We start from the raw sequence: 105984 nt of genomic DNA, 5'->3' as shown, positions 1-105984 counted from the left end.
CGGCTCGCGCTTGTGCGCGGCCGCCGCGTACGCGACGAAGGAGCGAGCGGCGATCGCCCGAACCTGAGCCGCAACAGCGCCGCCAACATCCAGTGCAGGCTCGGCTGAAACCCAGCTTTCGAACCGCGCGCCCTACGTCTGTGCATTTGCCGTTCGCGGCCCGGCTCGCGTGTGCGGCCGCCGCGTCCGCGACGAGGCCACAAGCGGCGGCCGAGCGAACGGGAGCGGCGCAAGGACTGCGCACCCAGTGCAGGCCCGCCCGGCCGAACGAACCCGACTTCTGAACCGCGCCCTGTGTCCCAGCGTTCGACACCAACGTGCCCAGCGCACCCCGACCACGTCTTTCGAGCGAAGCGAGACCAAGCCTGTTCCGTTCGCGGCCCGGCTCGCGTGTGCGCGGCCGCCGCGTAGGCGACGAAGGAGCAAGCGGCGGTCGGGCACACGCGAGCCACAAGGGGGCCGCGAACACGCGGCGCCGCAGGCGCCGCAATTAGACACAGCTCACTACGACAGCCTGTAGTGCATCCGGCAGAATGGGCGCATGGGCAATGTCTTCGACCTGAGCACGGTGGCCAAGCGGTTTCGTTTCATCGCGGTGCTCGAGGCGATCTCCTGGCTGCTGCTGATCATCGGCATGGTGTTCAAGCGGATTCCGGAGCCGGTGTTGTGGCCGGTCAAGGTGTTCGGCATGACGCACGGCATCGTGTTCGTGCTGTTCGTGATCACCGCGATCGTTGCGGCGCGCGAGCTCGGCTGGAACGCCAAGACCACCGTTCTGGCGCTGGTGTCGAGCATCCCGCCGTTCTGCACGGTGCTGTTCGAGGTCTGGGCGGTGCGCACGGGGCGGTTGGGTGAGCTGAGCAACGCCGGTTCGGTCGAGTCCGGGGCACCCGCTTCCGCCACGTCGTGACAAACTGGAGGTCGTGAATCGACCAGCCGCACGCCGTCCTTCGCCCGCTGTCGCCGCCGCCATGTCCGGCGCTGTCGATCTGTCCAGCCTGAAGCAGCCCGCCGGGGCCGCGAGTGGTCCGGCCGGTGGCGACCACGCGGTTTCCGAGGCCGATTTCGAGACCAAGGTCCTGCGCCGTTCGATGCAGGTGCCCGTGGTGGTCGTGCTGTACTCGCAGCGCAGTCCGGGCAGCATCGAACTGGTGCGGACGCTGGAACGTCTGGTGGCCGCCGACGGCGGCACCTGGGACCTGGCCACCGTCGAGGCCGAGGCCAATATGCGCATCGCGCAGGCGCTGCGGGTGCAGGGCATCCCGACGGTCATCGCGATCGCGGCCGGGCAGCCGCTGGCCGATTTCGAGGGCGCCCAGCCCGAGCCGCAGGTGCGGCAGTGGTTGAACGCCGTGGTCGACGCGGTGGCGGGCAAGCTGGAGGGCGGGCCGCAGCCGCAGGCGGAAGCGGAGGACCCGCGTTTCGCGGCGGCCGAGGCGGCGCTCGAGCACGGTGACCTGGCCGGCGCCGAGGCCGCCTACCAAGCGATTCTCGACGCCGAACCGGCGAACGAGGAGGCCAAGGGCGCACTGCGTCAGCTCCGCTTCCTCGCCAGGGCTCAGGAACTGCCGGAGTCGGCCATCGCCGATGCCGACGCCGACCCCTCGAACGTCGATGCCGCGATCAAAGCCGCTGATCTCGAACTGTTCCAACAGCGTCCCGAAGCGGCCTTCGACCGGCTGATCGCCGTCGTCAAGCGGACCTCCGGCGACGAGCGCACCAAGGCGCGTACCCGCCTGCTGGAGCTGTTCGAGCTGTTCGACCAGGCCGAGCCGTTCGTCGTGGCCGCGCGCCGCAAGCTGGCGGCGGCGCTGTACTGAGTCGCGGCGCGCGCGCTCGACTCGGCCCGCGTGGGTGCGGACTCAGTGCAGGGTTGCCGCGAGAGGCTCGCCGATGAACGGCCTGGTCGGGCCTTCGGGCGATCCACCGCGCCGCCGACGAACCGTGGCGGGTCAGCTCCAGGCTCGCCGATCGTCAGTGCAGCGCGAAGTGCTCACCCCGGCAGGGAATCGGGCGCACATTCGGGGTCGTGCCGGGTGCGGCGCGCGGTTCGCTAGGCGGGACGCAGCCAGACCGCGCCGTGTGGTGCGAGCGTCACCGTGGCGGAGGCGGGGCGGTCGTGCCACGGCTCGTCGGTCGCCGTCACCTCGCCCAGGTTGCCGAGACCGGAGCCGCCGTAGTCCACGGCGTCGGTGTTGAGGATCTCGAGCCAGGGACCGGAGTGCGGAAGGCCGACCCGGTAGGCGTCGTGCGCCGATCCGGAGAAGTTGTAGACGCAGGCCACCACCGAGCCGTCTGAGCCGTAGCGCAGGAACGCCAGCACGTTGTTCGCTCGGTCGTTCGCCTCGATCCAGGCGTAGCCGCCGGGGGTGGTGTCCTGGCTCCACAGTGCCGGGTGGGCGCGGTAGACGGCGTTCAGGTCGCGCACCAGCGTGGTGATGCCCTGGTGCAGCGGGTTGTCCCGTTCGTGCCAGTCCAGGCCGCGATCGTGCGACCACTCCCGGAACTGGCCGAAATCCTGCCCCATGAACAGCAGCTGTTTACCCGGGTGCGCCCACATGTAGGCCAGCAGCGCCCGCACGCCGCCGGCTTTGGCGAAATCGTCGCCGGGCATCCTGGTCCACAGCGTGCCTTTGCCGTGCACGACCTCGTCATGGCTGATCGGCAGCACGTAGTTCTCGCTCCAGGCGTAGACCAGTGAGAAGGTGATCTCGTTGTGGTGCCAGGAGCGGTGCACCGGGTCGCGGCCGAGGAACCCGAGGGTGTCGTGCATCCAGCCCATGTTCCATTTCATGGTGAAGCCGAGCCCGCCGACATCGATGCCGCGGGTGACGCCGGGCCAGGTGGTCGACTCCTCGGCGATGGTCACCACGCCGGGGTGATGCCGGTGCAGCGTCTCGTTGAGGTCTTGGAGGAAGTCGACGGCCTCCAGGTTCTCCCGGCCGCCGTGCACGTTGGGCTCCCACTGGCCGTCGGCGCGGGAGTAGTCCAGATAGAGCATGGACGCGACGGCGTCGACGCGCAGGCCGTCGATGTGGAATTCCTCGATCCAGTAGCGGGCGTTGGCGATGAGGAAGTTGCGCACTTCGTGCCTGCCGAAGTCGAACACGTAGGTGCCCCAGTCGAGTTGCTCGCCCCGGCGCGGGTCGGCGTGCTCGTAGAGCGGGGTGCCGTCGAATCGGGCCAGCGCCCACTCGTCGCGCGGGAAGTGGGCGGGCACCCAGTCCAGCAGAACGCCGATGCCCGCCGCGTGCATGCGGTCGACGAACACGCGGAAGTCGTCGGGGGAGCCGAATCGCGCCGTCGGCGCGTAGTAGGAGGTGACCTGGTAGCCCCACGAACCACCGAACGGATGCTCGGCGATGGGGAGCAATTCGATGTGGGTGTATCCGGTCCCCCGCACGTATTCGGCGAGCTGATCGGCCAGTTCGCGATAGCCGAGGCCGGGCCGCCACGAACCGAGATGCACTTCGTAGACGCTCATCGGGGCGCGGGTGGGGTCGGTGGCCGTGCGCTGTTCGAGCCAGGCGCTGTCCTGCCACACGTGATGGCTCTCGGTGACCACCGATGCCGTGGCCGGGGGGTGTTCGGTGGCGAAGGCCAGCGGGTCGGCGTGATCGACGGTCCGGCCGTCGGCGCCGTGCACGCGGAATTTGTACTTGGCGCCCGGTCCGACACCGGGGACGAAGACTTCCCAGATCCCGGACGACCCCAGCGCGCGCATCGGCGCGGTGTTGCCGCTCCAGCCGTCGAAGTCCCCGATCACGGTGACGCCGCGCGCGTTCGGCGCCCACACCGCGAACGAGGTGCCCGTCACATCACCGTCGAGGGTCGTGTAGCGGCGCGGGTGCGCACCGAGCACTTCCCAGAGGCGTTCGTGGCGGCCTTCGCCGATCAGGTGCAGGTCGAGTTCGCCGAGCGTGGGCAGGAAGCGGTAGCCGTCGGCGCCGATGACGGTCCGGCCGCCCGGGTAGGTCGTCACGACGCGATAGTCCATGATCTCCGGGTACGGCAGCACCGCGGCGAAGACGCCGTGACCAAGGGACTTCAGCTCGTGGTCGTCGCCGCCGACGCGCACCGACACGGTTTCCGCGTGCGGCCGCAGCACCCGGACGGCCGTGCCGTCGGGATGGGGATGCGCGCCGAGCACGGTGTGCGGGTCGGTATGGGTGCCCGCCGCGAGGAGCATGAGGTCGCGACGTTTCATCGCAGCGTCCTGCGGTAGGCCAGTTCGGTGCGAGCCTGCTGGGACACCGGGGGCAGCGCGATGACGTGCGCGACGGCGCGTGCTGGGTCCAAGCGCACGTAATTGGTCTGCGCCCAGTGGTATTCCTCGCCGCTGACCTCGTCGTACACCACCGGGTGGTCGTGCCACTCGCGGCCGATGGCGGGCAGGTCGAGCGAGAGCATGCCCCATTCGGCGCCGAAGGGGTTCAGATTCACCACGACCAGCACCGCGTCGCCGCTGGCCGGATCGATCTTGGAGTAGGCGATCAGCGCGTCGTTGTCCACGTGGTGGAAATGCAGGCAGCGCAACTGTTGCAGGGCGGGATGCGCTCGGCGGATCTCGTTGAGCCGGGTGAGCCAGGGCTCGAGCGATTCTCCGCGCGCGAGCGCCTCGGCGAACGGACGCGGGCGCAGCTCGTATTTCTCCGAATCGAGGTACTCCTCGCTGTCCGGACGCACCGCCTGGTGCTCGAACAGCTCGAAGCCGGAGTAGACGCCCCAGGTGGGCGCGAGGGTCGCGGCCAGGACGGCGCGGATGGCGAACATCCCCGGGCCGCCGTGCTGCAGGCTCTCGTGCAGGATGTCGGGGGTGTTCACGAAGAGGTTCGGGCGGGCTTCGTCGGCCTTCGCGGCCAATTCGTTGCCGAACTCGGTCAGCTCCCATTTGGCCACGCGCCAGGTGAAATACGTGTAGGACTGGCTGAATCCGCGGCGGGCGAGCCCGTAGAGCCGGGCCGGGCGGGTGAACGCCTCGGACAGGAAGATGACGTCCGGGTCGGTGCGCCACACCTTCGCGATCAGCCACTCCCAGAAGTCGGCGGGCTTGGTGTGCGGATTGTCGACCCGGAAGATCTTGACGCCCAGTCCGATCCAGTGTTTGACCACGCGCAGCACTTCGGCGTAGAGCCCGTCGGGATCGTTGTCGAAGTTGACCGGGTAGATGTCCTGGTACTTCTTCGGCGGGTTCTCGGCGTAGGCGATGGTGCCGTCGGGCAGGGTGGTGAACCATTCCGGGTGTGCCCGCACCCACGGATGGTCGGGCGCGCACTGCAACGCGAGGTCGAGCGCCACTTCGAGGCCGAGTTCCCGCGCCGCGGTGACGAACTCGGCGAAATCGGCTTCGGTGCCCAGTTCCGGATGGACGGCGTCGTGACCGCCGTGCCGCGATCCGATGGCCCACGGCGAGCCGACGTCGCCCGGCTCCGCGGTGAGCGCGTTGTTGCGGCCCTTGCGGTTGATCTCGCCGATCGGGTGGATGGGCGGCAGATACACCACGTCGAAGCCCATGGCGGCGATGCGAGGAAGTTCCTTGGCCGCGGTGACGAACGTGCCGTGGACGGGCTTGCCGGTGGCGTCGCGGCCGCCGGTCGACCGCGGGAAGAACTCGTACCAGGAGCCGTAGAGCGCGCGGTGCCGCTCGACCAGAACGGTGTGCTGCGGTCCGCGGGTGACCAGGTCGCGCAGCGGCGTGGCGCGCAGGATCTCGGCGACCTCCTCGGTGAAGGCGGGGGCCACCCGTGCGGGGAGTTGATCGGCACCGCGCAGCGACGCCGCGACCGCGCGCAAGCGTTCGAACTGCTTTTTCGGCACGGCCTGCGCCGCGCGCTCGAACAGGCGTGCCCCCAGCTCCAGATCGTTGGCCAGGTCGGCGGCGCTCTGCCCGACGGCCAGCTTCGCCTCGATCGCCGACCGCCAGGTCGCGATCGGATCGCTCCAGCCTTCGATCCGGTAGGTCCATGCTCCCGGCGTGTTCGGGATGAACGTGGCGTTGAAGACGTCGGGCTCGTAGTCCGGCGTCATGCGGACACGGGTGGCTCGCGACGCGCCGGGGGCGCGCACGACCAGGGTGGCGGCGACGGCGTCGTGCCCCTCTCGCCAGACCACGGTGCGCACCGGGAATACCTCGCCGACCACCGCCTTGGCGGGCCGGCCGCCTGGGATGGACGGGGCAGTGTCATCGATAGCGATGCGGCCGGTCACGGACCCCAACCTACCGGCAACCGGCTGCCGGGACCGGATCAGCCGATTTTTCGAGTCCGGTTCCGGCCGGTCCCGGCAGTGACCGAGGTGGGCGTTCGGTCAGCGTGCGTCGGCGGCGAGGCCGAGGCCGAGCGCGACGAGGAGCACGCCGAGCGCTCGTTCCACTCGCTGCCGGATGCCGGTGCGGCGCAGCCAGGCGCCGGCGCGGTCGGCGGCGAGGACCACGCCGACGCACCACGCGGTGTCGATCACCAACTGGATGAGCGCCAGGATCACCACCGTCGGCAGCACCGGCCCTTCGGAGGGAAGGAACTGCGGCAGGATCGTCAATCCGAAGACCGCTGCCTTGGGATTGGCCGCGATCGAGATCAGCGAGGCGCGGAAGGCGGCGGCGGGCGTGCGGCCCGCGGGCAGCATCCGCGTCATCGCGCCGCCGAACTCGCCGCCGCCGCGTGCGCCACGCCACGCCTGCACGCCGAGCCAGATCAGCACCAGCCCGCCGACGACGTGCACCGCCGTATTCGCGGCCCGGTTCGCGACCAGCAGGACCGACAGCCCGGCCCCGCCCGCCAGCGTCCAGCCGAGCACGCCGATCTCGTTCCCGGCCACCGCCGCCAGACCCGCGGTGCGGCCGTCGCGCACCGCGCGCTGCAGGAACAACGCGGTCGCGGGCCCCGGCAGCGCGGCGATGGCCAGGCAGGCCAGCAGGAATTGCGGAAGGACGTCCACCCAGTGCGGCATCAGCCGATGCTGTCACTTCGGCGTTGCCGGGGCCACCGAATTCCCTGTCCGCCGCGGGCGACGCGGATGAGGCGCCGGGTGGCCACGGACAGCGATCGCTCGTCCGCCGCGCGACCACCCGGGCGCTCACTGCGACGTGCTGGAAACGCCGGTCACGGCATGACCAGGCACGCGAAGCCGAGGTTCATCCCGTTGCCCACCGTCATCACCGGCGAGATCCAAGCGGGAGTGGCGCCTTGCGTGGCGGAAATGGTGTGTTGCCCCTTGGTGTCGGGGATCCAGACCGCGGTGGCCTGGTTGCCGACCACCGGTGCGGGATTGGGGGAGAAGGTGCCCCCGGCGCTGTCGGCGAACTGCACCGATTCGGTCGAGGGACTGTTGTCCACGGTGGCCGTCACGCGGTACTGGCAGTTGGTTCCGTAGTTACCGAAGCCGAAACTGGTGCCTTGGGCCGGGCTCGCGGTCGCCGTCGTGACCGCCGCGCCGGCGGCGGGTGCGACGAGAACGCATGCCGCCGCGAACGCTCCGAACCCCGTGATCGCCGCTCCCGCGCGCGACCAGCGCCGATCGCGGGCGCGATTTGGGTGTGCTGTCATCCACATCTCGATCACTCCCGTACTGATTCGGTTGGTGCGGCCGGTTGGTCCGCACAGCTTGTGGGTTTGCCCGGCGTTCCGGAGTTCACAAGTGAGCGCGGGTCTCGATCGGGTAGCGGGAACGCGGGCAGCGGGGTGCGTCGTGTGGCCGTTCCGTGACGATGGACCGCGTTACGCACTGTCGGACCGCTCGCTCGCCGCAGCCGTGCGCTGACGGGAAAAACGCTGGTCGGAACGTTGTTCGGCGTCTGGTCATGCGGGGCGCGCCGGGCGGTCGCCGTGTAGGTTCTACCCAATGAAGGCATTGCGTCGTTTCACCGTCCGTGCCCATCTGCCCGAGCGCCTGGCCGCCCTGGGGGAGCTCGCCACGAATCTGCGCTGGTCGTGGCATCCGCCTACGCAGGACCTGTTCGCCGCGCTCGATCCGCGGCGGTGGCAGGAGATGGGGCACGACCCGGTCCGGATGCTGGGTGAGGTGCCCGCGGCGCGGCTGGACGAGCTGGCCGCCGATCCCGCCTACGTCGCGCGGGTGGACGCCGCGGCGGCCGAGCTGCGGGAGTACCTGGCGGCGCCGGGCTGGTTCCAGCGCCGGGCGGGCGAGGAAGGCGTGCGGGGCATCGCCTACTTCTCGATGGAGTTCGGCGTCACCGAGGTGCTGCCGAATTACTCCGGTGGCTTGGGCATTCTGGCCGGAGACCACCTGAAGGCCGCTTCCGATCTCGGCCTGCCGCTGATCGGCGTCGGCTTGCTGTACCGCTCCGGCTACTTCCGGCAGTCGCTGACCACGGACGGCTGGCAAGCCGAGCACTACCCGGCGCTGGATCCGCAGGGCCTGCCGCTGCGCGCGCTCACCTCCGCCGGTTCGCCGGTGCTCATCCACGTCGCCATGCCCGATCGCAGGGTGCTGCGCGCGCGGGTGTGGATCGCGCAGGTCGGCCGGGTTCCGTTGCTGCTGCTGGACTCGGATATCGCGGAGAACGACCCGGAGTTGCGCGCGGTCACCGACCGGTTGTACGGCGGTGACCAGGAGCATCGCATCCGCCAGGAGATCCTCGCCGGCATCGGCGGTGTGCGTGCGGTGCGGGCCTACACCGCGTCGGCCGGACTGCCCGATCCCGACGTGTTCCATATGAACGAAGGCCACGCGGGGTTCCTCGGCGTGGAGCGGATCCGTGAATTCGTCGCGGCCGGGCAGGATTTCGATACCGCGCTCGCCGCCGTGCGTGCGGGCACGGTGTTCACCACGCATACGCCCGTCCCCGCGGGCATCGACCGGTTCCCGATGCCGATGGTGCGGCGGTATTTCGGCGGTGCGCACGGGGAATCCGAATCCGCTCTGCTGCCGGGCCTTTCGGTGGACCGGATCGTGGCACTCGGCCGGGAGGCGGACCCGTCGGTGTTCAACATGGCGCACATGGGTCTGCGGCTGGCGCAGCGCGCCAACGGCGTGTCGAAACTGCACGGCGCGGTGAGCCGGTCGATGTTCGCTTCGCTGTGGCCGGGCTTCGACCCGGCCGAGGTGCCGATCGGTTCGGTCACCAATGGTGTGCACGCCACCACCTGGGCCGCGCGGGAGTGGGTGGAGAAGGCGCGTGAGCACATCGGCCCCGAGCTGGTCGAGGAGGGGCGCGGCTGGGAAAGGTTGCGCGATGTCGATCTCACCGAATTGTGGTCGACCCGCAACGCGCTGCGCGGCATCCTCGTCGAGGAGGTCCGGCGCAGGGTACGGGCGTCCTGGCTGGAGCGCGGCGCCGCCGAGGCCGAACTCGGCTGGGTGAACGGCGTTTTCGACCCGGACGTGCTGACCGTCGGGTTCGCCCGCCGGGTGCCGACCTACAAGCGGCTCACCCTGATGCTGCGCGATCCGCAGCGGCTGCGCGCCCTGCTGCTGGATCCGCGGCGGCCGGTGCAGCTGGTCGTCGCGGGTAAGAGCCACCCGGCCGACGACGGCGGCAAGGCGCTGATCCAGCAGGTGGTGCGCTTCGCGGACGATCCCGAGGTGCGGCATCGGATCGTCTTCCTGCCCGATTACGACATGTCGATGGCTCGTTATCTCTACTGGGGCTGCGACGTCTGGCTGAACAATCCGCTGCGCCCGCTGGAGGCCTGCGGCACCTCCGGCATGAAGTCCGCGCTGAACGGCGGGCTCAATCTCTCCATCCGGGACGGCTGGTGGGACGAGATGTTCGACGGCGAGAACGGGTGGGCCATCCCGACCGCGGAGGGCGTCCGGGACGAACACCGCCGCGACGATCTGGAGGCCGCCGCCCTCTACGACCTGTTCGAACGGGCCGTGGCGCCGCGTTTCTACGAGCGCGACGCCTCCGGGATGCCGGTGCGCTGGGTCGAGATGGTCCGTCACACCTTGCAGACCCTGGGGCCGAAGGTCCTGGCTTCCCGGATGGTCCGCGACTACGCGGTGGAGTACTACGCTCCCGCCGCCGCGGCTTCGCAGCGGGCGACGGCCGACGACTTCGCGGTGGCGCGCGCCATCGCCGAATACCGCCACCGGATCGAGTCGGCGTGGCCGTCGGTCAAGGTGATCCAGGTGGACAGCGCGGGATTGCCGGACACGCCGGTGATCGGAGCGCGGCTCTCGCTCACCGCGCGGGTCGAACTCGGTGGGCTGAGCGTGCCGGACGTGGTGGTGCAGGCGGTGCTCGGGCGGGTGTCGGCGACCGACGACCTCTCCGACACCACGACGGTCCCGATGACGCACGCCGGGTCCGACGGGGGCGCCGAGCTGTTCACCGTGGACACGCCGCTGCCGCTGTCCGGCGCGGTGGGGTATACCGTGCGCGTCCTGCCGCACAGCGATCTGCTGGCCTCCGACGCCGAGTTCGGGCTGGTCTCCGCTCCGAGCGCGTAGCCCGGGTGGCGCCGGTCACGGTGGCGCCGCCGCGGGTGTCCCCGGCAGTGAACCGTCGGCTACCGTGCCCTTTGGCCCGCCCCGAATCGTTCCGCACTGGAGTCACCCATGGTCACCGACGTTCTGCACCGGACTCGAGGACGCCTCGACGGATACTTCGGGGTTCGCTCGACCGGTTCGACCGTCAAACGCGAACTCATGGCGGGGACGATCACGTTCCTGGCCATGTCGTACGTCCTCGCGGTCAACCCCGCGGTGCTCGGCGACCAGGGCGCGCTGGGCGACAAGGGCATCCCGATGCAGGCGGTGTTCACCGCCACCGCCGTCGCCGCGGTGTTCGGCACGCTGGTCATGGGGCTGTGGGCGCGGTATCCGATCGCACTCGCGCCGGGCATGGGACTCAACGCGTTCTTCGCGTACACGGTGGTGCTCGGCATGGGGATTCCGTGGCAGGTCGCGCTGTCGGGCACGTTCCTGTCCGGCGCCATCTTCTTCGTCCTCGCGGTGACGAAGGTTCGCGAGCGCATACTCAACGCGATCCCGATGCAATTGAAGCTCGCCGTCGGCGCGGGCATCGGATTGTTCGTGGCCTTCCTCGGACTGAAGAACGCCGGGATCGTGGTGAACAGCGACGCGACGCTGGTGACGCTGGGCGACTTCACGAAGGGCACCACCTTGCTCGCGCTGTTCGGGCTGCTGGTGACGGTGGTGTTCCTGGTGCGCGGCTGGCACGGCGCCGTGCTCTACGGCATCGTGCTGACCACGATCGTCGGCATCGTCAGCGGCTTGGTCCCGCTGCCCAAGGGCGTGTTCGCCGCGCCGGAGGGGCTGGAGCAGACCTTCGGCCAGGCGATCGTCCATCTGCCCGACGCGTTCACCGGTCAGATGGTCGTGGTGGTGCTGACCATGCTGTTCGTCGACTTCTTCGACGCCTCCGGCACGCTGATCGGCGTCGCGAACCAGGCCGGGCTGCTGGACAAGAATGGCAAGTTGCCGCGCGCGGCGAGCGCGCTGGCGGCGGACTCGGTGGGCACCATGGCGGGCGCGGTCATCGGCACCTCCACCACCACCGCCTACGTGGAATCGACCGCGGGCGTCTCGGCGGGCGGACGGACCGGGCTGACCGCCGTCACCACGGCGGGCTGGTTCCTCGTCGCCATGTTCTGCTATCCGATCTTCGCCGTGGTGGCGGGTTCGGGCGAGGTGACCGCGCCCGCGCTCATCGTGGTCGGCATCCTGATGGCCCGCTCGCTCGGTGCGATCGACTGGAACCGGCTGGAGTACTCCGTGCCCGCGTTCATCACCATCGTGATGATGCCGCTGACGTACTCCATCGCCAACGGCCTGGCCATGGGCATGCTGCTGTACCCCGTGGTCATGGTGGCCAAAGGCCGCGTCAGGGAAGTGCACCCGGCGATGTGGGCACTGATGCTGGTGTTCCTCGGTTACTTCTTCTTCCTCGCGGAGTGATAGGCCGCTCGCTGAACCATCCCGTCCGCCCGCCCGTGGAATAGACCAAGAGGCAGGGCGGTTGGCTCGGAGGGAATCGGACCGCAGTCCGTTTTATTTGCCGAAGTAACGATTCATGTCCGGAACGACAGCGCAGGGATGAGGACCACCATGACCATCAAATCCGTACTCGAAAGAACCGGCACCGACAGCGATCTGGACGGCATAGCGCCCGATCTCGGCCTGCTCATCGTGCGCGTCGTCTTCGGCGGGCTGCTCGCTGCCCACGGCGCGCAGAAACTCTTCGGCTGGTGGGGCGGGCCGGGCCTGCAGGCCAACGCCGACGGCTTCGAGCAGATGGGCTACAACCCGGGCAAGGTGTTCGGCACGCTGGCCGGCCTGACCGAACTCGGCGGCGGCCTCCTGTTGCTGCTCGGCTTGCTGACGCCGCTGGCCGGGGCGATCGTGCTCGGCACGATGATCAACGCGATCAACGCCACCTGGTCCGGTGGACTGCTGGGCGGGTACGAGATGGGCGTGCTGTTCGCGGCGGTCGGCGCCGCGCTGCCCTTCATCGGGCCGGGCAAGTTCTCGCTGGACGCCGGGCGTCCCTGGGAGCGGCACGGATTCGTGTGGGGTGTGGGCGCGGTGGTTCTCGCGGTCGCGACGGGCGTGCTCACGCTGATCCTGAAGTGGGCGCTCTGAGCCTGCGAGGCAGCGGAATTCGCGGCGCGGTGACCTCGGTCGCCGCGCCGCGCTGGTCCGTGGGTTCCCCATGTCACATCGCGGGCTGCCGAATCGTCTGTGTTGTGGCACTTACCGGCCGAGCGAGGAGGAAACATGGCCGTGGAAATCAGCAACCCCGGTGAACTGCACGACCCGACCGGGTTCGGTTACAGCCACGTGGCGGTGACGCGCGGTGAACTGGTGTTCATCGCCGGGCAGTACGACTCGGACGCCGAAGGGCACACGACCAGTACGGAGTTCGCGGTTCAGGTCGACCGTGCGTTCGCCAATCTCGGCATCGCCTTACGGTCGGCCGGCGTGGACTTCGCCGACGTGGCGCAGTTACGGACGCACATCGTCGACCACGATCTCGAGAAGCTGGCTGTGCTCGGGAAGAAGATCGCGAAGATCTGGGGTGACCGGCCGCCCGCGCAGACGCTGACCGGTGTGGCGACGCTCGCGTTGCCCGGCATGCTGTTCGAGGTCGACGCGGTGGCCGTGCGCGGCTGAGATCCGCTGCGCGACGGCCGATCCGAGGTGATGTCCCCGCGCCGCGTGCAGGGCTTGGCGCGGGGACGGCCGATACCTCGGTGTGGGAATTGGGGGGTCACCGACGTACCGACCACCCAATCTACTTCCGAGTGGAAATAGATTCCGGCCGGTGTGTTTGGTATCACACCTTCGCCGCGGCGGCCAGTCTGCCCAGTGCCTTGACGACGATCTCCGGGTCGGCCGTCTCCCAGTACGGCGGCAGCGACGCGCGCAGGTATCCGCCGTAGCGTGCGGTGGCGAGGCGGGAATCCAGGATGGCCACCACACCGCGATCATCGACGCTGCGCAGCAGGCGGCCGGTGCCCTGCGCGAGCAGCAGAGCGGCGTGGTTGGCGGCCACGGTCATGAAACCGTTGCCGCCGCGCATCTCCACGGCGCGCTGCCTGGCCGCAAGCAGCGGATCGTCGGGGCGGGGGAAGGGGATGCGGTCGAGGATCACCAGGCTGAGTGACGGTCCCGGCACGTCGACGCCCTGCCACAGCGACAGCGTGCCGAACAGGGAAGTCTCCGGGTCGTCGGCGAACTTGCGGACCAACGCGCCCGTGGCGTCCTCGCCCTGGCACAACACCGGGGTGTCCAGCCGTTCGCGCAGCGCGTCGGTGGCCGCGCGGGCGGCGCGCATCGAGGAGAACAAACCGAGGGTGCGTCCGCCCGCGGCCGTGATCAGCCGCTCGATCTCGTCCAGGTAGGCCGGTGCGAGCCCGTCGCGGCCCGGCGCGGGCAGGTGTTTGGCGACGTAGAGGATGCCGGACTTGGCGTGGTCGAACGGTGAGCCGACATCGAGCGAACTCCAGCGCACGGCCTCGGCGTCCGACGGCGCCTGCGCGCCGTTCGCGGTGGCCGGATCGGCGCGATTGCCCGACTGCGCGGGCAGGCCCCAGGTGACCGCGAGGCCGTCGAACGAGCCGCCGATCTGCAATGTGGCCGAGGTGAGCACGACGGTCGCGGTGCCGAAGAGCCTGCTGCGTAGCAGCCCGCCCACCGACAGCGGCGCCATGCGCAGCGACCGGCGCACGACACCCCGCACCTCGTCGGCCGCCAGCCAGATGACATCGCGGCGCGCGGCGGGATCCGGCTCGTCGAAGGCCGTCAGCGCGCGGACCGCGGTGTCGTGCACCTCGTCGAGGGCGGCCAGGGCCATGGTGCGGGCGGCGGAGCTCTCCGGATCGCCCTGCGCGGTGGTGCTGCCCGGCGGCGCGAGCGCCGTGCGCGCGTTCCACGCGGCGTCGCGGATCAGGGCCAGCACGGGGGCGACGCCGTCGGGCATGGTGTCCCACCGGGCGGCGGGCAGCTCCTCCAGCGCGGTGTGCCAGGCCTCCGCGGCGCCCTCCAGGCGATCGACCTCCTGCTCGTCGATGAGTTTGGCGCAGCGCCGGGCCGCCGCGCTGATCGCCGACGAGGTCAGTTCGGCGGTGGCGACGCCGGTGACCCGGTCGACCAGCTCGTGCGCCTCGTCGATGACCACCACATCGTGTTCGGGCAGCACCTGGATGCCGCTGATCGCGTCGATGGCGAGCAGCGCGTGGTTGGTCACCACCACGTCGGCCTGCGCCGACTCGGTCCTGGCGCGCTCGGCGAAGCAATCCTGGCCGAAGGAGCAGCGTGACTTGCCCAGGCACTCCCGCGACGACACGCTGACCTGACGCCAGGCCCGATCGCTCACACCGGGGGCGAGTTCGTCGCGGTCGCCGGTCTCGGTGTCGGAGGCCCACTCGTTGAGTCGTTGCACTTCGCGACCGAGGCGCGAGATCGCGAACGCGTCGAACAGCTCCGCTTCGGCGGGCTCGTCGGGAACGGCGCTGTTGATCTTGTTCAAGCACAGGTAGTTGTTGCGGCCCTTGAGGATCGCGAACTTCGGCGTCCGTCCCAGCGGTCCGGCCAGCGCCTCGGCCAAGCGCGGGAGGTCGCGATCGACCAGCTGACGTTGCAGCGCGATCGTAGCCGTGGAGACCACCACCGTTCGACCGGTGCGCACGGCGTGACGCAGGCTCGGCACCAGATAGGCCAGCGACTTGCCGGTGCCCGTCCCGGCCTGCACGGCGAGATGCTCCTTGGTGTCGATCGCGTGGTCCACCGCCGCGGCCATGGTCACCTGCCCGGTGCGCTCCTTGCCCCCGAGCGCCTGCACGGCGGTGGCCAAAAGATCGGAAACGGGCGGGAGTTCGGGCACGCGAGCAGCCTACTCGCCGCCTCCGACAGGGCAGGGCGGTCGCCGAGACCGGACGGTCTACCGGGTGAGGCCGCCTTCGAGGTCGACGCCGGCTCCGCGCATGTGGTCCAGTGCGGCGCCGACCGTCTCGGGTGCGACGCCTGCGGTGAGATCGAGCAGGACGCGCGTGTCGAAACCCTCGATGCGCGCGTCCAGCGCGGTCGCGCGCACACAGTGGTCGGTCGCGATGCCGACCACGTCGACGGCGTCGACGCCGCGGTCGTGCAACCAGTCGGCCAGGCCGGTGCCGTCCTCGGTCGTGCCCTCGAACCCGGAGTAGGCGGCCGAGTACGCGCCCTTGGAGAAGACCGCCTGGATGGGACCGGTGGTCAGCGCCGGGTGGAAATCCGCGCCCGGCGTGCCGGCTCGGCAGTGCGGCGGCCAGCTGTCGATGAAGTCGGGATCGTCGGAGAAGTGCGCGCCGGGATCGATGTGGTGATCGCGGGTGGCCACGATGGCCCCGTAGTTCGTCGCCGCGAGGTGCTCGCTGATCCGGGCCGCCACGGCGGCGCCGCCCGCGACCGCGAGCGAACCGCCCTCGCAGAAATCGTTCTGGACGTCGACGATGATCAGTGCCCGGGTCATGGCGACCTCCCGCGGTGTGGCTGAACGACTGTTTCAGATTCTGCCGCGCGGCCGGACGCTCGTCGATGTAAACGCGGGGACCGCGCACGGTGATTACCGGGTGCCCCTTTCGTGCGGCCGGACGCGCCGCCTTCGAGCACGGAGACCTTCTCATGAGCCCTGCCAAGCTGTTCCGCAGCGTATTCGTCGCCACCACCGTGTTCCTGGCGGTCTTGTTCCTGCTCGGCTCCCGGCCCGCGGAGCCGTCGGCGTGGGTGTGGTTCGGGATCACCGGAGTCGTGTTCGCGCTGCTCTTCGCCGCCGGGCTGCTGCTGGTGGCCCGCGTGGAGCAGCGCAGGCGCTGACCTCAGACGAAGGTGGTCACCACGGCGGGTTCGCCCGCCGACAGCTTGAGGCCCTCCCACGGCAGGCTGATCAGCCCGCGCGCGACCAGGTCGCGGCTTTCGGCGAGGGTGGGGAGGTCGTCGACCTGCTTGCCCTCCCGGATCAGCGGCACCAGCAGCTCACGAGCTCGGAAGCCGTTGGATGGCGGCGTCGGCCCGGCCGCCGGGTAGACGATCTCCTCGACGATCGTGCCGGTATCGCGGGCCAGACGGATCGCCTTCTTCGTGCCGCCACGCGACTGCTTGTGACTGCTGCGTTTGGCGACCGGCACCCCGTCGACCTCGACCAGCTTGTAGACCATCCCGGCGGTCGGCGCGCCGGAGCCGGTGACGAGCGCCGTCCCCACCCCGTAGACGTCGACCGGCTCGGCGCGCAGCGCGGCGATGGCGTACTCGTCGAGATCGCCGGAGACCACGATGCGGGTCTTGCCTGCCCCGAGCGCGTCGAGCTGGTCGCGCACCTGCCTGGCCAGGACGCCCAGATCGCCGGAGTCGATCCGCACGCCGCCCAGCTCCGTGCCCGCGACCTCGACGGCGGTCGCGACGCCCCTGGTGATGTCGAAGGTGTCCACCAGCAGCGTCGTCCCGACCCCGAGCGTCTGCACCTGGCTGCGGAACGCTTCGGCTTCGTGTGCCCCGTCGGGGCCGCTGTGCAGCAGCACGAACGCGTGCGCGCTGGTGCCGGCCCCCGGAATCCCGTACCGGCGCACCGCCTCCAGGTTCGAGGTGGCGTCGAAACCGGCCAGATACGCGGCGCGTGCGCAGTCCGCGGCGGCGAACTCGTGGGTGCGCCGCGAGCCCATCTCGATCATCCTGCGCCCACCGGCCGCGCTGACCATCCGCGCCGCGGCGGCCGCGATCGCGCTGTCGTGATTGAGAATCGAGAGGATCAGCGTCTCCAGCACGACGCATTCGGCGAAGCTGCCGCGCACCGAGAGGATCGGGGAGCCGGGAAAGTACAGCTCGCCTTCGGGATAACCGTCGATGTCGCCGGTGAACCGGTAGTCACGCAGCCAGTCCAGCGTCCGCCGATCCGAGAAGGAGGCGGCGACGGCCAGTTCCTCCTCGCCGAACCGGAACTGCCGCAGCGCGTCGAGCACCCGGCCGGTACCCCCGACGACGCCGTAGCGGCGGCCGTTTGGCAAACGTCTAGCGAACACCTCGAAGGTGCACTGCCGATGCGCGGAACCGTCGGCGAGCGCCGCGGCGAGCATGGTCAGTTCGTACTGGTCGGTCAGCAGCGCGGTGCTGGTCACGCCGTCACGCAGGTCCACGTTGTCACTGTAGACAGAACGGTCGGCTCACGGCGTCCGGCATCGGCCCGGTGAACCGGCGGAAACGCGAATCGGGGCTGCGTGGGTGTTGTTTATCCGGGGTCGAGTCGTACCCTTGACCCTATGGCCTTGTGCAACACAGTCCGGGGTGACGTCGTTGTGGACGCCGCGAACGCGACATTGTCGGCGGCACAGGCGACACCCGAAGCGGTGGAGTACACCGAGATCCTGGAGGCGGAGGACCGCCCGTGGGTGACCGTGGTCTGGGACGATCCGGTCAACCTCATGCACTACGTCACCTACATCTTCCAGAAGCTCTTCGGCTACAGCAAAGCGAAGGCGACCGAGCTCATGCTGAAAGTCCACAACGAGGGGAAGGCGGTGGTCTCGTCCGGTTCGCGCGACAAGATGGAACACGACGTCCAGCGACTGCACGCCGCCGGACTCTGGGCCACCATGCAGCGGGACGACTGACCAGCACGACTACCCTGACGCCGTGCGCAAGTGGAGCAGGAAGAACTCGCTGAGCGGTCTCAAACTGCGATCCGAAATGGACGCACGTGAGGCCAACGTGCTTCGGTCCCTGGTCGGTGCGGTCTCCGGGCTGCTCACCGAGCGCGCCGAGTCCGCCCCCGACGACGACTTGGCCGCCCTCACCGGATTGCGATCCGGCAACACCGCCCCGCCGGAGGATCCGCGGCTGCGCAGGCTGCTGCCGGACTTCCACCGCAGCGAGCCCGGCTCGCCGGACGCCGAACGCGCCGACCTCAACAGCGCGCTGCGCGGCCTGCACGAGCCCGACATCATCGACGCCAAGCTGGCGGCGGGCTCGGTCGTGCTCGACACCGTGCCGAGCGCGGGCGGGAAGATCGTCCTCACCCCCGAGCAGGCCGACGCGTGGCTGACCGCGCTCACCGACGTGCGGCTGGCGCTGGGCACGGTGCTGAACATCGACGCCGACACGCCCGACCAGCTCGACCCCGACGATCCGCGCGCTCCGCACCTGGACGTGTACCACTGGCTGACCTGGATGCAGGACTCGCTGCTCCAGGCGCTGGCGCCCTGACCGGCCGCGCTGCGAAGATCGGCGGGAATCGACCGCAGTCCGCCGTGAGGAGTACAGATTGAACGCCGAACCGGGCGAACGCGATTCGCTCACCGACGTGCCGGGAGTGCTGGTCGGTCATCATCACGTCCTCGATCCGGACGCCACGCTCGGCTCCGGCGCGGCGACCGGATGCACGGTGGTGCGCGTGCCCGGCGGCGCGGTGGCCGCTGTAGACGTGCGCGGCGGTGGGCCCGGCACCCGCGAGACCGATCTGCTGGATCCGATGAACACCGTTCGTCGGATCGACGCGATCCTGCTCACCGGCGGCAGCGCTTTCGGGCTCGCCGCCGCCGACGGTGTCATGCGGTGGCTGGAGGAGAACGGCGCGGGCATCGTGATGGACCCTGCGGACCCGAGCCGGGTGGTGCCCATCGTCCCCGGCGCGGTGATCTTCGATCTCCCGGTCGGCGCGTGGGACATCCGCCCGACCGCCGAGTTCGGCTATCAAGCCGCCGCGGCGGCGGACGTCGACTTCGCTCGCGGTTCGGTCGGCGCGGGCGTCGGCGCACGCGCCGGTTCGATCAAAGGCGGGGTGGGCACGGCGAGCATTGTGCTGGGTGACGGGGCGGCCGCGGGAATCACGGTCGCGGCACTGGTCGTGGCGAATCCCGTCGGCTCGGTGTTCGATCCCCGCACCGGGTTGCCGTGGGGGTGCGGCACCGACGGGCCGGATTTCTTCGGTCTGCGGCCCGCGACGGTGGAGCAGTTGGCGGCGGCGAACGCGCTACCGGTGAAGGGCACCGTGCTCAACACCACGATCGGCGTCGTGGCCACGGACGCTGCGCTCGATCCGGCGGGATGCGAGCGGGTAGCGGTCGCCGCGCACGACGGGCTGGCCCGTGCGATCCGTCCCGCGCACTCACCGCTGGACGGGGACACGCTCTTCGTGCTCGCCACCGGGACGGCGGAGGAGGACACCGACCTGCCGCTGCCGCCCGCCTTCCCCGCCGATCTGCTCGTCCTGGATCAGATCTGCACGGCCGCCGCCGTCTGCGTCGAGCGGGCCATCGTCGACGCGATCCGCTCGGCGCACACGGTGGCGGGCATCCCCGCCTACGAAGATCTGTTCGGTATTTGATCTGCCGCGAACAGTGTTTGTCTTTCCAGCGCCTGCGGCGCTGGGTGTTCGCGGCCCTTTGTGGCTCGCATCCGAGCGACCGCCGCTTGCTCCTTCGTCGCCTACGCGACGGCCACTCGGACGCGAGCCGGGCCGCGAACGGCGGATGCCAGGTCTCGCTTCGCTCGAAAGTCGTGGTTGGGGTGAGCCGGGCGCGTTGATGTGCGAGCTCGCGGCAGGTTGCGCCAGGGGAGACACGGCGCAGGGACAGGTCGACCTCGCGAGTAGCGACTGCCGGTGCGCCGCTGGCGGGATGCCAGTGCGCCGAGGCGCGGAACATGCTCGTTCGCGTAAGCGGTGGCGTCAGGTTGTGCCGCTCGCGGGCGCGATGTGGGGGCGCGCCGTTGTCGTGTCGCGCTGCGGTCGCCGGGTCTCGGACGGGCCGGAACCGGGGACCGGGCGACGTCGCCGGGGGAATAGCCGAATATCCTGGCTCGTTGTCGACTGCGATGGGTCGGCGTTGTGGAAAGGTGTGCGACTCGTGCTGGTGATCAGGGCCGACCTCGTGGAGGCGATGGTGGCGCACGCGCGCGCCGATCACCCCGACGAGGCCTGCGGTGTCATCGCGGGGCCGGAGGGCTCGGATCGTCCGGAGCGCTTCATCGCCATGGTCAACGCCGAGCGTTCGCCCACGTTCTACCGCTTCGACTCCGGCGAGCAGCTGAAGGTGTGGCGCGCGATGGACGACGCCGACGAGGCGCCGGTCGTCATCTACCACTCGCACACCGCCACCGAGGCCTATCCGAGCCGGACCGACGTGTCCTACGCCTCCGAGCCGTTCGCGCACTACGTGCTGATCTCCACCCGCGATCCCGAGCAGCACGAGCTGCGCAGCTACCGGATCGTGGACGGTGAGGTCACCGAGGAGCCGGTGCGGATCGTCGACGCGTACGAGAACTAGACCGATGCCTGTTCGCGAAACCGAGGAGTACCCATGCCGGTAACCGTCTCCATTCCGACCATCATGCGCGGCCTCACCGGAGGTGAGAAGCGCGTGCAGGCGGAGGGCGCCACGCTGTCGGCGCTGATCGCCGACCTCGAGGCCAACCATCCAGGGCTCGCCGAGCGCCTGCTCAAGGACGGCAAGCTCAACCGCTACGTCAATATCTACGTCGACGACGAGGACGTGCGCTTCGCGGGCGGGCTGGAGGCCGAAGTGCCGCAGGACGCCAGCGTGACGATCCTGCCCGCCGTGGCCGGAGGCTGACCCGTTCCGTGGCGCGTTACGAATCGCTGATCGCGACCCTCGGCAACACCCCGCTGGTCGGGCTGCGCACCCTGTCGCCGCGCTGGGACGGTGACGACCACGTGCGACTGTGGGCCAAGCTGGAGGATCGCAACCCCACCGGCTCGATCAAGGACCGGCCGGCCCTGCGGATGATCGAGCAGGCCGAGGCCGACGGATTGCTGCGGCCCGGTTGCACGATCCTGGAGCCCACCAGCGGCAACACGGGCATCTCGCTGGCCATGGCGGCGAAGCTCAAGGGCTACCAATTGGTCTGTGTGATGCCGGAGAACACCTCGGTGGAGCGGCGGCAGTTGCTCACCATGTTCGGGGCGCGGATCATCGACTCCCCCGCGGCGGGTGGCTCCAATCAGGCCGTCGCGCTGGCCAAGCAGATCGCGGCGGAGAATCCCGACTGGGTGATGCTCTACCAGTACGGCAACCCGGCGAACGCGTCGGCGCACTACGAGACCACCGGCCCGGAGATCCTGGCCGACCTGCCCGAGATCACTCATTTCGTCGCGGGTCTCGGCACCACGGGCACGCTGATGGGGACCGGCCGCTTCCTGCGGGAGAAGGTGCCCGGCATCGAGATCGTGGCCGCCGAGCCGCGTTACGGCGAACTGGTCTACGGTCTGCGCAACATCGATGAGGGATTCATTCCCGAGCTGTACGACGAGAGCGTGCTGACCACCCGTTTCTCGGTCGGTCCCTACGACGCGGTGAAACGCACCCGCGAACTGGTGCTCGAAGAGGGCATCTTCGCGGGGATCTCCACCGGCGCCATCCTGCACGCCGCGCTCGGCGTCGCCCGCAAGGCGGTCAAGGCGGGCGCGCGCGCCGACATCGCGTTCGTGGTGGCCGACGGCGGATGGAAGTATCTTTCGACCGGCGCCTACGACGGCACGCTCGAAGAGGCGGAAGAGCGGCTCGACGGCCAGCTCTGGGCCTGATTCCCCGGCCGCGCCGGTACCCTCGGTGAGGCGGGGACGGCGAGGAGGTGGCGATGACCGGCGCGGGACTTGGTCCGTCGTTCGACCCTGATCGGTTGGCGGCGCTTCGTGCGCACACGGGCAAGCCCGCAGGTGCGCCCATGCCCTCCGCCGGAGGCTTCGCCGCGATCAAGCAACTGTGGCTGCGGGCCGGTGTGCTGATCGCCGGATTCGTGGGAGTGCTGTACGGCGTGGAAGGGGTGGACACCGCCGTCGGAGGACGGCTCGACCACGCCGGCATCGAACCGCGCAGCGCCGACGGGCTGACCGGCATCCTGTTCGCCCCGTTGCTGCACGGCGGCTGGCCGCACCTGATCGGCAACACGCTCCCGGTGCTCGTGCTCGGTTTCCTGGTCTTGGTGACGGGCATCGGACGCGGGCTGGCCGCGACCGCGATCATCTGGCTTGGGGCCGGGCTCGGCGTCTGGCTCACCGGGGCGACGGGCAGCACGCATATCGGCGCGTCGTCGCTGGTGTTCGGCTGGTTGACCTTCCTCATCTCGCGGGGGTGGTTCGCCCGCAACGTCGGGCAGATCGTGCTCGGCCTGGTCGTCTTGGCCCTCTACGGGTCGCTGCTGTGGGGTGTGCTGCCCGGACCGCCCGGAATCTCTTGGCAGGGGCATCTATTCGGCGCTGTGAGTGGATTGCTGGCCGGCTGGGTACTCTCTTCGGATGCACGACGAAACCGCCGCGGGAATCGAGCCGGAACCGGTGCGTCGCCGCGGTGAGTGGGCGGCCCGCCGGAAATGTGGGGGATCCTTTCTTGAGTGAGAATTCCGCGTGGCAGCATGGGGGGATGCGCCTTACCGTCCTCGGGTGCTCGGGCAGTGTGTCCGGCCCGGACTCTCCCGCGTCGGGTTACCTGCTGACCGGCTCGGACATGCGGCCGACGGTCATCGATTTCGGTCCGGGAGTGCTGGGCGCGTTGCAGCGCCACGCCGATCCCGGTGAGGTCGACATCTTCCTGACCCATCTGCACGCCGACCACTGCCTCGACCTGCCCGGTTTGCTGGTGTGGCGCCGCTACCACCCGACGCCCCCGGAGGGAAAGGCGATCGTGCGCGGCCCGTCGGACACCTCGTTGCGCATCGGCAACGCCTCCGCCGAGGTCGGCGGCGAATGCGACGACTGGTCCGATGTGATCGACATGCGCGCCTGGGTCGAAGGCGAGCCCGTCTCCTTCGGGCCGGGTCACACCGTCACCGCGCGCCGGATGTACCACCCGCCGGAGTCCTACGGTCTGCGCATCGTCACCGCCGCGGGCCGCACTTTCGTCTACACCGGCGACACCGCGATGTGCCCCCAGGTCCACGAACTCGCGCAGGGCGCCGACATCCTGATGGCGGAGGCATCCTGGACCCACGACCCGGCGAATCGCCCACCCGGCATTCACCTTTCGGGCACCGAGGCAGGCCAGATCGCCGCCCAGGCAGGCGTGAAGGAACTCCTGCTCACCCACATCCCCCCATGGACCTCCCGCGAAGACGTGATCGCCGAGGCGAAGGAACAGTTCACCGGCCCCGTGCACGCGGTGGCCCCGGGCGAAACCTTCGATCTCTGACCACAGTCCGGTAACGACGAGACCGGTCCGCACTCATCGAACGGGTTCGCCACGTCGGACATGTGAGGCGCGCTGCCGCAACGCGCCGGGTCGTCCGCGCGACGCGCCGATCCACGAATCCGTGAGGACATCCGTCTGCCGAAGCTCAGGGACGATCCGGCTGCCACAAATCGGTGCCAGCTCCAATCGGCCCGCGCTTCGCGCTGTGACCGCCCATGGCTCACACAGCGAGTTCGACGAAGAAACGGCCGAACTCTCTCTTGGTACGCCTCTGACCACAGCCGTGATCCCCCCGCCCAGCGCACCGCAACTACGTCTTTCGAGCGAAGCGCGAGAGCGGGCCCCGGCTCGTGCCCGGCTCCGGCTCGTGTGCACGCGACTGCCGTGCATGTGGCGAAGTTGCGTGCGACGGCGTACGACGCCCCGCGTATAGGGGCCGCGCCTTGAATCATGCGCTTGTCATCACAACGTGCCCAGTGCGCCGCAACTACGTCTTTCGAGCGAAGCGCGAGAGCGGGCCCCGGCTCGTGCCCGGCCCCGGCTCGTGTGCACGCGACTGCCGTGCATGTGGCGAAGGTGCGTGCGACGGCGAACGACGCCCCGCGCCAGGGGCGCGCCCTGAATCACGCGCTTGTCACGCAACGTCCCCAGCGCACCACCACTACAGGTTTCGAGCGAAGCGAGACCGAGCATGTGCCGTTCGCGGCCCGGCTCGTGTTCGAGCGGCCGCCGCGTCCGCGACGAAGGAGCAAGCGGCGGTCGCTCGAACACGAGCCACAAAGGGGCCGCGAACACGCCGCGCGAAGGCGCGGCAAATCCAACCCAGTATTCTGTGGCCGTGTCGAGACGAGCCGATGGCAGGGCGGACGATGAGCTCCGCGAGGTCCGGATCACCCGTGGGTTCACCACGCATCCAGCTGGTTCGGTGCTGGTGGAGTTCGGGCAGACGCGGGTGATGTGCACCGCGAGCGTCACCGACGGGGTGCCGCCGTGGCGGCGTGACTCCGGATTGGGCTGGCTCACCGCCGAATACGCGATGTTGCCCGCCGCGACGCACACCCGCAGCGGGCGTGAGTCGGTGAAGGGCCGGATCGGCGGGCGGACCCAGGAGATCAGCCGCTTGGTGGGCCGCTCGCTGCGGGCCTGCATCGACCTGGCGGCGATCGGCGAGAACACGATCGCGATCGACTGCGATGTGCTGCAGGCCGACGGCGGCACCAGGACGGCCGCCATCACCGGCGCCTACGTGGCGCTGGCGGATGCCGTGACCTATCTCGGCGCGGCGGGCGCGCTGGCCGACCCGCAGCCGATCTCCTGCGCGATCGCCGCGGTGAGCGTCGGCGTGGTCGACGGCCGGGTGCGCGTGGATCTGCCTTACGAGGAGGATTCGCGCGCCGAGGTCGACATGAACGTGGTCGCCACCGACACCGGAACGCTGGTGGAGATCCAGGGCACCGGCGAGGGCGCCACCTTCCCGCGCTCCACGCTGGACAAGTTGCTCGACGCGGCGCTGGCGAGTTGTGAGCAGTTGTTCGTCGTGCAGAAGGAGGCGTTGGCGCTGCCGTATCCCGGTGTGCTTCCGGAACCCGTCGAGCCGAAGAAGAAGTGATGACCCGCCGTCTGCTGGTGGCCAGCCGAAACGCCAAGAAACTGAACGAGTTGCGCCGCATACTCGACGAGGCGGGCATCGGCGGGATCGAGCTCGTCGGATTGAACGATGTGCCCCCGTACGACGAGGCGCCGGAGACCGGCGCGACGTTCGAGGAGAACGCGCTGGCCAAGGCCCGCGACGGCGCGGCGGCCACGGGGTTGGCGTGTGTCGCCGACGATTCCGGCATCGAGGTGGACGCGCTGAACGGCATGCCGGGGGTGCTGTCGGCGCGCTGGTCGGGCAGGCACGGCGACGACGCGGCCAACAACGCGCTGCTGCTGGCCCAGCTGTCCGATGTGCCGGACGAGCGGCGCGGCGGGCGGTTCGTGTCCACCTGCGCGCTGGTGGTGCCGGGCGGCGCGGAGACCGTGGTGCGCGGTGAATGGCCCGGTTCGATCGGGCGCAAGCCGGTGGGCGACGGCGGTTTCGGTTACGATCCGCTGTTCATCCCGGAGGGCGGCGACGTCACCGCGGCCCAGCTGACGCCCGCCCAGAAGGACGCGGTGTCGCATCGGGGGCGGGCGCTGGCCCAGTTGACGCCCGCGCTGGCGGCGCTCGCCGAAGGCTGACGCGGCCTCAGACGCCGTAGGTCTGCTTGACCTGTTTGGCGTTGACGTGCTCGACGAAGAACGACAGCAGCGGGATGGTGCCCGCGAGCAAGGTGCCGACGGTGCGCAGCACCGGCCAGCGGACCTTGACCGCGAGGTCGGCGGTGACCAGCAGGTAGACGAAGTACACCCAGCCGTGCACCACGGCGATCCAGCTGGGGGTGGCCACGTCGAAGCCGTATTTGGCGATCATCTCACCGGTGAGCAGCAGCAGCCAGAGGCCGGTGATCCAGGCCAGCGCCCGGTAGCGCAGCAGTGCCGGGCCGATCTTGGCCGCGTTCCCGGCGGGGGCCGGTGCGGTGGTCTCGGTGGAATTCTCGCTGGTGGTCAACCGGCGCTCCTCTCGCGGGTGTGCAGGCCCGCGGCGCGGACCTGCTCATCGATGTCGTTGGCGTGCAGTGCGGCGAGGTACCGGTTGTACTCGGCGAGCACGGGATCCTCGTCCCGGACGGCTTTCGGCCGCTCGGGCAGCAGGCCCGGCGGCAGTTCGGTCGGCGCGGTCGGCTTCGCGGTGCGCCCGGCGGGGGAAGCGTGCCGCTGCGCCGCGGCGGAATCGTTCTTCTCCGGGGGTTCGCCCGCCTCGCGTTCGAGTCGCACGAACCGGAAGTAGGCGAAGACGGCGAATCCCGCGAACAGGGGCCACTGCAACGCGTAGCCGAGATTCTGTGCGGTGCCGGTCGCGGACTCGTACCGCTCCCATTGCCACCAGGCCAGCCCCAGGCAGCCCAGCGCGGCGATGATCACCAGCGCGATGAGGGCCGGGCGGTTGTGTGCCGAGCGGCGGGGTGAGGCGGACACGGCTTCTACGGTACCCGTTCTACTACGCGAGCCGTAGAACGAGGTACGCCGTCCATCGCCCGCTGTGACCACGGCATCGCGGCGGCGAGGGGCCGTCGACGTGGTTCGATCGGAAACGCACGAGCGGCCTGCGCGACAGAAATCGGCTCCGGGCGCGGCGCCGCCGCCCGCGTGACGGGCGCCGGCGCGGGTGGTCCGGATCGGAGTGGATGCTCGAGCCCACTGTGCGGGGCGCCGCCCGGCTGCGGGCGCACCAACTCCGCCGGTGGTGGGCTGTCGACGCGCCGGTCCGACCCGAGCCGACGCGCGGGCGTCGTGGCTCGGGACGTCCGGACCGGGTCGGCGGTGGAGCGGTTGCCGGTCGACTGCTTCGTTGTCGCCCGGTTCAGACCGAGTAGATGACGCCGGTCTTGCGCTCGGATTCGGCCCACAACCGCTGCCACAGGTCCCGGTTCTGGGACAGGCGGGTGGACGACGAGGGCTTCACCGGGCCCTGGCTGCCGAAGAGACGGGTCGGGCCCCAGTAGGTCTCGGGGTCGGCGTCGGGCATGGTGGCGGCGAACAACGTCGAGTGCGCCGCCTTGGCGGGGGAATGGCCGATCAGGCGGATGAACGGCTTGGAGATGTGATCGAGCGGGGTCTCGGTGTGCGCGAAGAGGTCGGTGGCCGAGACACCGGGGTGCACCGCGTAGGAGCGCTTGGGCGAGCCGGATTCGCGCAACCTGCGTTGCAGTTCGCGCGCGAACATCAGATTGCACAGCTTGGACTGCGCATAGGCGAGATTGCGCTGATACCGGCGCTTCTCATAGTCGAGGTCATCGACCCAGAGCTTCGGCGTCTGCTTGTGCGCGATGCTGGACAGGGTGACCACCCGGTCGGTGATGCGATCCAGCAGCAGGCCGGTGAGCGCGAAGTGTCCGAGGTGATTGACTCCCCATTGGGTCTCGAAGCCGTCCTTGGTCCGCGAGAACGGGATGTTCATCAGGCCCGCGTTGTTGACAAGGACGTCGAACCGGTCGCAGTCGGCGGCGAACTTGCGCACCGAGGACAGATCGGCCAGGTCCAGTTCCGCCACGCGGACATCGCCGTCGATGCCCGCGGCCACCTCTTTCGCCTTGCCCGCGTTGCGACAGGCCATGATCACCGTCGCGCCCTTGGCGGCCAGGACTTTCGTGGTGACGGCGCCGAGGCCGCCGTTCGCGCCGGTGATGACAAAGGTGCGTCCCGTCTGGTCCGGGATCTCAGCTGGTTTCCACGCCATGCGTCAACCTTACTCTGGAGTAAGTTTACGGGGAAGGTTATCGGTAACGATCGTCTCAGACGCGGAAGCTAGTGTCGTGGAACGCGACCGCGACACGAGCTGTCGACCGGTTGTTCAGCGGCCGCTGCCGATGGGTTGCCCGAAGGCGGCCGCGAGGATATCGCCCACCGTATCGCCCCAGACCTGCCAGGTAGCGGGGTCCAGCGTCATCGAGCCGACATCGGTGACGGTGACGCCGCCGGCCACCGGCACGCCCGCGAACCGGTCCCGCAGCCACAGCAGCGCGCGCGGCGCGGCGATCGGGTCGAGGGTGAGGTGCTCGCTGAAGTGGTCGCGGATGTACTCGACCCGTGCGCCGGGGTCCTCGGCATACGTTCCGACCAACTCGTTGACCGGCCCGACCGGAATCAGCCAGTCGGCGTTGGCCTGGTACATCAGCATCGGCATGTCCGGCACCGCCTGGCCCAGCTTGGTCTTGTTCAGGACAGCCACGACGTCGGGGTCGGTGAAGGGGTTCTTCGCCAGCATCCCGAGGTTGTCCGCGAACGGGAACAGCGCGGCCTGGTAGCTCGCGCAGAGTTGCTCTTTGCCCGCGATCATGAGTTTGCCCAGGCCGTTGGCGTTCTCGTCGAGAAATCTGCGCAGCTCCGGATATTCGCGGGAGACCCCGAGCGCGCCCGCGAAGATCAGTCCGGCGGAGAGGTTGCCGTTGGCCATCCGCAAGGCGGCCGACAGGTCGGCGGGGATGCCGCCCTCCGCGGCGCCGACCACGTTCAGTTCGGGGGCGTAGTCGCGCTTCAGTTCGGCGGCCCAGCCGGTCGCGATCGCGCCGCCCGAGTAGCCCATCATCCCGACCCTGGTCCCGGTCCCGGTCAGTTGCATCGGCGCGAAGTTCTCCGCGGCGCGAATGCCGTCGAGCGTGATGCGGCCCGCCAACGGCCCCGCCGCGTAAGCGGAATCGGGTCCTTGGTGATCGGGGATCACCGCGGCCCAGCCCTGGGCCAGCGCGGCCTGCACCTCGAGGAACTGCGCGGCCACCAGGGTCGAGCCGGTCAAGGTCGCCGGGATGGAACCCATCTGGAGCTGATACGACGGCATGCAGTAGTTGCCGGTGGAGTCCTCGGCGATCTGGTAGGAGAACAGCGGCCGGTCGGCGGCGTAACCGCGCGGCTTGATCACCGTGGCCACGGCGGGAATGGCCTCGCCGCGGGAGTTGGTGGAGCGGTAGGACAGCTGCCAGGCATCCACGTTCACCGGGAGCAGGGACAGGTTGGCCAGATTTACCTGGCGCGCGGCGATGACCTGGCCGGGAGCCAGGTCGGCGTAGGCCTGCGCGGGCGGGCGGTAGAACGCCGGGTCGAAACCGGGTGGCAGGGGCGGAATCGGGAACGGCAGCGCGGGCTGGACCGCCGGGGCGTCCGGCTGGGGCTCGGCGGCCGCGGAGCCGGGTAGCGACGGCAGCCCCACCGCGACCGCGGCGAGCGCCGCGAGCAGCTTCGGTGCGTGTTTGCGGGAAATGACCACGCGAGAACCTCTTCGTTCGGTGAGCCACATTTGTGAGCCCCATCGGTTTCAGACTGGCCCGAGTATGCGGCGTCATGACGCCGATCACAAGTACGAATCGGCGGCCGTCCAGGCGGGCGGGACCGGTTCGCGGTCGCCGTGATTTCGCTACGGTGAGAGATGTGACGGCGACAGTGGGCAGGCAATACGGCGGGCGTGCCGTCGTGGAGCGGAAAGCCGAGCGGCGTCAGCGATTCCTCGAGGCGGCCACCCGGATCTTCGCCGAGCGCGGCTATGCCGACTGTTCGCTGGCCGACGTGTGCTCCGCCGCGGGCTTGTCCAAGCGACAGTTCTACGAGGAGTTCCAGGCCAGGGAAGACGTTCTGGTCGCCGCGTACGACCGGATCCAGGACGAGGCCGCCGCCGCCGTGGTCGCGCGGATGGACGCGCTCGACCCGCGGTTCGACCTGCGCGCGGCGATGACCGCCGTGGTGACCGCCTACCTCGAATCGATCGGCTCCGATCCCTATCGCGCGAAGGTCGCCTTCATCGAAGTGGTCGGGGTGAGCGAGCGGATGGAGCGGCACCGGCGCGAGCGCAGGCACGCGTGGGCGGCCGTGCTGGAGTCCCGCGTGGTGCCGGTGGTCGCTCCCGGTTCGCGGATACGCGGCGCCCCCGGCTGGGGGGCGAGCGCCTTGATCGGCGCGATCAACGGCCTCGCGCACGAGTGGGTGCTCGCCGATCCGCGTCCGACGGTGGCCGAGCTCGTCGATCTGCTCGTCCCCATCGCGATGTCGCTCATCGAGCGCGGGGACGACGCGCCGGAGAGTGCGCCCCGCTGATTCGCTGCCGTGTCGCTGGATATCCATTCGAAAGGCAAAAGCCCATACTGAGCTGATGGCCGGTTCGGTTGCTGTCGCCGCGGACCCTGTCGCTCCGATGGGCAGGGCCAAGACCAACATCGTGTTCGGCACCATCGTGCTCGGCATGCTGATGGCGGCGCTGGACCAGACCATCGTGTCCACCGCGCTGCCCACCATCGTCGCCGACCTCGGCGGGGCGGGACACATGGCATGGGTGGTCACCTCGTACCTGCTCGCCGAGGCGGTCGCGACGGCGCTGGCCGGAAAGCTCGGCGACCTGTTCGGCCGCAAGCTGGTGTTCCAGGTCAGTGCCGTGATCTTCATCGTCGGCTCGATGGTCGCGGGTCTGGCCAACGGCATGCTGTTGCTCGTCCTCGCCCGCGGCATCCAGGGCTTCGGCGCGGGCGGGCTGATGGTCACGTCGATGGCGCTGATCGCCGACATCATCCCGCTGCGGCAGCGGGGCAAGTACCAGGGGGCGCTGGGCGCGGTATTCGGCGTGACCACCGTCATCGGCCCGACGCTGGGCGGCCTGTTCACCGACCATGCCAGCTGGCGCTGGTGCTTCTACGTCAACGTGCCGGTCGCGGTGGTGATGATCGCGCTGGCGGCCCGCACCATTCCGCGGGTGCGCGCCGCGGCCAAGCCGGTCATCGATTATCTCGGCATCGGCCTGGTGGCGGCGGGCGTCTCCTGCTTGATCCTCGGCCTGGAATGGGGCGGGCAGCAATACGCGTGGAATTCGCCGACGATCATCGGGCTGTTCGCCGCGGCGGTGTTCCTGCTCGCCACGTTCGTCGCGGTGGAGTTGCGGGCCGCCGAGCCGATGTTGCCGATGGGGTTGTTCCGCAGCCAGGTGTTCACGGTGTGCTCGATCCTCAGCTTCATCGTCGGCTTCGCGATGCTCGGCTCGATGACCTACCTGCCCGCGTATCTGCAATACGTCGACGGCGTTTCGGCCACCATGTCGGGCGTGCGCACGCTGCCGCTGGTTGCGGGCCTGTTCGCCACGTCGATTCTGTCCGGGCAGGTGGTCGGCAAGACCGGGCGCTATCGGTATTTCCCGATCGTGGGCACGTTGGTGATGTCGCTGGGCCTGTATCTGATGTCGACGATGGGCCGCGACACCGGCACCTGGCTGGAGTCGCTGTACATGCTGATCCTCGGCCTCGGCATCGGACTGGCGATGCAGGTGCTGACCATCGTCGTGCAGAACACCGTGCCCTACGCCCAGCTGGGTACCGCGACCTCCGGCGTCACGTTCTTCCGCACGCTCGGCAGCGCCTTCGGAACGGCCATCTTCGGCACCCTCTACAGCAACCGGATCGGCCCCGAACTCGCCGCTGCCCTGGCCAGGGTCGGGGTGGTGCCGCCCGCGGTCGCGGCGGACCCGCAGGCGTTGCGCGCGCTGCCCGCCGAACAGTCGGCGCCGATCATCGATGCGTACGCGAACGCCATCGACCACGTGTTCTTCTGGGTCGTGCCGATCGCGCTGACCGGATTCGTGGTCGCGTGGTTCCTGCCCGAGGTGCCGCTGCGCGACAGCGCGCGGGCGGGCGCGGGCGACGTGGGCGAAGGGTTCTCGGTGCCCGACTCGCCCGATCGGCTGGTGCAACTGGAACGGGCGATCGCGGGCACCATGCGCAGGGCTGGGGCGCAGGATCCGATCGGTCCGCGCATCCTCGCCGACGCGGACAGTGACCTCACGCGTGGCGAGGCATGGGCACTCGGGCAGGTCTATCTGCGCGATCGCGTGCGCGGCGACGCCACGCTGACCGGGATCGCGCGGGCGCACCACGTGCCCGAAGAGGTGATCGAGCCGATCTACGATCAGGTCGGCGCGGAGGGTTATCTGACGCGGGAGGGGCAGCGATTGCGGCTCACCGCTGCCGGTGCGGCCGAGATGGATCGGATCAAGGCGGCCTGGCGGCGCTGGCTCGACACCAGGCTCGACGACTGGAACGAGGCCGATCCCGCCGATCGCGCGCTGCTGGACCAAGCGCTGGCGAACATCGCCACGAAGTTGCTGGAAGACCAGGCGCGCGCACAGGAAACGGTGCCGGCCTGACCCGCTTGCGGCCGATTACTCGTAGACGTATATTCGTAGACGAGTAAGGGAGGTGCCGCGATGAAGAAACGCAAGGTCGACAACCTGCTGGCGCTCGCGGTGCTGTCGGTGATCATCGAGCGCCCGATGCACCGCTACGAAATCGCCCAGACCCTGCGCGAGCGGGGCAAGGACCACGACATGGCGATCAAGTGGGGTTCGCTCTACACGGTCGTGCAGAACATGGCCAAGGTCGGGTTCCTGGAGGTCGTCGGCAGTGAACGGGCGGGCGCCAGGCCCGAGCGGGTGATCTACCGGATCACCGACGCGGGCCGCGCCGAGATGGCCGATTGGACCAGGGAACTGCTGTCCACTCCGGAGCCGGAACATCACCGGTTCGTCGCGGGCCTGTCGATTCTCGCGGTGCTTCCGCCCGCCGAGGTGGTGGAACTGCTCGGCACCCGCCTCGAAGCGCTGGAGCGAACCATCGCCACCGTGCGCCGCGAACTCGGCGAACTCGCGGGCACGCTGCCGCGGCTGTTCATCATCGAATCCGAGTTCGGGCTGGCGATGCTGGAGGCCGAGGCGGCGTGGACGCGCTCGCTGCGCGCGGAGCTGACCGAGGGCACCTTCCCCGGACTGGCGCAATGGCGCGAGTGGCACGAGCGCGGCATGCTGCCGTCCGACGTCGACGAAATGGTGGAGAGGGGGATGGCCGAGAACTAGCCGAGAACCGGACCCGGCGAAGGTGCGGCAACACCGCCGCCGGGCCCGATCGAACAGTCTCGAACCGCGCCCGCGAACGCGCACCCGGCTACAAGGCTGGCAACCACAGGATAACCGGGTGGGTGGCGCGCGAGTCGGTTCGGGCAACCGAACCCGTATCGCACGAATCCTGGAGACACCCATGTCCACAACACGTACCGCCCTGGTGATCGGTGGCGGCATCGCCGGTCCCGTCGTCGCGACGGCCCTGCGCAAAGCGGGCATCGACGCCCGCGTCTACGAGGCCTACCCCGGCCCTTCCTACGGCATCGGCAGCGGGCTCGCGCTGGCGCCGAACGGCGTCGCCGCGCTCGACATCATCGGGGCGGGCGACCCGGTCCGCGCGATCGCGCTGTCGGTCCGCAATATGAACATGTCCGTCGGCGCCAAGGTGCTGGAGATGCCCGGCATCCCCGATCTGCCGCCGCTGCAATTGGTCGATCGCAGTGAGCTGCACCGAACGCTGCACCAGCACGCGGTCGCGGCGGGCGTTCCGTTCGAGTACAACAAGCGCCTGGTGGACGCGCACGAGGACGAGTTGGGCGTCACGGCCATGTTCGCCGACGGCAGCACGGCCACCGCCGACGTACTGATCGGCGCGGACGGCATCCGTTCACGGGTGCGCACGCTGATCGACCCGAACGCGCCGGGCCCCGACTACACCGGCATGCTCGGCTTCGGCGCGACCACCGAGTGCGACGCCGACATCCCGCCGGACACCATGACTTTCGCGTTCGGCAAGCGGGCGTACTACCTGTACTGGCCGCTCGGGGACGGGCGGGTGGCGTGGGGAGCCAACCTGCCGCACAAGGAGTATCTGTCGCTCACCGCGGCGCGGGCGGTGCCGAGCGCCCATTGGTTGAAGATCTTGCGCGAGACCTACCGCGACGACACGCCGGGCGGCGAACTCGCCCGGCGCACCACCGAGGAGCAGTTGGAGGTGGTCGGCGCGCTGCACATCATGCCGCCGGTGCCGCACTGGCATCGCGGGCGGATGGTGCTGGTGGGCGACGCGGTGCACGCTCCGTCCAACAGCTCCGGTCAGGGCGCGTCGCTGGCGATCGAGAGCGCCGTGCAGCTGGCCCGCTGCCTGCGTGACCTGCCGGCTGCGGAGGCGTTCGCGGTCTACGAGCGCTTGCGGCGCGAGCGGGTGGAGGGCGTCGCGGCCCGCGCCGCGAAGATCAACCACAGCAAGACGCCGGGGCCGGTGGGGCGCAAGGTCATGCAGCTGCTCATGCCGGTGCTGGCCAAGACCGTGATGAAACCGGAGAAGACCATGGGGCCGGAGCAGCGCTACCGGATCGATTGGGACGCTCCGGCCGAGCGCGAGCTCGCGTCGGTCTGAGTCGGTCGATAGGTCCCCGCAGGTCCTGGCGATCTGCGGGGCCTATCTACAACAGCTCTCGTCCGGCTCGCCGCCGCCCCTCGGACGTTCGGGCCGGAAGCGTTGTATTCCTGCCGTCCACCCACGTCGAGCGGCTCGTCCACCGCTGACCGCTGCGGCGCGGCACTGGTGAGCGCGAGCGGTCAGTATCGCGTCGCGCGGTCGCGCAGGATGCGCGCGGTCTGCTCGTCGCCGGGCAGGAACGCCTCCAATTGCAGCTCGGCGAGCGTCACGTCCACCGCGGTGGCGAACGAGGTGAGCGTGGTGATCAGACGCAACTCGCCTTCGGCGCTGCGCAGGCGCAGCGGTACCGCGAAGCCGAGATGATCCGGACCCGGCTCGGCTTGCGGCAGATAGGTCTCCAGTTCGGCGATCAGCTCGTCCAAGGCGGGATCAGGACTGCGGTCCATCCGGTTGCGCAGCGCCTCGGTGACGTGCCGTCCCCATTCCGGCAGGTTGAGCACGCGGGCGGCAAGGCCGTCCGGGTGCAGCGCCAGCCGCAGCACGTTGACCGGCGGTTCCAGCAGCCATGGGGCGGCGCCCTCGGTGAGCACGCCGAAGGCCGCGTTGGCGGCGAGCAGCACACCGTGCGGGCGGACCACCAGCGCCGGGTAGGGCAGGTGGCCGTCGAGGATCGCCCGCAACGCCTCCAGCACCGGCGCCAACGTCTCGGTGTCGAGCGCCGATTCGGGGAAGACCGCAGCGTAACCCGCCGCGAGCAGCAGTCCGTTGCGCTCACGCAGCGACAGCTCCAGTGATTCGGCCAGGCGCACCACCATGGTGCGTCCGGGGCGCGAGCGGCCCTGTTCCAGGAAGCTCAGATGACGCTGGGTGGTGTCGGCGCGGATCGCGAGATCCAGCTGGCTGACCCGGCGCAGCGTGCGCCAATGCTTGAGCTGCCGGGCGAACCCGGTGGACTCGGCCGCCGTCGTCATGGCAGCAGTATCGGGCGCGGGGCGGCGGGCTCGCCATACCTTGCGGGGAATCGCACAGGCGTCGAACGACGGCAAGACTTCGCCGCATGAGCAAGACACTCGATGAGCAGGAACTGTCCCGATTCGCCGAACGCTATATCGCGCTGTGGAACGAGCCGGACGCCGAGGCAAGGCGCAAGCGCATCCGGCAGCTGTGGGCCGAGGACGGCGCCCAGGTGCTGGTGGATCCGCCGCAGGCGATGCGGGAGGCGCTGACCCGGTTGTCCTTCCCGATCCCGACCGTGGAGATCCGCGGCTACGAAGCTCTGGACCGGCGCGTCGATCGCGCGTACGAGGAGTTCGTCGCCCCTGGTGAGCACGTGTTCGTACCCGAGGGGCACGCGGTCCGCCTTTCCCTGGACCTGATCGGCCTGACCTGGCACATGGTGACGAAGGCCGACGGTGCGGTCGTGGGCGGTGGATACGACGTCATCGCGCTGGACGACGCGGGCCGCATCCGGTGGGACCACCAGTACATCGGCGTCGCGTGATGACGGCCACCGCCTACCATCTCGATCCCGCGCGCGGGGCGGCCGCGCTGACGGCCGCGCCGCGGGAGCTGCCCGCGCCCGGCCCACGCCAGGTGGTGATCCGGGTGCGTGCGGCGTCCCTGAATCGTCGCGATCTGATGTTGCTGGACGGGACGTACCCGTTGCCTGCGACCCCGGGCGTCGTCCCGCTCAGCGACGGCGTCGGCGAGGTGATCGCGGTTGGCGAGCACGTGACGCGCGCCGCGGTGGGCGACCGGGTGACCGCCACCTACTTCGTCCGCTGGATCGACGGTCCGCAGCGCCGAGCGCACGTGCTCGAGCAGTACGGCGCGACGTATCCCGGCATGCTCGCCACTTACGCGGTGCTGGAGGAGGATTCGGTGGTGCACGTCCCGAGCCATCTCACCGATGTGGAAGCCGCCACGCTGACCTGCGCCGGGGTGGTGGCGTGGGCCGCGCTGAGCACGCCGCTGCCGGTGCGGCCCGGCGAGACCGTGCTGACCGTAGGCAGTGGATCGGTGGCGCTTTTCGGCGTGCAGTACGCGAAAATGCATGGCGCCGAGGTGATCTCGGTGACGTCGAGCGAGCGCAAGGCCGAGCGGCTGCGCGCGCTCGGCGCCGACGAGGTGATCAATCGGAGTCGGACTCCGGACTGGGAACTGGCCGTGCTCGACCGCACCGGCGGCGACGGTGTGGAACACATCCTCGACGCGGTGGGCATGCCGACGCTGGCGAAATCCGTGCGGTCGGGCGGATACAACGCACGGATCACCATGATCGGCGCGATGCCCGCCGCCGACCCGCCCGCGGGCAACCCGTTCGGGACGTCGTACCTGTCCATCCGCCGCATCGCGGTGGGCAGCAGGGCGCATTTCGAGGCGATGAACCGAGCGATCATCGCCCAACGGATGCGTCCCGTCATCGACCGCGTATTCGCCTTCGCCGAAGCCGAAGCGGCCTATCGGTACTTCCGTACCGGGAATCCGTTCGGGAAGGTGGTGATCGAGTTTCCCTAGTGCTCAGGGGCAGGCGGTGAGAATCCTTGTCATGGCGTCCTTCTCGGCGGGGGTGACCCACAGCTGGTAGGCCGTCTTCACCTGGATCTGCCTGGTCACGTAGGCGCAGTGGTAACCCTTGCTCGGCGGCAGCCACTCGGCCGCGTCGGAGTCGCTCTTGGACTGGTTGGTCGGGCCGTCGACGGCTTGCAGGTTCAGGGGGTCGTTGGCCAGGTCGCGGCGGCGTTCGGCGGAAAGTTTCTGCGCGCCTTTCTGCCAGGCGTCCGACAGCGCGACGACGTGGTCGATCTGCACGTCGTCGGAGGACTTCGTGCCGCGCTTGAAGTCGATGGTCTTGCCGGTGTAGGGGTCGGCCAGCCTTCCGGTCGCGACGATGCACTTGCCCGACTTGAACGTCACGTCGGTCATGTCGCGCTGGAGGATGTCGTTGCGGGTGTCGCAGCCGTTGTTGCCGCCGGGCACCGAGACGTTGTCGGACCAGGGCGGCCCGAATTCGTCGCGGCTGTAGCCGGTTTTGGGCGCGCGGTCGGCCACGCGCAGCGAGTTCAGGAGCGCGAGCGCGTCGCGCGATGGAATGGGGGCGGGCGCGTCGGCGCAGGCTCGGCCGCCGGAACCGCAGCCGGAGGCCGCGGAATCGCCGGGCGGAACGGTGGTGCAGGAGACCAGTCCGATGGAAGTCGCCACCATGACGCCGATCAGAGCCAGCCGTTGCACTGTGGACTTCATCGAACTTCCTAACGCCGCATCCACTTGGAACTGTAACCGGCGTCAAGGTATCCAGTGGCGAGGTTCGCACATCCGAATGGCGCGTATGAGATTCGGCACAGCGAACCTCGCAGCAGAGCGCGGAGGCCCGAGAACGGGGCCGCCCCCGAATCGCCGTGCCGGCGCCGATTCGGGGGCGGTTTATCACGAGGAGGCCGGTGGAGCCGCGCGGTTGTGCGGATGGTTGTCCACTCCGAAGACCGCACTGGGACGACACCACGGGGCTGATGAGGGGGAGGTCCCGAGGTGTCGAGCCGCGCCTGCTCCGGGCTCGCTCGTGATGATCAGGGGTGATCGGTGTCCGGTTGGCGCCGGTGACCAGGGAAGCCGCTCTCCGGTTGCACGCATCCGCTCCGTCTCGATCACGCTTGGTTCTACGTATCAAGACAGTAGATAGCAGCCGCGCGAGTTGGCAAGTTCGTTCGGACTGTCCGGAAAATTTCTCAGCCGATCTTCAGTTTCGGCCATGTATCTACTGCATGAGTACGGATGTGACCCAGGTCTGCCAGCCCCGCGTCGTCCGGCTCGACGGGCTTGTGACGATGCTCACTCCGTCTGCGGTCACAGGCGGCGGGATTCGTGTGTCCAAACGGGTGCAGGCGAAAAGCCGGACCCCGAAAGGACCACATCATGCCTACCGTCGACGTCATCGATTCGTTCATCCACTACCGCGACACCGGTGCGGGCGAGATCCCGGTCGTGTTCCTGCACGGCAATCCGACCTCCTCCTATCTGTGGCGCAACGTCATTCCGCACGTCGCCGACCGGACCCGGGTGCTGGCGCCGGACCTGATCGGCATGGGGGACTCGGGCAAGCCGGACAGCGCCTACCGTTTCACCGATCACGCCGCCTACCTCGACGCCTGGTTCGATGCGCTCGGGCTGGACCGGGTGGTGCTGGTCGGGCACGACTGGGGCGGCGCGCTCGGCATGGACTGGGCCGCTCGGCATCCAGGCCGCGTGCGCGGCATCGCACTGATCGAGACGTTCCTGCGGCCGATGCGCTTCGACGAGCTGCCTCCGCTCGGCGCCGAGCTGTTCCGGAAGTTCCGTTCCGCGGAAGGGGAGCGGATGATCCTGGAGGAGAACACCTTCATCGAGTTCAACCTGCCGAAGGGCATCATCGACCTGTCGCCGGAGGATCACGACGTGTATCGGGCGCCGTATCCGACGCCGGCCTCGCGTAAGCCGCTGCTGGTGTGGCCGCGAGAGTTCCCCCTCGACGGCGAGCCCGCCGACGTGGTGGCCCTGGTGCGGAACTACGGCGCATGGGCGGCCGCGACGCCCGAGGTGCCCAAGTTGCTGATGGCGCTGGAGGACGGTGTGGGGCTCGGGTCGGCCGAGGCGATCGACTGGGCCGCGAGCACCTTCGCGAGCGCGGAGGTCGCGCCGATCGGCCCTGCGGGCCACCACGCGCCGGAGGACCGGCCGGAGGAGATCGGCCGGGCGGTCGCGCAGTGGCTCGACCGGCACGCCCTGGTCGGGACGGCCGCCGCCGCGTGACACCGGTCGCGATGTGATCCGGCAGTGCTTGCGCCGACCGCGGCGCGGGCCGAAAGATGGCCGGATGAGCACGGAGCAGGAGCAGGCCGCGGCGCGGGAGAAGGCCATGGTCGCCCGCGCGGTCGCGGGTGACCGGGACGCCGTCGCGCAGGTGGTGCGCCTGTTGCAGGACCCGCTGTATCGGCTGGCGCTGCGCATGGTCTGGCGGCCAGCGGAGGCCGAGGACGCGACCCAGGAGATCTTGGTGCGCGTCCTCGATCATCTGCACACCTGGCGAGCCGAGGCGAAACTGCTCACCTGGGCCTACCGCATCGGCGTCAACCACCTGCTGAATCTGCGGCGGCAGACTCCGCAGGAGGCCGCGGAACTGAGTTTGGACGCCTACCGTGACGGGCTGGCCGACGGACTCTCGGAAGCGGACTATCGCGGACCGGAAGCGGTGCTGCTGACCGCCGAGGTGCGGCTGACGTGTAGTCAGGGCATGTTGCAATGCCTGGCCAGGGACGAACGAATCGCCTTCGTGCTCGGCGACGTATTCGAGCTGAACTCCACCGAGGCCGCCTGGATTCTCGACATCACTCCCGCCGCCTATCGAAAGCGGTTGGAGCGCGCCAAGAAACGACTCGGGAACTTCCTGAACGCGACCTGTGGCCTGGTCGATCCCGCGGCGTTCTGCCGCTGCTCACGCCGAGTGGACAAAGCCGTCGCGCTGGGGCGGATCGACCCGAGCCGTCCGGTGTACACGCGCCATCCGGTCAGCGCGGGCGGACGCACCGCGGCCGAGGCCGAACGGCAGATGATCCGGCTGCACGACGCGGCGTCGGTGCTGCGCGCGCATCCCGACTACGCCGCGCCGCGGGCGAAGATGGACGCGATCGCCGGACTGCTCGGTTCGGGCCGTTTCCCGATGCTCGAGGAGACGTGAAGCGATCAGCCCGGTGCTTCGGCGGCGGGTGGGTGGTCCCGTAGTTCCGTTGCCAGGCGGGCGATCCGGGCCGGACCGACGCGGCAGCACCCGCCGATGATCCGTGCGCCTCGGGCGAGCCAGTCCCGGGCTTGTCCCGTCGTGAACCGTGCGGGTCCGCTCCAGCGGTGGCGCACCGCGTCCCAAGCCTCACCGCTGTTCGGATAGGCGACCACGGGTTTGCCGGTGCCTGCGGCGAGTTCCACCGCGGCGGCGACATCGACGGGCGCGCAGCAGTTCACCCCGATCGCGACGATCGCGTCCGAGCAGGCGGCCACCGCGAAGGCGTCGGTGAGCGGCTGTCCGGCCCGGGTGCGCGTTCCGTCGATGGTGTAACTCAGCCACGCGGGCACGCCGAGGTCGTTCACCACGTCCACCAGCGCTTCGGCTTCGTCGATGTCGGGGACGGTCTCCAGGGCCAGCAGGTCGGCGCCCGCCTCGGCGAGCACCTCCATGCGCGGCCGGTGCCAGGCCCGCAGTTCGGCCACGGTGCGCCCGTAGCGGCCACGGTATTCCGATCCGTCCGCCAGCGCGGCGCCGTAGGGGCCGACCGAGGCGGCGACCCATCGGCGCCGGTCGTCGGCGCAGGCGTCGCGGGCCGCGCGGGCCAGCGCCACACCACGCCGCCACAGCCGCACCGTCTGCGCCCTGGTCAGCCCGCGCGCGGCGAAACCCTCGAAGGAAGCCTGGTAGGTCGCGGTGGTGGCGATGTCGGCGCCCGCGCGGAAATAGGCTTCGTGCACCGACCGGATCGCGGCCGGATCGTCCACGAGCAGGCGGGCCGACCACAGCGCGCCGGACAGGTCGTGGCCGCGTGCTTCCAGCTCGGAGGCCAATCCACCGTCCGAGATCAGAGCCCCCGCCGCCGGGTCGAACAGCACGGCTCCACTGTAGAACGCGGACTCACTCGTCGTCGGCGGGCTGGGCGGTCGGGGGAACCCCGGTGTCGAGGAAACGGATGAGCCGCTCGATGCGCGCGGTGTGATCGGCGCAGCGTTCCAGGTGGTGCCCCAGCAGCGCGATATCGATCGCGACCTCGGTGGACGGCTGGGAATCCGGGTTGCGCAGCGCGGCATGCAACTGCTGATGCAGCGTTTCCATCGAGTTGGCCTGCGGCTCCTGCTCCGGCAGCGGGTGCTGACCGGCGACGGCGCGCCCGGCCAAGGCCGTGCGCTCGGCCGCGAGCTTGCCCATCGCGGCGAGGATGTCCAGGATGGGTTGCCCCGCAACGTGTCCTGGGTGGCTCTGGTACACCTTGTCGGCGACCCGGCTGGCGAGCCATCCGATGCGTGACAGTTCACCGGCGATCTGGATCGCGGTCACCACGTGGCGCAGGTCGCGGGCCACCGGCGCTTGTAATGCCAGCAGCACCACGGTGCGCGCCTCGCACGCGCCGTACATCTTCTGCAACTGCTCGTCGAGCGCGAAGACCTCGTAGGTCGCGGTGAGGTCGGCGTCGACGAGCGCGTCGGTGACGCGCTCGACGGCGTCGTGGGCCAGCGTGCACATCTGCGTCAGGTCGTTGGTCAACGCGATGAGCTCGGCAGTGAACTGGGTGCGCACCGCCAAATTCTCACCTATCGACCGGTGCGGGGTCGATTCCTTGCCGGATGTTCTTCGGTAACGACATCGCCTCGGCTCGCCCGCGCGCGATCGCGCCGCCGGGCGGCCGAGGGAAACGCGGGTGATCTCGCGATGTGACTTCGTCTTTCGGCTGCGGGCGCTTTCCCATGACAGCGGGTCGGCCCGATGTGACCCGGCGGAACACGTTGCGTCGGAACGGTACGCCCCACGCTGGGCGATCGCCGCGAACGTGTGCCTGACCAGGACAGCGCCCGGCAATGCGTGGTTCGCCCCCTGGGCAGTGAGCACTGCGCGTGTCCCGGGGTGTCGAGTCGTATTGCCGGAGCTGAAGTTTATAGCGCGTATCACATTATGGCCTTGCCGCATATGGCTACTCGTCCAGTTGCTCACCGCGTGCCCTACCCCGCCCGAACCGGTGCGGCGGACGGTCGATACTGCGCGACGCGATGGGCGAAGGTTTGCGTCCCGGTTCCTACCGGCGCTTCGGCCGGTCGCAGCCGGGTCCCTACGCTGGTCAACGCCCGAATCGCGCGTGTCGCGCAGCCTGCCGACGGGTGCGCCCGGTGTTACGGTCGCCGCATGCCGAACTTGCGCGATATCCAGCATCGGGTGGTGACGACGTTCCAGCGCCGATTGGGCAATCCGATCCTCAGGACGCTGCCCGGCCAGACGCTCCTGGAGACCACCGGCCGGGTCAGCGGGCAGCCACGGATCACTCCGATCGGTGGACGAAAGGTCGGACGGGAATTCTGGCTCGTCTCCGAGTTCGGCGAGCGTTCCCAGTACGTGCGGAACATCAAAGCGAACAACCGGGTCCGGCTGCGCCTGCACGGCCACTGGCACACCGGTACCGCGCACCTGCTGCCCGACGACGACCCGCGCGCCCGCTTGGCCTCCTTACCGCGCGGCAACAGCGCGGCCGTCCGCTTGGTCGGCACCGACCTCCTCACGCTACGCATCGATCTCGACGACTGATCTGCGGTCATCCCACTCCGCGAGTGGCACACCATTGTGCGGCCCTCTCGCGATTCGCCACAGCCATGTGCCACTCGCGGGATCGGCTCGGGGTGGCGAGAGCGCTCGCGCGGAGTTGGGTGTGAGTGATAGTCGAACGGCCGCCGCTGGATTCGTGTGTTCGGGATCACGGTTCGTGCGTCGTGGCCGAACCGCGCTACGGGGTTCGTCGGGCTGATCGAGCAGGTCTCAGTGGATTTCGTCGCTGGGGGCTGGTGGCACGCTTTCGTACATCGTGGCTGGATAAGTGAGTCGGGGGCGGGGGTTGTTGGTCGCCTGACCAGGATGCGGGTTATTTGCTGGGATCATGGTGGGCATGATCCGTGTGTTGATCGCTCGCTGGACCGTGCTCGTACCATTGCTCGCCGTCGTCGCTCTCCTGGCTACTTGGGGGCGGAGTCTGCCCGGTGTCGCGGTGACGATCGTGGCGGTGGCGTTGATCGGGGCGGTGCTCGCGGCGGTGCATCACGCGGAAGTGGTGGCGCGCCGCGTCGGCGAACCGTTCGGCTCGCTGGTGCTCGCCGTCGCGGTGACCGTGATCGAGGTCGCGCTCATCCTCACCCTGATGACGCAGGGCGGCGACAAGACCGCGACCCTGGCCCGCGACACGGTCTTCGCCGCGGCGATGATCACCTGCAACGGCATCTTCGGTCTCTGCCTGCTGGTGGGGGCCCTGCGCAGGCGCGTGGCGGTGTTCAACGCCGAAGGCACCGGCGCGGCGCTGGCCACGGTCGCGACGCTGGCGACGCTCAGCCTCGTGCTGCCGACCTTCACCACGAGCAAGCCAGGTCCGGAGTTCTCGCCCGCGCAGCTGGCCTTCGCCGCGGTGGCCTCGCTCGCGCTGTACGTCTTGTTCGTGATGGTGCAGACCGTGCGTCATCCGGATGATTTCCTGCCGGTCGAAGCGGATGGGGTCGTCGCGGAGGACGACGAGGGCGTCGAGCCGCCGACGGCGCGCGACGCCGTCACCAGCCTCGGCCTGCTGCTGGTCGCCCTGGTCTGCGTGGTGGGTCTGGCGAAGGTGGTTTCGCCCGCCGTCGAATCCGCGGTCCAGTCGGCGGGTCTGCCGCAATCGGCGGTGGGCGTGGTGATCGCGCTGCTGGTGTTGCTGCCCGAGACGATCGCCGCGGTGCGGGCCGCGCGCCGCGACCAAGTGCAGATCGGTCTCAATCTGGCGCTGGGTTCGGCGATGGCGAGCATCGGCCTCACCATTCCTGCGCTCGCCGTGGCCAGCATCTGGCTGGACGGCCCGCTGGTGCTCGGCCTGGGCGCGACCCAGATGGTGCTGTTGGCCCTGACCGTCGTGGTCGGCGGCCTGACGATCGTTCCGGGACGGGCGACGCTGCTCCAAGGCGGCGTCCATCTGGCCGTGTTCGCGGCCTTCGTCGGCCTCGCCGCCAGCCCCTAGCGGAAGTTCAGGCGAGCGCGTCGGCCATCCGGCATCCCTGCGATCTCGCACCCGCCCGGTTCATCGAAAGCCTCTGTTACGAAACGGATCCGCGCGGTGTCGAGTCCGCCGGATTGGTGCGCTCGTAGTGGCGGCGACGCGGGCGTATCGAGTCGCCCGCGTTCCGTGGCCGCGCCGCTCAGTGCGGGTGCTGCGCCGCGTACCTGGCTCGTTCCACGGCCCGGAGCCGGGCTCGCCGCGGGTTCTCCAGATCCGCGGGCAAGCCGTGCTTCGCCAGCCGGTGCGCGCGGTTCATCGGCATGAAGGCGACGGTGTAGAACAGGGCCAGCAGCAGCGCCAGCAGGACCATCGCGCCGCGCAACCACAACTCGCCGGGAAAGAGCAGGAACGCGGCGAACAGCGGCGTGAACGGCACGATGCCGCGCAGCACGTGCCGGGTGGCGGCGAACCTGCCGGTGAGGTCGTCGCGCACCCACTCGCGCATCGAATCGGGCAGGCGGCGGCCGAAGGCGTAGCCGATCCACTGGATCGGACCTGGCCGTCGTCGTTCGTGGGTCATGACCGGGCTCCTCGATTGGGGGACGGGGCGTCGGGCTCGGCGAGCACCGACCGGCGGGCCGCCTCGTTCACCCGGGTGAGCACTTCGCGCAACTGCTCGAGGTCGTCCAGGGTCACGCCGAGGCGTCGCACGACTTCGGGCGGTATCCGCTCGGCCTTCGCACGCAGTTCGGCTCCGGCCCGCGTCAGGTTCACCACCAGGTTGCGTTCGTCTCGGCTGTCGCGTTCGCGGCTGATCAGCCCGGCGGCTTCGAGACGCTTGAGCAGCGGGGACAGGGTGGGGGAGTCCAGCTGGATGGCCTCGGCGATCGCTTTCACCGACATCGGCGCCTCGCCCCAGAGCGCGAGCATCACCAGATATTGCGGGTGGGTGAGCCCGAGCGGCTCGAGCAGCGGACGGTAGACGGCCAGCACCGCGCGATTGGCCACGGCCAGCGCGAAGCAGACCTGCCGGTCCAAGCGCAGCGGGTCGTCGATCTCGGTTTCCATCGGCACCTCCTCGGTCCGCCGTCCAAATTAGCGCACGAACAGTTCGTGCATTAATCAATGTGTGCGACATCTCGGCGCGAGATCCCGGCTCCTGGGCCGACGCTGGTTACCGTGAGTTCCATGCACCACGACGCGGGTCCGCTACGCATCCAGGAACTCGACGCGGTTCGTGGGTTCGCGCTGTGCGGCATGCTGGTGGTGAACATCTGGCGGATCACCGACATCCCGGCGACCGACGCATCGGGCGTGGTGCTACCGGTCCGGCACGTGCTGTCGGTGGTGTTCGAGGGGCGGTTCTTCCCGATCTTCGCGTTCCTGTTCGGGATCGGCTTCGCCTTGCTGCTCGACAGCGCGGCGGAGCGGGGCGAGCGCCCGCGGCTGGTGCTGATCCGCCGCTTGCTCGCGCTGGGGGTGATCGGCCTGGTTCATCAGCAGTTCCAGCCGGGTGAGGCCCTGCTGCCGTACGCGCTGGCCGGGTTGGCGATTCTGCTGCCCGCCGCGGCGCTGCCGAACTGGGCGGTGCTGCTGGCGGGACTGGTAGGGACCTTCGGTGTCGCGCTCGCACTCGGCGGCGGGCTGGCCCTCACACCGGGGCTGTTCCTACTCGGACTGGCCACCGCCCGCGCGGGGATCGTGGACACTCTCGACGAGCGGGGCTGGCAGATCGCCGCCGTCTTCGCCCTCGCCCTGCCCGCCGCGATAGTGGCGGGCAGGTGGGAATACCGCACTCCCTATCTGGAACTGTGGTCCACCCCGTCCCTCGCTGTCGCGGGTCTGCTCGGTGCGCTGGCCTATGTCACCGGGCTGCTGCTGTTGCTGCGCATCGAGCCGGGCCAGGTGCTGGCGGAGGTGTTGCGGCCGCTGGGCCGTCTGGCTTTGACCAACTACGTCGGCGCCACCGCCGCGATCCTGCTCGCCGCGCCGCGGCTGGGTCTGTCGGGCTCCGGCAGCTACGCGGCGGTTCTCGGGTTGGCGGTCGGGATCATCGCGATGCAGGCGGTGTGCAGTGCCGTGTGGTTGCGGTGGTTCGAATACGGGCCGCTCGAGTGGGTGTGGCGCTGCGTCACCTGGTGGACGATGGTGCCCATCCGGCGGGCGCGCGTACCGAGCCGCCCGTACTGACCTCAGCGCGGGGACGCCGGATCGCCGGTGTTCGCCGGCTCGGCCAGGATCGCCGAAACCACTGGGCCCCGGTCGAATTGGACGGCTACCTCGACCAGCCAGGCCAACTCGGCGGCCAGGGTGGGTTCGCTCGGTTCGCGGAACGACCGGTTCTCGCCGGTGGGCGGCAGACCGAGCCGGTGCGCTCGCAGCGCCGCGGCGATGCGGGCGGCCTCGATCGCGGCGGCCCTGTCGCGCGCCGGGATCGCCAGTTCGGTCGCCAGGCGTTCGGCGATCGCTTCGGCCTCGGCGGACAGGTAGGGCTGCAACCGCAACAGCCAGTCGCGGATCTCGATCACCGTGCGGTACAGCCGGTCTCGTGCCGCACTACTGTGCCGATCCGGCGGATGCGCGAGTTCGGGGTCCACCTCGCGCAGGGCCAGCCACAGCGGGCGCAGCCGCGGCAGCGCGCGCAGCCGTGCTGTCGTGTGCAGCAGCCACGGCGCCAGCGAGGGGCACAGGTAGCCGATCAGCATGACGGCGGCGCCCAGGCTGGCGAACGCGGGCGCGATGTCGGTGTTGAGGCGGCGCAGATCGATCCCGGACCACGCCGCGCCGATCGCGATCACCTTGCCCGCGCTGTAGCCGAGCGCGACGGTGCTGCCGAGCGCGAGCAGCCGTAGGCCGCGGCGCAACCAGATCCGGTCGACCTCGCCCATCCAGCGGCGGCACAACACGATGATGCGCACCAGCGCCGCCGAATAGACCGCGAGGTAGACGCCGAGAAACACCGCTGCCAGCGGTACTTTCGCGTAGTGGTGGTCGAAGTCGGTGGGATGACTCTCGTCGTGCACCGGCGCCGCCGCGAAGAGTGCCACGAGCACCACGGGCGCGAGCACCGGAAGGACGAGTACGCGCCGGGCCGCCTTGGCGTCCGGTTCCCGGTCGGCCACCATGAACCCGGTCCAGACCACCTGGGCGAGCACCGCGCCCGCGATGGCCCCGTACACCACCAGCGACGCCAGATTGGGCACGCCGGAGACGTCATCGATCCAGGTGTAGATCCGCGGCACGGCCGCTTCGAACCCGATGCCCGCCGCGAGGATGGCGAACGCGACCGCCCAGCGCGCCGGACTGCCCGGGTTGCGCAGGGCCAGACCGGTCCGCCACAGGAACGTCGCGAAGGCGAAGACGCCGACGCCGCCGTACACCAGCGCGAACCACATCCTCAGTCCCGGCCCGGTCCCAGCGCGTCCAGCAGCCTGCGTGCGGTGACCGGCGCGGAATCGGGCAGCACCCACTCCTCGCGTGCCGTCCACTGCGTGATGTGGTGCGCCATCAGCATGTTCGCGATGTGCTCCGCCTCGCGCTCCTGCGGCTGCGCGTAGCTGGTGCGCCCGAGCATGCGCCGCACCACGGCGGGGTCGATGTTCGGCGCGAGCAGCCGCACCGCTTCCGCGCCGCGCACATCGACGGTGCGGTGCCCGGCGAGCAGATGGCCGAGTTCGTGACAGACGATGTGGTCCTGATGCACCTTCGAGGTGTTGCGCTGGTAGGCGATGAAATCGATGGCGTCGGTGACCAGCAGGCCGCCGGTGAGCCCGGTGACCGGAAAGTTCTCCGGGCGCAGCCGCAGCGGACGCGCGCGGCGCTCGGCGACCGCCTCGGCCAGCTCGCCGACGGTGAACCGGCCGGACAGCCCCATGGCGCGCAGTTCCCCGCGCAGCCAGCGACGATCCAGCACCGGCTGGTCACCTCCGTCCTCGCTCCAAGCCGCGATCCGCATCGCTCACTCGTTCTGTTCGTTCTCGATGCGCCGCAGGACCTCCAGCATCGCCAGCACCGATTCAGCGCGCACCGTACCCTGTTGCAGCCCGTCGCGCAGCACCAGCTCGAGCACCTCGTGTTCGGCATTTCCCTTGAGCGCGTTGATCAATGCCAGTTCGCTGCCGCGCGACGCCGCCAGGCGCGGGTCGGTGAACGGGTCCAGGCTGTCGAGACCGAAGTAACCGCGGAACACCTCCAGCGTCTCGTAGGACGGGTTCACCGCCTGCCCGGTGCGCAGCTTCCAGAGGTAGTTGGCGGACAGGCGCGCTCCGGTGGTGCGGTGGATGTCCTCGGCCAGCGCTCGGTGGGTGATCTCCTGCGGTCGCCCGTCTTTGCCTGTGGGCGGGTGCATTCCGTTGATGAGCGTGTTGAGAGCCCGCGTGAACGGGTGTAAGTCCTCCCCCATATCAGCGTGTCTCCTGTGGTTGACAGGGTTGTGTGGCGTAGATCATACTCGTCCCTGCTCCGTCGGCGCATGCCGGTGTGGTCGATCCCTGGCAGGGCGCCGATCACGAGAGGCCCGGCATTCGAAAGCGGTAGCAGGTGGGGCGATCATCGTCGCTCGCCCCATCTCATCGGAGTTCCACCGGCAGCGCCACCGGTCCGCGATGGCGGAAACCGGAGCGCCAGCCGATCTCTCGTTCGTCCACCGCGAGCGCGGCGTCCGGCCATCGGGTGAGCACGTGATCGAGAGCGGCCGCGGTGACGGTGCGCACCAGAGCGTTGCCCAAGCAGGCGTGCACGCCGTAGCCGAGCGCGAGCTGGTCGCCCCGGTCCCTGGTGATGTCCAATTCGGCCGGCCGGTCGAAGATTTCGGGATCATGGTTGGCCGAGGCCAGGCACAGCAGCACCGTCTGCCCTGCGGGAATCGTCGTGTCGCTCACGACCAGGTCGGTGGTCGCGAAGCGCGGTCCGGCCAGCACCTGCGGGGAGAGGTAACGCAGCAACTCGTCGACGCCGGATCGCTTGTCGCGCAGAGCGTGCCAGGCCTGCCGCTGCTCCGGACGCCCGAGCAAGGTGAGCACCGAACCGGCGATCAGGTCGGCGAGCACTTCGTACCAGACGAACAGCAGGTAGAACAGCAGTCCGGTGAGTTCGGCGCCGGTCGGCGATCCGGCGGACCGGTGCGCGGCCACCCAACGTCCGAGCGGAGTGTCGGCGCGCTGCGCCCGCGCGGTGGCGTCCGCCATGATCGCGCGCATGGCGGCGAGCGTGTCGCGGGCACGTGGTGGCGACGCCGAGGGCAGCAAGGTCGAATTCGCCCATCCGCGAAGACGTTCGGCGGTGGAGTCGTCGAGGCCGAGCAGTTCGCCGAGCACGGCTGTGGGAAGCGGCACCGCGAGTCGTTCGACCAGATCGACCGTCTCGCCCGGATCACGGTCGTGCAGTAGCGAATCCACCAGCTCGGGCGCGCGGTCGGTCCACTCGGCCAGCCGGCGTGGCGACAGCTCGGCGGTGATCAGGCTGCGCAGCCGCGCGTGGTCGTCCGGGGCGGCGCTGAGCATCAGGTCCAGGGGCGGCGGCACGGGAAAACCCCGGTAGTCGTCCCCCTTCGCGTGCCGGTCCCGGGTGGACAGCCGCTCGTCCAGCAGACCCGCCCGTACGTCGCGGTAGCGCGTCACCAGCCAGGCCTGCGGTCCGTCGGGCGTGCGAACGCGGTGTACGCCCCCTTCGGCACGCAGTCGCGCGAGCGTGGGCCACGGGTTCCGGGCGAAGTCGGAGTCGAACACATCCGTCACCCGGCCATCATCCCGCACCGGATCGAGGGGTTCGGGGCCCGCCGACGACGGCCCGTGGGTCTCGGTGGGAACCGAGCCTTGCTCAGGAGGCGGCGGCTCCGGTCTGCCGGATCGCGTCGAGGACCTCACCGTAGGTGAGCGTGGTCGAGTTCACCAGCGCGCGCTCCGAGGCCACGTCGATGTCGACCGAATCGATACCGTTGACACCGCGCAGCGACGATTCGATCGCGGACGCGGACTCGCGGGTAACGTTGTGCAGAGTAACCGTGTACGTCATGGGAATCGCATTGACCGATTCCCTTCGCTCAAACTTTCCTTTTTGTCCCGTTTGATCGTGGGGGCCCCGGGAATTGCGGAGTTGTCAAACGACTCGACGCAACAGGGATTGCCATGATCATCATCATCGGGCTCATCGCCTTGATCGCGGCCGTGCTCATCGGAGTTGCCGCGGTCGTCGGTAACACCGGCCCCGCTCAGCAACTGACGAGTGATTTCGCGGTATTCGACTATCACTTCCACGGTTCCACCGGCGCGTTGTTCGGCTACGGCGTCACGCTCGGTGCGATCGGGATGCTCGGACTGGCCCTCGTGCTGTCCGGCGCCTGGCGGGTGACCCGCCGCGGCGTGGTGGCGCGTCGTGAACTCGCCCAGTCCCGCCGTGAGATGGCGGCAGTGCGGCGGGATCTGACGGCAGGCACTGCCACACCGGTGGAGCGGGCTCCGCAGGAGCCGGCTTGGCGGCGGTGGTTGGGCACACGCGGTTCGGGTACTGCTCGCACCGATCGCGGCGCCACGGTCTCGACCTCGAAACCCGTGACCGCCAAGTAATTGAGAAGAAAAGGAACACGACAATGATCATTCTCGGCCTCATCCTCTTGGTCCTGGGCTGGCTGCTCGGTATCGGGCTGCTCACCACCGCGGGCATCATCGTGCTGATCATCGGGCTAGTGCTGCTCGTGGCCGGTTCGGTGGGCCGTCCGGTGGGTGGCCGCCGCTGGTATTACTAGAGGAATTCCGCATGAAGTTCGAAGATCGCCTCGCGCATCAAGTGCAAGCGGGCAGGGGCAGCGTGAAGAAATTCCTCGGCCGAGCGACCGGTAACTCCCGGCTGGAGGCCGAGGGGCGGCGGGAGCAGGCTCGCGGCAATCTGAAACGCGCCGCGGACAAACTGCGGGACGCTTTCAAGCGCTGACCGCACACCGCACGCCGGTGCCGGGTGAAGGCCGACGGCCTTCGCCCGGCACCGGCGTGTTCGCGTCCAGGGCTCGGTCAGATTCCGGCGACGCCCGCGAGCTGCCCGATGCCGTAGGTGACGGCCATCGCCAGCGCGCCACCGAGCACCACCCTGACCACCGCCCGGCCACGGGAGCTTCCGCCCAGCCCGGCGCTGACCGACCCGGTGAGCGCGAGCGCGGCCAGCACGGCCGCGAACGTCACCGGGATGCGCGCGGTGACCGGCGGCAGCAGGATGGCGAGCAACGGCAGCAGCGCGCCGAGCGTGAAGGCCACCGCCGAGGACAAGGCCGCCTGCCACGGGTTGGTCAGCTCGGTGGGATCGAGGCCCAGTTCGGCCTCCGCGTGCGCGGTGAACGCGTCGTGCGCGGTGAGTTCTTCGGCGACCTTGCGCGCCGTTTCCGGCGTCAGACCCTTCGCCTGGTAGATCCCCGTGAGTTCGACAAGCTCGTAGTCCGGCTCGTCGCGCAGTTCCCTGCGCTCCTTCGCCAGCAGGGCCCGCTCGGAATCGCGCTGCGTGCTCACCGAGACGTACTCGCCCACCGCCATGGAGATCGCACCCGCCGACAGGCCCGCGATGCCCGCGGTGAACAAGGCCGATGTGTCGGTCGTCGCCGCCGCGACGCCGACGACCAGACCCGCGGTGGACACAATGCCGTCGTTCGCGCCGAGCACGCCCGCGCGCAGCCAGTTGAGCTTGGACGCGAAGCCGTCGCCGTGCGGTTCGTGCGGATGTGCGCCGGACGCGTCGGTCGTGCGAGCCATGACAAGCACCCTAATCACCACCGCGCGGCGCGAGGGCAGGCCGCTCGGACGGCTAGGTGCGGGGTTGGCGGGGAACCGCCATGGGATGCGGCACCATCGTGCGGTGGATGATCTGGAGGATCAGCAGGAACAGCACCGAGAGCGCGGCGGTGACGAGATCCCCCACCAGCACCGCCAGCACGGCGAACGTGCCGAACAGCGGAAATTCCAGCACCGCGCACCAGCGCAGGATGCGCAGCCGCCTGGCGTTGGCGGACAGCCGCTGCACGCCGTCGTCGATGATGGTCAGCGCCGTTTCGTAGCGCACCATGCCGTCGCCGACCTGGACGAACATGTGCACCGCCTGGTCGCGGCTGAGTTCGCCGAGCCAGGCCCGGTCGATCAGCCGCTTGCCCTCCTCGGCGACCTCCTTGATAACCGCGTCCATGCGGCCCCCTTCCCAGTCCGATCGGAGAGTCTAGCGGCCGAATCGGGGCTTCCCAGCGGCGATTCGAGCGCCACCAGCCGCGCCGGATGCGCCGGGAGGTCGTCCAGGAGGCCCGGCCTGTCACCCGAAACTGTGGTGCGGCTGGGCGCTTCCGTGCGCCTCCGCGCGGCGCAGGGCGGTAGGCGTTGTGCCCCACCATCTTCGAGCGCAGCGGGTGAAGGTCGCCTGTTCGGACAGCCCGATCAGCGAGGCGACCTGACTCATCGGCATGTCCGTCGTGGCGAGATACCGCCGCGCCGCGTCTCGCCGGACCTCGTCGAGGATTTCGGCGAACGAGGTGTTCTCGGCGGCGAGACGGCGCTGCAAGGTGCGCGGGTGCACCGTGAGCAGCCGGGCCACCGCGCCGATCTCGGGCGCGGACGTGCCGAGCAACTGCTGCACGGCGGCGCGCACCTGCGGGGCGAGCGCCGCCGCCGCGGCGCCGGACTGCTCGGCGAGGAAGGCCATCGCCAGCCGGTGCAGGTTCTCGTCACCCCCGGTGAGCGGCCTGCTCGCCAGGCTGCTCGGCACCCGCAGCGCCGGGAACGGCCGCCCGGCGCGCACCGGGGCGCCGAAGAATTCCTCGTAACGGGCGAGCGCCGCCTCGGGGCGATAGGGCAGCTCGACCGAGCGCAACCCGTACCGGTCGTCCACCAAGCGCTGGATGGTGCGATGCACGAATGCCAGGCCCAGATCGGTGCCCTGGACGGGGGTGGGAAGTCCCGGGCGCACGCCGTAGCGCAGCGCGATCACCCCGCGGTCCCCGTAAGGGTCCGGTTCCAGCGTCAGGCTCAGCGACCGCGCGTGCAGGAACAGATACCGCGCCGAGCACTCGAGCGCGTCCGCCAGTGACGGGGAATTCCGGATGGCCAGCGCCAGCGGGCCGAGCATGTCCAGATCCTGCCGCTGGGAGATCCGCAGTCCCAGGTCGGGACAGCGCAGCTGGTGCGCGGCCAGTTCCAGCACGGCCGCGACCCGCTCGTCGGGCACCAGCAGGTCGTCGGCGTCCAGGGCGGCCACCGGCAGGCCGCACGCCGAGGCCAGCGCCTCCGCGTCGCCGCCGAGTTCGGCCACGGTCGCGCGAAAACCGCGCAACCCCGCGGACCGAATCACCGACATGTCGTCGAGGATCAAATAGTTGTCGCGCAAAGTCAAGAAAGGGAGGCCGTCGGGCTCGCACACTGGAGACATGACGCAGACCGATGCCGCACCGGAACACCTCGATGTCGTGATCGTCGGCGCGGGGCTATCCGGGATCGGCGCTGCCTACCGGTTGCAGACCGAGTGCAGGGGCAAGGCCTACGCCATCCTGGAGGCCCGCGACTCGCTGGGCGGCACCTGGGACCTGTTCCGCTACCCCGGCATCCGCTCGGACTCCGACATGTTCACTCTCGGCTACCCGTTCAAGCCGTGGCGGGACGCCAAGTCGATCGCGGACGGTCCGTCGATCCTGCGCTACATCACCGAGACCGCGACCGAGAACGGCATCGACCGGCACATCCGCTTCCGCACCAAAGTGCTCGCGGCCGACTGGGACAGCGACGCCGCGCGCTGGACCTTGACGCTCGAGCGGCGCGACGCGTCCGGCGCGGTCGAAACACATACGCTGACCTGCGGGTTCCTCTACGCCTGCGCCGGATACTACAACTACGACCAGCCGTACGCGCCGGAATTCCCCGGCATCGCGTCCTTCACCGGCCAAGTGGTGCACCCGCAGTTCTGGCCCGAGGACATCGACTATCGCGGCAAGCGCGTCGTCGTGATCGGCAGCGGCGCGACCGCGGTCACCCTGGTCCCCGCGATGGCGGAGCAGGCGCAGCTGGTGACGATGCTGCAACGGTCGCCGACCTGGATCAGCGCTGTCCCGGGGCGGGACAAACTGGCCGACCGGATCCGCGAGCTGCTGCCGCCGCGGCCTGCGCATCGCCTGATCCGGACCAAGAACATCTTGTTCGGCATCGGCTTCTACCAGTACTGCCGTCGCCGGCCGGCGGCGGCGCGCAAGCTGCTCACCGGCCTCACCACACGCATCCTGAAGGACGAACAGGCCGTCGCCGAGCACTTCACCCCCAGCTACAACCCCTGGGACCAGCGTCTGTGCGCGGTGCCGGACGCCGACTTCTTCAAGGCCATGAAGAAAGGCAAGGCCGAGGTCGTCACCGATCACATCGACACCTTCGTGCCGGAGGGCATCCGGCTGAAGTCCGGCCGGGTGCTGGAGGCGGACATCGTGATCACCGCGACCGGGCTGCAACTGCTCGCCTTCGGCGGCATCGCGCCCAGCGTCGACGGCGTGCGGGTCGACCTGTCGGAGCAGTTCGTCTGGCAAGGGGCCATGCTCACCGGCGTCCCCAACTTCGCCGTGTGCATCGGGTACACCAACGCCTCGTGGACGTTGCGCGCCGATCTCACCTCCCGGTTGGTCTGCAAGGTGCTCAACCACATGGATCGCAAGGGTTACGCCGCCGTGGTGCCCGAGCCGAGGGGCACGCTCGAGGAACACCCGCTCCTGGATCTGGCCTCCGGTTACATCCAGCGCTCCATCGGCGAGTTCCCCCGCCAAGGCGGCCGTCATCCGTGGAAGGTGCGGCAGAACTACCTGCTCGACTCGGCCACCACGCTGCGCACCGACCTCGGCAAGACGCTCACCGGGATGCCGAAATCGGCCGTCCGGCGACCGGCGCCCGTCGCCTGACCCTGGGCGGTCAGCGCGCCCGCAGGACGACGATGCCAGGGGTCGACCGGACGTACTCGGCGAAGGGTGAGTCCACCACCTTGTCGTTGCCCGCGAGGGAGGACGCGTTGCGGAAGACCGGGCCCGTGTCGGTCATCACGAAGATGCCGACGTGGGTGACGTCGAGGCCCGGCTGGTCGGCGTAGGCGCCGATGTAGTCGCCGGTACGCAGCCCGTCGACGACGTTTTGGCCGACGGCGGCGCTGGGAATGTAGGTGATCGCGCGATCGACCACGGGCAGCCCCGGCAGATAAGTGCCGCCGTCGGCCTTCGCGTTCAGGTGCCGGGTGACGGTCACCGCCGCGGTGCTCAACGTCGCCGTGATGTCGGTGGCCGCGATGTCGGGGACGTGCGACCAGTCGGTGAAGAAGTGCTTGCGCTGGTGGAAATCCACGCGGCCACCGGCGTAGCGCGTGCGGATCAGGTTCGCGGTGAATTGGTCGCGGTCGGTGGCCGTGGTGAGCGCATGGACATAGTCGAGGAAGGTGAAGCAGTCCACCCGGCGCAGGTCGATGACCAGCTCTTCGGGCCGGGTGGCCGATCCGACGAGCATGTTCGCGCCGTAGGGCGTGCCGAGGAAGCGGCGCGACAGCAGTTCGATCAGGTCCGCCTTGTTCGCCGCGGCGGGCGCCTGGGCGCGCAGCGACAGCAATTCGTCGAGCTTCTTCGCGGTGACGTCGTCCAGGTGCACGGCCCCCGGAGTGCCGAGCGCCACGGCGGGTGTGGACACCGCGGCGCAGGCGAAGGCGACGAGGACGAGCAGTACACGAGCGATGGTGCGCAAGACGCCTCCAGCAGCGGAAAACGGCCGATCCGTACACGACAGCGACACCCACGGTAGCCCGGTGGCACGACCTAGCGCCGTCCAAACGCCCTTTCTGGTGGACTGACGCCGGGCCATGAGATGGCCCCACGTCCCAACCGAAAGGGTTATCCGACATGACGAGAATCGTTCGAGCCACCCTCGCGCTGGGCGGTCTGCTCGCCGCGGGTGCGCTGCTGGTTCCGGCGACCGCCTCCGCGCAGCCGCAGCCGGGCGGACTGCTGGAGACGACGTGCAGCTTCGCGCAGATCGATGCCGCCGTCCATGCCCAGTTCCCCGACGCCGCCGCCCGGCTCGACGCCCACCCCGAACGGAAGGCGAAAATCCAGGAATTCCTGAGCCTCCCGGTCGAGCAGCGCAAGCAGCGCGCCAGAGAGTTCCTGGACAAGCACCCCGAGGCCAAAAGCAAGTTCGAGGAGCGCAGGAACTCGCCGGAGGCGCAGCAGCACCGCGAGAAGTTCCGCGTCATCGCCGACACCTGCCACAACTACTGAGCCCGGTACGGGCGAGGTGTCGGACTCGCCCGTACTGCGCTACCCCCGCGCGCGGGGGAGATCGACGGTGACTGCCAGACCGCCCTCCGGCCGGGCCGTCGCGCGGACGGTGCCTCCGTGGGCTTGGGCGACCGAGCGCACGATCGACAGGCCGAGCCCGGCGCCGCGGGCATCGGAATCGGCCAAGCGTTCGGCCGCGGACAGTCTGCGGAACGGTTCGAAGAGACTGTCGACTTCGAACGCGGGCACCTGCGGGCCACTGTTCGCCACGGTGAGCACGGCGCGGTCACCGCTCGTCGCCGACCGGATGGTCACCCAGCCGTTCTCGGGCAGGTTGTAGCGCACGGCGTTGTCGAGCAGATTGTGCACGAGGCGTTCCAGCAACAGCGGATCTCCCTGTACGGGAGCGGATTCGAGATCGGCGGTGATCTCGGCCCCCGGCCGCTCGGCCCAGGTCCCGACCGCGTCGGCCGCGATGTCGGCGAGGTCGCCGCGGCGGTGTTCGGTCAGCCGCTGTTCGCTGGTGGCCAGCACCAGCAGGCCGTCGATGAGTCGTTCGTGCCTGCGGTTGACCTCGAGCAGCGTCGCGCCGAGCCTGCGGGTGGACTCGGGCGCCTCGGGGTCTTCCAACGCCACCTCGATCAGCGTCCGGTTGATCGTCAGCGGTGTGCGCAACTCGTGGGAGGCGTTGGCGACGAATCGGCGCTGTCCGTCGAAGGCTCGGTCCAGCCGCTCCAGCATCGCGTCGAAGGTGTCGGCCAGATCCTTGATCTCGTCCTGCGGACCGTCGAGGGCGATGCGCTCGTGCAGGCTGGTGTCGGCCACGCGCCGCGCGGTCGCGGTGATCCGCTGCAACGGATGCAGGGCGCGTCCGGCCAGCAACCAGCCGAAGCCGCCCGCGGCGATGCCCACCGCGCCGAGGGATACCAGCGACCACACCAGCATGGCGCGCAAGGTGTCGCGCCGATTGCGTTGGGCCTGCTCGCTGAGCGCCTTGAAGAGTTCAGCGGAGATCGGGGCCCGGTTCCGTTCCGCCCGTTCGATGAGGTATTCCCGCACCACTTGCTGCGCACCGCCGCCGGGCCGCCGCTCCAGCGACTGGTTCAGGTAGAAGTACGTCAACGCGATCAGCACCGCGCCCGCCAGGAAGAACGCCGTCGCGTACAGCAGCGTCAGCCGCAGCCGGATCGTGCGCCCGCTCATCGGATCCGGTAGCCGACGCCGGGCTCGGTCTCGATCAGCCGCGGGTCGCCCAGCTTCCGCCGCACGTTCATGATCGTGTACCGCACCACGCCGGTGAACGGGTCGATGTGCTCGTCCCATGCCTTCTCCAGCAGCTGCTCGGCCGAGACGACGCCGCCGTCCGCGCGCAGCAGTTCGGCCAGCACCGCGAATTCCTTGCGCGACAGGGTGACCGGTTCGCCGTTCCTGGTGACGGCGAACCGGTGCTGGTCGAGCCGGATGCCGGATCGCTCCAGTACCGGGGGAGCGGCGCTGCGCGCCCGCCGCCCGAGCGCTTGGATGCGGGCGACCAGCTCGGCGAAGGCGAACGGCTTGGTCAGATAGTCGTCCGCGCCGAGCCCGAGACCGGCCACCCGCTCCGCCACGGCGCTCGCGGCCGTCAGCATCAGGATGCGCGCCGAGCCGCCGGACGCCACGAGCGTGCCGCACACCGCGTCACCGGAGACGCCGGGCAGATCGCGGTCGAGTACCACCACGTCGTAGTCGTGCACGCCGGTACGCTCCAGCGCCGCGGCGCCGTCGTACACCACGTCGACCGCCATGGCATGCCTGCGCAAGCCGTCGGCGATCGCGTCGGCCAGCAATTTCTCGTCCTCGACAACAAGCACCCGCACCCCGCCATCGTGCCCCTTCCGCTGTTGGGCGGGCGTTGGTTCGGCCCGGGCGGGCGGGTCTGGGTAGGCTCGCGCACGACCCGGCGCACCCGACTCCCTAGGAGAGACAAGCCATGGCAGGCGACTGGAACACCCAGATCATCGAGGAATTTCGCGCCAACCAGGGCAAGGTCGGCGGCCCCTTCGCCGGCCGCGAGCTGCTGTTGCTGACCAGCACCGGCGCGAAGTCGGGTCGCCCGCGCACCAACCCGCTCGCGTTCATTCGCGACGGCGAGGACATCGTGGTGATCGCCTCCAAGGCGGGCGCCCCCACCAATCCCGACTGGTACCACAACGTGCGCGCCCATCCCGAGGTCACGATCGAAATCGGCACCGAGACCATCGAGGCGACCGCGACCGCGATTACCGATGGCCCGGAACGCGATCGCCTCTACGCCGCGATGGTCGAGGTGATGCCCGGCTTCGCGGAATACCAGGAGAAGACCGATCGGGTGATTCCGGTCGTCAAGCTGACGCCGCGCTGAGCGGAGGCGTTCCCGGCCGCACGCGCGCTCATCCCGCCCCCACCGAGGACAGCAGCATGGGCAAGGCATTCTGCATCTGGATCTTCCAGGCGTCCCAGTTGTGGCCCTGGGCGGGCACATAGCGCTCGTCCACCTGTGCGCCGAGTTGTCGCAGGCGGTCGACGAAACGGTAGTTCTGTTCGTAGGCTGCGGATTCCACGGGATCACCCTTGCCGTAGGAGACGAACAAGGGGATGCCGGTGAGATCGGCGGCCCGGCTGTAGGGGTTGTTGGCGACCCAGATGTCGCGGTTGACGGTGTAATCGCCCCAGACTCGTTTCCAGTCGGCGGCGCAGCCCTGGCCGGGCTTGTCGGGTTCGCCGGGGGCGCCGGAGTCGTGCAGCGGATCGACGTTGCCGCTGAAGGAAGCGGCCGAGCGGAACCATCCCTGGTGGGCGGCGGCGAACTTCATCGCCCCGAGGCCGCCCATCGAATTGCCCGCGATGGCGCGGGTCGCATTGGCGCGGTAGCCGGTTTCCAGCAGGGTGCGCACGTCGTTCAACAGGTAGCTCTCCCATGCCGGCGCGCCGCCGTGGCCGTCGTTGTACCAGTCGGAATACGCACTGCACCAGCTGGTCTCGGGTAGTACGAAGATCGCTTCCCGCCCTGCGGTCAGCGCCGCCAGATCGCCTTTGTCGGTCCAGGATTTGTGGTCGTCGAAGCCGCCGTGCAGAACCCACACCGTCGGCCAGGTGCGGGCGGCGTCCTTGGACCAGCCGGGGGGAAGCAGCAGTCGCACCACCTTGACGGACCAGTCCGGGCCCTCGAGGTTCGGGGAGGACACTCCGATGTCGAGAATCCGGTCGCTCACCCTGGCCTCCCAGCGCACCGTCGGCGCCGCGTGCGCGGAGGCCACGGACAGAAAAGGCGCGATGAGGCCCGCGACGACGATGGTGAAGGCTATCCGGATCAGCCGATGCAACGGTCCAACCTTTCGCTTCGCGATCGTGTCGGAACGATCGCTGCCGCAAGTAGATTCACCGCTCATCATGCTCGGCGAACAGCGGTGTTCGCAAGAGTGGTCCGGCACCGGCGGCGGAACGAGCCGGCCTCGGCCGGATGCCCTCAGCCCGCCGTGATGCTGGTGATCAGCGTTTGGTCCGTTCCGGTCCGGGTCGTGATGAACTGCGTGAAGGTGTTCGCATCCTCACCGGGAAACTGCTGCGTCAAACGCACTTCCCACCGTGCCTGGCCGTCGGGGCCGTCCCCGGCCCGGGAGATCTGCACGCAGTAGCGGGTGCCCGCGGGCACCTGATTGATGCCGCGCTGGATCTGATCGGCGGGTGATACGGCGGCGTCGGGGGCGACCACCGCGCGCGCCCGGTAGCCGGACCGTTCGGCGTAGTAGGCGTACTCGAAGGCGAAGATGGCGTCTGGGCCGTTGCCGGTGCCGCCCGGATCGGTGCCGGAGATGACGTCGCCGGTGCGTTTCTGCTCGCATCCCGGCGTGGCGATGGCCCACGGCGGCCTGACCCGCGAGGTGGAGGTGGAACTCGCGGGTGCGGGCGCGGCCGCGCGCGGCGGCGACGTCGCCGCCGCTGTGCGGGAATTCGACTCGGAACCGTAGATCATGGCCATGCCGATCGAGACGGTGGCGATCGCGATGCCGAGCACGATCAGCACGGTCAGCGAGCGGTTGCCGCGCTGCTGATCGGCGCGCCGCGGATGCCGTACCGGGGTGCCGGGATGGATGCCGGATCGATTGACGATGGCGGGCGCCGGGACGTGAGCGTCCTCGGCCTTGGGCCGCACCGGCTCGGCGGGTGCGCTGCGCTGCTGCGGGGCGACAGGTTGCGGCGCTCGCACCGTGGCGGGCGCGGGCTCGAGCCACTGCTCCCATTCGCCGAAACGCGGCCTGGTCTCTTGCCGCTGCGGCTGGCGCGGTGGTTCCGCCGCCTCGAACTGCTGCGGCTCCCGGCGACGGATCTGCTTGCGGCGGCCGGGCGACCGACGCCGCTTGGACGGCTTGCCCGCGGGGATGCGCAGCATCGGCAGGCCCGTGTCGAACGGATTGGCCTGGCCCGCGTCCTGACCGGGATGCTCCCGGTCAGGGGGCGTCATCGTCGAATTCGCCCAGCACCGGTACGACCGCCGTCACGGCGGACGGGATGGTCACGCCGAGCTGACCGTCGCGCGGCTTGTGCTCGTGGTCTTCACCGCCGGGCGGCGCGGCGGGCGGCACCACCATGCCGCCGGTCGGGCCGGGGTGCGCCGGATGGTCGGGGTTGCTCGCGGGCGCGGGCGGCGCGGAATCGGCGGGCGGCGCGACAGCGGGTGCGGGCCTGCTCTCCGGCTTCGGCACGTCCGCGCGCGCGGCGGGTGCGGAGTTGCCGGGCGGGATCACCGAACCGGGGCCGCTGCTCGACGGCTTGTGCTCCGGCGACCCACCGAAGTCGAACAGCTTCGAGGAGTTCTTCGAGTCGTCGCCGTTCGTGCCGGAATTGGTGGTGGAGCCAGGGTTGATCAGTTCCGGGATCGCCTTGTCCGCGGCCGCCGCGACGGTGTCGATGCCGTGGATGCCGACTTCGGCGATCTTGTCGATGATGTGCGTGCCGATGTCGACGCCCGCGTTGATGGCCGTGGTGCCGAGATCCACTCCCGCGGAGATGAGCTGCTGCTGCAATTGCAGCTGCGCGACCATGGCCGGGTCCATCGGCTGGGTGGTGGCGGGCGCCGTGGTGCCCGGCACGACTTGACCGGTGCCACCGGGATAGACGGCTTGCCCCTGGGAGACGCCGGACGGTGTGGTGACCGTGAGCGGTCCCATCTCGTCGAGTCGCCTTGTGTGGTCGTCCATCTCGGTGCGCGCGGCCGTCACGGTGGTGAGCGCGTCGCGCAGCGCCTGGGTGGCGCGGGTGATGACGGCGTCGGTCTCCGGCGCGGAGGTGGCGTTGTCCAGGATCTCCCGCGCGTCGCGCCGGAAGTCGGCGATGATCTGGTCGACCCGCCGCGCCGCGCGGCCCGAGGTGGCGTGTGCGTCGGCGAGCACGGACAGATACGCCGGACCGCGATCGGAGATGTCGCCGATCTGGGTCTGTGTGGTGCGCATCGCGGGCACCGCGCTGTCGGCGGCCTTGGAAGTCCAGGTCGATTCCAGCGCGTGCAGGCCTTCGCGGTGCGGACCTTCGGTATCGGCCGCCTGGGTGGAGGCGGCCGACAGCGCCCCGGTCGCGGCCGCGCTCGGCACGCCGACACCGGTGCCGAGCGAGGAGCGCAGCGTCAGAAGGGGTTTGACCAGCGCGGCGACGATCGGCGGATCGACGCCGGGTTCGGTGCTCAGCGGCCGGGTGGTCTCGGCGGCGGGCTGGGTGACGTGCGTGCGTTTGCGCAGTCCCATCAGGCTTCTCATGCCGACGCCTCCCCGGACCTGGTGATCGCGCTCGCCGTCGCGGCGTCGACATCCTGCGCGCTCTCGCTGTAACCGCGCAGCACCTGGCCGTAGGCGCCGACCAGCCGGCCGGCCGTCGACAACGCTTCGGCGTGTTCGGAGACGGCCGCGGAGAAGCGCGCCGCGAATTCCGCGCCGACGAGTCCCAGATCGGCGGCCAGCCGTTCCGGATCCACCGCGCCGGAGGCGACCGTGGCCGCCGACGCCAATTGTTTCGACACCGCGTCCGCGATCGCGGTGTAGGCGGCCACCGCCGCCGGGTCGAGCCTGAGCGTATCCACTGTTCCCCTCCCGGATCCCAGTCTGTCGCTACCGCGCCATGATTCACCGCCAAGGGTACTGTGCCGGAGCCCCGCCATGCGCCTGTTCCTCGGTGGTCGGTTTCGTGCGCGGGCGACTCCTGTTGGTGTCCGGCGTCCCTCCCGGTGTGCGGGTGACGCATCCGGCATCCGCGGGCGTGGCCGGAGGGATCGGCCGACATCCCTGTTCACGAGCCATCCCGCGCCCCTTGCCGATCCGGCCGCGGTGCCGTTCACCTCGGCGAACGCCTGCGTGTCGAGATTGTTATCCGGAACAACAAATTAGCTGTTGTGCGCTGTGTCACAGTGAAATATGTTGCTGTCCACAACATTCGTTCCACTCCGACCGGCCGGGGCATCGTCCCGGCCGGTGATGAAAGGCCCACTCATGCGTAAGGGCATCTTCAGTGCCGCCGCGCTGTCGTTCGCGCTGCTGGCCGCCACACTCACCGCGTGCGGCGATGCGGGGGACTCCGGCGGCAAAACCCGGATCGGCGTGATCCTTCCGGACAGCAAGACCTCCGCCCGCTGGGAGACGGCGGACCGCAAGTACCTGCGACAGGCATTCGACGCCGCGGGCGTCAAGGCCGATATCCAGAACGCTCAAGGCGACAAGAACGCCTTCCAGACCATCGCCGACCAGATGATCACCAACGGCGTCTCGGTGCTGGTGATGACCAACCTGGACAGCGGCACCGGCAAAGCGGTGATCCAGAAGGCGAAATCGCAGGGCGTCACCGTGATCGACTACGACCGGCTCACCCTGGGCGGCGGCGCGCAGTACTACGTGTCCTTCGACAATGTGAAGGTCGGCAGTCTGCTCGGTGCGGGCGTCGCGCAGTGCCTGACCGATCGCAACGCGGTGCGCCCGGTGGTCGCGTATCTGAACGGCGGACCGACCGACAACAACGCCACCCTGCTGAAGACCGGCTACGACGGTGTGCTGAAGCCGCGATTCGACGCGGGTCAGTACGTCAAGGGCCCCGATCAGGCCGTCCCGGAGTGGGACAACACGAAGGCGGGCACCATCTTCGAGCAGATGCTCACCGGACGGCCGGACATCGGGGGCGTCGTCGCGGCCAACGACGGGTTGGCCAATGCCGCGATCGCGGTGCTGAAGAAGCAGAAACTCAACGGCCAGGTGCCGGTCAGCGGGCAGGACGCCACGGTGCAGGGCCTGCAGAACGTGCTGGCGGGCGACCAGTGCATGACCGTCTACAAGGCGATCCAGAAGGAGGCCGACGCGACCGCGAAACTCGCGGTCGGCCTGGTGAAAGGGGAGCAGGGCACGACCAACGGCACGGTGCGCGACCCGGAGTCGAACGCCGACGTGCCGTCGGTGCTGCTGGAGCCCAAGCCGATCTACGCGCGCGACGTCAAGGACGTGGTGGCCGACGGCTATGTCACCAAGGCCGAGCTGTGCACCGGCGAGTTCGCGAAACTCTGCGCGGACAACGGGATCTGATATCGCACGCCCCTTCCGCGGTTCGATGAGGGGAGCGCGGAAGGGGCTCCTTCCCTTGGCGAGGAGCCACCCATGTCCGAACCGCCGGTCATCGAATTACGCGGAGTAGAGAAGAGTTTCGGCCCCGTCCACGTGCTGCACGAGGTCGCGTTCAGCGCCTTTCCCGGCGAGGTGACCGCCCTCGTCGGCGACAACGGGGCGGGCAAGTCCACGCTGGTCAAATGCATCGGCGGCACCCATCCGATCGACGCGGGGGAGTTCCTGTTCGACGGCGCGCCGGTGCAGGTGCACAGCCCGCGCGACGCGGCGGCGCTCGGCATCGAGATCGTCTACCAGGATCTCGCGCTCTGCGACAACCTCGACATCGTGCAGAACATGTTCCTCGGCCGGGAACGCAGGCGCGGTCTCGTGCTCGATGAATACGCGATGGAACAACTGGCCGAGAAGACGTTGGCGAGCCTGTCGGTGCGCACCGTCAAGTCGGTTCGCCAGCAGGTCGCCAGCCTGTCGGGCGGGCAGCGCCAGACGGTGGCCATCGCGAAAGCCGTGCTGTGGAACAGCAAGGTGGTCATCCTGGACGAGCCGACGGCCGCGCTCGGCGTCGCGCAGACCCAGCAGGTGCTCGAACTGGTCCGCAAACTCGCCGACCAGGGCCTCGCGGTGGTGCTGATCTCGCACAACATGAACGACGTCTTCGCGGTGTCCGACCGGATCGCCGCGCTCTATCTCGGCCGGATGGCCGCCCAGGTACGAACCTCCGACGTGACGCACGCGCAGGTCGTCGAATTGATCACGGCAGGCCGCAGCGGCGCGCTCGGCCTCGAGGCGAGCGGAGTGACCCGATGACCGCGGTGACCACCGAGCGGCGACCGGCTGCGCCGGTGACCGACCTGATGACCGGCTACGTCGGCCGGATGCGCGGCGGCGACATGGGGGCGTTGCCGTCGGTGATCGCGCTCGTCGTGCTGTCGGCCGTGTTCTGGGCGGCGCGCCCGGTCTTCATGTCCGAGGCCAACTTCGCGAATCTGTTCACCCAGGGCGCGGCGATCGCGGTGATCGCGATGGGGCTGATCTTCGTGCTGTTGCTGGGCGAGATCGATCTCTCCGCCGGATTCACCAGCGGGGTCTGCGCGGCGGTGCTCGCCGTGCTGCTGACCGACCAGGGGTGGCCGTGGTACGCGGCGGTGCTGGTCTCGCTGCTCACCGGCGTGGCGATCGGACTGGTGATCGGCACGGTCGTGGTGAAGATCGGGATCCCGTCGTTCGTGGTGACGCTGGCGGCGTTCCTCGCGTTGCAGGGCGTGGCGCTGAAGATCATGGACAACGGCCGCAACATCTCCATCCGCGACGAGACGATCGTCGCCATCGCGAACAAGAATGTGCCGCCGTTACTGGGCTGGGCGCTGTACGCGGCACTGGTCGCGGGTTTCGCCCTCGTCCAGTACCGGAAGTGGCGGGCGCGCGCGAAACTCGGGCTCACCGGCACGGCGGCGCGGGTGGTCGTGCTGCGGGTCGTGCTGCTCGCGCTCGTCGCGGGCGCGGCGGTGCTGGTGCTCAACGGCGAGCGCAGCCGCAATCCCGCGGTGCACTCGCTGGCGGGGATGCCCATCGTGGTGCCGATGATCGTCGCGCTCTTGCTGCTGTGGACGTTCGTGCTCGACCGCACCGCGTTCGGCAGGCACATCTACGCGGTCGGCGGCAACGCGGAGGCCGCTCGGCGCGCCGGCATCGCGGTGGATCGCGTGAAGATCACCGCCTTCGTGCTGTGCTCGGCGATGGCGGCGGTGGGCGGGCTGATCGCGGCATCGCGGGCGAACTCCGTCGATCCGAACACCGGCGGCAGCGACGTGCTGCTCACGGCGGTCGGCGCGGCGGTGATCGGCGGCACCAGCCTGTTCGGCGGGCGCGGGCGGATGCTGGACGCGGTGCTCGGCGCCGCGGTGGTCGCCGTGATCAACAACGGCATGGGGCTGATGGGCTACAGCGCGGGCACGAAATTCGTTGTGACAGGATTCGTGCTGCTCTTGGCGGCCGGAGTGGACGCACTCTCCCGTAAGCGTGCGCTCCCGCGGCGATGAATCCCAGCCCCCGTGACGAAAGCCCGGTGAATGCGAGCAGCACCTTCGCCCGATGAGATCCGCACGCGCAACCTCGCCGCGTTGCTGCGGCACGTCCACCGCGACGGGGCGGTGTCGCGCGCCGCGCTCGCCGAGCGAATGGGGTTGAACCGCAGCACGATTCTCGCGCTCACCACGGATCTGGCGGCGGCGGGACTGGTCAGCGAGGAATTGCCCGGTCAGACCGGACGGGCGGGCAGGCCGTCGCTGGTGGTGCGCCCGCAGGCCGAGCGGGTCTACGTCGTCGCGCTCGACGTCGGGGCGGACCGGCTCGCCGCCGCGCGGGTCGGGCTCGGCGGCTCGGTGCTCGATCGCACCGCGGCCGCCCGCCCCGGCGGCGCATTCGACCCGGACGATGTGATCGCCGCGCTCGCCGCGATGGCACGGGAGATGATCGCCGCCGCCGCGCCGGACGCCCGGTGCGTCGGCGTCGGCGTCGCGTTCTGCGGCATGGTCCGCGAGCAGGACGGCGTGGTGCGGTACGGACCGAATCTCGGCTGGGTGGATGTCGCGTTCGGCGCCGAGCTGACGCGAGAACTCGGTCTCGGCCTCCGCGTCGCGGTCGGCAACAACGCCAACCTGGGCGCGCTGGCCGAACGCGAGCGCGGAGTGGGCGAGGGCTTGGCCAATCTGATCTACCTGCACGGTGACGTCGGCATCGGCGGCGGCATCATCATGAACGGCGAATTGCTCGGCGGGGAGGGCGGTTACGGCGGTGAGGTCGGGCACATGATCGTCAATCCTGGTGGCAGGCCGTGCGCCTGCGGTTCCCGTGGCTGCCTGGAAGTCGAGGCGGGTGAACTCGGATTGATCGCGGCGGCCGGACGGACCGAGCCCGCCGGCCAGGCGGCGGTCGACGCGATCATCGAGTCCGCCGCCCGCGGCGACGCGGCGGCACGCGACGCGCTGCACCAGGTCGGCGAATGGCTCGGCTACGGCGTCGCCAATCTGGTGAACATCTTCAATCCGTCGATGGTGGTGTTCGGTGGCGTGCTGCGGGAGATCTATCTCGCCTCGGCCGCCCAGGTGCGCAGCCGCGTCGCGGTGAACGGCCTGCAAGCCCTGCGCGAACGAGTCAGGTTGCGCACCAGCGCGCTCGCGGGCGACGCCACCTTGCTCGGCGCCGCGGAACTCGCCTTCACCGATGTGCTCACCGATCCTTTGCAGACCCTGTCCCGCGGGCAGGCCGCGCGCGCTTGACGGTCGCGGCCGGGTTCACGCCGCTCCCGCGGCGCCGAACTCCGACAGGTGGGTGGTCAGCAGGCGCACGCGCACCCGCTGTTCGTCCGTGGTCTCCTCGGGGTGATGGATCTCGATGCTCAGCCGGTCGTCGAAGGTGCTGATGATGATGGTGCCGCTCGGCTGCTGCAGCCGGTGCCCGGTCTTGTCCGGCTTGCCGAGCATGATCGAGCGGAAGTCGGTGATCCGCAGCTCATCCGGCACTTCGGGCCTGCGCACGCGTCCCCAATTGGTGGCAAGCACGATGCCGGGTGCGCGCGGCGGGGGGCCTGCGGCGATCTCGGGGATGTGCAGCGGAGTCTGCTGCACGAGGCCGGTGTCCAGTCCGGCGCGCAGCGTGCCGCTGATGCCGCGGGCCAGCTCGACCAGCGTCGAGCCGGTCCCTGGCGCCGGGACGAAGTTGGCGAAGCCGAGTACGTTGGTGCCTTCGGTCATCCCGATCGGCGGGGTCACCCGGGTGCGCAGATCGACCGAGTAGGTGTAGGCCAGTTCGGTCAGCGGCAGTCCGCGCAGCTCGGCCTCGGTGAGCAGGATCGCGGCCGAGGCGAGGCCGTTGATCGTGGTGTTGTTCCGGTGCCCCAGTTCGATCAGCGCGGCGGTCTGCTTCCTGGTCAGCCTGCACCGTGCGGTGCGCGGGACGAGGTAGCCGGGATCTTCCGGTCCCGAGGGGTTTCGAGCGATGCCGACAGGGTGGTGCGGCACGACCGGTGTGCCGATCTTTCGCACGCCCCGCTCGCGCAGCAGGTCCTCGACCGAGCGCGGGAAGCCTTGCGGCGGCAGCTCGGCGGGTCGGCCGCGGGTGCGGTCGGTATAGCAGGACCACAGCTCGGCGAACACGGCCAGCGAATGACAGGCATCCGCGACGCTGTGGTGGGTCACCAAGGTGACGCCCGCGGTGTCGCCGTCGCGGACCACGCACAGCGAGGCGAGCGCCTCGCGCTGGTCGAGCCGGGCGCCGGTGAGCAGTCGCTCGGGATCGCCCGCGGCGACCGTCGGCTCGGGTGCGGCGCCGGGGGATTCGAGCAGCAGGTGACCGCCGCACCCGTCCGGCTCCAGATGGGCGCCGAGGATCGGGCGGGCGCGAACCACGGCTTCGAACGCCGCCGACAGCGCGGCGAGATCCAACCGGCCCGCGACCCGAATCGAATAGCCGACGAGCACTTCGCTGTTGGCGAAGATGGCCTCGCTCGGCGCCAGCGGGCGGATGGCGGTTGCTGCGGTCATGTCGCTTCCTTCACCTGGGCCTGTCCCGAGGCTAGTCCGAAGCCCGGACGCGCCAGGCTTTTTCGGCAGCATCGTGTGCTTGCTGTATCGGACGATCCGGCGCGGCTGTTTCGTCTCTTCGCGGTAACGAGACCCGGTCCGGGCGAGGCTGCCGCGGCCGCAGCCCAGGGTTAGCTGTCGCCTTCTAGAGTGATACTCTAGAGTCTTGCTCTAGAGGAGGCTGCCATGACCGAACTCGTCACCTACCGGCTCGACGACGGCGTCGCCACCATCGCGCTGGACGACGGCAAGGCGAACGTGATGTCGGAGCGCATGCTCGGCGCCATCGCCGCCGCACTGGACCGGGCCGAGGCGGACCGCGCGGTCGTCCTGTTGACCGGCCGCCCGCGCGTGTTCTCCGCCGGCTACGACCTGGCGACGTTCTCCCGTTCCGCCGACGACATCCGCCGCACCCTCCGTGCCGGCGGCAACGTGGTCCACCGGCTGCTCGGGTTCCCGTATCCGGTCGTGGCGGCTTGCCAGGGGCACGCCATCGCCCAGGGCGCGTTCACGCTGCTGGCCGCGGACGTGCGATTCGGCGTGACAGGGGATTTCAAACTTGGTCTCAACGAGGTCGCGATCGGACTGACCATTCCGCACTACGGTGTGGAACTGGCGCGGCACCGGCTCACCGCGCCCGGTTTCGACCGGGCGGCCAACACCGGGATCCTCGTCGGGCCGGAAGACGCCAGGGAGCTGGGCTTTCTCGACCTGCTCGCCGCCGACGCCGACGACCTGCGCACGCGCGCGACGGCCGAAGCGCGCCGCTTGACCGGCATCGACTTCGCGGCGCACGCGGGGACGAAACTGCGTGTGCGCGCCCAGGTGCTCGCGGCGGTCCGCTCCGGCATAGATGAAGAGTTCGGCGGGTAGCCCGGCCGTGCGCACCCGCGAGCGCATTCTGGCCGAAGCTACGCGACAGCTGCTGGACAAGGGGTATTCGTCGTTCACGGTGGCCGGTGTGCGGGATCGGCTCGGCTTGTCCAGTGGCAGCATGTTCCACGCGTTCGGATCGAAAGCCGAACTGGCCGCGGCGGTCCACGTGTCCGGGATGCTCGACTATCAGCGGACGGTGCTGGAGCGTATCGACGCGCCGGACCTGGGATCCGAGGAGGCGATCCGCGCGCTGCTCGCGGCCCATCTCGGTTGGGTGGAAGACCATCGCGAGCTGGCCCGGTTCCTGTTCGCCACGTTGCCGGACGAGGTGGCCGGATACGCGGAACCCGCGCTGGCACAGCACAATCGAGTCTTCTTCGGTGCGCTGGAGCGCATGTACGGGGAGCTGCTCGGAACTGCGGAGGAGGGCGGCGGCGGTTACCCGGTGGCGCATGCGATCTGCGTCGGGCCGGTGCAGGAGTACTGCAGGCAATGGGTGCGCGGACGCGTCACGGCTCCGCCGCGCACGCTGACCGCGACCTTGCAGGAGGCCGCCGTCGCCGCCCTGGCCACGCTGACGCGCTGAGCGGCGGCGCACCTGCGCCTCATCGGGGCGGGACGACGCGGGACCGGGACGTGCGCGCTGTCGCCGCGCCGGTTGCGGATCGGCCACGGGTGATCGACAGTGGTTGTCGAGTTACGGTGCGGCGACGGGAGGCCACCATGGACCGTGCGGACGTCGCTGTCGTCGGTGCGGGATATGCCGGGCTGTGCGCGGCGCGGGCGTTGCGAGCGGCGGGCCGGGAAGTCGTCGTCCTGGAGGCGAGCGAGCGCGTCGGCGGGCGCACGCTGACCGCGCGAGTCGGCGACGGCTGGGCCGTGGACCTCGGCGGCCAGTGGATCTCGACCGCGCACACGCGATTCGCGGCGCTGGCCGAGGAGTACGGCGCCGCGACCTACCCGCCGCCCGAAGGGGCCGACCTCCTGGTCGAGGGCGTGGTCAGGCGGCCGTTCACCGGCGCACGCCCGCCGCTGCCGACGTTCGTCCTGATCGTGCTCGCCCAGGCCATGTGGCGGCTGGAACGGATGGCCGCCCGGGTGGATCTCGCGCGGCCGTGGGCCGCGCCGGGCGCCGACCGGCTGGACGCGATGACCGCGGCGACCTGGTTGCGCCGGAATCTGCCGGAGCGGCGGGCACGGAACCTGGCCGAGGTGATGATCGGCGAGGAACTGTGCGTCGATGTCGGCAGCATCTCGATGCTCGGTCTGCTCACCACGATTCGTGCGGCGGGCGGCGTCGAGGCCGGAGTCGAAGCCGAGACGGTGACCCGCCTGTTCGTCGACGGCGCCGACGGGCCCGCGCTCGCGGTGGCCGCGGAACTGGGCGGTTCGGTGCGTCTCGGCGCGCCCGTGACCGGTATCCGCAGGCAGGCGGACGGTGCGGTGGTGACCTTCGGCTCCGGCGAGGTGCACGCCGAGCACGTGATCGTGGCGGTGCCGCCCCCTCTGTCCGGGCGGATCGCCTACGATCCGCCGCTGCCCGCCGCGCGCGACCAGTTGACCCAGCGCATGCCGATGGGCTCGGTGCTCAAAGCGTTCGCCGTCTACGAGCGGCCGTTCTGGCGCGACGACCTGCTCACCGGGCAATCGCTGAACCTGCACGATCCGGTGCCGGTCACCTTCGACGCCACCCGGCCTGGCGGTCCGGGGGTGCTCGGCGCGCTGGTGCCGGGCCGGGCCGCGCAGCGACTGGCCGCGCTGCCCCCGGCCGAGCGCCGCGCCATGGTCATCGGGTCGCTCGTGCGCGCCTTCGGGTACACCGCGCGCGAACCGGTCGAGTGGCACGAGAAGGTCTGGGCGGACGATCCGTACACGCGGGGCGGTTACGGGGCCTTCTTCCCGCCGGGCGTCCTGACCACCGTGGGTTCCGCTCTTCGCCAGCCGGTCGGCCCGATCCACTGGGCCGGCAGCGAAACCGCGACGGAGTGGTCGGGTTACATCGAGGGAGCGATCCGCTCGGGTGAGCGCGCGGCCGCCGAAGTGCTCGCGGCCCAGCGCGCCACGGCCACGGCGTGATTGCCGCAGTGTTGCCGGAAGGCTGGCTCCGGTCCAGCCGAGGGCTCACAATGAAAAGGTGTTCCAGCGGATCGTGGTGGGTTACGACGATTCACCCGGCGCCAGGGCCGCCTTGACGATGGCGCTCGAGCTGGCGGCGGTGCACCGCGCCACGCTCACGGTCGTCGCGGTCGAGGAGTACCTGCCGCACTACGGGCCGGTGGTCGGCGAGATCGAGGACGAACGCTCGATCGGCGAGCTGACCTGCCGCCGCTGGCTCGCCGCTGCCGCCGAGACCGCCGAACAGCGCGGCATCGCGGTGCACGCCGAGATCCGCGCGGGCCAAGCGGCGCGCGAACTGGCGACGGCCGCCGCCGATCACGGCGCCGACCTGCTGGTGCTCGGGCGCAGCGGGCACTCGGGCATCTGGGGGCGGTTCATCGGCAGCACCGCGGAGAAGGCCGCACGTCATGTCGGCTGTTCGGTGCTCGTCGCGCACGACGGCGACGGAGAGGCCGAGCGCCGGTGAACGCGGCGGCGGGATGACCGGCGGTGGCGCCGGCGCGGGCGGTCGGGTAAGAGATCCGCGTGGCGGGTGAACTGATCGAAGAACCGACCGGCGTCGCCGATCGCGCGCGAGGCCGCGCTCGACGGCGGGATTTCTGGCGTGCCAACGGGCCGGTGTCGGTCGTCGTCGCGTGTGGAGGGGCGCTCGGCGCGCTCGCTCGCTACGGCATCGCCCAGGGGTTGCCCGCCCGTCCGGGGCACTTTCCGCTCGCCACATTCGTCACCAATGTCGCAGGCTGTTTCGCGATCGGAGTGCTCATGGTCGCGGTGACCGAGATCTGGGCTGTCCATCGGTTGCTGCGTCCTTTTCTCGGCGTCGGCGTCCTGGGCGGGTTCACGACCTTCTCCACCTACGCCAACGAGATCCGCGCGCTGCTGCGGCCGGAAACGATCGTCGTCGCGGCAGGTTATCTGGCGGGCACGCTGATCTGCGCCCTGTCGGCGACACTCGTCGCCATGGGGCTCACCAGGGCGGGATACGAGCGCCTGCGACGCGCGCGGAAGGCGGCTCGATGACCGTTGTGCTGGTCTTGGTCGGCGGCGCGATCGGCGCACCGTTGCGGTATCTCATCGATCGCGCGGTGCAGGATCGTCGCGACAGCCTGTTCCCGTGGGGCACCTTCGCGGTCAACGTGATCGGCTGTCTGGTACTCGGCGCTCTCAGCGGGGCGGGGACGGCGTTGTCCTCGCCGCTGTTCGTACTGCTCGGCACTGGATTCTGCGGCGCGCTGACCACTTACAGCACTTTCAGCTACGAAACCGTGCGGCTGGCCGAGCGCGGCGCGTACTTCTACGCGGTGACGAACGTGGTCGTCAGTGTCTCCGCAGGGGTTATCGCCACAGTGTCGAGCTACGCGGCAGTGCACGCCCTGGTCGGCTGAATCCGCTCGCCGAAACGATGTGCGACGTGATCCAGTTCACTCGGCTGCCCTGTCGCAGACCGCTCGGGGTGGGTTAAGCTACCCACAACAGATGCAGATATGCGCATACATCAGGTGCCGGAAGGGGCTGGGTCGATGGGACACGAACACGGGCACGCGCACGGGCACGCGCTCTCCGGTCAGGCCGATCGCCGCTGGCTGACCATCGCGCTCGCCCTCATCCTCGGCTTCATGTCGGTCGAGGTCGTGATCGGCCTGCTGGCCAACTCGCTGGCCCTGCTGTCGGACGCGGCGCACATGCTCACCGACGCCGCGTCCATTGTCCTCGCGCTCATCGCGATCCGGCTCGCGGCGCGTCCGGCGAACGGCAAGTACACCTACGGCTACAAGCGCGCCGAGATCCTCTCGGCACAGGCCAACGGCGTCACGCTGCTCGTGCTGGCGGGCTGGCTCACCTATGAGGCCGTGCGCAGGCTGCTGGAGCCGCCGGAGGTGACCGGCGGCCTCGTGCTGGCGACCGCACTGGCCGGTGTGGTGGTCAACATCGCGGCCACCTGGGCGATCAGCAAGGCCAATCGCGCCAGCCTGAACGTGGAGGGCGCCTTCCAGCACGTGCTCAACGACCTGTACGGGTTCATCGCCACCGCGGTGGCCGGTCTCGTCGTGCTCACCACCGGCTTCGCCAGGGCCGACGCGATCGCCACGCTGATCGTCGTCGCCCTGATGGTCAAGGCGGGGCTTGGACTGGTGCGCGAATCCGGCCGGATCTTCCTGGAGGCGGCGCCGGCGGGCGTCGATCCCGACGCGCTCGGCCGCGGCCTGGTGGACATCGATGGCGTCGACGAGGTGCACGATCTGCACGTCTGGCAGATCACCTCCGGTGACATCGCGCTGTCGGCGCACGTACTGGTCCGGCCGGGCGCCGACTGCCACGGCCTGCGCCAGCGGATCGAGCACCTGCTCGACCACGACTACGGCATCACCCACACCACTTTGCAGGTCGACCATTCCCACGCCGTGACCGCCTCTGACGGGGTGGACGCGCAGCGCCTGCTGCCGGTGCTGGAAGACCACTGCGACGACGCCCACGGCCCGGTGCATCGCGACCGTCCGTCGTCGGCGGCGAACCCCGTCGCGCGCTGACCTACCGGCGCGCCACGCGCACGACGCTTATAGGCGCCAGGGGAGCGGAGGGAATCCGGCGTCGCGTTGCGGGGCGGGCGATTCTGGCCCGCGCTCGGGCGATCCGGCCCCCTGCTCGGGTGGAACGGCCCCGCGCTCGGGTGGAACGGCCCCGCGCTCGGGTGGAACGGCCCCGCCCTCGGGCGATCCGGCCCGCGCTCGGGTGGAACGGCCCCGCCCTCGGGTGAAACGCCCTCGCGCTTGGGCGATCGGGGCCATGCTTGGGCGATCCGCCTAGTGCTCGGGCGATCGGGCCCCCTGCTCGGGCGATCCGGCCCAGCGCTCGGGTGGAACGGCTCAGCGATCCAGGCGGGGGAACGGCCGCTCGGCCTCGATCAGGTAGGCCAGCTCCAGCAGGGTGCGCTCGTTGCCGCGGGTGGCGGCGAACTGCACGCCGATGGGCAGCCCGGCGTCGGTGAGGCCTGCGGGAACCGTGATGGCCGGTGTTCCGGTGATGTTGTTGATCGGGGTGAAGCAGACGTAGGCGCGCAACCGCTCGATCAGTTCGTCGAACGGCACGGTCGGGCTGAGATAGCCGAGTTCGGGTGTGGTGTGCCCGAGCGTTGGCAGCAGAACCGCGTCGTAGGGGCCGAGCGCCTGCTCGTAGGTGGCGGCCGCCGCGCGGAGGCGGTAGAGCGTCAACGGGGCGTGCAGGGCGCGGCGCAGGAACAAGGCGCGCAGGCCGACGGTCAGATCGTCCACGCGACGCGCGTCGAACCGGCGGTCGATGAACCGGCCCGTCGTGGTGATCGCGGCCGCGAGCAGGCCCCAGTAGTGCAGGAAGGCGCTCTCGATGGTGGCATCGAACGGCAGCGGCACCGGTTCCACCGAATGACCGCCGGATTCGAGTGTGCGCGCGACGCTTTCGACGGCCGCCCGGGTCGGCCCCGCGGCCAGCGGCCCCGCGAGGTTGTCGAGCACCAGCGCCACCCGCATGCGCCGGGTCGGCGGACCGTCCACGCGTCCGATCGGCCGCAGCGCGGGATTGCGCCAATAGCGCTCGGCCGCCGCGGCGTACACCGCCGTGTCACGGACCGTCCTGGTCAGCACCCCCTCACTGACGATGTCGACCGGCAGCGTGCGCGCCAGCCCGGACACCACGTGCCGCCCCCGCGTCGGCTTCAAACCGACCAGCCCAGCGCACGCCGCCGGAATCCGGATGGAACCACCGCCGTCGTTGCCGTGTGCGATCGGGACGACACCCGCCGCGACCAGCGCGGCCGCCCCGCCCGACGAGCCGCCCACCGAATGGCCGGTGTGCCAGGGATTGCGCGTCGGCGCGAGATGCGGCGTCTCGCTGCTGGCGTTGAAGCCGAACTCGGGCATTGCGCTCTTGCCGAGCACGGTGAGGCCGGTGCTGAGGAACTGCCGGGTGTAGCCGCTGTGCGCGCGGGCCGGTCGCGCGCGGAACGCGGCCGTGCCCTGATTGGTCGGCATGCCCGCCACGTCCGTGTTGTCCTTCACGAAACTGGGCACGCCGTAGAAGGCGCCGGTCCGCTCGGCGGGCAGCAGCGGTTGCGCGTAGCTGCGGTAGGCGACGGCCGCCAGCTGCTCCACCTGCTCGGCGCGCGCCACCGCGGCGGCGGCGAGTTCGCGCGGCGACACCGCACCGTCGCGCACCAGCGCGGCCAAGGCGACGGCGTCGTGATCACCGAGCGCGTCGTCGCCGAAGGCGTGGACGCGCGAGGGTAGCGGAAGATGAGCGTCGGCGGTCATGCCCCGAATCTAATGTGTGCACCAGGTGGATCGTCCAGAGCAGAAAGGACAGCAGGTGGCCGCGACATACCCGGATCCGGTGCCACCGAGAGGCCGAGTCGGCTCGCTGCTGTTCGCCTTGCCGCCCGCGGGCCGGCGGTGGAGCGTGGCGTTGCGCGCCGCGCTCGCGTTCGCCGTCCCCGCCACGATCATCACCGGTCTCGGTCACCCCCAGGCGGCGGTGTTCGTCATGTTCGGCGCCTTCGCCGTGCTCTACGGGGAGGGACGGCCGTTCCGGGTGCGCGGCAGGGTCGTCCTCGCCGCGGGCGCGGCGCTGCTGGCCGCTGCCGGCGCCGGTGCGCTGATCGGCGGCCTGCTGGACGCGGGCTTCGGTTCGTCCCTGCTCATGGTCGTGGTGGTGTCGGCTATCGCGGTCGTGGCTGTGTTCGTCATCGACGCGTTGCGGCTCGGCCCGCCCGGCGCGTTGTTCTTCGCACTGGTCTGCGCGGGCGCGATGAAAGCCGCGGAGGCCGGGACCGCGGTGGCGACGCTGTTGTTCTGCACGGCTTGCGGTGTCGTCGCGTCGATCGTCGTCTCGATGGCCGGGGTGTTGCGGGATCGCCGCAAGCCAGAACGGATGGCGGTCGGCGCGGCGGTTCGGGCGGTCGACGCCTACGTCGCGGCGCGAGAGGAGGGGACGCCCGCGATCGATCTGCGCCACCGGGCGGCCGCCGCGATGGCCGACGCGTGGGCCGCGGTCTACGACGCCGGCCTGCCTTCGGACCCGCGGGAAGCCGAGTTGCTCGCCACCTTGCAGCAGGCGCGGCGCGACCTCGCCGGGCACGCGCCCGACGACGACACCGACGATCTGCTGGTCGACCCCCTGGTCTCGTTCGCTCGCCCCGGCATCGGCTTCCGGCTCGAGCGTTCCCTGTCGTTGTCCTCGCACGCGGCGATCAGCGCGATGCGTGTCGCCGCGGGCTGCCTGGGCGCAGGCGCGCTGAGCGCGCTGCTGGGTCTGGAGCGGCCGCACTGGGCGGTGCTCAGCGCCCTCATCGTGTTGCAGACCGGACCCGACCGAGTGCGCGGACAGGTGCGGGCCATCCACCGGTTCGTCGGCACCATCGCGGGCCTCGGGCTCTTCGCGCTGATCTACCAGCTCGGGCCGACCGGATACGCGCTGATCGCGCTCGTCGCCGCGCTGCAGTTCTGCATCGAGCTGTTCGTGCCGCGCAATTACGCGCTGGCCGTCGTCTTCATCACGCCGGTCGCCCTGATCGCGGGCGGAGTCGCCACGACGGGCGGTCCGATCGGACCCGTGATCCGGGATCGGCTCTGGGAGACGCTGCTCGGTGTCGCCGTCGCCGTGCTCGCGCTGCGCGGCGTCGCGCCCCACGGACACCGGCGCACCTTCCAGTGGCTGGAACACCGGGTGTGCGCCGCCGCCACCGCCCTGCTCGACCGGCTGCGCCGCGAACCGATGGACGCCGGGGCGTGGGTGCTGGTCCAGCATCTGCAATTCGAGCTGGTCGGCGTGGTGCGCAGCGGCATCGACTCGGCGACCGACGACCCGGAGTGGACCCGCCCGCACTGGCCGCGGCACGCGGCCCTGGCGCACTTCGGTCATGATCTGCTCGCCGCCTGCTGGGTGCTGCGGCCGGACCAGCGGCTGGCGGACGTGGACGGCTGGGCGGACCGGTTGGCGGCGGCCCGGTCGCGGCCGCAAGCGACGGCAGGACCGCCTGCTAGCGTTCGGCGCATGCACGACAGCGTCACGGTCCGGATGGCCGCCCCGGCCGACAAGATCTGGGAATTGGTCAGCGACATCGAGAACACCGGGCGGTTCAGTCCGGAGACCTTCGCCGCGGAGTGGCTCGGCGGCGCGACCGGACCCGCGGTCGGAGTGAAGTTCCGCGGTCATGTCAACCGCAACGGCTGGGGACTGAAGTACGCGACGGTGTGCCGCATCGACGCCTGCGAGCCCGGCCGGGAGTTCGCGTTCACCGTGCTCGGACCGCGGGGCATGCCGATCAACACCTGGCGCTACGTTTTCCGACCGGTGGACGGCGGCACCGAAGTCACCGAGTCGTTCCAGCTGCACAGCAACCCGGTGTTGCGGCTGTATTGGCTGCTGGCCGGTTGGGCGCGCGGCAAGACCAATGTCGAGGGCATGCGCGAGACCCTCGAGCGGATCAAGGCCGTCGTCGAATGATCGGCGCGAGCCGCTCGCGCGCGCAGGAATTTCCGAGCGTAGCTGGGCGATCGGACACGTCGGTGGCAACCGGCCCGGTGGATGACCGGCCGCGGCGCGCCCCGGATCGAACACCGTGTCAGGCCGGTACCAGGTCCCGGACCGGGGGCGGGAAACGATGACCGTGCTGCTGGTGCTCGGCGCCGGTCCCGGCGTCGGGCTGTCGGTCGCCCGCCTGTTCGCCGCCGACGGCTTCACTACGGTGCTGGCCTGCCGGTACCCCGAGGAGGCCGAACCTCTGGCGGAGCAGTTGCGCGAGCAGGGATTCGAAGCCGAGGGCGTCGGCGTGGATTTGCGCGACCCCGCCGACGTGGCCAGCGTCGTCACGGGGGTGGGCGAGCGGCACGGCCGCATCGACGTGTTGCACTTCAATCCCAGCGTCTTTCGTGAGGCCGATCCGTTGCGGCTGACGGTCGCCGAGCTGATCGAGGACGTCACCGTGGGCGCGGGTGCGCTGCTGCCCGCCGTGCAAGCGGCGCGTCCCTTCCTGTCCGACGGCGCCCGCGTGCTGGTCACCGGCAGCGCGGCCGCGGACAAGCCCTGGCACCGGGCCGCCTCGCTCGGTGTGCAGAAGGCGGCGGTGCGCAATCTGGTCACCAGTGTGGACGCCACCCTCGCGCCCGAGGGGATTCGAGCGGTCGCGGTGCAGATCAACGGAGTTCTCGGCGAGGGAGCGTTCACCCGCGACCGGGTCGCCGAGGCGCTGTACACGGCGGCCACCCGCCCCGCCGAGGGCTGGACGCCGCACGTCGCCTACGACGGCTGAGCTACCGGGGAGCGATCGCCGCGAACTCGACGGGCAGGTGCGCCGGCCCGCGCAGATTGACGTGCTCCCGATACGGTGGCGGATCGGCCGTCAGCCGGGGTGCTTCGACTCGTCGCGCGAAGCGGGTCAACGCCACGCGCGCCTCCAGGCGGGCCAGGGGAGCGCCGACACAGAAGTGCGTCCCGAGGCCGAAGGCCAGGTGACGGTTCTCCCGTGCCGGATCGAATCGGTCGGGGTCACCGAACATCGCGGGGTCGCGGTGCGCGGCGGCGATCAGCAGCACCACCAGGTCGCCGCGCTGGATGTCCGTGCCGCCGACGGTCAGATCGTCGGCGGCGATGCGCGGGATCAACTGGACCGGCGGGTCGAAGCGCAACGTCTCCTCGACGACGCCCGCCGCCCGGTCCGGGTCCGCGCGCAGGGCGGCGAGTTCGTCCGGCCTGCGGAGCAGGGCGAGGGTCGCGTTGGCGATCAGGTTGACCGTCGTCTCGTGCCCGGCGACCAGCAGCAGCGCGCAGGTCGAGATCAGTTCCGCGTGGGTGAGCGCGTCTCCGGCGTCTTCGGCGGCGATGAGTTCGGACAGCAGATCGGGGCCGGGGGTGTGGCGGCGGCGGTCGGTGAGTTCCTCGAAGTAGGCGTACAGTTCGGTGCCCGCGCGCTGGATCTCCGCCGGGTCGGCGCGGAACTGGGCGGCCGCGCGAGAAGTGGGGTCGAGCGTGCGCGACAGCAGCGCGGACCAGGCGCTGAGCCGGGCTTCGTCCGCCAGCGGGACGCCGAGCAGTTCGCAGATGACGGTCACCGGCAGCGGATAGGCGAAGTGATCGACGGCGTCGAGGCTGCCCGCGCGGGCGCGCTGGTCGAGCAGGTCGTCGACGATCTCGGCGATCCTCGGCTCGAGGCTCCGCACGACGCGCGGGGTGAACGCTTTGGACACCAGGCGGCGCAGCCGAGTGTGATCGGGCGGATCCAGGAACAGGAACGACGGTTTCGCCCGCGCCGCACCGTTTTCCCGGGTGCCGTCGTAGATCGGCATCGAGCCCAGCTGCACCCGGGCCAGTGACCGGTCCACGCTCGCGCGCGGATCGCGCAGCACGGCGGCGCAATCGGCGTAGCGGGTCAGCACGACCACCGGAGCCGTGCCGATCCGGAACGCGCCCGCGTCGCGCAGCCGTGCGAAGACGGGGTACGGGTCGGGCCGCACTGCGGGGTCGAGCAGGCGCACGTAGTCGTCGGTCGGGTGGTTCGTGGTCGTCATCGACACTCCCAGCTGTCCGGCCCGGAGCGGGCACCGGTCCTGCTCGGTATTATTGCGATACTGCCGGTAGGAAAGCAATACCGCCACGAGATGCGAAGATGTCGCCATGACACTGCGGCGCCCGGTCGACGATTCGGTTACCCGCGTCGTCGAACTGCTCGGCGACCGGTGGACCATCCTGCTCATCGCCGAGGCGTTCTTCGGGGTGCACCGGTTCAGCGATTTCGCGCGCAATATCGGCATCACCAACCGCAATCTGCTCACCAGCCGCCTGCGCATGCTGATCGACGCGGGCATCTTCACCCGCACCGACCACGGCGGCGGCCGGGTCGATTACCACCTGACGGCGGCGGGCCGGGAGTTGTATCCGATCGTCACAGCCATGATGGTCTGGGGTGACAACCATCTGACCGGGCCGGAGGGCAGGCCGGTCGTGCTGGAACACCGCACCTGCGGCCACGAGACCTCACCCATGCTGGTCTGCGACCACTGCCGCGAACCGATCGATCCGCGCGATGTGGAACCCAAGGCCGGGCCCGGCTTCCACCAGCCGCCGGGGGCCGAACAAGCCGGTTGACCGGTACGCGGGCGAGCCGGGCGGAACTCAATCCAGTGCGTCGACGAATGTTTCGGCCAGGTACAGCGGCAGGAGTAGGTAGTACAGCAGCATCGCCATCGAGCCGGCTCCGATCGTCAACGCGGGTCCCGCGCGGTGCCGTCGCGGATCGGTCGCGCAGGGTTGGGAGACCGGGCGGTCTCGCGAGTGCAGGAATGTAGTGCAGCTTCCCGTCGTCGGCAAGACGAGGCAGCGTGTCGGCTCGGCGGGCGGCGCTAGTGCAACGCGCTGCCCTGCACCCACTGATCCCAGGGCAGACCCCAGTCGCCGTTCTGCCAGACCTCCAGCGGGGCGCCGCCGGTGTTGCGGATCTCCACCACGTCGCCGGGGACGGCGAAATTGAAGAACCACTGGGCGTTCTCGCCGCTGAGGTTGAGGCAGCCGTGGGAGACGTTGGTGTTGCCCTGGGCCCAGATGGTGGAGTCGAGCTGGTGCAAGTAGATGCCGTCGGTGCTGATTCGCGTCGCCCAGCCGATGGCTTCTTTGTAGCCGAGGCGGGAGTTGATCGGCAGGCCGTAGGTGGAGGAATCCATGATCACCGGATTGGCCTTGTCCATGACCGTGTAGATCCCGGGCTGGGTCCAGAAGGTGATCGTCTTGCCCCCGACGACCTCGCTGCCGCCCATCCCCATCGAGGTGGGCATGGTGCGGATCAGCTTCCCGTTCTCGAAGACCTGGATCTGTTTGGTGTTGTCGTCGGCGATCGAGACGTGCGCCGCGCCGATGGTGAACGTGGTCTTGGTGTCCTCTTGGCCGTAGAGCCCGCGGCCGAGTTCCTGGCCGTAGATGTTCGCCGCCACGGTGACCTTCGTGCCCGGCGTGTAGTACTCCCTCGGACGCCAGTGCGCGTTGCGGTCGTCCAACCAGTACCAGGAACCCTCGACCGGCGGATCGGTGGTGACCGAGAGCCGCTTCTCGGCGGCGGCGCGGTCGGGGATGTTCTCGTCGAAGTGGGCCACCACCACGGTGCCGACACCGAAGGTGCCGCCGTCGGACAGGGGTGCGCCGCCCGTGGTGGTCAGTGACACCTTCGTCTGATTGTGGGGGGTCAGCGTGGAGAAGGTGGAGGTCGTCGGGCCGGTCCGCCCGGTGAGGCTCAAGCCCTCCGCGGTCACGGTGTAGGTGCGGCCGTAGCCGAGCGGTTCGGTGGGCTTCCAGGCCGTCTTGTCCGGCGTCATGATGCCCTCGACGGCCTTGCCCTGCTCATTGGTCATGGTCACCGAGGTGAGCTGGCCGTCGGCGGTGCTCACCTGCACCGGCGCCAGCGGATCGACATCGCGTGCCCCGGAAGCGGGCGTGATGGTGATCGGCGCGGGCGCCGGGCCCGCCGCGCCCGGTGTGCCGCCCGGCCCCGGCGAAGACGAGCACGCCCCGACGAGCACCGTCATGACCAGGGCGAGCCCCGCGACGATTCCGGTTCGGACGCGACTGACCGCCATGCATTCTCCCTGTGCTCGCCCGGCGCAACGAATGGCGCACGCGCGCCCACTTTCCCCCGCACAGTTTACCGATCGTCCCCGGCACGACCTCGAGCAGAAGTTCACCCACGGCGTATTCCCAGCCGTCACAAAGGAAACGTCTCGGCGGGTAAACCGCCGGCTCCCGGCCGCTACCCGCCATACATTCACCCCGCATGGAGATCGACTATCGATGGCGAGGCGCGCTGACCGACAGCGAAATGATCGACTTGACGAGCTCGCACGGCGGCGACCCCGACCCGGGCTGGTGGGACCGCGCCGTGCGGTACAGCCTCGGCTGGGTCACCGCACGGACGGTCGAGCGCGCGCTGGCCGGATTCGTCAACGTTGCGTGGGACGGCGGCGACCACGCGTTTCTGCTCGACCCGAAGGTACGGCCGGAGTGGCAGCACCGAGGCATCGGCACCGAACTGGTGGCGCGGGCCGCGAGCGGCGCCAGGGCGGCGGGCTGTACCTGGCTGCACGTCGATTTCGAGGATCGCCTCGCGCCGTTCTACTTCGATGCCTGCGGTTTCCGCGCCACGGCAGCCGGGCTGCTACGACTGCGCGGCCAACTGTGACGGCCGAAACTACCGATCGGGCCCGCGGCGGCCCGTGCCATGCTGATGGCCGGAGTCGACCGAGGGGAACGCATGCAGAATCGCCCATCGGCAGCGGAGTTGCTGGACTCGCTCGCCGAGCTGCTCGAGGAGACGCTGCTGCCCGCCCTGCCCGCGGGGTTGCAGCACAAGGCGCGGGTGGGGGCCAACCTGGCCAGGATCGTGCGCAGGGAGATCGAGTCCGGCCCCGTCGCGGCCGAGCGGGAGCGTGAGCTGCTCGCCGCCGTGGCAAAGGGCGACGACGAACAACTCTGGGCGGCATTGGTCTCGGTCGTGCGGGCCGATCTGGCGATCGCCAAGCCGGGGTACGACGCGTGGGCGGGCGAGTGAGCGCCGACCTGGCGCGCGGATTGGCAGAGTTCCTCGGCTCGGGGACTCGGGCGGTGCCGGTGACGAACGTCGAATACCTCTCCGCGGGCGCCCGCCGCCGCAACGTCGCCTTCGAGGCCGACCTGGGCGGCGGGACGCGACGCCTGGTCGCGACCATCGTGCCGGGCGCGATCGAGCTGGTCCCGGTCGACGTGGAGGCCGCCGTCCGTGAACTGGCGCGCACCCACGGCGTCCCGGTGCCGCCCGTGGTGGCGATCTGCACCGACGCCGCCTATGTCGGCGGCCCGTTCGTGGTCTCCGAACGCATCGACGGAGAGACCGTGCCGCGCAAGGTGTTACGGCTGGTCGAGGCGTCGGGCCTCGGTGAACGGGTCGCCGAGCAGTTGGGCGAGGCCATGGGACGCCTGCACGCGATCGACCCGGCGGCAGCGCCCGCACGGCTGCCCGCCGCGGCGGCCGACCCCGAGCGTCAGCTGATCGAGGCCGACGCGCAGGTGCGCGCGCTGCTGCCGGATCGCCCGGTGTTCGCTCTCGCGCTGCGCTGGCTGGAACGCCACTGCCCGCCCGCGCCGCCACGGGCCGCGCTGCTGCACACCGACCTGCGCAACGGCAACATCGTCGTCGGTCCTGACGGCCTGCGCGCCGTGCTGGACTGGGAAGGCGCGCAGCGTCAGGGCGATCCGATGCGCGATGTGGCCTGGCCCGCGCTGCGCATGTGGCGCTTCCGCGCGGACGACAGGGAATTCGGCGGCCTCGCGGGCCGCGAGGCGTTCCTGCGCGGATACCACCGCGCCGGCGGCAGCTTCGACGAAGACCGTTTCCGCTGGTGGAAGGTGATGTGCACGCTCGGATGGGGCGTCGGACTGGCCGGACAGGCCGCGGCCCACCTGGACGGCAGCGTCCGCGACATCGTGATGGCGGCCAGCGGGCGCCGCGTGTCGGAAATCGAATGGGACCTGCTGATGCAGATCCGACCCACTGCGAAAGGCTGACCGCCGATGGATTTCGAGCTACCCGCGGAACTGGTGGATTATCTGGCCGAACTCGACGCGTTCATCGATCGCGAGATCACCCCGCTCGAGCAGACCGACGACAACATCCGCTTCTTCGACCACCGGCGCGAGGACGCCCGCACCGACTGGGAGCGCGGCGGCCTGCCGAACGCCGCGTGGGAGCAGTTGCTGGCCGAGGTCCGCAGGCGCGCCGACGCCGCGGGTCACCTGCGGTACGCGTTCCCGGCGCGATACGGCGGACGGGACGGCACGAACCTCGGCATGGCCGTGATCCGCGAGCACTTGGCCCGCCGCGGCCTCGGATTGCATTGCGATCTACAGAACGAGCACGCCATCGTCGCCAACAACGTCGGCCTGCTGCTGATGCTCGAGTACGGCACACCCGAGCAGCGGGCGGAGTGGGTGGACGGGCTGGCCTCGGGAACGAAGTTCTTCGCCTTCGGCATCACCGAGCCAGAGCACGGTTCCGACGCGACGCACATGGAGACATCGGCGGTCCGCGACGGCGACGACTGGGTGATCACCGGGCGCAAGACCTGGAACACCGGCGTGCACATCGCCGACGCCGACCTGATCTTCGCGCGCACCTCGGGCGGCCCCGGCGACGCCGCGGGCATCACGGCGTTCCTGGTGCCCACCGACGCACCGGGGTTCGTGGTCGAGGAGTACCTCTGGACCTTCAACATGCCCACCGATCACGCCAGGGTCGCGCTGAACGGCGTCCGGGTCCCGGACGCCACCGTCTTCGGCGGCGAGGGACGCGGCTTGGCGGTGGTCCAGCACTTCTTCAACGAGAACCGCATCCGCCAGGCCGCGTCCAGCCTCGGTGCGGCGCAGTACTGCATCGACCAGTCGGTGGCCTACGCCAAAGAGCGCAAGCCGTTCGGAAAGGCGCTGGCCACCAACCAGGCGATCCAGTTCCCCTTGGTGGAGCTGCACACCCAGTGCGAGATGTTGCGCGCCCTCATCCACAAGACCGCGTGGTCGATGGACACCTACGGCACCTTCGCCGTGTCCGAGCAGGTCTCGATGTGCAACTACTGGGCCAACCGGTTGTGCTGCGAGGCCGCCGACCGCGCCATGCAGGTGCACGGCGGCCTCGGCTACTCCCGGCACAAGCCGTTCGAGCACATCTACCGCCACCACCGCCGCTACCGGATCACCGAGGGCGCCGAGGAGATCCAGATGCGGCGGGTCGCGGGCTACCTGTTCGGCTTCATGGGCAGCAAAGCGCCCAAAGGGGTGTGAGCAGGACGGTTCACAGCCTGCGGATGCGAGCCAGCCACGCGGCGGCGTCGACCTGTCCCGACTCGGAGACCTCCAGGCCCGTCACCTGGTCGGCCACCACGTCGGTGACCCGGCCCCGGTAGCGGGTCGGCCGCAGGTCCTCCACCGTCCAGCCGTCGCGGAAAGACTCCAGGATCACGGTGTCGCTGATGCGCGGGCCGAAGCCCGGCTCGACATCCGAGAGCGCGAGGACGTGGACCGTGCCGCCCGGCTTGCAGACCGCGTGCAGACTGCGGACGTACGCGGCGCGCGCCTCGTCGTCGGTCCCGAAGACGTGGAACAGCGCGCTGTCCACGACGGTGTCGAACGCGGGCGCGGAGCCGGGCGGGTCACCGGCGAAGTCCGGCCGGTCGCCGAGCGCCGGCGCGTCGGCCACCTCGAACACGGCGGACGGCACGCCCTGCTCGGCCGCGTTGGCGCGCGCGTAGGCCACCGCGCTCGGCGACATATCGATGCCGCGTACGTCGTAGCCCAATCGGGTCAGCAGGATCGTGTGCTCACCCGCGCCGCAGCCCGGGTCCAGTACACGGCCGGTGATGCCGCCCTCCCGCTCCAGCGCGACGATGGCCGGTTGCGGCTCGCCGATCACCCAGGGGGCGGTGTCGTTGTCGTAGACGGTGTTCCACATTTCCACTGGACGAGTCATGCGATCCATGCTGCATCCTCAACCGCCATTGAGGTCAAGGCCGGTTCCCGCGCGTGGCACACCGAGCGGTGTCGGCGACGTCGGCGCGGGTACGCGCGGGTTATGAGCACACCGAATATCGATCCGGAGACGGCGGAGTCGATGCAGCAGGACGCGGATTTCGCCGACGAGCACACCAAACCGACGCATGCCGACGAGCACCCCGCCGGTGAGCAGCTCGAGACCGACGAGTCGACCCCGCGCGGCCACGGCGGAATGGATCGGTGAGCACGGCGTGGCACGGTCGCACGGAAACCGTGCCACGCACGCTCACGCGACGGCGACCATCCGGGCCGCGTTGGCGGCCTCGTCGTCGGCCGCCTGGTTGGCGGCGAGTTCGGCGCGCACCCGCTCGCGGTAGCGGCTGATCTCCCGCTCGGTGGCCGCGGCGTCCCAGCCGAGGTGCGCGCCGATCAGCCAGGCCACCTCGGGCGCGGCGGCGAGACCGCGGTCGGCGGTTTCGATCGAGACGCGGGTGCGGCGGGTGAGCACGTCGTCCAGGTGCAGCGCGCCTTCGTGCGTCACCGCGTACACCGCCTCCGCGCCCAGGTATTCCGGCGCGCCGGTGAGCGGGCGGCCCAGTTCGGGTTCGCGGGCGATCAGGTCGAACAGGTCGGTGATCACCGAGCCGTAGCGGCCGAGCAGCCGCTCGACCGTCGCGCGCGGCAGGCCCGCTCGCTGCGCGAGGCTGTCGAGATCGGCCGCGAGTTCCTGGTAACCCACCGCGCCGAGGATCGACAGGTGTTCGGTCACCGAAGGGGCGACCGCGCGGCCGAGTCCGGCCACCGCCGCGTCCACGACGTCGGCGGCCATCACCCGGTAGGTGGTGTACTTGCCGCCCGCGATCACGAACAGCCCGGGAACCGGTTCGGCGACCGCGTGCTCCCGCGAGAGCGTCGCGGTGTCGGCCGACGCGCCGGACAGCAGCGGGCGCAGCCCCGCGTAGGTGCCGACGATGTCGTCGCGGGTGATCGGCTCGCGCAGCACCCGGTTGACGTGGTCGAGCAGATATTGCACGTCGGCGTCGCTGGCGGCGGGGTGATCCTTGCTCAGCGACCAGTCCGTGTCGGTGGTGCCGATGATCCAGTGACCGTGCCACGGGATGACGAACAGCACGCTCTTCTCGGTGCGCATGATCAAGCCGGTGTCCAGATGCAGGCGGTGGCGCGGCACCAGGATGTGCACGCCCTTGGACATCCGCACATGGAACGGGAACTCCACGCCGGTCATCCGGTTCATCTCGTCGGTCCACACCCCGGTGGCGCTGATCACCCGGCGCGCGCGGACCGTGTGCGCCCGGCCGGTTTCCAGGTCGGTGACCTCCGCGCCGACGACGCGTTCGCCGTCGCGCAGCAGCGCCGTCACCTTGGTGCGGGTGAGTACGGTCGCGCCGTGCTGGGCGGCGGTGCGCGCGATCATCATCGTGTGCCTGGCGTCGTCCACCTGCGCGTCGAAGTACCGGATCGCACCGGTGAGCGCGTCCTCGCGCAGCGCGGGCGCCAGCTCCAGCGCGCGGGTACGCGACAGGTGCCGGTGCATCGGCAGCGCGCGGGCGCCGCCGATGGTGTCGTACAGGGCGACGCCCGCGCCGATGTAGGCGCGCTCCCAAACCCGATGCCGCAGGGGCAGCAGGAACGACACGGGCCGCACCAGGTGCGGGGCCAGCCGGTGCAGCAGCAGGCTTCGTTCCTTCAGCGCCTCCCGCACCAGCCAGAAGTCCAGCTGCTCCAGGTAGCGCAGGCCACCGTGGATGAGTTTGCTGGAGCGGCTCGAGGTGCCCGCCGCGAAGTCCCTGGCCTCAACCAAGGTCACGGTCAGGCCGCGGGAGGCGGCGTCGAGGGCGGCGCCCGCGCCGACCACGCCGCCGCCGATGACGAGTACGTCGATCTCGGTGTCGCCGAGTGCGTTCACCGCGCCTGCGCGGTACTCGGCGTCCAATCGTGCGGACACAGCGGTATCTCTCCTTGTTGTTTCGGTGTTATTCGGACCGGAGGACGTCGCCCCTCATTCGTCGACGTCGATCCAGTCGAGGGTGCGGGCGACGGCCTTCTTCCAGCGCGCGTAGCCACGCTCGCGCTGCTCCGCCGACCAGGTCGGATGCCAGCGCTTGGCTTCGTTCCAGTTCTGTTCCAGCTCGTCGGTGTCGCTCCAGAAGCCGACCGCGAGCCCCGCGGCGTAGGCCGCGCCGAGCGCCGTGGTCTCGGCGACCACCGGACGCGACACCGGCACGCCGAGGAAGTCGGCCTGCAACTGCATGCACAGCTCGTTGGCGGTGACGCCGCCGTCCACCCGCAGCACGTCCAGCCGCACGCCGGAGTCGGCCTGCATCGCCTCGACCACGTCGCGGGTCTGGTAGCAGATCGATTCCAGCGTCGCCCGGGCGAGGTGGGCGTTGGTGCTGTAGCGGGACAGGCCGACGATCGCGCCGCGCGCGTCGGAGCGCCAGTACGGCGCGAACAACCCGGAGAACGCGGGCACGAAGTAGACCCCGCCGTTGTCCTCGGCCTGCCGGGCCAGCGATTCGCTCTGCGCCGCACCGGAGATGATGCCCAGCTGGTCGCGCAGCCACTGCACCGCCGAGCCGGTCACCGCGATGGAGCCTTCCAGCGCGTACACCGGCTTCTGCGCGCCCAACTGGTAGGCGACGGTGGTCAGCAGGCCGTGCTGCGAGCGGACGATCTCGGTTCCGGTGTTGAGCAACAGGAAGTTGCCGGTGCCGTAGGTGTTCTTCGCCTCGCCGGGACGGAAGCAGACCTGCCCCACGGTGGCGGCCTGCTGGTCGCCGAGTACACCCGCCAGCGGTACCGCGCCGCCGAACGGTCCGTCGGCTCGGGTCGTGCCGAACAGGTCCGGGTTCGCCGAGGGGGCGATCCTGGGCAGCATCGCGCGCGGCACCCCGAACACCGACAGCAGTTCGTCGTCCCAGTCCAGGGTCTCCAGGTCCATCAGCATGGTGCGGCTGGCGTTGGTCGGATCGGTGACGTGCACGCCGCCGTCGACTCCGCCGGTCAGCTGCCACACCAGCCAGGTGTCGGTGGTGCCGAACAGCGCGTCGCCGCGTTCGGCGTCCTCGGCCACTCCCGGAACGTTTTCCAGGATCCAGCGCAGCTTGCCGCCGGAGAAGTAGGTGGCGGGCGGCAGGCCCGACTTGCGCCGGATGGTGTCGCCGTGCCCGGCCCGTTCCAGTTCGGCGGCGATGCGATCGGTGCGGGTGTCCTGCCAGACGATCGCGTTGCAGTACGGCCGCCCGGTCTTGCGGTTCCACACCACCGTGGTCTCGCGCTGGTTGGTGACGCCGACCGCGGCCAAGTCGCTCGCGACGAGATCGGCCTTGGTCAGCGTGGTCTGGATGACCGCGCGGGTGCGCTCCCAGATCTCGGTCGGATTGTGCTCCACCCAGCCAGGGCGCGGCAGGATCTGCTCGTGCTCGAGCTGGTGGCGGGCGACCTCGTTGCCACCGTGGTCGAACACCATGAAGCGGGTGCTCGTGGTGCCCTGGTCGATGGCGCCGACGTACTGGCTCATCGTGGTCCTTTCGGGAAACTACTGGGACAGAGCGGGATCAGAACAGGAACTGCGCGGCGAGTCCGGCCAGCGCGCCACCGAGCAGCGGGCCGAACACCGGCACCCAGGCGTAACCCCAGTCGGAGTCCTTGCCGCGCGATACCGCGTCGGTCGCTTCGGCCGGTGCGGGGGCGCCCGCGCCGACCGGGACCAGGACCGCTTCGGCATGAGCGGGCTTGCGCACCGGCAGCAGCGCGTGCGCGATGCGCGGACCGAGATCGCGGGCGGGGTTGATGGCGTATCCGGTCGGCCCGCCCAGCGAGGCGCCGATGCCGACGACCAAGAGCGCGGCGGCGGCCGGGCCGAGCCCGCTCGGAGTGTGACCGAAGGTGAGGATCACCAGGACGAGGGTGAACGTGCCGATCACCTCGGTGACGAAGTTCCAGCGCAGGGCGCGAATCGCGGGGCCGGTGGCGAATACCGCGAGCTTCTTCTCCTCGTCGGTCTCGGCGTCGAAGTGGCGCTTGTAGGCCACGTAGGCGACGGTCGCGCCGAGGAACGCGCCGGCGAATTGGCCGCTGAGGTAGGCGAGCGTCGTCGATCCGGAGATCGCGATGCCGGGGGCGAACTCGTCGGCGCCGCTGAACAGGATGCCGACGGTGACCGCGGGATTCAGATGACCGCCGGTCTTGTAGGCGACGTAGACGCCCGCCAGGACGGCGAACCCCCACCCCACGTTGATCAGCAGCCAGCCGCCGTCCAACCCTTTGGATTTCGCCAGCAATACGTTCGCGACCACACCGACCCCGAGCAGCACCAGCACGCCTGTGCCCAGTGCCTCGCTGAGGAAGATCGAGCCGAAGTTCATCGTTGAGCCTCCGTTCGCCCCGCAGGTCGCGGACGCGACCGTGCGTGAAACGGAAATTACGGCGGGAAGTGGCACCCGGATACCGCTGCCGTTCGACATTGTCGAACGCCTCGACTGGTTGCCGGAAGGCGGCGCCGCTACCGTCCGACCCGCGAGGAGGATGTATGGCGCAGCTCACACTGGGTTTCGATGATGTTGCCCAGGTATTACCAATCGTTCGACATTGTCGAATCACGACGCGGGTAGGTTGTCCGATATGCCGGGTGCGATCCAATCGATCGAGCGGGCGGCGGCCGTGCTGCGGCTGCTGGCCCGTGGTTCCGGGCGGCTCGGCGTCGGCGACATCGCGGGCGCGCTCGATCTGCCGAAGCCGACCGCGCACGGTATCCTGCGCACCCTCCACGGCGTCGGTTTCGTCGAACAGGACCCGGCCACCGGCAAGTACCAGCTGGGCGCCGCGCTGCTGCACCTGGGCACCAGCTACCTCGACGCGAACGAGTTGCGCTCCCGCGCGATCAACTGGGCCGACGCACTCGCCGCGCGCACGGGTGAGTCGGTGCGGATCGGTGCGCCGATGGACGGCGCGGTGGTCGTCGTGCATCACGTGTTCCGCCCCGACAACACCCAGCAGGCGCTCGAACTCGGCGAACTGCTGCCGCCGCACGCCACCGCGCTGGGCAAGGTCCTGCTCGCCTACGACACCGACCTGGCCGCCGCGACGCGTCGCGCCGAACTCGCCCCGCTCACGCACCGCACCTTGGTCGACCGCGCCGCGCTCGCCAGGGCGCTCGGCGGCGTCCGGCAGGCCGGATGGGCGGGCGACACCGAGGAATTCCGTACGGGCGAGGCGGGAATCGCGGCGCCGATCCGGGCTCCAGGTGGGCTCGTGGTCGGCGCCATCGGCATCACCGGCGCAGTGGACCGGCTCTGTGACGCCCAGTTGCGGCACCGGCCCGCGCTGGTCGGTCAGGTGCTCGACGCCGCACGGGCGGTGTCGCGTGATCTCGCCGCGGGGGAATGACTTTCGTCCCGCCGGTGACCAGCCGATGTCGACCAGGAGCAGCCGAGCATGAAGCAGCGTTACGTGCTGGCCATCGACCAGGGCACCACCTCCACGCGGTGCATCCTGTTCGACCAGCGTGCCCGGCTGGTCGGCGTCGCGCAACGCCCGCACCGGCAGCACTATCCGCGGCCGGGCTGGGCCGAGCAGGACGCGCTGGAGATCTGGCGCAACGTCGAGCGCATCGTGCCGCAGGCCCTGCGGGACTCCGGTGTGACCGCCGACCGGATCGCCGCGCTCGGCATCGCCAATCAGCGCGAGACCACCGTGGTGTGGGACCGCCGCACCGGCACGCCGATCGGGCGCGCGATCGTCTGGCAGGACGTGCGCACCGAGGAACTGGTCCGCGAACTGGAGCACAAGCCGGGCTCCGAAAGAATCCGTGAGCTGTGCGGCCTACCGCTGGCCAGCTATTTCGCCGCACCACGGCTGCGCTGGATGCTGGACTCGGTGCCCGGACTGCGCGAGCGCGCCGAGCGCGGCGAAGTGCTGTTCGGCACCATGGAGACCTGGCTGATCTGGAACCTCACCGGCGGCCCCGACGGGGGGCTGCACCGCACCGACGTCACCAACGCCAGCCGCACCCTCCTGCTGAACTTGCGCACCCTCACCTGGGACGACGAACTGCTGGAGTTCTTCGGCATCCCCGCCCGCATGCTGCCGCGCATCCAGCCTTCGACCGCGTCCTACGGCAGCACCCGCCGGGTGGTGCCCGGCATCCCCATCGCCGCCGCGCTCGGCGACCAGCACGCCGCCCTGTTCGGCCAGACCTGTTTCGCCCGCGGGGAGACCAAGTGCACCTACGGCACCGGCGGTTTCCTCATGATGAACACCGGACGTGACCTGGTGCGCTCCGAGCACGGGCTGCTCACCACGATCGGCTACCAGATCGGCCCGGAGCCGGTCTACGCGCTGGAGGGTCCGATCGCGGTCACCGGCTCGCTGGTGCAGTGGGTGCGCGACAACATCGGGCTGGTCACCAGTGCGCCGGAGATCGAAACCCTCGCGCGCACGGTCGAAGACAACGGCGGCTGCTACGTCGTGCCCGCGTTCTCCGGGCTGTACGCGCCGCATTGGCGCAGCGACGCGCGGGGCCTGATCGCCGGACTGACCTCCTACATCACCAAGGGCCACATCGCGCGCGCCGTGCTGGAGGCCACCGCCTGGCAGACCCGCGACGTGGTGGAGGCGATGAACGCCGATTCCGGCCTGCACGCCGCGGCACTGCGCGTCGACGGCGGGATGACCTCGAACAACCTGCTCATGCAGATCGTGGCCGACGTCTTGGACGTGCCGGTGTCGCGTCCGTTCGTCGCCGAGACGGTCTCGCTCGGCGCGGCCTACGCCGCGGGCCTTGCCGTCGGGTATTGGCCCGACCTGGAAGGCTTGCGCAACAACTGGCGCCTTGCCGCCCAATGGGTTCCGCGGATGGACGCGCAGCTGCGGAAGGACGAGTACGAGAACTGGAAACGCGCGGTCGAGTTGACGTTCGGCTGGGTGCGGTCGAAGAAGCGCACACGGCGGTGATTTCGCGGCCCGCGGTGGCGGGGACCGGCGCTCGTGTCGGAAGCGTGGGTTAGCGTCGAGAGCATGCGGCTTCACGTGGGATGTGCGATGTGGACGCACGCGGCCTGGCAGGAACGGCAGCTCGCTCCGGGAGAGCGGTTGCGCTGGTACGCCACGTGGTGCAACGCGGTCGAGGGCAATACGACGTTCTACGCCACGCCGTCGCGGCGAACGGTCGAATCGTGGGCGGCGCAATGCGATTCCACGTTCCGATTCGTGCTCAAGCTGCCCAGGCCGATCACCCACGAACGCAGGCTGACCGGGGCCGAGGACGAGCTGCGGTCCTTCCTCGCCGCGATGGAGCCGCTCGGCGAACGCATCCACGCCCTGTGGGTACAGCTGCCCGGTTCGTTCGGACCCACCGATCTCGGCGCGCTGGCCGGGTTCCTGCGACAACTACCGCGCGACCACCGGGCCGCCGTCGAAGTGCGCCACCCCGCGTTCTTCGACGACGAGCAGGCGGCGCGCCAGCTGGAATACGTGCTGTCCAGGGTCGGCGCCGAATGGGTGCCGTTCGACACCACAGTGCTTTTCGACGGTCCGCCCACCAGCGCGGCGGAACAGGAAGCGGCCGCGAAGAAGCCGCGGGTGCGGCGCAGGATGCGCGCGCTGACCGAATACCCGATCGTGCGGTATCACGGCCGCGACGATGTCCAGCGCACCGTCGACGGCTGGCGGCCGTGGGTCGGCACGGTCGCCGAATGGCTGCGGGAAGGCCGTTCGCCCACGGTATTCCTGCACACGCCGGACAACGCGGGCTCGCTCGAGCTGGCCCGCCGTTTCCACGACGAGGTCAGGGCCCGGCTGCCCGAACTGGAGCCGCTGCCCGAGCCCGCCGCCGCCGAGCCGATGACGCTCTTCTGACGGAAAACGCCTCCCGCGGCGGGATCGAGCCGCGGGAGGCGTCCGGGTCAGGCCTGCAGGCCGACCTCGACCTCGAGGGTGAGGGTGATCTTGTCGCCGATCACCGCGCCGCCGTCGGGCAGCGGCATGTCGATGGTGATGCCGAAGTCGCGGCGGTTGATCACGGTCTTGGCCTCGAAGCCCGCGACCGGCCCGTTGCCCATGCCCGGGTTGACGCCGAGGAACTCCACCTCGAGCGATACCGGCTTGGTGACGCCGCGGATGGTGAATTCGCCGTCCACCACGAAATCGTCCCCGTTCACCCGGAAACCGGTGGACTTGAACGTGGCCACGGGGAACTGCTCGGCCTGGAAGAAGTCCGCGGTGCGCAGGTGGGCGTCGCGCTGTTCGTTGTCGGTGGTGACCGAGTCGACCCGGATCTCGGCCTCGGCCGAGGCGCTGCCGTCCTCGCCGATCACCAGCTTGCCGGAGAAGTCGGTGAAGCGCCCGCGCACCTTGCTGACCATCAGGTGGCGCACCGAGAAGCCGAGGGTGGAGTGGGCGGGGTCGATGGCCCAGGTGCCCGCGGTCAGAGCGTTGGTGGTTCCGGTCGACATGATGTTCTCCTTGTTGATTGAGAATTGAACTAGGTGGCTGTGGGTGGGGTGGGATCGGTCGGAAGAAGATCAGTGCGTGCCGAGCAGCTGTGCGAACGGTACCGGGTCGTCGTACGGATCGGCGGCACGCGGTCGCGGCGTTTCGGTCAGTTGAGCGGCGAATTCCGCTGCGGCGCGGTCGATTCGGGAACTCAATCCCTGCGCTGTCGCGGACGCCCAGTCTTCGGAGGCGGCGTAGACCGCGGTGGGCGTGACCACCGCGCGCAGGTAGCTGAACATCGGCCGCAGGGCGTGCTCCAGCGCGAGGGAGTGGCGCGCCGAGCCGCCCGTCGCGCCGAGCAGCACCGGCATTCCGGCCAGCGCGTCCGGTTCCAGCACGTCGAAGAACGTCTTGAACAGGCCGCTGTAGGACGCGTTGAAGATCGGCGTGACGGCGATCAGGCCGTCGGCGCCGGTCACCGTCTCGAGCGTCGCGCGCAACCCGGCCGGAGCGAATCCGGTCAGCAGGTTGTCGGCCAGATCCCGGGCGTGCTCGCGTACCTCGACCACGTCGAAGGTGGCCTCCGCGCCGGACCCGGACAGCGCCGCGCCGGTCGCCGCGGCGAGCCGATCGGCGAGCAGCCGGGTCGACGAGGGTTGCGACAGTCCCGCGGACACCACGGCGATGCGGGTCATCGGGTCGCCTCCACGGCGGCGTCGCGGGCGGCGACCAGGCTCGCGTGCGTCGGAGCGTCGGGCACGTGCGCCGGGCGCATGGCCGCGAACTCCTTGCGCAGCACCGGCACCACTTCCTCGCCGAGCAGGTCCAGTTGCTCCAGCACGGTCTTCAGCGGAAGGCCCGCGTGGTCCATCAGGAACAGCTGGCGCTGGTAGTCGCCGAACGTCTCGCGGAAGGTGAGCGTCTTGTCGATGACCTCCTGCGGGCTGCCCACGGTGAGCGGGGTCTGCTCGGTGAACTCCTCCAGCGACGGGCCGTGCCCGTACACCGGCGCGTTGTCGAAGTAGGGGCGGAACTCGCGCACCGCGTCCTGCGAGTTCTTGCGCATGAACACCTGTCCGCCCAGGCCGACGATCGCCTGATCGGCGGAGCCGTGGCCGTAGTGCTCGTAGCGCTGCCGGTACAGCCCGATCAGCCGCTGGAAGTGCTCCTTCGGCCAGAAGATGTTGTTGGCGAAGAAGCCGTCGCCGTAGTAGGCCGCCTGCTCGGCGATCTCCGGGCTGCGGATCGAACCGTGCCACACGAACGGCGGGACGTCGTCCAGCGGGCGCGGCGTCGAGGTGAACGACTGCAAGGGCGTGCGGAATTTGCCTTCCCAGTCGACCACGTCTTCGCGCCAGAGCCGGTGCAACAGGTGGTAGTTCTCGATCGCCAGCGCGATGCCGTCGCGGATGTCCTTGCCGAACCACGGGTAGACCGGCCCGGTGTTGCCGCGGCCGAGCATGAGATCGACCCGCCCCTCGGCCAGGTGCTGCAACATCGCGAAGTCCTCGGCGATCTTCACCGGATCGTTCGTGGTGATCAGGGTGGTCGCGGTGGAGAGCTGCAACCGCTCGGTCCGCGCCGCGATGTAGCCGAGCATCGTCGTCGGCGACGACGGCACGAACGGCCGGTTGTGGTGCTCGCCGGTGGCGAACACGTCCAGCCCGACCTCCTCGGCCTTGCGCGCGATCGTCACCATGGCGGTGATGCGCTCGTGCTCACTCGGCGTCCGGCCGGTCGTGGGGTCGGTCGTCACATCACCGACCGTGAAGATTCCGAACTGCACGACGCCTCCTTCGTTCTTCAGTCTGGCGCAATTTGGTGGATATGGCAACCAAAGGAACCGGACGAGGTCCGCCGATATTCCCCGCGCGGCGGTGTGGCGTCGGTTACGGCAGGTATTCCGCCGGCCACGTCCGGGTGATTTCGCGCGTGACTTGCGCGTCAGTGTCGAGTTCGATGATGCCGAAGGCGGGGCCCGAGAAGGGAAGCTCGACGTTGCGCTACGGGACGCCCGCGCTCGCCGAGGCGGCGGCGTAGGCCGCGGTGTGCTCGGCGAGCACCAGGTGATCGCTCGACCCCTCGATCAACAGGGTGGGCGGGGAGCCGGACGGAATCGGGTAGCCGACTACGCGCGATTTCCGGTGGGTCGTCCGCAGAATCGGTCGCCACAGGATTTCGACCATCGGGTTTCGAAGGGATTGGCATGGCTGGTTATCACGATTGGTTGGCGCCCGCTCCGAATCCGGAGCCCCCCTTGGACAGCCGCGGGCGCGCCGAGGCTCGTGCTCCGGAACCCGTCCGGGCGCTACCCTGCCGCACGCGGCCGCGTGCCGGGTCCGGCCGGGCTAGTGCCGGGGTGCGCAGCGCGGTGCGGCGAAGTCATGCGTCCGCGGCGCGGGCGGCGGACGAAACCGGGTCGTCCGCACGGCGATTCGCCGAGTCGGCGGTGCGCATCGTCCTCGAGGTGCTCGACCGTAGGAGACCGGTGCCGCAACTGGCCGTGGTCGCCGACGCCACCGTTGTCGCCGCGGTGCGCACGGTGCTCGACGCCGGTTTCGTGCCGGGCCGCGGTCTTGGCGTCGCGGTGCCGATCCGGGTGAGCGTGGTGCTCGTCGACGCCAGGACCGCCGAGATCTTCGCCGCTTACGCCCGCGGCGGACGCCGTTTCGCCTTGGCCGGGCGCATCGTGCGGAGCCGCTCGGCAGGGTGGCGGCTGACCGCGCTGCGCATCCGATGACGCCGTGCGCGGCGGTGCGCACCACGCCGCGCTCCCGGGGGACGACTTGCGCGGGGAGCGACGGTCAGCCGAGCTGGACCGATCGTCGCGCCATGCCGAACCAGTAGCCGTCGATGACGGTGCGCAGCGCGCCGAGGTCCTCCTCGCCCGCGCCGAGCGCGACGAACAGCGGTGCGAAGTGCTCGGCGCGGGGGTGGGCCAAGCGGGCGGCCGGCGCCTTGCGCTCGAAATCGAGCAGCGCGTCCACATCGGCGGCGGCCAGTGTCTCACGGCCCCAGACGTCGAATTCGGCGGTGAAGGAGTGCACCTGCTCGTCGTCGGACGTCATGGCGCGCAGATTGTGGGTGAAGAACCCGCTGCCGACGATCAGCACGCCCTGCTCGCGCAGCGGCGCCAGTTTCCGGCCGATGTCCAGCAGCGCCTGCGGCTCCAGCGTCGGCATGGACAGCTGCAACACCGGCACGTCGGCGTCCGGGTACATCTCCTTCAGCGGCACGTAGGCGCCGTGATCGAGCCCGCGCTCCGGGACGTCGGCCACGGCGACGCCCGGTCCGCCCAACAGGTTTCGCACGTTCTCGGCCAGCTCCGGCGCACCCGGCGCGGGATAGCGCACCCGGTAGTAGCGCTCGGGGAAGCCCCAGAAGTCGTAGACCAGCGGCACCGTCTCGGTGGCGCCGAGCGCGATGGGCGCGGCCTCCCAGTGCGCGGAGACGATCAGGATCGCGCGGGGGCGCGGTAACGCGCGCGACCACGCCGCCAGCTCGGCGGGCCAGCTCGCGTGATCGGCCAGTGGCGGAGCGCCGTGCGAGAGATACAGCACCGGCATCCGTTCGGTGGTCACGCTGGTCATGGCGCTCCTCTTCGCTTGATCGCCCAGGTCGTTCAAATTTGAACTCAACTGTAGCTGGTTGTTCAAATTTGAACAACAGGGCTAGGGTGGAGCCGTGGAGACCAGGTGGCTGAACGCGCGCGAGATGCAGGTGTGGCACAGCTTCCTCGCGGCGGGCGCGTTGGTGGGTCGCGAGGTGGAACGGCAGCTCAAGCGGGAGGGGCTGTCCCACACGCAATACGAGGTGCTGGTGCGGCTCGCCGACGCGCCGGAGGGCCGCTTGCGGATGACCGAACTCGCCGACGCGCTCTACACCTCGAAAAGCGGGCTGACCTACCAGGTGACCCAGCTGGAGAAGGCCGGGCTACTGGTGCGCGAGACCTGCCCGACCGACGTGCGCGGCGTCATCGCCGTGCTCACCGGCGCGGGCCGGGAAAGGCTGGCCCAGATCGCGCCGGAGCATGTGGCGACCGTTCGCCGCGTCCTCGTCGACGTGCTCAGCGCCGCGCAGCAGAGCGCCGTCGCGGAAGGGCTGGGCGAGGTCGCGCGCCGGCTCGCCCGCTGACTCAGGCCAGCGACGCCAGCCAGTCGCGCATCCACGACAGCGCGGTCGCCCCGTCGCCGACGCGGTAGCTGCCGTAGGCGGTGTGCGCCTGCGAGCGATAGAACTCATCCAGCAACCGGGCCCGCTCCTGGTTCGCCGACTCGGACAACTGGCTCTGCAGCAAGGGAATTCCGCCGTTGGACATCAGATCGCCCATGATGGCGCCCATTTCCAGCTGGTAGCGCCAGAGATACGCGGGGTCGGGATGGGAGGTCTGGGCAAGGAATCCGGCGAAGCGGGTCACGAAATCGTCCGATGCCGTGGCGCAGTACAGGTCGCCGACCGCGCAGATGGTGCGGGTCTGTGGGGTGACCCAGCCGAAGCCGCCGATGCGGGGACCGCCTGCCCCCGCGCCGCCCACCGGCGGGCCGACGAGCGCGTCGGTGGGGGAGCGGCGCGGATCGGAGATGAGCCCGACCGCCGCGATCCGCTGCGGCGGCACGACGCCGAGCCCGGTGCCGATCTCGGCGGCGAGATCACCCGCGGCGTCGGCGCCCTGGCTGTAGCCGAGCAGCGCGATCTTGGTCGCGCCGCACGAGCGGGCCATCGCCCCGATCATGCCGCGCGCGTTGTCGACGGCCTCACGTTTGGAGGCGCCGTAAACCTCGCTCTCCCAAGGGAAGGCGGTCGCGGCGTAGCTGACGTAGTCCACTCGCACCGAGGACGGCAGGCCGTTGGTGACTCCGGCCAGCATGCCGGGGCCGGGGCGCTCGCCGTCCGGCCGGTCGGTGGTCTCCCAGGTGCCGGGGATGGCCACCACGTACATGCTCGGGCAATCGGGCTCGGCGACGGCGGGCCCGCTGCCCGGTCCAACGCACGACAGCGCCATCGCCGTGAAACCGATGGCCGCCGAGATCAACTTCGATCGCATGGCGTTTGCTCCTGGTAGTACAGGCGCCGCAGGCGCTCCCCGGCAGGAATCGGCCTCCGCCGGGCGCCGCGCGGTGGTCGAACCCGGCCCCGTCGAAGGCTGCATTGAGACTCGGTGGTCTCAAAGTGCAGCCAGGATAGCGAGAGTGTGTGAGACAGCACAATCCGGGGTGGAAGTGATGCGTATCACAGTGTGTTCAGTCGTGTCGAAGCTTCTTGATTGCTAGGCGCCCTGGGTGAGTAGGACTGCCATGGCCTGCGCCCATCGGTCGATGGTTGCCCGTGCGGCGCGCTCCGAGGTGCGCAGCGGGCGGGACATGGCGGTGCCGCGCAGGATCGCGATGGTGAGATCGCGGACGGCCGGATATCCCGGATGGCCGACGAATTCCGGCCCGAACAGCGCGTCCACCACGCGCCGCAAGTCGCGCCCGGCCGCGCGTTCGGCCGCGCGCAACGCCTCGGCAAGCACCGGATCGGTCCGCGCGGCCGTCCAGAGTTCGAACTCGGCTTGCGCGGCCGGTCGCGCCATCGACTCGTACAGGGCGGTCAAGGCGCGCAGCGCCGGATCGGCTCCGTCGCCGAGTCCGGCCGCGATCTCGCGCACGGCCGCCTCGTTGCGCGCGACCAGATGGCCGACCAGGTCGGTGATCAACGCGCCGAAGGTCGGGAAGTGGTGCAGCAGCGCTCCGCGGCTGACCTGCGCGGCGCGCTGCACGGACAGGGTGGTCAGCGCCCGGTAGCCCTGTTCGGCCAGCAGGTCGGCGGCGGAGTCGAGGATGCGGGCGCGGGTCGCCCGCTTCTGCTCCTCGCGTAGTCCGGCCACTCCCGGCTCCCTTCGTCGGCGCGGCATTTTCACAGTCAATATTGACTGTGAATCCGCGGTTGCGCCAGACTGCGGGGACGGGTTCCGGACGAGCGTCGAAGGGAAAGCGATGACCGACAGTGACATCCAGGCCGATGGCGGCGCGGGCGCGTGGTATCGCGGGTGGACCGAGCGGCCGGACTCGCCGTGGGCCGGACGCCCCGACCCGGATGACGCGCGCGAATATCGCACGCTGACCTACGAGCGGGACGGCCGCATCGCGCGCATCACCTTCGACCGGCCGGAGAAGGGCAACGCGATCACACCCGACACGCCGAACGACCTCGCGCACGCGGTGGAACGCGCGGATCTGGACCCGCGGGTGCACGTGATCCTGGTGTCCGGGCGCGGCAAGGGATTCTGCGGTGGATACGACCTGAGCCTGTTCGCCGAGCAGAGTTTCGCGGTGGCCGGCGGTCCGGGCGACGCGGCGGGGACGGTCGTCGATCCGGTGGTGCAGGGCCGCAATCACGACCCGGCGCGCACCTGGGACCCGATGATCGACTACGCGATGATGAGCCGGTTCAACCGCGGTTTCGCCAGCCTGATGCAGGCGAACAAGCCGACCGTGGCCAAAGTGCACGGCTTCGCCGTGGCGGGCGGCAGCGACATCGCCCTGTTCGCCGATCAGATCATCTGCGCCGACGACGCCAAGATCGGCTACCCGCCCACCAGGGTCTGGGGTGTCCCCGCGGCGGGCATGTGGGCGCATCGCCTCGGCGACCAGCGCGCCAAGCGCCTGCTGTTCACCGGCGACTGCCTCACCGGCAGGCAAGCGGTGGAATGGGGCCTGGCCATCGAATCCTGGCCCGCCGACGAACTCGACGCGCGCACCGAGGAATTCGTCGCGCGGATCGCGCGGATGCCGGTCAATCAGCTGATGATGGCCAAACTGGCGCTCAACTCGGCGCTGTACACCCAAGGCGTGGCGAACTCCGGCATGATCAGCACCGTCTTCGACGGCATCGCCCGGCACACCACGGAGGGTTACGCCTTCCAGGCCCGCGCCGCCACCGCCGGGTTCCGCGCCGCGGTCCGGGAACGCGACGAACCGTTCGGCGACCACAAACGGGACCGGTCCGTGGAATGACGCTCTGCTGTCAGCGGACGGGCGGCACCTTCCCGGTCGCCTCGTCGTCGATGTCGTAGCCGAGCCGCACATCGTGGGCCACCTCGCCGCCGCTCACCGTGATCCGGCTGGTCACCGCGGGGTAGCCGCGCGCGACGACGGTGTAGTCGCCTTCGGCGAGATCCGTGACGACATAGCGGCCGTTCTCGTCGGTGCGCGTCGTCGCGGTCAGGACGCCCGCCGCGTCGAGCACGCTGATCTGCACATCCGCGACCGCCCGGCCGCCGTCCGACCACGCCGACCCGGCCAGCACCGCCATCGGCGTGAGATCGATGTCGTGGTGCAGCAGCCCGCTGTCCGGGACGGTCAGCGCGGTCGCGCTGGGACGCATGTGCTCGGCGACCGCGACGACGGTGTAGGTGCCAGGCACCACGCCGTGGCACACGTACCCGCCGTCGGCGCCCGCGGTCGCGGATCCGACGACCTCGCCGTCCAGGTCGGTGAGCGTGATGGTCGCGCCGGACAGCGGCTCGCCGGCGGTGCTCGACCGGACCACGCCGGACACCTCGCCGGAGCCGAGCAAGGTGATGTCGCATTGCTGCGGCCGGTCTCCGACGGTCACGTTGACCGCGGCGGGCTGATGCCCCGCGGCCGACACGATCAGCACGTAACTGCCCGCGTCGGGCGCGCCGACGAGGTAACTGCCGTCCGCGCCGCCGCTCGTTCGCGCGGCCTGCCGTCCTCGATGGTCGATGAGCGTCAACGCGGCGGCGGGCACCGGCCTGCCGTCCTCGCGATGGACATAACCGCTGAGCGAACGGCCGTCGTAGTCGGCGCTGTCGAAGCTCGCCTTCGGTTCGCGCCGGTATTCGCCGTTGCCCGCGGGATCACCCGAGCCGTAGCCGCCCGCGCCCCCCGCGAGCACCGGTTCCGGCTCCGACAGCGCCTGCGCGGCGCCTTCCCACACCTGGTCCGCGTCCCAGTGCGACTCGGCGGCTTCGGTCTCGACCGGTGTCCGCGCGGCGGGCGACGGAGCGTCCTGCAGCGGAATCTCTTTCATGAACATCAGCACCCCGCAGGCCAGCAGCGCGACCCCGCCCGCCGCGTAGAACACGCCGTGCATGGAGTCGGTGAAGCCGGTGAGGATCGGCACCTTCAGCGCGTCGGGCAGTGCCGCGATGCCGCTGGTGTTGGACTGCATGCCGCTGAGTTGTTCGGCGCCGAACCCGGGCGGCAGCGCGCCGCCGAACGCGTCGGTGATCCGGTGCGGCAGCAGGTTGAACAGGATGGTCAGGAACACCGCGACGCCGAGTGTGCCGCCCATCTGGCGGAAGAACGTGGCCGACGCGGTGGAAACACCCATGTCCGAGCGCGGCCCGGCGTTCTGTGCCGCGATGATCAGCGTCTGCATACAACAGCCGAGCCCGAGCCCGATCAGTCCGCCGATCGCCAGCGGCTGCCACAGCGGGCTGTCGTACTGCACCTGCGCGTACAGGACCGCGCCGACCGCGACGATGAACGTGCCCGTCACCGGCAGGATCTTGTAGCGGCCGGTGCGCTTGGTGATCCGCCCGGCCGCCTGGGAGCCGATCGTGATGCCAAGCACCAGCGGCAACATCAGCAGACCCGCCTTCGTGGGCGAATAGCCGCGCACCACCTGGAAGTACTGCGGCACCATGGTGATCGCGCCGAACATCGCGACGCCGACGATGAACCCGCCCGCGATGGTGACGCTGAAGGTGGAGTTCTTGAACAGCCGCAGCGGAATCAGCGCCGAGTCCTTCATGAGGAACTCGACCAGGATGAACAGCAGCAGGCCCGCCGCCCCGATGCCGTAGCAGAGCAGCGACCGGTGCGACGACCAGCCCCAGTGCCGCCCTTGCTCCGCGACGATCAGCAGCGGCACGACGCAGATCGTCAGCGTCAGCGCGCCGAACCAGTCGATGCGGTGGCGCTGGCGCTGGTGCGGCACGTTGAGCACCTTGGCAACCACGAGCAGCGCGAGCAAGCCGACCGGGACGTTCACCAGGAACACCCACCGCCAGCCTTCGATGCCGCCGAGTTGCTCGTAGTCGGAGAAGAAGCCGCCGAGCACCGGGCCGAGCACCGTCGCCGTGCCGAAGACCATCATGAAATAGCCCTGGTAGCGCACCCGTTCGCGGACCGGGACGATGTCGCCGATGATGGTGAACGCCAGCGACATCAGCCCGCCCGCGCCCAAGCCCTGGAACGCGCGGAACGCCGCGAGCTGGTACATCGAGGTGGCGAAGGTGCAGGCCACCGAGCCGATGACGAACAGCCCGATCGCCGTGAGATAGAAGGGCTTACGGCCGTAGATGTCGGCCAGTTTGCCGTACAGCGGCGTGGTGATCGTCGCGGTGATCAGGTAGGCGGTGGTCGCCCATGCCTGTTCGTCGAAGCCGTGCAGGCTGTTGGCGATCTTGACGATCGCGACGCTGACGATGTTCTGGTCGAGCGCGGCCAGGAACATGCCGAGCAGCAGCCCGGACAGGATGGTCAGGATCTGCCGGTGCGACAGTGACGTGTCCGCGGCTGCGTCCGGGTTCCGCGGAGCCCGGGTGGTGGAAGTCGTCATGAATGAGCCCTATTTCGGATCGGCTGGGTGTCGGGTGGTGGTCTCTATTCCTGCGGTGAGCCGGTCGAGCAGCGCGGTCAACGTGTCGCGGTCCGGTGCTGGCCAGTCGGCCAGGATGCCGGCCAGCCATCGGTTGCGCTGGGCGCGATTCTCCTCGAAGACGCGGACGCCTTCCGCGGTGGCCGCCAGCACGCACGCGCGGCCGTCGACCGGGTCGGCCCTGCGCTCGACCAGGCCGTGCGCCACGAGTTGTCTGCTCTGTCTGCTGATGGTGGACGCCTCGGCGTGCAGCAGTTCGGCGAGCCTGCCCGCGCGCTGCGGTCCGTCGTGCACCAGGGAGAACAGCACGGTGTAGGCGAGCCGCTCCAGTCCGTCCGGTCCCGGCCGGACCGGTTGCCATTTCGCCCGGTTGACCGCGCGCATGAACCGGACCAGCCGCTGACCGAGTTCGTCGGCGGCCGCGAGTTCGGCTGCCGTGATCTCGTGCTCGCGAGCGGTTGCGGACATGACACTCACCTCGACGTTCCCCACCGGCAAATTGATTAGCAACCACAACTAGTTGCTTTAAGCAACTATACATCCGGGTTGCCGGAGGTCTGCGAGGTGGGTCACGCGGCCCTCGCGTTGCTACCGTCGATGGCGTGTCCGAGTCGCTTCTTCGCTTCCGTGCCGCCTTGCCGTCCGATTGCCGCTGGGAGCCGGTCGGCGGCGGGGAATCCGGCGCCGAGGTGTTCCGGTCCGGCGACGGGTCCCGCTATGCCAAGTGCGTCGACGCCGGACGAATCGCCGACCTCGCGCTGGAGCGGGACAAGGTCGCCTGGCTCGACGGCCACGATATCCCCGGCCCCGAGGTGCTGGACTGGCGGGCCGACGGCAACGGAGCCTGCCTGGTCACCAGTGCCGTCCGCGGCGTGCCCGCGGACGCGGTCTCCGCGGAGACGCTCTCGCGCGCTTGGGAATCCATCGCGGACGCGGTGCGACGTCTGCACGATGTGCCCACCGAGGAGTGCCCGTTCGATCGTGGCCTGGCGCGCATGTTCGCGATGGCCCAGGACGTGGTGGTGCGGGGCGCGGTGCACACCGAGTTCCTCCCCGAGGAACAGCAGGACACTCCGCCCACCGTTTTGCTCACCAGGCTGGCCGGTGAACTGGAGCCGAGAATGACCGAGGAGTTCGCCGAAGCTGTGGTGTGCCACGGCGATCTGTGCCTGCCCAACATCATCCTCGATCCGGAAACGCACACCGTCGCCGGTTTCATCGACCTCGGGCGGCTCGGCATCGCAGACCCGTACGCCGATATCGCCCTGCTGCTGGCCAACGCCAGGGAATCGTGGCAGGACGAGCGGCGCGCCGAACACGCCGACCGAATCTTCGCCGCCCGCTACGGCATCGATCTCGACCCGGATCGTCAGCGCTTCTTCCTCCATCTGGATCCGCTGACCTGGGGATGACCCGATCGCGCGGCCCGGATGTTCTCGTCCGGCACGTCGTTCCTGGTCGCGACCAGAATGGGAACCGTCGTCGGGCATTTCGGCCTTGCCTGTTGAGCATTCGACCGACAGAATCCGGGGAAATATGCAATGTTGTTATTGCGCAACGGCATTGAGAGGGAACCCACGGTGGCCGAATAGGCACCCGTAAAAGGGGGTGCGGCGAGATCATGTCGTCGAACACGTCCGAGCCCGGCGGCCGACGCGCCCGCCGCGGCCAGGTCAGGGTCGAACGCGTGCCCACATGGCCCGGGATGATCTCCGCGCATGAGCCGCCGCCGCGCGGGGACCGCGACCGGCACCGGCCCCACCGCGCTCGGCGTGGCGCGCGGCGTGGC

General features: G+C 69.9%; 109 protein-coding genes and 1 pseudogene. 61 read left to right on the top strand and 49 right to left on the bottom strand.

Translation table 11 applies throughout. The annotated features are described in order from the left end of the window. The first annotated feature begins 541 nt into the window (after nt 1-541). Nucleotides 542-910, top strand: coding sequence for a DUF3817 domain-containing protein (locus tag NB3_RS15645; RefSeq protein WP_067803114.1), 369 nt, complete (start codon nt 542-544; stop codon nt 908-910). Between the two features lie 61 nt (nt 911-971). Further along, nucleotides 972-1820, top strand: a complete 849-nt coding sequence (locus tag NB3_RS15640; protein WP_067803112.1) for a tetratricopeptide repeat protein — start codon at nt 972-974, stop codon at nt 1818-1820. 233 nt (nt 1821-2053) lie between these two features. Here NB3_RS15640 and glgB read toward each other — a convergent pair whose 3' ends face one another. From glgB to NB3_RS15620, 4 genes are all read right to left on the bottom strand, one after another. After that, nucleotides 2054-4207 carry a 1,4-alpha-glucan branching protein GlgB gene (gene glgB / locus NB3_RS15635; RefSeq protein ID WP_067803111.1) on the bottom strand — a complete coding sequence of 718 codons (2154 nt, stop codon included), beginning with the start codon at nt 4205-4207 and terminating at the stop codon, nt 2054-2056. After that, nucleotides 4204-6207 carry an alpha-1,4-glucan--maltose-1-phosphate maltosyltransferase gene (locus NB3_RS15630; protein ID WP_067803109.1) on the bottom strand — a complete coding sequence of 668 codons (2004 nt, stop codon included), beginning with the start codon at nt 6205-6207 and terminating at the stop codon, nt 4204-4206. Before NB3_RS15630 ends, glgB begins: the two co-directional genes overlap by 4 nt. A gap of 99 nt (nt 6208-6306) precedes the next feature. Next, nucleotides 6307-6948: a LysE family translocator gene (locus tag NB3_RS15625; RefSeq protein ID WP_067803107.1), complete on the bottom strand. Its 642-nt coding sequence runs from the start codon at nt 6946-6948 to the stop codon at nt 6307-6309. 152 nt (nt 6949-7100) lie between these two features. Then, nucleotides 7101-7544, bottom strand: coding sequence for a hypothetical protein (locus NB3_RS15620; protein ID WP_157111814.1), 444 nt, complete (start codon nt 7542-7544; stop codon nt 7101-7103). A 295-nt stretch (nt 7545-7839) separates the two neighbouring features. Between NB3_RS15620 and glgP the strand changes: the two genes are divergently transcribed. From glgP to NB3_RS15600, 4 genes are all read left to right on the top strand, one after another. Beyond that, nucleotides 7840-10413, top strand: coding sequence for an alpha-glucan family phosphorylase (glgP, locus tag NB3_RS15615; protein WP_067803102.1), 2574 nt, complete (start codon nt 7840-7842; stop codon nt 10411-10413). 108 nt (nt 10414-10521) lie between these two features. After that, the gene (locus NB3_RS15610) at nt 10522-11883 is read left to right on the top strand and encodes an NCS2 family permease (protein ID WP_067803099.1); all 1362 of its coding nucleotides are present in this window, start codon (nt 10522-10524) and stop codon (nt 11881-11883) included. 150 nt (nt 11884-12033) lie between these two features. After that, the gene (locus NB3_RS15605) at nt 12034-12567 is read left to right on the top strand and encodes a DoxX family protein (protein ID WP_067803151.1); all 534 of its coding nucleotides are present in this window, start codon (nt 12034-12036) and stop codon (nt 12565-12567) included. A 135-nt stretch (nt 12568-12702) separates the two neighbouring features. Further along, complete coding sequence (locus tag NB3_RS15600; protein WP_067803096.1) at nt 12703-13098, top strand: RidA family protein; 396 nt, start codon at nt 12703-12705, stop codon at nt 13096-13098. Nucleotides 13099-13261: 163 nt separating this feature from the next. Here NB3_RS15600 and NB3_RS15595 read toward each other — a convergent pair whose 3' ends face one another. Beyond that, the gene (locus NB3_RS15595) at nt 13262-15310 is read right to left on the bottom strand and encodes an ATP-dependent DNA helicase (RefSeq protein WP_067803093.1); all 2049 of its coding nucleotides are present in this window, start codon (nt 15308-15310) and stop codon (nt 13262-13264) included. Nucleotides 15311-15367: 57 nt separating this feature from the next. Further along, nucleotides 15368-15934: an isochorismatase family protein gene (locus NB3_RS15590; protein WP_067803090.1), complete on the bottom strand. Its 567-nt coding sequence runs from the start codon at nt 15932-15934 to the stop codon at nt 15368-15370. Nucleotides 15935-16086: 152 nt separating this feature from the next. Here NB3_RS15590 and NB3_RS15585 point away from each other — a divergent pair, with 152 nt between their 5' ends. Continuing rightward, nucleotides 16087-16278: a hypothetical protein gene (locus NB3_RS15585; protein ID WP_067803089.1), complete on the top strand. Its 192-nt coding sequence runs from the start codon at nt 16087-16089 to the stop codon at nt 16276-16278. A 2-nt stretch (nt 16279-16280) separates the two neighbouring features. Here the strand turns inward: NB3_RS15585 and NB3_RS15580 are convergent, their stop codons facing one another. After that, complete coding sequence (locus NB3_RS15580; RefSeq protein ID WP_067803086.1) at nt 16281-17591, bottom strand: nicotinate phosphoribosyltransferase; 1311 nt, start codon at nt 17589-17591, stop codon at nt 16281-16283. Between the two features lie 123 nt (nt 17592-17714). Between NB3_RS15580 and clpS the strand changes: the two genes are divergently transcribed. From clpS to rdgB, 10 genes are all read left to right on the top strand, one after another. Then, nucleotides 17715-18065, top strand: coding sequence for an ATP-dependent Clp protease adapter ClpS (clpS, locus tag NB3_RS15575; RefSeq protein ID WP_039796380.1), 351 nt, complete (start codon nt 17715-17717; stop codon nt 18063-18065). Between the two features lie 22 nt (nt 18066-18087). Next, complete coding sequence (gene aosR / locus NB3_RS15570) at nt 18088-18657, top strand: oxidative stress transcriptional regulator AosR (protein ID WP_067803080.1); 570 nt, start codon at nt 18088-18090, stop codon at nt 18655-18657. A gap of 58 nt (nt 18658-18715) precedes the next feature. Further along, nucleotides 18716-19777, top strand: a complete 1062-nt coding sequence (locus tag NB3_RS15565) for a P1 family peptidase (protein ID WP_067803071.1) — start codon at nt 18716-18718, stop codon at nt 19775-19777. A gap of 520 nt (nt 19778-20297) precedes the next feature. After that, nucleotides 20298-20717 carry a M67 family metallopeptidase gene (locus tag NB3_RS15560; protein ID WP_067803148.1) on the top strand — a complete coding sequence of 140 codons (420 nt, stop codon included), beginning with the start codon at nt 20298-20300 and terminating at the stop codon, nt 20715-20717. Nucleotides 20718-20750: 33 nt separating this feature from the next. After that, the gene (locus tag NB3_RS15555) at nt 20751-21023 is read left to right on the top strand and encodes a MoaD/ThiS family protein (protein WP_067803067.1); all 273 of its coding nucleotides are present in this window, start codon (nt 20751-20753) and stop codon (nt 21021-21023) included. 8 nt (nt 21024-21031) lie between these two features. Continuing rightward, the gene (locus NB3_RS15550) at nt 21032-21994 is read left to right on the top strand and encodes a cysteine synthase (protein WP_067803058.1); all 963 of its coding nucleotides are present in this window, start codon (nt 21032-21034) and stop codon (nt 21992-21994) included. A 53-nt stretch (nt 21995-22047) separates the two neighbouring features. Next, a complete protein-coding gene (locus tag NB3_RS15545; protein WP_084486268.1) occupies nt 22048-22761 on the top strand; it encodes a rhomboid family intramembrane serine protease in 714 nt (237 codons plus the stop codon). A gap of 68 nt (nt 22762-22829) precedes the next feature. Beyond that, a complete protein-coding gene (locus NB3_RS15540; RefSeq protein WP_067803053.1) occupies nt 22830-23594 on the top strand; it encodes a cyclic nucleotide-degrading phosphodiesterase in 765 nt (254 codons plus the stop codon). Nucleotides 23595-24432: 838 nt separating this feature from the next. Beyond that, nucleotides 24433-25203 carry a ribonuclease PH gene (rph, locus tag NB3_RS15535; RefSeq protein WP_067803145.1) on the top strand — a complete coding sequence of 257 codons (771 nt, stop codon included), beginning with the start codon at nt 24433-24435 and terminating at the stop codon, nt 25201-25203. Then, the gene (gene rdgB / locus NB3_RS15530) at nt 25203-25814 is read left to right on the top strand and encodes an RdgB/HAM1 family non-canonical purine NTP pyrophosphatase (RefSeq protein ID WP_067803050.1); all 612 of its coding nucleotides are present in this window, start codon (nt 25203-25205) and stop codon (nt 25812-25814) included. Before rph ends, rdgB begins: the two co-directional genes overlap by 1 nt. Nucleotides 25815-25821: 7 nt before the next feature. Here the strand turns inward: rdgB and NB3_RS15525 are convergent, their stop codons facing one another. The 4 genes from NB3_RS15525 to NB3_RS15510 all read right to left on the bottom strand — a co-directional run bounded on the left by NB3_RS15525 (nt 25822) and on the right by NB3_RS15510 (nt 29436). After that, nucleotides 25822-26184, bottom strand: a complete 363-nt coding sequence (locus NB3_RS15525) for a DUF3817 domain-containing protein (RefSeq protein WP_067803046.1) — start codon at nt 26182-26184, stop codon at nt 25822-25824. After that, nucleotides 26181-26651, bottom strand: coding sequence for a transcriptional regulator (locus NB3_RS15520; RefSeq protein WP_067803044.1), 471 nt, complete (start codon nt 26649-26651; stop codon nt 26181-26183). Before NB3_RS15520 ends, NB3_RS15525 begins: the two co-directional genes overlap by 4 nt. 385 nt (nt 26652-27036) lie before the next feature. Beyond that, nucleotides 27037-27912, bottom strand: a complete 876-nt coding sequence (locus NB3_RS15515) for an oxidoreductase (RefSeq protein ID WP_067803041.1) — start codon at nt 27910-27912, stop codon at nt 27037-27039. A gap of 114 nt (nt 27913-28026) precedes the next feature. Next, the gene (locus NB3_RS15510) at nt 28027-29436 is read right to left on the bottom strand and encodes a lipase family protein (RefSeq protein WP_371855906.1); all 1410 of its coding nucleotides are present in this window, start codon (nt 29434-29436) and stop codon (nt 28027-28029) included. 161 nt (nt 29437-29597) lie between these two features. Between NB3_RS15510 and NB3_RS15505 the strand changes: the two genes are divergently transcribed. From NB3_RS15505 to NB3_RS15490, 4 genes are all read left to right on the top strand, one after another. Continuing rightward, complete coding sequence (locus NB3_RS15505; protein WP_067803037.1) at nt 29598-30257, top strand: TetR/AcrR family transcriptional regulator; 660 nt, start codon at nt 29598-29600, stop codon at nt 30255-30257. Nucleotides 30258-30312: 55 nt separating this feature from the next. Next, nucleotides 30313-32346, top strand: coding sequence for an MDR family MFS transporter (locus tag NB3_RS15500; protein WP_067803034.1), 2034 nt, complete (start codon nt 30313-30315; stop codon nt 32344-32346). A 60-nt stretch (nt 32347-32406) separates the two neighbouring features. Then, on the top strand, nt 32407-33051 hold the full coding sequence (locus NB3_RS15495; protein WP_067803031.1) for a PadR family transcriptional regulator: 645 nt from the start codon (nt 32407-32409) through the stop codon (nt 33049-33051). Nucleotides 33052-33232: 181 nt separating this feature from the next. Then, nucleotides 33233-34435 (top strand): FAD-dependent oxidoreductase, encoded by a 1203-nt coding sequence (locus NB3_RS15490; RefSeq protein WP_067803028.1) that lies wholly within the window; start codon nt 33233-33235, stop codon nt 34433-34435. Between the two features lie 182 nt (nt 34436-34617). Here NB3_RS15490 and NB3_RS15485 read toward each other — a convergent pair whose 3' ends face one another. Beyond that, nucleotides 34618-35409, bottom strand: a complete 792-nt coding sequence (locus NB3_RS15485; RefSeq protein ID WP_067803025.1) for a helix-turn-helix domain-containing protein — start codon at nt 35407-35409, stop codon at nt 34618-34620. Between the two features lie 86 nt (nt 35410-35495). On the opposite strand from NB3_RS15485, the gene NB3_RS15480 reads away from it, so the two are divergent. Both NB3_RS15480 and NB3_RS15475 read left to right on the top strand, forming a co-directional pair. Continuing rightward, nucleotides 35496-35939, top strand: a complete 444-nt coding sequence (locus NB3_RS15480; RefSeq protein WP_067803022.1) for a hypothetical protein — start codon at nt 35496-35498, stop codon at nt 35937-35939. Continuing rightward, nucleotides 35939-36955: a zinc-dependent alcohol dehydrogenase family protein gene (locus tag NB3_RS15475; RefSeq protein WP_084486266.1), complete on the top strand. Its 1017-nt coding sequence runs from the start codon at nt 35939-35941 to the stop codon at nt 36953-36955. Before NB3_RS15480 ends, NB3_RS15475 begins: the two co-directional genes overlap by 1 nt. A gap of 3 nt (nt 36956-36958) precedes the next feature. Here NB3_RS15475 and NB3_RS15470 read toward each other — a convergent pair whose 3' ends face one another. Continuing rightward, nucleotides 36959-37681: an HNH endonuclease family protein gene (locus tag NB3_RS15470; protein ID WP_067803019.1), complete on the bottom strand. Its 723-nt coding sequence runs from the start codon at nt 37679-37681 to the stop codon at nt 36959-36961. Nucleotides 37682-38350: 669 nt separating this feature from the next. Between NB3_RS15470 and NB3_RS15465 the strand changes: the two genes are divergently transcribed. Together NB3_RS15465 and NB3_RS15460 are read left to right on the top strand one after the other, a co-directional pair. After that, nucleotides 38351-39223 carry a haloalkane dehalogenase gene (locus tag NB3_RS15465; RefSeq protein ID WP_067803016.1) on the top strand — a complete coding sequence of 291 codons (873 nt, stop codon included), beginning with the start codon at nt 38351-38353 and terminating at the stop codon, nt 39221-39223. 64 nt (nt 39224-39287) lie between these two features. Further along, complete coding sequence (locus tag NB3_RS15460) at nt 39288-40148, top strand: RNA polymerase sigma factor (protein ID WP_067803009.1); 861 nt, start codon at nt 39288-39290, stop codon at nt 40146-40148. Between the two features lie 5 nt (nt 40149-40153). Here NB3_RS15460 and mmuM read toward each other — a convergent pair whose 3' ends face one another. Then, entirely contained in the window at nt 40154-41041 is an 888-nt protein-coding gene (gene mmuM, locus NB3_RS15455; RefSeq protein ID WP_084486271.1) for a homocysteine S-methyltransferase, read from the bottom strand. A gap of 49 nt (nt 41042-41090) precedes the next feature. Then, complete coding sequence (locus tag NB3_RS35900; RefSeq protein WP_067803007.1) at nt 41091-41750, bottom strand: phosphate signaling complex PhoU family protein; 660 nt, start codon at nt 41748-41750, stop codon at nt 41091-41093. 600 nt (nt 41751-42350) lie between these two features. Here NB3_RS35900 and NB3_RS15445 point away from each other — a divergent pair. Together NB3_RS15445 and NB3_RS15440 are read left to right on the top strand one after the other, a co-directional pair. Next, nucleotides 42351-42746, top strand: coding sequence for a nitroreductase/quinone reductase family protein (locus NB3_RS15445; protein WP_067803006.1), 396 nt, complete (start codon nt 42351-42353; stop codon nt 42744-42746). Between the two features lie 355 nt (nt 42747-43101). After that, nucleotides 43102-44193, top strand: a complete 1092-nt coding sequence (locus NB3_RS15440; RefSeq protein WP_067803139.1) for a calcium:cation antiporter — start codon at nt 43102-43104, stop codon at nt 44191-44193. A gap of 178 nt (nt 44194-44371) precedes the next feature. Here NB3_RS15440 and NB3_RS15435 read toward each other — a convergent pair whose 3' ends face one another. Both NB3_RS15435 and NB3_RS15430 read right to left on the bottom strand, forming a co-directional pair. Then, nucleotides 44372-44752 (bottom strand): DUF5313 family protein, encoded by a 381-nt coding sequence (locus NB3_RS15435; RefSeq protein ID WP_067803005.1) that lies wholly within the window; start codon nt 44750-44752, stop codon nt 44372-44374. Further along, nucleotides 44749-45240 carry a MarR family winged helix-turn-helix transcriptional regulator gene (locus NB3_RS15430; protein ID WP_067803004.1) on the bottom strand — a complete coding sequence of 164 codons (492 nt, stop codon included), beginning with the start codon at nt 45238-45240 and terminating at the stop codon, nt 44749-44751. Before NB3_RS15430 ends, NB3_RS15435 begins: the two co-directional genes overlap by 4 nt. Nucleotides 45241-45360: 120 nt before the next feature. Between NB3_RS15430 and NB3_RS15425 the strand changes: the two genes are divergently transcribed. Further along, nucleotides 45361-46362, top strand: coding sequence for a DUF418 domain-containing protein (locus tag NB3_RS15425; RefSeq protein WP_067803001.1), 1002 nt, complete (start codon nt 45361-45363; stop codon nt 46360-46362). A 2-nt stretch (nt 46363-46364) separates the two neighbouring features. Here NB3_RS15425 and NB3_RS15420 read toward each other — a convergent pair whose 3' ends face one another. The 5 genes from NB3_RS15420 to NB3_RS15400 form a co-directional block, all read right to left on the bottom strand. Then, nucleotides 46365-47567, bottom strand: a complete 1203-nt coding sequence (locus NB3_RS15420; RefSeq protein WP_067802998.1) for an MAB_1171c family putative transporter — start codon at nt 47565-47567, stop codon at nt 46365-46367. A gap of 2 nt (nt 47568-47569) precedes the next feature. Further along, nucleotides 47570-48127: an ImmA/IrrE family metallo-endopeptidase gene (locus NB3_RS15415; protein WP_067802995.1), complete on the bottom strand. Its 558-nt coding sequence runs from the start codon at nt 48125-48127 to the stop codon at nt 47570-47572. A gap of 3 nt (nt 48128-48130) precedes the next feature. Continuing rightward, nucleotides 48131-48574, bottom strand: coding sequence for a hypothetical protein (locus tag NB3_RS15410; protein WP_067802990.1), 444 nt, complete (start codon nt 48572-48574; stop codon nt 48131-48133). A gap of 166 nt (nt 48575-48740) precedes the next feature. Then, nucleotides 48741-49907, bottom strand: coding sequence for a cytochrome P450 (locus NB3_RS15405; RefSeq protein ID WP_067802988.1), 1167 nt, complete (start codon nt 49905-49907; stop codon nt 48741-48743). Nucleotides 49908-49989: 82 nt separating this feature from the next. Next, the gene (locus NB3_RS15400; RefSeq protein WP_067802986.1) at nt 49990-50184 is read right to left on the bottom strand and encodes a cation transporter; all 195 of its coding nucleotides are present in this window, start codon (nt 50182-50184) and stop codon (nt 49990-49992) included. A 113-nt stretch (nt 50185-50297) separates the two neighbouring features. Here NB3_RS15400 and NB3_RS15395 point away from each other — a divergent pair, with 113 nt between their 5' ends. The 3 genes from NB3_RS15395 to NB3_RS34115 are packed head-to-tail and all read left to right on the top strand — an operon-like array spanning nt 50298 to nt 51099. After that, complete coding sequence (locus tag NB3_RS15395) at nt 50298-50735, top strand: hypothetical protein (protein WP_067802984.1); 438 nt, start codon at nt 50298-50300, stop codon at nt 50733-50735. A gap of 23 nt (nt 50736-50758) precedes the next feature. Continuing rightward, nucleotides 50759-50914, top strand: a complete 156-nt coding sequence (locus NB3_RS35575; RefSeq protein WP_086006372.1) for a DUF6131 family protein — start codon at nt 50759-50761, stop codon at nt 50912-50914. Between the two features lie 11 nt (nt 50915-50925). After that, nucleotides 50926-51099 (top strand): CsbD family protein, encoded by a 174-nt coding sequence (locus NB3_RS34115; RefSeq protein ID WP_084486265.1) that lies wholly within the window; start codon nt 50926-50928, stop codon nt 51097-51099. A 77-nt stretch (nt 51100-51176) separates the two neighbouring features. Here NB3_RS34115 and NB3_RS15390 read toward each other — a convergent pair whose 3' ends face one another. The 3 genes from NB3_RS15390 to NB3_RS15380 all read right to left on the bottom strand — a co-directional run bounded on the left by NB3_RS15390 (nt 51177) and on the right by NB3_RS15380 (nt 53490). Then, on the bottom strand, nt 51177-51905 hold the full coding sequence (locus NB3_RS15390) for a VIT1/CCC1 transporter family protein (protein WP_067802982.1): 729 nt from the start codon (nt 51903-51905) through the stop codon (nt 51177-51179). Between the two features lie 52 nt (nt 51906-51957). Then, a complete protein-coding gene (locus NB3_RS15385) occupies nt 51958-52332 on the bottom strand; it encodes a hypothetical protein (protein ID WP_067802979.1) in 375 nt (124 codons plus the stop codon). Between the two features lie 120 nt (nt 52333-52452). Continuing rightward, nucleotides 52453-53490 carry an AraC family transcriptional regulator gene (locus NB3_RS15380; RefSeq protein ID WP_067803136.1) on the bottom strand — a complete coding sequence of 346 codons (1038 nt, stop codon included), beginning with the start codon at nt 53488-53490 and terminating at the stop codon, nt 52453-52455. Between the two features lie 70 nt (nt 53491-53560). Here NB3_RS15380 and NB3_RS15375 point away from each other — a divergent pair, with 70 nt between their 5' ends. Then, a complete protein-coding gene (locus NB3_RS15375) occupies nt 53561-55066 on the top strand; it encodes a flavin-containing monooxygenase (protein WP_067802976.1) in 1506 nt (501 codons plus the stop codon). A 10-nt stretch (nt 55067-55076) separates the two neighbouring features. On the opposite strand, the gene NB3_RS15370 is transcribed toward NB3_RS15375, so the two are convergent. Beyond that, nucleotides 55077-55889 (bottom strand): DUF1460 domain-containing protein, encoded by an 813-nt coding sequence (locus tag NB3_RS15370; RefSeq protein ID WP_067802974.1) that lies wholly within the window; start codon nt 55887-55889, stop codon nt 55077-55079. A gap of 155 nt (nt 55890-56044) precedes the next feature. Between NB3_RS15370 and NB3_RS15365 the strand changes: the two genes are divergently transcribed. Next, the gene (locus NB3_RS15365) at nt 56045-56422 is read left to right on the top strand and encodes a hemophore-related protein (protein ID WP_067802967.1); all 378 of its coding nucleotides are present in this window, start codon (nt 56045-56047) and stop codon (nt 56420-56422) included. A gap of 39 nt (nt 56423-56461) precedes the next feature. Here the strand turns inward: NB3_RS15365 and NB3_RS15360 are convergent, their stop codons facing one another. Together NB3_RS15360 and NB3_RS15355 are read right to left on the bottom strand one after the other, a co-directional pair. Continuing rightward, nucleotides 56462-57625, bottom strand: coding sequence for a sensor histidine kinase (locus NB3_RS15360; protein ID WP_067802964.1), 1164 nt, complete (start codon nt 57623-57625; stop codon nt 56462-56464). Beyond that, nucleotides 57622-58278, bottom strand: a complete 657-nt coding sequence (locus tag NB3_RS15355; protein ID WP_067802961.1) for a response regulator transcription factor — start codon at nt 58276-58278, stop codon at nt 57622-57624. The genes NB3_RS15360 and NB3_RS15355 overlap by 4 nt, the downstream gene beginning before the upstream one ends. 113 nt (nt 58279-58391) lie before the next feature. On the opposite strand from NB3_RS15355, the gene NB3_RS15350 reads away from it, so the two are divergent. Further along, nucleotides 58392-58802 carry a nitroreductase family deazaflavin-dependent oxidoreductase gene (locus NB3_RS15350; protein WP_067802958.1) on the top strand — a complete coding sequence of 137 codons (411 nt, stop codon included), beginning with the start codon at nt 58392-58394 and terminating at the stop codon, nt 58800-58802. A gap of 28 nt (nt 58803-58830) precedes the next feature. On the opposite strand, the gene NB3_RS15345 is transcribed toward NB3_RS15350, so the two are convergent. The 4 genes from NB3_RS15345 to NB3_RS15330 form a co-directional block, all read right to left on the bottom strand. Beyond that, entirely contained in the window at nt 58831-59763 is a 933-nt protein-coding gene (locus NB3_RS15345; protein WP_244891920.1) for an alpha/beta hydrolase, read from the bottom strand. 143 nt (nt 59764-59906) lie between these two features. Next, entirely contained in the window at nt 59907-60902 is a 996-nt protein-coding gene (locus NB3_RS15340) for a DUF8176 domain-containing protein (protein ID WP_067802955.1), read from the bottom strand. Beyond that, on the bottom strand, nt 60889-62190 hold the full coding sequence (locus NB3_RS36570; RefSeq protein ID WP_067802952.1) for a hypothetical protein: 1302 nt from the start codon (nt 62188-62190) through the stop codon (nt 60889-60891). Before NB3_RS36570 ends, NB3_RS15340 begins: the two co-directional genes overlap by 14 nt. Further along, a complete protein-coding gene (locus NB3_RS15330; RefSeq protein WP_067802949.1) occupies nt 62187-62510 on the bottom strand; it encodes a hypothetical protein in 324 nt (107 codons plus the stop codon). Before NB3_RS15330 ends, NB3_RS36570 begins: the two co-directional genes overlap by 4 nt. Before the next feature lie 406 nt (nt 62511-62916). Between NB3_RS15330 and NB3_RS15325 the strand changes: the two genes are divergently transcribed. From NB3_RS15325 to NB3_RS15310, 4 genes are all read left to right on the top strand, one after another. After that, nucleotides 62917-63993, top strand: a complete 1077-nt coding sequence (locus NB3_RS15325) for a sugar ABC transporter substrate-binding protein (RefSeq protein ID WP_067802947.1) — start codon at nt 62917-62919, stop codon at nt 63991-63993. Nucleotides 63994-64065: 72 nt separating this feature from the next. Next, nucleotides 64066-64839: an ATP-binding cassette domain-containing protein gene (locus tag NB3_RS15320; protein WP_067802944.1), complete on the top strand. Its 774-nt coding sequence runs from the start codon at nt 64066-64068 to the stop codon at nt 64837-64839. Continuing rightward, nucleotides 64836-66071, top strand: coding sequence for a sugar ABC transporter permease (locus NB3_RS15315; RefSeq protein ID WP_067802940.1), 1236 nt, complete (start codon nt 64836-64838; stop codon nt 66069-66071). Before NB3_RS15320 ends, NB3_RS15315 begins: the two co-directional genes overlap by 4 nt. 30 nt (nt 66072-66101) lie before the next feature. After that, the gene (locus tag NB3_RS15310; RefSeq protein ID WP_067802937.1) at nt 66102-67310 is read left to right on the top strand and encodes an ROK family transcriptional regulator; all 1209 of its coding nucleotides are present in this window, start codon (nt 66102-66104) and stop codon (nt 67308-67310) included. A 15-nt stretch (nt 67311-67325) separates the two neighbouring features. On the opposite strand, the gene NB3_RS15305 is transcribed toward NB3_RS15310, so the two are convergent. Beyond that, nucleotides 67326-68573, bottom strand: a complete 1248-nt coding sequence (locus NB3_RS15305) for a phthiocerol/phthiodiolone dimycocerosyl transferase family protein (protein WP_067802934.1) — start codon at nt 68571-68573, stop codon at nt 67326-67328. Nucleotides 68574-68798: 225 nt separating this feature from the next. Between NB3_RS15305 and NB3_RS15300 the strand changes: the two genes are divergently transcribed. The 7 genes from NB3_RS15300 to NB3_RS15270 all read left to right on the top strand — a co-directional run bounded on the left by NB3_RS15300 (nt 68799) and on the right by NB3_RS15270 (nt 74134). Next, nucleotides 68799-69485 (top strand): crotonase/enoyl-CoA hydratase family protein, encoded by a 687-nt coding sequence (locus tag NB3_RS15300; RefSeq protein ID WP_067802931.1) that lies wholly within the window; start codon nt 68799-68801, stop codon nt 69483-69485. Then, nucleotides 69466-70074, top strand: a complete 609-nt coding sequence (locus NB3_RS15295) for a TetR/AcrR family transcriptional regulator (protein WP_084486262.1) — start codon at nt 69466-69468, stop codon at nt 70072-70074. Before NB3_RS15300 ends, NB3_RS15295 begins: the two co-directional genes overlap by 20 nt. Beyond that, complete coding sequence (locus NB3_RS15290) at nt 69981-71564, top strand: flavin monoamine oxidase family protein (RefSeq protein ID WP_084486261.1); 1584 nt, start codon at nt 69981-69983, stop codon at nt 71562-71564. The genes NB3_RS15295 and NB3_RS15290 overlap by 94 nt, the downstream gene beginning before the upstream one ends. 58 nt (nt 71565-71622) lie before the next feature. Further along, nucleotides 71623-72072 (top strand): universal stress protein, encoded by a 450-nt coding sequence (locus NB3_RS15285; protein ID WP_067802926.1) that lies wholly within the window; start codon nt 71623-71625, stop codon nt 72070-72072. A 59-nt stretch (nt 72073-72131) separates the two neighbouring features. Beyond that, nucleotides 72132-72626: a fluoride efflux transporter FluC gene (locus NB3_RS15280; RefSeq protein WP_244891919.1), complete on the top strand. Its 495-nt coding sequence runs from the start codon at nt 72132-72134 to the stop codon at nt 72624-72626. Beyond that, the gene (gene crcB / locus NB3_RS15275) at nt 72623-72991 is read left to right on the top strand and encodes a fluoride efflux transporter CrcB (RefSeq protein WP_067802923.1); all 369 of its coding nucleotides are present in this window, start codon (nt 72623-72625) and stop codon (nt 72989-72991) included. Before NB3_RS15280 ends, crcB begins: the two co-directional genes overlap by 4 nt. A gap of 135 nt (nt 72992-73126) precedes the next feature. Then, nucleotides 73127-74134 (top strand): cation diffusion facilitator family transporter, encoded by a 1008-nt coding sequence (locus NB3_RS15270; RefSeq protein WP_218020580.1) that lies wholly within the window; start codon nt 73127-73129, stop codon nt 74132-74134. Nucleotides 74135-74470: 336 nt separating this feature from the next. Here NB3_RS15270 and NB3_RS15265 read toward each other — a convergent pair whose 3' ends face one another. Next, a complete protein-coding gene (locus NB3_RS15265; protein WP_067802917.1) occupies nt 74471-75889 on the bottom strand; it encodes an amidase in 1419 nt (472 codons plus the stop codon). A gap of 229 nt (nt 75890-76118) precedes the next feature. On the opposite strand from NB3_RS15265, the pseudogene NB3_RS36680 reads away from it, so the two are divergent. From NB3_RS36680 to NB3_RS15255, 3 genes and pseudogenes are all read left to right on the top strand, one after another. Continuing rightward, nucleotides 76119-77228: pseudogene (locus NB3_RS36680) on the top strand (FUSC family protein); the annotation flags it as partial. 399 nt (nt 77229-77627) lie between these two features. Beyond that, on the top strand, nt 77628-78080 hold the full coding sequence (locus NB3_RS36675) for an SRPBCC family protein (RefSeq protein ID WP_084486269.1): 453 nt from the start codon (nt 77628-77630) through the stop codon (nt 78078-78080). 157 nt (nt 78081-78237) lie between these two features. Then, on the top strand, nt 78238-78885 hold the full coding sequence (locus NB3_RS15255; protein ID WP_067802911.1) for an SDR family oxidoreductase: 648 nt from the start codon (nt 78238-78240) through the stop codon (nt 78883-78885). 1 nt (nt 78886) lies between these two features. Here NB3_RS15255 and NB3_RS15250 read toward each other — a convergent pair whose 3' ends face one another. Then, complete coding sequence (locus NB3_RS15250) at nt 78887-80140, bottom strand: cytochrome P450 (protein WP_067803124.1); 1254 nt, start codon at nt 80138-80140, stop codon at nt 78887-78889. 106 nt (nt 80141-80246) lie between these two features. Between NB3_RS15250 and NB3_RS15245 the strand changes: the two genes are divergently transcribed. After that, nucleotides 80247-80717: a winged helix-turn-helix transcriptional regulator gene (locus tag NB3_RS15245; RefSeq protein ID WP_067802908.1), complete on the top strand. Its 471-nt coding sequence runs from the start codon at nt 80247-80249 to the stop codon at nt 80715-80717. Between the two features lie 254 nt (nt 80718-80971). Here the strand turns inward: NB3_RS15245 and NB3_RS15240 are convergent, their stop codons facing one another. Continuing rightward, a complete protein-coding gene (locus NB3_RS15240; protein WP_067802906.1) occupies nt 80972-82195 on the bottom strand; it encodes a L,D-transpeptidase in 1224 nt (407 codons plus the stop codon). 194 nt (nt 82196-82389) lie between these two features. Between NB3_RS15240 and NB3_RS15235 the strand changes: the two genes are divergently transcribed. From NB3_RS15235 to NB3_RS15220, 4 genes are all read left to right on the top strand, one after another. Continuing rightward, nucleotides 82390-82794, top strand: a complete 405-nt coding sequence (locus tag NB3_RS15235) for a GNAT family N-acetyltransferase (RefSeq protein ID WP_067802904.1) — start codon at nt 82390-82392, stop codon at nt 82792-82794. Nucleotides 82795-82866: 72 nt separating this feature from the next. Beyond that, complete coding sequence (locus tag NB3_RS15230) at nt 82867-83163, top strand: DUF6285 domain-containing protein (protein ID WP_067803121.1); 297 nt, start codon at nt 82867-82869, stop codon at nt 83161-83163. Further along, nucleotides 83160-84155: a phosphotransferase family protein gene (locus NB3_RS15225; RefSeq protein WP_084486260.1), complete on the top strand. Its 996-nt coding sequence runs from the start codon at nt 83160-83162 to the stop codon at nt 84153-84155. Before NB3_RS15230 ends, NB3_RS15225 begins: the two co-directional genes overlap by 4 nt. A 6-nt stretch (nt 84156-84161) precedes the next feature. After that, the gene (locus NB3_RS15220; protein WP_067802898.1) at nt 84162-85424 is read left to right on the top strand and encodes an acyl-CoA dehydrogenase family protein; all 1263 of its coding nucleotides are present in this window, start codon (nt 84162-84164) and stop codon (nt 85422-85424) included. A gap of 10 nt (nt 85425-85434) precedes the next feature. Here the strand turns inward: NB3_RS15220 and NB3_RS15215 are convergent, their stop codons facing one another. Beyond that, complete coding sequence (locus NB3_RS15215; protein ID WP_244891918.1) at nt 85435-86109, bottom strand: class I SAM-dependent methyltransferase; 675 nt, start codon at nt 86107-86109, stop codon at nt 85435-85437. A 102-nt stretch (nt 86110-86211) separates the two neighbouring features. Here NB3_RS15215 and NB3_RS35570 point away from each other — a divergent pair, with 102 nt between their 5' ends. Continuing rightward, nucleotides 86212-86376, top strand: a complete 165-nt coding sequence (locus NB3_RS35570; RefSeq protein WP_169810691.1) for a hypothetical protein — start codon at nt 86212-86214, stop codon at nt 86374-86376. 42 nt (nt 86377-86418) lie between these two features. Here NB3_RS35570 and glpD read toward each other — a convergent pair whose 3' ends face one another. The 3 genes from glpD to NB3_RS15200 are packed head-to-tail and all read right to left on the bottom strand — an operon-like array spanning nt 86419 to nt 90520. Next, nucleotides 86419-88098 (bottom strand): glycerol-3-phosphate dehydrogenase, encoded by a 1680-nt coding sequence (gene glpD / locus NB3_RS15210; RefSeq protein ID WP_067802892.1) that lies wholly within the window; start codon nt 88096-88098, stop codon nt 86419-86421. 54 nt (nt 88099-88152) lie between these two features. Next, nucleotides 88153-89673, bottom strand: coding sequence for a glycerol kinase GlpK (gene glpK / locus NB3_RS15205; RefSeq protein ID WP_067802890.1), 1521 nt, complete (start codon nt 89671-89673; stop codon nt 88153-88155). A 37-nt stretch (nt 89674-89710) separates the two neighbouring features. Next, on the bottom strand, nt 89711-90520 hold the full coding sequence (locus NB3_RS15200) for an MIP/aquaporin family protein (protein ID WP_067802887.1): 810 nt from the start codon (nt 90518-90520) through the stop codon (nt 89711-89713). 256 nt (nt 90521-90776) lie between these two features. Here NB3_RS15200 and NB3_RS15195 point away from each other — a divergent pair, with 256 nt between their 5' ends. The 3 genes from NB3_RS15195 (at nt 90777) to NB3_RS15185 (ending at nt 94010) form a co-directional block, all read left to right on the top strand. Then, a complete protein-coding gene (locus tag NB3_RS15195) occupies nt 90777-91541 on the top strand; it encodes an IclR family transcriptional regulator (protein ID WP_067802884.1) in 765 nt (254 codons plus the stop codon). Between the two features lie 48 nt (nt 91542-91589). Beyond that, nucleotides 91590-93107, top strand: coding sequence for a glycerol kinase GlpK (glpK, locus tag NB3_RS15190; protein ID WP_067802882.1), 1518 nt, complete (start codon nt 91590-91592; stop codon nt 93105-93107). A 63-nt stretch (nt 93108-93170) separates the two neighbouring features. Further along, nucleotides 93171-94010, top strand: a complete 840-nt coding sequence (locus tag NB3_RS15185; RefSeq protein ID WP_503826326.1) for a DUF72 domain-containing protein — start codon at nt 93171-93173, stop codon at nt 94008-94010. Between the two features lie 47 nt (nt 94011-94057). Here NB3_RS15185 and NB3_RS15180 read toward each other — a convergent pair whose 3' ends face one another. From NB3_RS15180 to NB3_RS15165, 4 genes are all read right to left on the bottom strand, one after another. Beyond that, on the bottom strand, nt 94058-94606 hold the full coding sequence (locus tag NB3_RS15180; protein ID WP_039799915.1) for a YceI family protein: 549 nt from the start codon (nt 94604-94606) through the stop codon (nt 94058-94060). A 69-nt stretch (nt 94607-94675) separates the two neighbouring features. After that, nucleotides 94676-95281: an FMN reductase gene (locus NB3_RS15175; RefSeq protein WP_067802876.1), complete on the bottom strand. Its 606-nt coding sequence runs from the start codon at nt 95279-95281 to the stop codon at nt 94676-94678. Further along, nucleotides 95278-96372: an LLM class flavin-dependent oxidoreductase gene (locus NB3_RS15170; protein ID WP_067802873.1), complete on the bottom strand. Its 1095-nt coding sequence runs from the start codon at nt 96370-96372 to the stop codon at nt 95278-95280. The genes NB3_RS15175 and NB3_RS15170 overlap by 4 nt, the downstream gene beginning before the upstream one ends. A gap of 217 nt (nt 96373-96589) precedes the next feature. Further along, nucleotides 96590-96772 carry a hypothetical protein gene (locus tag NB3_RS15165; RefSeq protein WP_067802870.1) on the bottom strand — a complete coding sequence of 61 codons (183 nt, stop codon included), beginning with the start codon at nt 96770-96772 and terminating at the stop codon, nt 96590-96592. 185 nt (nt 96773-96957) lie between these two features. Here NB3_RS15165 and NB3_RS15160 point away from each other — a divergent pair, with 185 nt between their 5' ends. Beyond that, nucleotides 96958-97326: an Rv3235 family protein gene (locus NB3_RS15160; RefSeq protein WP_157111813.1), complete on the top strand. Its 369-nt coding sequence runs from the start codon at nt 96958-96960 to the stop codon at nt 97324-97326. A gap of 64 nt (nt 97327-97390) precedes the next feature. On the opposite strand, the gene NB3_RS15155 is transcribed toward NB3_RS15160, so the two are convergent. Further along, complete coding sequence (locus NB3_RS15155; protein WP_067802864.1) at nt 97391-98176, bottom strand: dioxygenase family protein; 786 nt, start codon at nt 98174-98176, stop codon at nt 97391-97393. Between the two features lie 94 nt (nt 98177-98270). Here NB3_RS15155 and NB3_RS15150 point away from each other — a divergent pair, with 94 nt between their 5' ends. Further along, complete coding sequence (locus NB3_RS15150; RefSeq protein ID WP_244891917.1) at nt 98271-98720, top strand: MarR family winged helix-turn-helix transcriptional regulator; 450 nt, start codon at nt 98271-98273, stop codon at nt 98718-98720. A 1-nt stretch (nt 98721) separates the two neighbouring features. Here NB3_RS15150 and NB3_RS15145 read toward each other — a convergent pair whose 3' ends face one another. Together NB3_RS15145 and NB3_RS15140 are read right to left on the bottom strand one after the other, a co-directional pair. Next, a complete protein-coding gene (locus NB3_RS15145) occupies nt 98722-99630 on the bottom strand; it encodes a cutinase family protein (protein WP_084486259.1) in 909 nt (302 codons plus the stop codon). A gap of 222 nt (nt 99631-99852) precedes the next feature. Beyond that, entirely contained in the window at nt 99853-100452 is a 600-nt protein-coding gene (locus NB3_RS15140) for a TetR/AcrR family transcriptional regulator (RefSeq protein ID WP_244891916.1), read from the bottom strand. Nucleotides 100453-100561: 109 nt separating this feature from the next. Between NB3_RS15140 and NB3_RS15135 the strand changes: the two genes are divergently transcribed. Further along, the gene (locus tag NB3_RS15135) at nt 100562-101581 is read left to right on the top strand and encodes a crotonase/enoyl-CoA hydratase family protein (protein ID WP_067802858.1); all 1020 of its coding nucleotides are present in this window, start codon (nt 100562-100564) and stop codon (nt 101579-101581) included. A 10-nt stretch (nt 101582-101591) separates the two neighbouring features. Here NB3_RS15135 and NB3_RS15130 read toward each other — a convergent pair whose 3' ends face one another. Together NB3_RS15130 and NB3_RS15125 are read right to left on the bottom strand one after the other, a co-directional pair. Beyond that, complete coding sequence (locus NB3_RS15130) at nt 101592-104156, bottom strand: MFS transporter (RefSeq protein WP_067802856.1); 2565 nt, start codon at nt 104154-104156, stop codon at nt 101592-101594. A 9-nt stretch (nt 104157-104165) separates the two neighbouring features. After that, on the bottom strand, nt 104166-104663 hold the full coding sequence (locus NB3_RS15125; RefSeq protein WP_067802854.1) for a MarR family winged helix-turn-helix transcriptional regulator: 498 nt from the start codon (nt 104661-104663) through the stop codon (nt 104166-104168). A gap of 134 nt (nt 104664-104797) precedes the next feature. Between NB3_RS15125 and NB3_RS15120 the strand changes: the two genes are divergently transcribed. After that, nucleotides 104798-105607 (top strand): APH(3'') family aminoglycoside O-phosphotransferase, encoded by an 810-nt coding sequence (locus NB3_RS15120; RefSeq protein ID WP_084486258.1) that lies wholly within the window; start codon nt 104798-104800, stop codon nt 105605-105607. Nucleotides 105608-105984 lie beyond the last annotated feature (377 nt).

Origin of the sequence: Nocardia beijingensis NBRC 16342, assembly GCF_001612785.1 — a bacterium.
Taxonomy (GTDB): Bacteria; Actinomycetota; Actinomycetes; order Mycobacteriales; family Mycobacteriaceae; genus Nocardia; species Nocardia beijingensis.
This window is presented reverse-complemented; position numbering and strand designations above follow the sequence as displayed.

Bases quoted from the DNA above. Each gene is read 5' to 3' on its own strand.
- NB3_RS15645 (WP_067803114.1), top strand. From the start codon at position 542: ATGGGCAATGTCTTCGACCTGAGCACGGTGGCCAAGCGGTTTCGTTTC.
- NB3_RS15640 (WP_067803112.1), top strand. From the start codon at position 972: ATGTCCGGCGCTGTCGATCTGTCCAGCCTGAAGCAGCCCGCCGGGGCC.
- glgB (WP_067803111.1), bottom strand. From the start codon at position 4,207: ATGAAACGTCGCGACCTCATGCTCCTCGCGGCGGGCACCCATACCGAC.
- NB3_RS15625 (WP_067803107.1), bottom strand. From the start codon at position 6,948: ATGCCGCACTGGGTGGACGTCCTTCCGCAATTCCTGCTGGCCTGCCTG.
- NB3_RS15620 (WP_157111814.1), bottom strand. From the start codon at position 7,544: ATGACAGCACACCCAAATCGCGCCCGCGATCGGCGCTGGTCGCGCGCG.
- glgP (WP_067803102.1), top strand. From the start codon at position 7,840: ATGAAGGCATTGCGTCGTTTCACCGTCCGTGCCCATCTGCCCGAGCGC.
- NB3_RS15610 (WP_067803099.1), top strand. From the start codon at position 10,522: ATGGTCACCGACGTTCTGCACCGGACTCGAGGACGCCTCGACGGATAC.
- NB3_RS15605 (WP_067803151.1), top strand. From the start codon at position 12,034: ATGACCATCAAATCCGTACTCGAAAGAACCGGCACCGACAGCGATCTG.
- NB3_RS15600 (WP_067803096.1), top strand. From the start codon at position 12,703: ATGGCCGTGGAAATCAGCAACCCCGGTGAACTGCACGACCCGACCGGG.
- NB3_RS15590 (WP_067803090.1), bottom strand. From the start codon at position 15,934: ATGACCCGGGCACTGATCATCGTCGACGTCCAGAACGATTTCTGCGAG.
- NB3_RS15585 (WP_067803089.1), top strand. From the start codon at position 16,087: ATGAGCCCTGCCAAGCTGTTCCGCAGCGTATTCGTCGCCACCACCGTG.
- clpS (WP_039796380.1), top strand. From the start codon at position 17,715: ATGGCCTTGTGCAACACAGTCCGGGGTGACGTCGTTGTGGACGCCGCG.
- NB3_RS15555 (WP_067803067.1), top strand. From the start codon at position 20,751: ATGCCGGTAACCGTCTCCATTCCGACCATCATGCGCGGCCTCACCGGA.
- NB3_RS15545 (WP_084486268.1), top strand. From the start codon at position 22,048: ATGACCGGCGCGGGACTTGGTCCGTCGTTCGACCCTGATCGGTTGGCG.
- NB3_RS15540 (WP_067803053.1), top strand. From the start codon at position 22,830: ATGCGCCTTACCGTCCTCGGGTGCTCGGGCAGTGTGTCCGGCCCGGAC.
- rdgB (WP_067803050.1), top strand. From the start codon at position 25,203: ATGACCCGCCGTCTGCTGGTGGCCAGCCGAAACGCCAAGAAACTGAAC.
- NB3_RS15515 (WP_067803041.1), bottom strand. From the start codon at position 27,912: ATGGCGTGGAAACCAGCTGAGATCCCGGACCAGACGGGACGCACCTTT.
- NB3_RS15500 (WP_067803034.1), top strand. From the start codon at position 30,313: ATGGCCGGTTCGGTTGCTGTCGCCGCGGACCCTGTCGCTCCGATGGGC.
- NB3_RS15495 (WP_067803031.1), top strand. From the start codon at position 32,407: ATGAAGAAACGCAAGGTCGACAACCTGCTGGCGCTCGCGGTGCTGTCG.
- NB3_RS15490 (WP_067803028.1), top strand. From the start codon at position 33,233: ATGTCCACAACACGTACCGCCCTGGTGATCGGTGGCGGCATCGCCGGT.
- NB3_RS15485 (WP_067803025.1), bottom strand. From the start codon at position 35,409: ATGACGACGGCGGCCGAGTCCACCGGGTTCGCCCGGCAGCTCAAGCAT.
- NB3_RS15480 (WP_067803022.1), top strand. From the start codon at position 35,496: ATGAGCAAGACACTCGATGAGCAGGAACTGTCCCGATTCGCCGAACGC.
- NB3_RS15475 (WP_084486266.1), top strand. From the start codon at position 35,939: ATGACGGCCACCGCCTACCATCTCGATCCCGCGCGCGGGGCGGCCGCG.
- NB3_RS15470 (WP_067803019.1), bottom strand. From the start codon at position 37,681: ATGAAGTCCACAGTGCAACGGCTGGCTCTGATCGGCGTCATGGTGGCG.
- NB3_RS15465 (WP_067803016.1), top strand. From the start codon at position 38,351: ATGCCTACCGTCGACGTCATCGATTCGTTCATCCACTACCGCGACACC.
- NB3_RS15460 (WP_067803009.1), top strand. From the start codon at position 39,288: ATGAGCACGGAGCAGGAGCAGGCCGCGGCGCGGGAGAAGGCCATGGTC.
- NB3_RS15445 (WP_067803006.1), top strand. From the start codon at position 42,351: ATGCCGAACTTGCGCGATATCCAGCATCGGGTGGTGACGACGTTCCAG.
- NB3_RS15440 (WP_067803139.1), top strand. From the start codon at position 43,102: ATGATCCGTGTGTTGATCGCTCGCTGGACCGTGCTCGTACCATTGCTC.
- NB3_RS15435 (WP_067803005.1), bottom strand. From the start codon at position 44,752: ATGACCCACGAACGACGACGGCCAGGTCCGATCCAGTGGATCGGCTAC.
- NB3_RS15430 (WP_067803004.1), bottom strand. From the start codon at position 45,240: ATGGAAACCGAGATCGACGACCCGCTGCGCTTGGACCGGCAGGTCTGC.
- NB3_RS15425 (WP_067803001.1), top strand. From the start codon at position 45,361: ATGCACCACGACGCGGGTCCGCTACGCATCCAGGAACTCGACGCGGTT.
- NB3_RS15420 (WP_067802998.1), bottom strand. From the start codon at position 47,567: ATGTGGTTCGCGCTGGTGTACGGCGGCGTCGGCGTCTTCGCCTTCGCG.
- NB3_RS15415 (WP_067802995.1), bottom strand. From the start codon at position 48,127: ATGCGGATCGCGGCTTGGAGCGAGGACGGAGGTGACCAGCCGGTGCTG.
- NB3_RS15410 (WP_067802990.1), bottom strand. From the start codon at position 48,574: ATGGGGGAGGACTTACACCCGTTCACGCGGGCTCTCAACACGCTCATC.
- NB3_RS15400 (WP_067802986.1), bottom strand. From the start codon at position 50,184: ATGACGTACACGGTTACTCTGCACAACGTTACCCGCGAGTCCGCGTCC.
- NB3_RS15395 (WP_067802984.1), top strand. From the start codon at position 50,298: ATGATCATCATCATCGGGCTCATCGCCTTGATCGCGGCCGTGCTCATC.
- NB3_RS35575 (WP_086006372.1), top strand. From the start codon at position 50,759: ATGATCATTCTCGGCCTCATCCTCTTGGTCCTGGGCTGGCTGCTCGGT.
- NB3_RS34115 (WP_084486265.1), top strand. From the start codon at position 50,926: ATGAAGTTCGAAGATCGCCTCGCGCATCAAGTGCAAGCGGGCAGGGGC.
- NB3_RS15390 (WP_067802982.1), bottom strand. From the start codon at position 51,905: ATGGCTCGCACGACCGACGCGTCCGGCGCACATCCGCACGAACCGCAC.
- NB3_RS15385 (WP_067802979.1), bottom strand. From the start codon at position 52,332: ATGGACGCGGTTATCAAGGAGGTCGCCGAGGAGGGCAAGCGGCTGATC.
- NB3_RS15380 (WP_067803136.1), bottom strand. From the start codon at position 53,490: ATGTCGGTGATTCGGTCCGCGGGGTTGCGCGGTTTTCGCGCGACCGTG.
- NB3_RS15375 (WP_067802976.1), top strand. From the start codon at position 53,561: ATGACGCAGACCGATGCCGCACCGGAACACCTCGATGTCGTGATCGTC.
- NB3_RS15365 (WP_067802967.1), top strand. From the start codon at position 56,045: ATGACGAGAATCGTTCGAGCCACCCTCGCGCTGGGCGGTCTGCTCGCC.
- NB3_RS15360 (WP_067802964.1), bottom strand. From the start codon at position 57,625: ATGAGCGGGCGCACGATCCGGCTGCGGCTGACGCTGCTGTACGCGACG.
- NB3_RS15350 (WP_067802958.1), top strand. From the start codon at position 58,392: ATGGCAGGCGACTGGAACACCCAGATCATCGAGGAATTTCGCGCCAAC.
- NB3_RS15340 (WP_067802955.1), bottom strand. From the start codon at position 60,902: ATGACGCCCCCTGACCGGGAGCATCCCGGTCAGGACGCGGGCCAGGCC.
- NB3_RS36570 (WP_067802952.1), bottom strand. From the start codon at position 62,190: ATGAGAAGCCTGATGGGACTGCGCAAACGCACGCACGTCACCCAGCCC.
- NB3_RS15325 (WP_067802947.1), top strand. From the start codon at position 62,917: ATGCGTAAGGGCATCTTCAGTGCCGCCGCGCTGTCGTTCGCGCTGCTG.
- NB3_RS15320 (WP_067802944.1), top strand. From the start codon at position 64,066: ATGTCCGAACCGCCGGTCATCGAATTACGCGGAGTAGAGAAGAGTTTC.
- NB3_RS15315 (WP_067802940.1), top strand. From the start codon at position 64,836: ATGACCGCGGTGACCACCGAGCGGCGACCGGCTGCGCCGGTGACCGAC.
- NB3_RS15310 (WP_067802937.1), top strand. From the start codon at position 66,102: ATGCGAGCAGCACCTTCGCCCGATGAGATCCGCACGCGCAACCTCGCC.
- NB3_RS15305 (WP_067802934.1), bottom strand. From the start codon at position 68,573: ATGACCGCAGCAACCGCCATCCGCCCGCTGGCGCCGAGCGAGGCCATC.
- NB3_RS15300 (WP_067802931.1), top strand. From the start codon at position 68,799: ATGACCGAACTCGTCACCTACCGGCTCGACGACGGCGTCGCCACCATC.
- NB3_RS15295 (WP_084486262.1), top strand. From the start codon at position 69,466: ATGAAGAGTTCGGCGGGTAGCCCGGCCGTGCGCACCCGCGAGCGCATT.
- NB3_RS15290 (WP_084486261.1), top strand. From the start codon at position 69,981: ATGGGTGCGCGGACGCGTCACGGCTCCGCCGCGCACGCTGACCGCGAC.
- crcB (WP_067802923.1), top strand. From the start codon at position 72,623: ATGACCGTTGTGCTGGTCTTGGTCGGCGGCGCGATCGGCGCACCGTTG.
- NB3_RS15270 (WP_218020580.1), top strand. From the start codon at position 73,127: ATGGGACACGAACACGGGCACGCGCACGGGCACGCGCTCTCCGGTCAG.
- NB3_RS15265 (WP_067802917.1), bottom strand. From the start codon at position 75,889: ATGACCGCCGACGCTCATCTTCCGCTACCCTCGCGCGTCCACGCCTTC.
- NB3_RS36675 (WP_084486269.1), top strand. From the start codon at position 77,628: ATGCACGACAGCGTCACGGTCCGGATGGCCGCCCCGGCCGACAAGATC.
- NB3_RS15255 (WP_067802911.1), top strand. From the start codon at position 78,238: ATGACCGTGCTGCTGGTGCTCGGCGCCGGTCCCGGCGTCGGGCTGTCG.
- NB3_RS15250 (WP_067803124.1), bottom strand. From the start codon at position 80,140: ATGACGACCACGAACCACCCGACCGACGACTACGTGCGCCTGCTCGAC.
- NB3_RS15245 (WP_067802908.1), top strand. From the start codon at position 80,247: ATGACACTGCGGCGCCCGGTCGACGATTCGGTTACCCGCGTCGTCGAA.
- NB3_RS15240 (WP_067802906.1), bottom strand. From the start codon at position 82,195: ATGGCGGTCAGTCGCGTCCGAACCGGAATCGTCGCGGGGCTCGCCCTG.
- NB3_RS15235 (WP_067802904.1), top strand. From the start codon at position 82,390: ATGGAGATCGACTATCGATGGCGAGGCGCGCTGACCGACAGCGAAATG.
- NB3_RS15230 (WP_067803121.1), top strand. From the start codon at position 82,867: ATGCAGAATCGCCCATCGGCAGCGGAGTTGCTGGACTCGCTCGCCGAG.
- NB3_RS15220 (WP_067802898.1), top strand. From the start codon at position 84,162: ATGGATTTCGAGCTACCCGCGGAACTGGTGGATTATCTGGCCGAACTC.
- NB3_RS15215 (WP_244891918.1), bottom strand. From the start codon at position 86,109: ATGACTCGTCCAGTGGAAATGTGGAACACCGTCTACGACAACGACACC.
- NB3_RS35570 (WP_169810691.1), top strand. From the start codon at position 86,212: ATGAGCACACCGAATATCGATCCGGAGACGGCGGAGTCGATGCAGCAG.
- glpK (WP_067802890.1), bottom strand. From the start codon at position 89,673: ATGAGCCAGTACGTCGGCGCCATCGACCAGGGCACCACGAGCACCCGC.
- NB3_RS15200 (WP_067802887.1), bottom strand. From the start codon at position 90,520: ATGAACTTCGGCTCGATCTTCCTCAGCGAGGCACTGGGCACAGGCGTG.
- NB3_RS15195 (WP_067802884.1), top strand. From the start codon at position 90,777: ATGCCGGGTGCGATCCAATCGATCGAGCGGGCGGCGGCCGTGCTGCGG.
- glpK (WP_067802882.1), top strand. From the start codon at position 91,590: ATGAAGCAGCGTTACGTGCTGGCCATCGACCAGGGCACCACCTCCACG.
- NB3_RS15185 (WP_503826326.1), top strand. From the start codon at position 93,171: ATGCGGCTTCACGTGGGATGTGCGATGTGGACGCACGCGGCCTGGCAG.
- NB3_RS15180 (WP_039799915.1), bottom strand. From the start codon at position 94,606: ATGTCGACCGGAACCACCAACGCTCTGACCGCGGGCACCTGGGCCATC.
- NB3_RS15175 (WP_067802876.1), bottom strand. From the start codon at position 95,281: ATGACCCGCATCGCCGTGGTGTCCGCGGGACTGTCGCAACCCTCGTCG.
- NB3_RS15165 (WP_067802870.1), bottom strand. From the start codon at position 96,772: ATGGTCGAAATCCTGTGGCGACCGATTCTGCGGACGACCCACCGGAAA.
- NB3_RS15155 (WP_067802864.1), bottom strand. From the start codon at position 98,176: ATGACCAGCGTGACCACCGAACGGATGCCGGTGCTGTATCTCTCGCAC.
- NB3_RS15145 (WP_084486259.1), bottom strand. From the start codon at position 99,630: ATGCGATCGAAGTTGATCTCGGCGGCCATCGGTTTCACGGCGATGGCG.
- NB3_RS15135 (WP_067802858.1), top strand. From the start codon at position 100,562: ATGACCGACAGTGACATCCAGGCCGATGGCGGCGCGGGCGCGTGGTAT.
- NB3_RS15130 (WP_067802856.1), bottom strand. From the start codon at position 104,156: ATGACGACTTCCACCACCCGGGCTCCGCGGAACCCGGACGCAGCCGCG.
- NB3_RS15125 (WP_067802854.1), bottom strand. From the start codon at position 104,663: ATGTCCGCAACCGCTCGCGAGCACGAGATCACGGCAGCCGAACTCGCG.